The sequence below is a fragment of the Opitutia bacterium KCR 482 genome (assembly GCA_029269845.2).
GTDB lineage: Bacteria > Verrucomicrobiota > Verrucomicrobiia > Opitutales > Intestinicryptomonadaceae > Merdousia.
Window position 1 is genome coordinate 1,710,001 of sequence record CP149973.1, and the last position, 114,795, is coordinate 1,824,795.

Below are 114,795 nucleotides of genomic sequence, written 5' to 3' on the forward strand. Positions count from 1 at the left end.
GTGGTTAGGAGTGAAAGGCTAATCAAGCCCCGTAATAGCTGGTTCTCTCCGAAATATATTTAGGTATAGCGCCGAATGTTAAAAGCCGGGGGTAAAGCACTGAAAAGGCTAGGGTTCACACCAGAATACCGAACCTTATCAAACTCTGAATACCGGCTGGGAAAATTAGGTAGTCAGTCAGCGGGGGATAAGCTCCGTTGGCGAGAGGGAAACACCCCAGACCATCGAATAAGGTCCCAAAGTTAGTACTAAGTGGCAAGAAGGAGGTAAATTTTCTTAGACAATGGGGATGTTGGCTTAGAGGCAGCCATCATTTAAAAAGTGCGTAATAGCTTACCCATCGAGAGAGTTTGCGCCGAAAATGATCGGGACTAAAGTACTACACCGAATTCGTGGAATTAGCAATAATTGGTAGGAGAGCGTTCCAACGACGTAGAAGCGTGATTGAAAGAGAGCGTGGAGTTTTTGGAAGTGAGAATCTAGGCATGAGTAACGAAAAGCATGGTTAAAATCCATGCCGCCGTAAGGATAAGGTTTCCTGGGGAAGGTTCGTCCGCCCAGGGTTAGTCGGGAGCTAAGGCGAGGCCGTAAGGAGTAGTCGATGCACAATAGGTTAATAATCCTATACCTGCTTAATGGTGTTCGAGTCGCATATTGACGAATACGTGAAGTTCAGCCGGGTGATGAATGTCCCGGTCTAAGGTTGTGAAAGCAGCTGGGGACTTAGAGGCTACGGCCGATAGGGATTGAATGGATGGTGTTCCGGGAAAATTTATGCGATTAATCATTAGGTAGCCCGTACCGCAAACCGACACAGGTATCCGGGAAGAGTATTCTAAGGCGCGTGAGTGAAATCTCCCCAAGGAACTCGGCAAAATGGCCCCGTATCTTCGGTAGAAGGGGTGCCAACGCGAGTTGGTCTCAGCAAAGAGGCCCAACCGACTGTTTATCAAAAACACAGCTCTCTGCGAAGTCGCAAGACGACGTATAGGGAGTGACACGTGACCAATGCGGAAAGGTGAAAACTGCTTGTTAGCGCTTGTGGTCTAAGCCCCCGTGAATGTCGGCCGTAACTATAACGGTCCTAAGGTAGCGAAATTCCTTGTCGGGTAAGTTCCGACCTGCACGAATCGTGTAACGAGTTGGGTGCTGTCTCAGGGAGAAGCTCAGTGAAATTGTAGTCGCGGTTAAGATGCCGCGTACCCGCAGAAGGACGGAAAGACCCTATGAACCTTTACTATAATCTGATATTGGCGTTTGATTTTCAATACGTAGAATAGCCGGGAGGCTTCGAAGTTGCCCTTCAGGGGGCGATAGAGCCGCAATGTGAAATACCGGTTTTTGCCAATTAGGCGTCTAACCGCAAGCCATAAGCTGGCTGTGGGACAGTGTTAGAGGGTTAGTTTGACTGGGGCGGTCTCCTCCTAAAAAGTAACGGAGGACTGCGAAGGTTCCCTCAGACCGGATGGTAATCGGTCGGCGAGGATATGGCTAAAAGGGAGCTTAACTGTGAGACCTACAAGTCGAGCAGATGGGAAACCAGGCCCAAGTGATCCGGCGATAGCTCGTGGGAGCGTCGTCGCTTATGGGATAAAAGGTACTCTAGGGATAACAGGCTGATTTCGCCCAAGCGTTCATAGCGACGGCGAAGTTTGGCACCTCGATGTCGGCTCATCACATCCTGGGGCTGTAGAAGGTCCCAAGGGTTTGGCTGTTCGCCAATTAAAGTGGTACGCGAGCTGGGTTCAGAACGTCGTGAGACAGTTCGGTCCTCTATCCTCTGTGGGCGTTGGAAATTTGAGGGGTTCATTCCTTAGTACGAGAGGACCGGGAATGACGTACCGCTGGTGTATCGGTTGTCGTGTCAACGGCAGCGCCGAGTAGCTAAGTACGGAAGAGATAAGCGCTGAAAGCATCTAAGCGCCAAGCTCCTCCCAAGATGAGATTTCCATGAGGGTCCAAGTAGACGACTTGGTTGATAGGGTACAAATGTAAGCGCAGTAATGCGTTGAGTTAAGTACTACTAATATCCCGAAAAGTTTAATTACAAAATTGTGCGCCTTTTTTAAAATAGAGTTATCAGCATTTGGAGCTGAATTGGGTTGATAAATCCGCGCTACATGCTTTGAATTTGCAAAGCGGTTGAGAGAGAGCCGAGGCAACATCTACGATGAAACTCTGGTGATCATAGGCGAGAGGAAACACACGTTCCCATCTCGAACACGCTCGTTAAGCTCTCAGCCGCCGATGGTAGTACGACCCCGCTGTCGTGCGAGAGTAGGTTGTTGCCAGTCTAATGAGCCCCGACGTCCCAAAGGATGTCGGGGCTCTCTTTGTATGCGGATGTCCGCTCGCACGACAGCTGGGGTTATCGGCTGTTGTTCAACTATATCCGCCGACTCGGTGAAACTCTTAACCACAAGAAGTTTTTGAGAATCTACCGAGAGAAACATCTGCAAATAGGCAAACGAAGCCGTCGCAAGGAACGCCGTTTCGACCGAGTAAAAAGCGGGAACCCGTTGGCTTTCGTTCGACGCTTACGCGCATGTCTCCGCTGCGGATTTGGCGGGTTGAAAGCGGGTGATACTATCGCTTTCGCAAAATGATTGACGGGGGTCGGAAAAAATGTTTTTTATGCTATCGGTAAATGGTGTTTTGCCATATGCCTTTCTGTATAGAATTATACAAATTGAATAAAAAACATAACAAAAATTAATACTATGATGAGAAAAATTCCTTTTTGGTGGAGGGTAAGCAAGACGAATATAGTCGCAGCAATTCTTGCAATTTGTTTGTCGGCTAATTTAACAGTCCACGCGCAAAAGTATCAACCGACGCAGGAGAATTTGGAATCTCGCAAAGAGTTTCAAGACGATAAGTTCGGCATTTTTCTTCACTGGGGTTTGTATAGCATGCTTGCCTCAGGAGAATGGACGATGGCTCAGAAGAACTTGAATTACAAGGAATATGCCAAGTTGGCGGAGGGTTTTTATCCGTCCAAGTTTGATGCCGCAAAGTGGGTGTCTGCCATCAAGGCGTCGGGTGCAAAGTACATCTGCTTCACCTCCCGCCATCACGACGGCTTTTCGATGTTCAATACAAAGTATTCCGATTACAACATCGTTGACGCAACTCCGTTCAAGCGCGATATTTTGAAAGAGCTTGCCGACGAATGCCACAAGCAGGGAATCCGCTTGCATATCTATTATTCGCATATCGACTGGTATCGCGAGGACGCTGTATGGGGTAAAACTGGCAGAGGCACGGGGCGTCCCAATCCGCAGGGAGATTGGAAGAGCTATTACAAGTTCATGAACAACCAGCTTACCGAAATCTTGACAAACTATGGCAAGATAGGCGCAATATGGTTCGATGGTCTGTGGGATCAAAACAACAACCCAAATTTCGACTGGCAACTGCCCGAGCAATACGAATTGATACACCGCTTGCAGCCCGCCTGCCTCATCGGCAATAACCACCACAAAGTGCCTTTCGAGGGAGAAGACTTTCAGATGTTTGAGCGCGACCTCCCCGGCGAAAACAAGGCGGGGCTCTCGGGGCAAGATGTCAGCCATCTGCCGCTCGAAACATGCGAGACGATGAACGGCATGTGGGGGTATAAAATCGCCGACAAGAATTATAAATCAACAAAGACCTTGATTCATTATCTCGTGAATGCGGCAGGCAAGAACGCCAACTTGCTCATGAATATCGGACCCCAGCCCAATGGCGAGCTTCCCGCTGTCGCATTGGATAGATTGGCGGAAATGGGAAAATGGATGAAGGTTTACGGCGAGACGATTTACGGCACGCGCGGCGGAATCGTAGCTCCCCACGATTGGGGGGTAACGACCCAAAAGGGCAACCGCCTTTTCGTGCATATCCTCAACCTGAAAGATAAATCGCTCTTCCTCCCCATCGGCGAGCGCGAGGTTAAGAAAGCTTTCGACTTCGCAAGCAAGAAAGCCGTGAAGGTGCAGAAAGTCGACGGCGGCATTGTCATTTCTTTTGACGCCGTGCCGAATGACATTGATAAGGTCGTGGAAATCGTCTTGTAGTAGATAGAAGCAAACGGCATTTCATTGATAACAAAAGAGCCTTTCGGAATTTCGAAAGGCTCTTGTTTTGTGTGGGGCTGTTATGCGGTGAGGATGGCGGCGATTTTTTTGCGCCCTTGTATGTCCGCCGCCCATTTGCCTATTCTTGACGTCAGCACTACCGCCGATTTCCCCGTGTCGGGGTTGGCGAAAATCGTCTGTCCTGTTTTTCGGGCACACAGCACGACAAGTCCGCTGTCGTGCGAGCGGGCATCCGCATACAAAGAGAGCCCCGACATCCTTTGCACGCGTCTGCTTTGGTTGGCTTACGCCAATCCGCGCAGTACGCGCCCTGCGGGTAATTGACTCGCGCAAATTATGCTCCCCAAAAGCTTTTTGCGCTTCGCACAAAAACTTTTGTGTTCGGATATACAAAAAAAGAGAGGCGCAAGCTTCTTTCGAAACTTACGCCTCATTAGACTGGCAACAATGAATTGAAGCTCACTGCATAGCAGTAGGGTTTAGTTCATTTTCGCTTAGTTGAAAAATCCGCGCGCTTCGGGGCGGGAGACGCCGCGCATGTTGACGTAGCGCGAGCGGAGGAGCGACTGGTCGCGGTGTCCCATGTTTAGTTGCAGGCGGGGCAGGTCGGAAAAGCGTTTTGCGTGGAAGCTTGCGTAGGTGTGGCGGAGAATGTCCTGAATCCAACGGCCGCGAAAGCCCGAAGTGTCGCGGATTCTGCGCCAGCGACGCCGCCAGTTGGGCGGGCAGACTTTCCTCTCTATCGGCTCTACCCTGTTGGGGGAGAGAATGCGGTTGAGCGCGGGCGAAATTTCCACCTGCCGCACGCCGCCAGTCTTCGAGCATAGCGAGCGCACGGTGATTGTCTGCTCTTCGGTGTCGATGTCGCGCCAAGTGAGCCGCACTACCTCGCGAGGTCGGATTCCCGCATAAACCAAGAGCGCGGCGGCGACCCCGCAACTCGGGCTTTCCTTTTGCGCGGTCTTGATAAGACGTTTTACTTCATGAAGTTTAAGCGGCTGAATCTCTTTCTCGATGACCTTTTTGCGCTCGATTCGCTTTATCGGGTTGCGCTCGCACCATTCGCGGCGGATTGCGAACTCGAAAAGCCCGTGAAACATCGCCCGCGCCTTGTTGTGCTGCGACGGTGTTGAAAATGCGGAATTTATCCACTCTTCGCATTCCGCAACGGAAAGCTCGGAAAAATTGCGCTTGCCGAGTTCGGGCTTGGCTTTCAAAAGGCGTTTGCCCAAGTAGCGAATGTCGTTGAACGAATCCTTGCGCAAGTGCCGCTTGGATTCCAAATAAACGGCAAAGCCCTCCGAAACGGACATCTCGACAATGTGAAGTTGTCGCTTGCCCGCTTCGATAATTTTCGAGCAGAATTGAACAGGCGTAAGAGTAGAGCCTTTCGGAAAAGCGTCGAGGGCGTTGCAAATTAACCTTGCGGCGTCTAAAATTGAAATTCCTCTCCCTTCAAGGAGCGTTGTAGCTGAAATGATTTCGTTTGTCATGGTATTGATAATACCCTGTACGGGAATTTTATGTTAAGATATTGATATATAGAATAAAACCCGAATATACAAATAAAGCATTATCCCTGTAAATCATGAAACGCTGGAATCTAAAAAATTATTGCAAGCGCCTTTTATTCAAAAGATTCAAAAGTATTTTGGACTTTTTTATTTGACACTGGTATTATCAATACCATAGTCTGCCAGCCATATAATTAAAACAAGGGAAACAAAATGGCGATATACGGCGCAGGCTCGGTATGGGCAGAGGGCGAAGTGATGGAAAATTTCTTCGCCAACGATAATTTTGTCTTGGGGTGGGGATACGATGACGCGGAAGATTTATACGGACTCATCTCTTCTGTAAAAACCGGCGATATTATTTATCTAAAATCGAAGTCGCCGAAGTCGCCGAGAATGACCGTAAAAGCAATAGGCATTGTTTCAAAATCGCTGGTGCATTACTTGATAGCCAAGAAAACAAAGACGGCGGAGTTGCCTGATGAAACAGAGGCGGCGCGATTGGCTGACGGCGGAAATCTTGCAATAGGCGTCAAGTGGATAGTTAAAACCCCGTTTGAATTGGATATAGAAGAAAGCCGAGGAAAACTGACAACAATACGCCCGTCGAGCTTCTACGAAGAATTTCTTCCCAGCGTGCAACGCGCAATAATAGACCATTTAACAAACCAACTATGAAGCATAAAATACTTTTTGTTGCCTTGTTCTTAGCTTTCAGCACGGCTTCTTTTGTTTTCACGAATTGCGTAGAAAAAACAGGCAAACTATCTTCACTTTCTGATTCTGCGCAAACTTCAGAGTCGTTGAACGAAGAGGAAAAAGATATTTTGGCAGAATTTGAATCTGCGAACCCTCTTCCAGCACAGCCCGCTCCTGTGAATCCTACTCTTATGACGCTTACTCCTGCCAAATCTATCCCGCAGCCTCCTATCTTGGCAGGCAGGAAATTTGACTTTTCAAAATATACGAAGATTTATATCGATGATTTGTCCAGCGAGTTTTCCAAAGCGTATCAAAAAAATAAACTTGCCGCAGAGGAAAAATATCTTGGGAAACGAATTTGTACGATAGGCCGTATAGAATTCATATCAAAAGCGGATGGGTTGTTTGATGATGTTTATGTTTTACGCATTAACGATAGAGTGGTTGATTTGTATTGTGAATTATCTAAAGAATACAAGGATTATATATTAAAAATAGAAAATGGCGATGCGATAGCTATTTGCGGGTATTTTTTTGTAGATTTTGAACCAAAATATAAGATGAAATTAAAAAATTGCACTATTATTAAAAATTTTGGGAAAAAATATATATGGGAAATAAAAGATAAGATTGATCCTGGCGAGTTTGGTGTAGTCAAGTATGAGTGTAAAACTTGCAAAGCAACATTTTGGGCAAAAGGTTATTTCGATCCTCGTTATAGGTTGTGTCAGAATTGCGGATATTGCGGTTTTAAGAAGCTTTAACCCAAAAAGAGCCTTTCGGGATTCCGAAAGGCTCTTGTTTTGAGTGGGGCTGTTATGCGGTGAGGAGGGCGGCGATTCTTTTGCGTCGGCGTCGTTTTGCGCCGCGAGAAGCTTGCCGAATGCGAACGGCAGGACAAACCCCGTTTTCAGGAAAGCTCTTCTGTGTGTGTTATGAATCATGGCTTGAATCATAAAGCGCGGCGGCTGCGGTTGCGGTAAAGCTTTTGTTGCGCGGCGGGCGAAAAGGCTTGAACGCGCGTCGGCGATGTCTTAATAATTAGGTTGAAAGGCGCGGATGTGCGGCGGGATACCGAAAACGTTTTTTATTCGAAAGTGGACGCTTGGCTTGTGTGGCTGTTTGGCGGAGCGTTTGCGCTTGCCGCGTGCGCGGCGTTTTTCCTGCTTTGGGACGGCGACTACTGCGCGTTTGCGGCGTTCGCATTGTTTGATATTTTTGTATTCTCAATCGTATTTTATGGCATATGGAATTGCCGCTACGTTTTCGGCGAAGCCTGTCTTGAAATCTGCGGATTTTGGCGCATGAGGATTCAGTATTCCGACATAAGAAATTTCCGCGACACTTTCGATATAATGTCCGCGCCAGCATTATCGCTCGACCGAATTGAAATAGGCTACGTCGGCAAGTCTGGAAAGCGGCTGAGCGTGTGCGTGTCGCCGCGCGACAAACGGCGTTTTGCGGAAATGCTTGCGGCGCGAATGCGCGGAGAATAGGGCGGGGTTGTCTTCCCGATTTCAGGTTAAGGCGGCGATAATTGTGTTGATTTCTCCGTGCGTTTTTCGGAGAATATTCCGAATATGAAAAGGGGATTATTGCTATTATTATCTATGTTGTCTATCGCGCTTTCGGCGTTTTCGAACGAAATTGCCGTCGCGACGAAAAATTCGAAAATCGCGCTCTTCCGCGAGTCGGACGGGCTTCTTAGCGTTCGCGGATACGGGGCTTTGGGAGACTCTTTCGAGCCGTTCAAAAAGACCGACGAGCTTGTCCAGCAGTTCCTGTTTTATCCGACCGCGGGCGACGGCTTTCTCGGCGACGCCTCCTTGCAGGCGGAGCACTCCGACGGCGACGTCTCCACGCGCTTGGAGTTTGTAAAAGCCGATTCGCGCGTTTCCGACAAAGACCCGAACGTTGAGGACACGACGATTTTTCTCAAAGACCCAGCGCACGAATTTTATGTGGAGCTGCATTTCCGCGCGTTCAAAAACGAGGACGTCATTCAGATTTGGTCGAAGATAACGAACCGCGAAAACGGCGGAGTGCGTCTGCGGAAGTTCGCGTCGGCTTCGCTGATGTTTTCGGCGAAGGAGTATTGGCTGACGCAATTTTCGGGAACGTATTTTCACGAGTCGGGGCTTTCCGAAGAGCGTTTGACGCGCGGGCGCAAGGTGCTTGAAAGCAATCTCGGCTCCCGCGCGCACAGAATGCTTGCGCCGATGTTCTTCGTCTCCGAAAACGCCGCTTCGCGCGAGGACGGCGGCAGGGTAATCGGCGGCGCGGTAATGTGGCCGGGGAGTTTCAACATGCGCTTCGATTTGGATTCGACGGGCGTTCTCCGCGCGACCCTCGCCGCCGACAACATCGGGGGCGACTATTATCTCGCTTCGGGCGAGAGCATCGAGACGCCGAAAACCGCGTGGTCGTTTTCCGAAAAGGGCAGGGCTGGTTTGACGCGCAACTTCCACAACTGGGCGCGGAAATATTCGCTCAGAAATCCCGAAAATCCGCGTCCCGTGCTGCTGAACAACTGGGAGGCTACGCACATGAATTTCGACGAGGCGAAGCTCGTTTCGCTTTTCGAGCATTCGAAGGATTTGGGCGTAGATATATTCCTGCTCGACGACGGCTGGTTCGGGAAAAAGTATGTCCGCAATCGCGACAACAGCAGTCTCGGCGACTGGGTTGTCGCCGAGGGCAAGCTTCCGCACGGCATAGGCTTTCTCTGCGAAGAGGCGCAAAAGCGCGGAATGGGCTTCGGCATTTGGCTTGAACCCGAAATGATAAGCCCCAAGAGCGAGCTTTTCGAATCGCGCCCCGACTGGGCTTTGTGCTCTAAAAACCGCGGCTATGTGCTCGGACGCAACCAGCTTGTTCTCGACCTTTCCAACCCCGAAGTGAACGCGTTTATCGACGGAATTTTCGAGTCGGTCGTCCGCCCGAATCCGCTGAAATACGTCAAGTGGGACGCCAACTGCTGCATCTACCAGCCCGTGTCGGCGTATCTGCCGCGCGGGAAAAAGGGCAACGCGATTTTCGACTACAACAAAAACCTTCTCGAACGCATGCGGCATTTTTCCGAATCGTTCCCGAACGTTGCGGCAATGCTCTGTTCGGGCGGCGGCGGGCGCGTGGATTTTGCGTCGCTTGCGAACTTCGAATCGTTCTGGGCGAGCGACAACACTGTGCCTTCCGACCGCGTGAAAATCCAGTGGTTTTTCATGCACTTCTATCCGCAGAACGCGGTGTCGGCGCACATAACCAACATGGGACGCCAGCCGATGAAGTTCCGCACCGACGTCGCGATGAGCGGCGCGCTCGGCTACGATATCGACGTTTCCAAGCTCTCGCCCGCCGACCGCGACTACATCAGGCGCAGCATCGCCCTCTACAAAAACACGGTGCGCCCGATAACTTCGAAAGGCGACTATTACAGGCTGAAATCGCCCTACGAGCACGCGCAGTCTGCGGCGATGACCGTGCTCGACGGAAAGGCGGTCGTCTTCGTCTACCAGACGAAAAACGACGAGTCCGACCAAACCGTGAAGTTGAAGGGGCTTGACCCGAACTCCGTATATTCCGTACGCGAAATCGGCATGTACGGGGCGGACGAAAAGTCCGCGCTACCGTCGGACGGCGCGAAAATTTCGGGAAAAAAACTGATGGAGGACGGACTTCTTGTGCCGACGAAAAAGCGTTGCGCAAGCATGCTGATATTGCTCGAAAAAGTCGCGGACTGATTCTTTTAACCGCCCGCCCGCGTGTGCGTGTCGCCGCGCGACAAACGGCGTTTTGCGGAAATGCTTGCGGCGCGAATGCGCGGAGAATAGGGCGGGTTTCTCTTCCCGATTTTTCGGGTTGCGGCGGCGTCGGTCGGCTTTTCGCGCGGAATTTGTAGACGGCATTTCCGCAGCCGATTTTTTTGCGTTGCGGCGGCAAAAAAAGGACTCCCGCGTTTGCGGAGAGTCCTTTTTTGTTTTGCGCTTTTGTTTTGAGGCGGAAGGTTTGAGGAAGTTTTAAAAAGTCTTAAATGGTCTTAAATGCCTTTAAAATTGGGCTGTTGTGGCGAAAATTGTCGCGCGGGGCGGTTTGAGGAAAGTTTTGGCGTTTTGGGCGGTTTTCCCCGCCAAAAATCAAGCGTTTGAGGAAAAATTCGGATTTTGTCGCGCGGCGGGTAGGTTGTGTTTTACGGAACGGTTGGCTCGGAAATTTTTGTCGCGGCGAGGGTGGCGTGCATCACGCGCAGGTTTGCTCGGAAGTTTTTTCGTGCGGGTTGCAAAATCGCAAAAAAAAAGAGGCGTTGCAACTCGGTTGCAAGCCCCTTGAAACGGCTTTGCGGAATCTATTTTCTTTCGGTCAAAAATCCGCTGTTTATCAGGTCGGCGAGCGTGTCTTCGTTTGATGTCGTCCGAATTGTCGAGCCGTCGTATATTTTGCACCGTTCGGCGAGTTCGCGGACAAATGCGCCTAAATCGGCTTCGTGATTGTAGGACGAATTCCTTATGGCGTCGAGGACTTCGCGGGCGTTGTCGCCCGACACCGTGCCTCCTCCGCGCATTTCGTATGTTTTCATTTGGTTATCTCCTTCCGAATTTTTCTTTGCGTTGTTTGTAGAAATTTGCGAGTTCGTTGTCGAGCAGTTTTGCAAGGGCGCGTTCGCCGCCACTGTCGAGCCGTTCGCGCTTCGAGAAATCGACGAGCCTTGCGCAGAAAAGCAGCCAATTTCTGATTTTCCCGAATTCGACCGTGCCGCTGTGTTGGCGAAATTCAACCGTGCCGTGCCGCCAGTAGCTTTGGACGTTCAGCTTGAAATACCTGCTTCCGCCCGTAATCGAGCGGGCGAGCTGTTCGAGGTTGTGCGCGGAATCCATCTTTTCGCGCCAGTTTGAAACCTTCATCGACGCGCAATAGCGGTTGTTTCGGCGGCTCGGAGGCATAAAGGCGTCGATGTCGGCTTCGAGCGTCGCGTAGTTGGCGAAAAGGTTGCGCCAGACGGAAATGTCTTTCTTGAAGTCCTGTGTGCCGAAATGGGCGTGGAAGCCGCAGGATTTGTTGACCGTGGCGTTGACCTCTTCGAGGGCTTGTTAACTTCGGCGAGTCCGCGTTCGCCTTTCAGAACGGGGCTTACGAGCTCGTAGCCGCCGATTACGGACGCGTCAGAAACAATCTTCCAGTTTGTGCGCGTGGCGTGGTTGTAGCCCTCTATTTCGCAGGCTACGCCTCTGCGCCTGATTGCGTTGCGCAGTTGCCGCTTGTTGCCGTGGACGATTTCGAGTTCTACGCCGAATGTCCTGTTGAAAACAAAATCGCCCTCCGGTGAGAGAGGGCGATTGTTGAAGTATTTTGCGTAGACGTTTTGGACGAATCCGTAACCGACTCCCAACAGGAGGGCGACTTCCTTTCGGGTTTTGCCCTCGCGAAGAGCCTGCGCATTTTGTCCGATTTGGTCAGGTTTGAGTTGAGTATTTCGTCGATTTCCATTGCCGTTTTTGAATTGGTGCGTACACACGCTCTACGGCGGAACGAAGTCAACTCTCTTCGGACATTTTTTTTATTTTTTTTCGGGCGGCGTGTTCGCCGTCGTCGGAAGGAGCGAATGGATAATCTGGGTGGGTGGCGAACTCTATCATTGCCAGATTTGCGATGTCCACGAGGTGTTCGCGGTTGTGGTCTCTATTATATAGAGAGAGGCGTTTGGCAATAGAGCCGACGTTGTCGTATTGCGCTTTGCCGATTTGCGATTGAAGAGAACCGTAGCGGAAGTAGCCCATAATCATCCGATTTTTGCGGTATTGCTCGAACTGCGGGCAGGACTGGATTTTGGCGATTTCGTCGAGGCTCGGCGCGGGCGGAAGCGGGTCGAAGATGCCCGCTTGGGCGAGCAGTCGGTCGCGCAGGAAGTCGTGGGTGGTCTTAGGCATAGCGGGCGAGCCTGATTAGAATGGGCAGTTGTCGTCGTCGATTGCGGCGGCGGGGGTTGATGTGAATGTTTTGCCCGCCTTTTTGTAGGCGTAGAGGCGGGCCTTGCAGGTGTAGAAAAGCTGCATCATTTCGAACGCCAGCAGTCCGTTGCGCCAGTCGCGCGTGTGGAATTTGCCGAACGAAATTGCCGCGATGTAGGCGGGCGGCATTTCGAGCTCGTCGATGAGGTGGGCGATGCGTCGCGTTTCGCCCTCCATATACATGGCGACGACTTTTTCGGGATAGACGACGAGCGAGGACTGTTTGAGCAGCTCGCGCATCGCGCCGAGAACTACGTCGTAGTCGCCGTGTTTGAAGCTTTTATGCGACTTGCTTTCGCCTCCGAAAATCTGTTCGGTGATGTCTTTGCGCAGGGATTCGGTGTCGTCGGACGTAAGCCCGAACTTGCGTTTGATTTCAGCCCAGAGCCCCCAGTAGTAGGACTCTTCGGGTGTCATCTTTCCGCCGCGCCGACGGCTTGCGGAACCTTTGCGGGCGCGTTGTGTAGGTTTTGCGAATGTTGCGGTCATTGTTATTTTTGTTTGACGGTTTTGAATGAAAATACGGCGACGTTCGGGTTTTCGCCGCGATTTTTGGGGCTGAGCGACTCGAAGTATTTGAGGAAGTCGGCGACGTTATCGAAGCCCTCTTTGTTCGCATCCGCCTCCGAAATGCTCCTGAGCCGTTCGGCGCGGATGTCGGTAATTTCAAGTATAAGGCGCGAAAACTCGTGCGGCATAAACATAGACGGTTTCCATTCGCCGCGATGTGCCCTGATTTCGCTTTCGGAACAGTCCGCCGCGTAAATCGGGCGGCCGTCGGCGACGCGGTATTTCTCGCGAACCCAAAGCCAGTCGCCGACCGCCAAATGCAGGTATCGCGTTGAAAAACACGCGGCGCGTCATCGTCTTTTTGCCGGCGAGAATCGCCCGAACCATCGGGGCGGAAAACAAAATCGGGCGTTGCTTGAAAAGGTCGATTACCACAGTCATTGTTTTCATTTGATGTCCCTTTCGGCTTTGGAGATGGCGGTTGCGATTTGAAGGGAGATGATTGAGTTGAAAAACGCAATCCACGCGATGGCGGGTTCTTTTTCGAGGCAGGCGGCGACAAATGCCGCCGCCGAAAGTCCGAAGTTTAAGCAATAGAGTCTCACCATCATCGTCTACTCTCCGATGGGCGTAGCTTGCGTAGTTGCCGATTTTGTGCTTTCGTCCTTCGCCGAGAAAAATCGACCAACCACCCACGTCGTTTTTCTCGATTCGGCAGGCGACGACAGCCGCGTTTGCGTGGTCGGGGAATGTTTCGTAGGCTACGCAGTCGGCGGGGAGCTGCGACATACGCAAACCTGCGAAAAAGTTTTCAATGCCGTTTAAAAGCTTCTCCAATTTTTGCATTTTAGTTGCGCCTCCACGGTTCGGATTCGAGCTGTTTGTTGAGCTTTTCGACGAGCTTCCGCGCCTCCGCCTCCGAATTAAAGAGAATCGGGAAGAACGGCTCGGTGTCGTTGCAGGCGGCGGCGACGAAGTACTTGCCGTCGCGGTTGCGGACGATTTTGAGGTCGATGTATTCTGCGGCCGGCATTATTAGTCCTCCACGTCTTCGGGGTGTTTGTAGGCGTCGAGCGCGACGGTAAGCGATATGAGCGTTGCCGTGGCGGTCTCGGAAACCGCTCCCGCGACGTACAATGCCGCCGCGACGGGTGCGCAGATTAGGCGTAGGAGAAGTTGAGCTATGAAGAGAATTATGCGTTGCATACGAGAGCCTTTCTTGTGTTGTCGATTGTTTTCAAAATGGTTGCGTCGGAGGTCGGCAGAGCGTCGAAAAAGTCGTCGGTCGTGATTTCGCGCTTGGCGGCTATGGCAAGCCGCGCGGCGTTTTGGAGCGCATTTAGCACCACGCGCAACCGCCCTTTCTGCGCGGCGAGTTTGCGCATAATCGGCAGCATTGCCCTGCGCTGTGCGGCGTCGCGGAAGCCCGTCGCCTTGGCAAATGCGTTCAGGTCGGAATCGCTCGGTCGGTCGGGCAGGAACAAAATCGAGTCCTCGCCGCCCGCGCGGCCGACGAGCTGTTCGAAGTAGCCCGCGTCTTTGCCGAACACAACGCGTCGCAGCGAGTTTTCGCCCATGGCTTCGTCGACGAAAATCAGGACGATGGAGCACTTGGTGGCGTCCTGTAAGGCCTGCAAAAAGCCGAAGAGCGGCTGGTTGAGCTTCTTTCTGGGGTCGTACATCCGCTGCGCGTTGTCGAAGATGAAGCAGTTGCGGGGTTTTACGTTTTTGACGATTTCGCGGCGGAGTCTCGCTCCCGAAAAGTCGGCGCGGCAGCTCGGCACGACTTCGCCGATAATCATCGAAAGTTCGCAGACGCTCGGCACTGTCGGGCTTTCGAGGTAGTAGACATCGGGGTGCGTCAGGGCGTAGAACCGCGCGGCGTAGGTTTTCTGCGCGCCCGTCGTGCCGCAGACCATCAGCCATTTGCAGACGTTGGTTTCGGGGCGGATTGCGTCGATTGCGTCGCGCATTTCGCGGACGGTCTCGGTCTCGACGTGCGGGATTGCGCCGCCGATTGTGCCGCCCTCGGCGATGCGTTTTGCGTCGCCCGCGATTTCGGCGAGCTTGTCCATATCGACCTGAAACTTGCCGAGTTTTTTATTGAACCGCCGCCCCGAGAAGAGCTGGTAGAACCAGTCTTTGGAGTAGCGGAACTTGCCGTCGAACTGGGCGGCGATGCGCTGTTCGCTGCCGTCGCAGTGGGTGTTGCAGAACTCCGCGAGGGTGAGCACGTGCGTCTGCGCCTCGGCGGGGTAGTCTTTGATTGCGTTTTTGATTTCGTCTATGTTTTTCATACTGCTTTTTGTTTTGGATTAAAATTCGTCGGAGTCTTCCAGTGCCCTTGCGGCGGCGGCGATGGCCGCGCGGCGTGCCGTGCCGATTTTACGGGCGCGTTTCGACGTTTCCGCGCGGGCAATTTGCGTATCGGCTTCGGTCTCGCGGATTTTCCTTGCGAGCTTTTCGGCATTGCGCAGAACGCCGCTGTTGTGCTCGCGCATTGCGGAGAGTTCAGCGGCCTTGGCGGGCATAAGAGGCGTGAGAACCGCGCGGGCTTCGTTGTTGCGCTTTGCGGCGGCTTCGGCGGCGCGTTTGATTGCGTCGGAATCGAGCATATTCACGCGGCGGACGCGCTCGCAGGCGCAGATGTGGCGGCCTTCGTAGGTGAGGTGGACGACGGAAAGGTCGTCGGCAAAGTAGCAGAGCATTTTCTTGCCCGTGTAAGCCTCGATGATTTCGTCCGACGGCGACTTGAATGTGAGGTTTTCCTGAATGCGCTCGCACTTGTGGATTTTGAGCGACTTTGCCGTAAACGTGCACCCGCCGTTTGTGATGGCGAACTTCCACACCTGTTTGAGCGCGAGCAGGTGGCAGTATTGGCGCGGGTCGGGCCGCCAGAAGTCGATTCCCTTTGCAAGGCGGTTCATTCTTTCGAGCGGGCTTTCGAGGCGTTCCCAGATTTCGATTTGCGAAAGCTCGTCGTCGCTTAATTGGTCGAGTTCCGCCTTTGTGTGGACGCGGTCGAACTTGTTCCTGCGCCATTCGGTGATTGTCTCGAAGCCCTGCAAATTGTGGTCGGTGCGCTTGCGGAGCGCGTCGAGGGCTTCGATAATCAGGTCGCAGATGTCCTCGAAGCGCGGGTGCGGCAGAAGCAGCTTGTCTACGATTTCCTCGCGCGAGCCCGCCTTGCGCAGAAGCTCCCTTGCGTAGAAAAGCGCGTATTTTGTCTGCGCGGGCATATTGTCGTAGCGGTTGCCGCTGCTGCCGTCGGAGAGCGCGAGCTGCTCCTGAAACGGGCGGAAAAACACCTCAATCCAAGACTTGCACCACGGCTTTACGATGTGCGCGATGTCGCAACCCGTGGCGACGTCGAAGGCGAAGACCGCCAGCGGATAGCCGAACTGGCGTTTGAGCCCCTTTTCGGCGATTGTGCAGATTTTGTCGATGCGCACGTCGTCGAAGGCTATCCACTCCATAAAGCGCAGTTGCGATTTGTCGCGGTGAACCATTGCGGGCGCGGACGAATGCGCCGCGAAAACGCCCTGCCGCGCACCGTCGAGCAGGTATCGGCTGCGGGGCTTTATGCGTTGCAGATTGCCCAAGCTCCAGCCGTCGGGCAGTTCCCTGTCGCCGCCCATCAGCCCCGGAACGGGGCGGCCGGTGTTGCGCGCCCACTCGTATTTTGTGCCGTATCCGCATATGCGCGGAATGCAGGTTGTGGACGCCGACTCCGCCAACGAAATGGGGCGCGGCGCGGATGGGCTTTGGGCGGCATTCAGGCGCAAAATCGGGCACGGCAACCCGATACCGGTCTACCGCTCGCACCCCGATTCGGACAGCTTCCCCGACGCCCTCGACAAAACAACCTACGGCACGGTCGAGAAAGTCTACGCGGGCGAACGCGGCGTAATGGCGCGCATTGCGTGGGGCAACGATTTTCAGCACCTGCCCAAACATATGCTGTTTTCGCCGCGCTGGCGAATGAACCGCCAAACCGACGGCACGTTCCGCCCCGTAGAGCTGATTTCGGTGGGGCTCACGCACAACCCGAACATCGGCGGAACGGACTTTGCAAATTCAACCAATTCAACCCAAACAAAAGGAAATACGATGCTCAAAAACATCCTGCAAGCCCTCGGCTTTACCGAGGAACAGGCGACTGCGGCGGAGACAAACGCCGAGGGCGCGCCCACTGAGGAGTCGGTTCTGGAAAGAATCGGCAAACTCAAAGAAAAACCCGCAGAGGCTGAAAAACCCGCCGAAGCAAAGTCCGCGGAGGCGGCGATGGAAAACGAAACGCTGCGCAAGGCACTTTCCGCCGAACGAGCCGCCCGCGCGAAAATGGTTGTAGACAACTGCGTAGCCGAGGGGCGCATGAGCCAAGCCGAAACCGCAACGGCGATTGAAATTCTCTCGAACGCGAAAGACTTCGACGCGGCGGCAACGCTGTTTACCTCACGCGCCGCCGTCTGGAAGCCGTCGTCGAAAACCGCAGACTTGGGCGCACGCAACACCGAGGAGGCCGCAAACGAAGCCGCCCAAGCCGCGCTCGCCGACAAGATAACCGCACGCGCACAGGAAATTTGCGCCAACGAAAAAATCCCGTGGAGGCAGGCATACGCCCGCGCCGAATCGGAATGCAAACAATAACAGGAAAGCAAAAATGGACAACATACAGACAAACACAAGACAGGGCATAGTCCGCCTCCCGAGCGCAGACCTTTCGGGCAAGAACGGGCTTCTGGCAAAACTGACTTCGACGGGGCTCGACCTTCCCGCCGCACTGACCGACGACCCCCCCTACGTCGTCGTCGACGGCGGCGCGACGGAATCGTCCGTGAAGCCGCTAAACAGGGGCGAGCAGGTGCGCGTGTTCGTCAAGGGCGCGTGCGCGATGGGCGACTTGCTCTGCGCCGCCGATCCCTCGACCGCCGCCGACAAGGGCAAGCTCCGCAAGCTTCCCACGACTGCGGGAACGTATGCGGTGCTTGCAATCGCCGAAGAAGCGGGCGTGGACGGACAGGCGGTTCTCGCGAGAGCCTACAACAAGTCCGTGACGGTGGCGTCTTCGTAATTTGAAAAGGAAAGGAAAATAAAATGGCAAGACTATCAGACATAGCCGCGAGCGCGACAATCCGCAACTACGCGCAGGGCGCGGCCCAAAACATGGTCCAGAAGACAATCGGCAACTTCCTCGCCCCCGGCGTGGACGTTCCGACGATGACGGGCAAATACAAAATCTACACGGAAAAGAGCCGCTACCGCATTCCCGACGTGCGCCGCGCGCTTGGCGGAAGAGCCGTCCAGATCGGCTGGGACGCAAACGACGGCACATTCAACTGCACGCCGCGCGCGCTCGACTGCCCCGTCGACATCTACGAGGCGATGAGCGAGGAAACTCTCGAAAACGCCTACAAGGAAGCCGCCGACCTCGTCGCGGAAGTCGCCGCGCTCTCGCACGAAAACGAGGTCATCGCAAAGGCGGTCGAATCGCTGACAAGCACCGACATCACCCTCGGCGACAGCACAAACCTCATCAGCGACTTCGACGACGCAATCCTCGACATTATGAAGGCGAGCGGCTTCGGCGGTTCGCTGTGCATCAGAATGCTCTGGGGCGCAACCGCGTGGAAAAAGGCAAAGAACCACAAGAGCGTCATCGACAGACTCAGCGACACGCAGCTTAAAGTGCCGTCGTTCGAGACGTTCAAGAACCTGCTCATCGGGGAGCCCGAAAGCCGCTGCACATACGCCGTCAAGGACACCGCGCCCGAAGGCAAGGCAAAGGCTCTCGACTTCATCTTGGGCAACAAGGTTCTTGTGTTCGTCGCCAACGACAGCCCGACTCGCCGCGATCCGTCTTTCATGAAGACGTTCCGCCTTGCGGGTGAATGGATGAAAAGCGGCACATATCAAAGCGACGATGGCCGTTCGGAAGTCGCAAAAATGGACTGGTCGCAGGACGTGCAGGTTGTAAACGGCGCGGCCGCAAAGCTCATCACCCTTAAATAATCCGACATCGGCGGGCGCGGGGTTTTCCCGCTCCGCGTCCGCCTTTCTTCAATTTTCAAAAACAGCAGTAAAAATTTCTATGAATCCGGTTTTTCCATATTCGGGCGGCAAGCGGCGGCTTTTAAAATATATTCTGCCCGTGATTCCCGAGCACTCGACCTACATTGAGCCGTTTGCGGGCGGGCTTGCCGTGTTTCTCGCCAACCCGTCGGCCACGTTCGGCAGCAAGGAATCGCTCATAGGCGAGGTGTCGTTCAAGATGTTCGGCGACGAACTGGGCGAAAACAAGCTCTCCATCGCGACGATAGCCTCGGCGTTCGAGTTCGAAGAGGACGCGGGCGCGTAGGATTTTCTTTTAACATTCAAACCGCCCATGCATCTACGAATAGGAAACACAACACTTGCCGACTCCGCCGACGGAACGACGCGCTGGGCGAGCTGCGCCACGCCGTCGCTGTCGTTTAACAACGATTCCGTCGGCGTTGTCGGCGGGCGGTTCTCGCGCAATTTCGGCCGCGCGTCGGGCATGTCGTTCGAGGTGTCGGTCAGCGTCGGCAGGCAGTTCAAGTCGTACGCGGAGGCGGAGACGTTTTCGCTGCGGCACATTGCAAAGCTTTCCGGCGGGCTGTCGGGCGTGCTCGACTACCGCAATATGCTCGGCGTGCGCTTCGGCTTCGAAAACGCCGTGCTCGAAAGCGTGCGGGTCGCAAACGAAATCGGCGTGCATACCGAGTTCGAATACGTTTTCCGCTGCGGACGCAAGGCGGAATTTCCGTACGCAATATCGGTCGGCGGAAGCGTGCTCTCGATTGGCGGGGCAATCCCGATTGTAAAGGAATAAAATGGAAATAGACAAAAAAGACATAAAGGAATTTGCGGAGTTCGAGGAAACCGTCCCGACCGCAACCCACAATTTGATAACCGACAAAGGCCGCTTCTCGGTGTCCGCGCTCTACAATGCGGTTGCGGACTATGTGCGCTCTCTCTTCGAAGATTCCGTCGCGACTGCCGCGGCGTCGGCGGAGAATGCGGCGGCATGCGCAACTTCGGCGGAAAACTCGAAGACTGCCGCCATTGACGCGCAGGCGGCGGCGGAGACTTCCGCGACCGTTGCGGCAAACGCGGAGTCGAACGCAGGCGCGGCGGCCGAGCTTGCCGAAACCTGCATGCAGGCGGCGGAATCGGCGAAAACTGCCGCTCAAAACTCGGCGACCGCAGCAAGCGCGTCGGCGACATCTGCGGGCGGCTACGCTTCGAACGCTGCGGAGTCTGCGGCGGCGGCCTCCGCTCAGGCGGAAAGCGCGGCGGCTTCGGCAACTTCGGCGCAGTCGGCAAAGACCGCGGCGGAATCGGCAAAGACAGCCGCCCAGCTTGCCGCTGCAAGCGCGGCTTCTTCGGACGCGGGGCGTCTTGCGCTCGCAAAATCCGACAGCGGCACGTTGTACTTTTCGGGCGGCTCGGCGACGGCGACTCCCAACCTCGCTTTCGACACGCTCTCCGTGCTCTTCAAAACCGACTTCGACTTTTCCGTCGCCCGAACCGCAAACGTGCTTTTCCCGTTCCTTGTGGGCGCGATGTCAACGGGCATATATCTGGCGGCGCAGTTCGGCGGCGACAACCGCTTGCGCGTAATGATGGGCGCAACGGCAATCGGCAGTTTTACGCGTTCCGACATCGCCGCTCTCGTCGGCGACGGATTCAATGCTCTTGCGTTCGTCTTCCAAAAGCTTTCCGACGGAAACGCGCAGGTTTCGCTTTTCGTCAACGGAGTTTCCGTACAAAACCGCGCAACCGCAACGGCGGCGTATCCCGCTCTTAACAACGCGCTCTCCGTCAACAAATGGGGTTCGTCGAGCACAAGCGCGGGCACGGTCGGCTACTCCGATTTCCGCGTTTTAAACTTCGACGTCTCCGCAACCGACGCCCCGTACTCGCTTTCCGACTATCAAAAGGGCAAGCGGCTTCCGCCGTTTTTAAGCGGCGGCGTCTACATTAAAAGCAATCCCGACGTGGTGGCGCAAGCGACGCCCTCGGCGGGCAACCTCGGACAGACAACGCAGGGCACGCTCGCAAAGTCCGACGACGGCTACACGCTCACTCTCACCGAGGCGGCGACTCGACGCTTTTGGTTTAGACTCGACAAAAAGTATCCCGCAGGAACGTGGTTTAGAGTCCGCAGAGGTGCGCTCACTTGGGACGGCATGGAGACCACTGGCAACCGCATTTCGCAGACGACTCTCAACGTGGGTACATCGACGGTTGCGCCGTACACTACGCCCGTAAACGACCTGCCGACGAGCGAAGCGGCGGACGTAGTTTTCCAAACGCCCGTCGAGGCCGACATGGTTGGCTTCCCGACTTGGAACGGCGCGGACGTGCCGACCGCCACGATTTCGATTCCGTACTTTGAGTTCGCGGTTATCGGCGCAACAACCGCCCTTGAAAACTACACATTCGACGGGAAAATCCGCGACGCTTCGGGCAACGAAAGCCACGCGACAATAAGCGGCTCTGTTGCGGGAGACATGGACAACTCGGTAAATCAAATATATTCGGCGTTCTCCGCAAAATACACTCAGGAGAACGCGTAATTCAAAAATTCACCTATGAAAATCAACCTACAAACAAACATCAATGGGGCTTCGCAGACGGTCGAAGCCGAAATCAGGGGCGTGAACGTGTACATCGAAACCGCGTTCGGGCGCAGTGTAATTCAACTGAGGGAGAAGTCGGAGCTTGCGGCGATAGAGCCGTACGCCGAGACGATTCAGGCGATGGCGGACGCTTATGCCGCCCTTAAAAATCCGCAGGCGGAAGACGCGGAAGCGGGCGACGAAAGCGAAGCGCAGGAAGCAGACGAAGCGGTGGGGGAGACGGAGCAGTAATTTAAAACGAAAAACGAAGAATGAATTTCAGCGTTTATCATAGACGCTGAAAGAACAACACATTTGACGATAGGAGCTGTAATATTTCAACTCCTAATTCCACAGCTCCTATCGTCGCGTAGGTTCTTTTGGCGTTATAAATGTACGCCAAAATTCATTCTTCGTTCAAAAAGGAATCACACCAATGAACACACCAGACCAAAACAATCCCACCACCAACCCCTCCGCCCAAGATATGGCGACGTTTTTGGGCTACGAAGACGTGCCGCTTTCGCGCCCGATTGGCGACAGGAAAACCGTCAAAGTAAAATGCCTGCCCGTGCGGGCGTTTGCCGAATACGCCGCGCTGTTCGCGCTCGAATCGGAGCTTGTGGAATTTGCCACAGACCTCACTCGCGAGGAAGTCGATATGCTGCTTCCCGACGATTCGGGCAGGATTTTCGAGAAAGTGCACGAGCTAAACTGCGTCCCTTTTACGGGTTGGTTGCAGAGGAAGGCGGCGGCAACCAAGCGTCAAGCCCAGATTCTTGGGGCGAGTCTTCCCGCGGCGGAAACGGAAAGCCCGACGACTGGCGAGTAGTCTGCGAGCTTGTCGCGTGGATATGCGCCAACAGCCCGCTCAAATGGGACGACGTTCTGGAGCTTTCGCCACTGCGGTTGCGGCACATATCGAAAGCGATAGCCCGCCGCCGCGCCCGCAACACCGCCGCGACGTTCGACGCCAACCTCGCTGCCAACGGAGACGAAAATGCCCTCAGTCGAATCAACAAAGACCTGAGGGCTGCGGAGGATTAGGAAGACGGCGGGCTATTTCTTGTAGTAGACCTTTATGACGGGCTTACCGAGGCTGTCGTTCCATCCGGGAAGACGGAGCAACAATTTCAGAATGACATACCACACTCCAAGTATTCCCACGAAGAGTATTCCTTTTATAAGTATGTCAACTATGCTTTCCATTTCTTTGAAGATTATCGGCCTTAAAATTTAGAAAATCAACAAAAATCGCACAAATATGGCAGATCCTTATGACATACTCATAAAAGTCAAAGCCCAACTTGACGAAATCCATAAATTTTTGGGCGAACTGCGGGCGGTCGGGGAGGAAATCTCGAAAATCAACGGGCTCAACTTTTCGGCTGTGTCGAAGTCGGCGATGGAGCTTTCGGAAATCACAAAAGCCCTTGCCGAAGCCGCCGTTTCAAGCAAAGAAACTTTCGACAAGCTTAAAGACGCGACCGACAAGGTCGGCGAAAGCTCGAAAAAGTTTAGAGACGAGAACCGAAAGACAAAGGAGGGAATCGATAAGTTTTCCACTTCGTTGCAGGGCTTTTATATGGAGCTCGGCGCGTTAAGCGCACGCTTTGCAACCCAGCTTCCCTCGGCCATAACAAAGTCGATTCAGGCTTTCGGGCAACAGGAAATGGCGGTGTCGCGCTTGGCGGCTTCGATACGCTCCCACGGTGGAAACGTGTCGGAGGTGTTGCCCATAATGCAAAACTTCGCCTCCGAAATGCAGCGCATCACAACCTACGGCGACGAGCAGGTGATTGCGATGCAGGCAATGGCGGCTTCAATGGGCATTTCGGCGGAACAAATGCAGGGGGTTATACGCTCGGCAATAGGACTTTCCGCCGCCCTGAAAATGGACGTTATGACGGCGGTCAAAGCCGCATCGGCGGCAATGCAGGGCAAGACAACCGCGTTGCAGGAATATATCCCCGCGCTTTCCAAGTGCAAGACGGAGGAGGAAAAGCTTGCAATGGTACAAAAACTTTCGTCTTCGGGCTTCGCTCAGGCGAAAGCCGAAGCCGAAACAAGCGTCGGCAAGCTCAAACAACTCGCCAACGCTTGGGGCGACCTCGCCGAAACCGTCGGCGGACAGTTTGCCCCCGCTGCGGCGGACGTGGCTGACCTCCTGAAAGGAATGTGCGGTGTGCTTGCCGACAACAAGGGCTTTGCAACGCTCCTTACCGAGGCTCTCGCGGGGCTTGCAATCGCCCTTACGTTTTCGAGAATCGGCGGACTTGCGAGCGTGTCGCGAATGTTCAGGCTTGTTTCGCTCTCGATAAACGGCACAACGCTTGCCACAAAAACGCTCTCGTCGGCGTTGAAAGCAACGCCGTGGGGGGCGGTCGCGGGGCTTGCGACGGCGGCGGTGATGGGGCTTGCCTCCGCGTACTCGTACTTTGCCGAAAAGTCGCGGGAAGCCTACAAAAAAAGCATCGAGGCTTCGGCACAATACCGCGCCGCAATCGACGAAGAAGTGGCGTATCTCAAACAATGGGGCATTACGCTCGACGGCAACAAGAGACGCGCGGCGGAGGTTGCCGCCGAAATCGCCAAGCTCGCCAAAGAGCGCAACGAATACGAGCGGGCAAACCTCCGCAACGCAAATACCGGCTCGATGGGCGGCATATCGGGGTATGTCGATCCCAACGCCAGATCGCAACTCAACAACTACGACGAAAAAATAAAATCGCTCAAAGGGCTTCTTGCCGCGCTTGCGCCCGCCGAGAATTTGGCGGCGACTGCGGCGAAACAGCACGCGGCGGCCGTCGAACGGTCGAACGCGATTCTCGCCGAAAGCGAGGCAAAACTGCGGGCGGCGACCGACGGCACGGAAGCCCTGCGGCAAATTCGCCAAAAGTACGCCGACACCGAGCGCGAAATTGCCGACATCGAAGCGGCGTTCAACGGCGGAACGGTGAAAGACTCCGAACGCGTGGCAAAGGCAAACCGCCTTGCGCAGGCGCGGCGGGAGATTTTGGAGCTCGGCAAAGCCGAAGCCGAACAGGTTTTGAAAAACGGCGAAAACGAAAGAACCGCCGATATGTTGCAACTGCTTTCGCGGAAACTGTCGCTTGAAATACAAATTGCCGACGCGAAGAATCGCGGCGATTCGGAGGAAGAAAAGCGTCTGCAAAGCCTGTCGGAATCGGTCGCGCAGGATTTGCGCCGCGCCGAGTTGGCGAAGCAGCATATCAATTCGCTGAAAGACACGGTAAAGACCGAGGGCGATTATGCCGACCTTAAAAAACGCGCCTACGCTTCGGCGGAAGCGGCGTTGAAAGTCGAGAGGGAAAAAGCCGACGCGGAGAAGTGGCTTGCGTCCGAGACTGCGGCTTCGAAGACGCGCCAGCAGGGCTTGGAGATGGACATTCTCCGCGCCAGAGCTTCGGGCAACGAAACGCTCGCGAAAGAGCTCGAAGGCTCGCAGCGGGTCGCGCAGCTCGCCTCCGAAATCTTCGAAAACGCCCGCCGCGAGGGCATGAGCCGCGACGAGCTTGTAAACCTGCAAAATTCCGCCAACGCGCAGGCCCGCGAACGCTACAACCTCGAAAAGTCCATCACCGACGAAGCCGAGCGGCAGAACGCCGCGAAGGACGCGCAGACGAAAATAGAGGACATCATTCTGGCGAACAAAATCGAGCAGCTCAAAGCGCAGGGGCGGATGAAGGAGGCGCAGGCACTTGCGGAGGAACGCGACATCAAACGAAGTCTCGCGGGCTTGCAGGGCGTGTCCGACGAAGACAAAAAGAAACTCGCCGCCACAATGCGACAAACGAACGTCTACCGTACCGCCCGACAGGGAGGCTCGGCGGGCGCGGGCGGCGCGGGCTACGAAAGCGGCGGAAGCTTCGGCGGAGGAACGGGCGGAAGTTCGGGAAACAACCGCAAACGCCCCGCGACGGTCTCCGCCAAATATGCGGATTTGTACGACCAGTGGAAGGCCGCGGGCGGTTCGAAGTCGGGGCAAAGCTGGACGGCGTTTCGCGACGCCAACAAGGACACCCTCAACGCCCACGCCCAAGGCAAACAAACCGCAGGCGAGCGGAAGATGTCGGGATACGCGCAGGGGGCGGTCGGCAATATAAGGTCCGCCGCAACTTCGATGACATCGCGAGCTCCGCAAGGCGTTGCCGCAACCGCAAAGGCGGCGCAGGGCAATTCGGCAACGCGCTCGAACAAAACGCAGGAGCAGCAAAAGCCGCAGCTCGCAGCAAACCCCGCCCTCAACGAAAAGCTCGACGCAATGGGCGCAAGCACGGGCGGCGGCTCGGACGACAACAAGGCGCAGTCGCTCGGCGAAATCGCCTCCGCCGTCAAAACGATGTCCGAAACCCTCGAAACCCTCAAAACAACGGTCTCCGCGCTCGCGGAGCGAAAGGCTAAATAATATGCTCGACCCGCAAAACGACTTCAACTCTCCCTGCTACGACGACACTTTCCGCCGTAACTACTTCTTCAAGGAGTATCGGGATTTCGGGGAGTATTTCCTCGAGCTCGACTACTGGATTATGCGCGAGGCGTTCGTGTCGCGAATCGGCAGCCCCCTGAACCTCGACCAAACCCACTACGACACCGGCGGGCGCGGCGCGAAAATCTTCCGCGACCTTTCCGATTCCGAACGCGCAACGCTCGTTTCGCGCGGGTATTTTCTGGGCGACGAAACGGTCGAATGCGGAACGTCGGTGTTCGGCGACATCTACCACGTCACCGAGCTTTACGTCTACGTCCCCAAAAGCGGCGCGGACAGCAAGGTTTTCAGCTCGTACACCTCGGAGGTCGTCAACTTCCCCTCGCTCGTGGATTTCGACTGCGATTTGGCGCTTTCGGGCGGCTACGGCGATTTTTCGTACAATACTTCGACAAAGGAGGTCGGATTTAAGTCCGACAGGCTCGCGGTCGGCGACACGTTCTACATGGAAAGGGAGGAGCGGCTGATAAACGGCGTTTGGCATAAAGGCTGCCGCTCCGACGCAATGACCGTGCTGCGGCGGTCGGGCGAGCTTGTCTACGCAAAGGCGTCGGACTTCACCCGCCCGAAAGGCGAGGTGCTGACGGCAAAAGAGGTGCTCTACGACAACCGAAATGTCGCGGGCGGAAAAATCAGGGTGAGCACGCCGCTCGAAACGCTCGACTACCGCTCCTTCGAATTCCTCTGCGGGCTCGACGAAGTGGGCTTCACCACCGAAAAACTCTCCGTCGGCGACGATTTCTTTCTGGACAGGCCGTACAAAAGACTCGCCACCGACTATTACGCATGTCGAAGCTCGATGATGACGGTTTCGCGGCGCGAGGGCGATTTGGTCTATGCAAAAGCCACATCGTTCGCGAATTCGTACACGGGCGATACATACTCCGCAAAGGCAATTCTGTTCGACAACCGAAACGTCGACGGCGGAATAATTTTCGTGAGAGCGCCGACAAAGCGGTGGGGCGAGAGGTCGTTGCAGGTGTCGGTGAGGAGGGAAACGGCGTTTTTTGGGGCAAAGCCCGAAATCCGCGGAAAGTTCGCGCCGACCGACCAACTGACGGGAATCGAAACGGGACAAATAGACTCGGGGACGACGCCGAGCTATAAAGACTACCGACAACTGATGGCGTCGGGAGGGGAAATCCGCTCCGCGCCGTCGACAGTCGAGGAGGTTTATAAAGGCCTCTGGCGACGCGACGATTTCTACACAGTTGCAAGATGACCGGAGCAGCCGCCCGACGCTCTGTATATAGAGACGGGAAATTTCGCCGAACTTAGAAAAACACGACGGCATTTTCAAAGAAATGACCGCAAACTTAGAAAACGCCCGCAAAAAACCCGAACGCCTCCGTAACCCCGACCTTGCAACTGCCCTGCAAAGACAATGCACCCCCCGCGCAAACCACCTGCAACGGGGGCTTTCCGCAAGACGGGAAAATCAACCAATTTCCTCAAACGCTCGATTTTTTTCCTCAAACCGTCCGCGCGGATACACTTTCGGCGTTTAGTAGGTGATTGTTTTTTGTTCGGTGATTTTCACTTTGCGCTCGTCCGAAAGTCTTGTGGCGTACATCTCTTCGGCGATTTTCCGCGCGGCTTCGACCGCTTCGTACACGGGGGTATCGGCTATGTCCACAAAGCCCACGCTGTAATTTTCGCCGTCGCCCACTCTGCCCGTCGTCGGCTGGTCGTAGTACTGGAACCAGTGCGCCCCCACGATTATCGGGTTTTCGACCGCGCTCAGAACGTAGGTGTTGTATTTTTCTATGCGCTCCGGCATTGTGGCGCATGCGCGGAGTCCGCCGCCGAATACGCCCCTGTCCTGATTTCCGAAGTGGAATTCGCCCACGATTACGGGTTTGTCTTTTGCGTTCTTTGGCAGTTTGAATGCGGAGACGTCGTCGCGGTAGAGGTTGTAGCTCATGACATCGCAGAACTTCGACGCCGACTTCTCCACAAGCTCGTTCGTCCACGCGAGGCGGCAGCCGAGGTAGAGAGTGTCGGGCGCGACGCGCTTGACCGCCTTGCGGCATGTGCGGAAATATTTTTCGTAGAATTTTCTTTCGATTCTAAGCATGTCATTTTTGCCCGATTTCGTTTTCGGAACGAAGTCGGTTTTTGCGAGGAAGTCGTCCCAGCCTGCGTATTTGGAATTCCACGCGGCGTTGAGTTTTTCGATTTCGCCGTATTTCTTTTCGAGCATTTTTTTGAACTCGATTTTCGCGGGCTGGTCCGCCTTGCACGAGAGAATCGCCGCGGGCAGCACGAGCGTTTCGGTCTGCCACGGAAGCTCGTTGTCCACAAACACGCCCACGCAGTACGGCGAGTTCATCAGCCGCGCCGATTTCGCCACGGCCTCGAGCGTGAGCCTTTCGAAATTTTCGTCGAAGTAGTCGGGCACGGGCTGCCAGTACGCGTTGAGCTTTTTCTGCGATTCGAGTTTCTTGGGAGCTTTTGCGCTTGTGAACAGCGCGAACGGAATTTCCGAGTTTTCCAGAAGTTCGGGTCTTGTCCACGCGCCGTAAGTGTTGACGCCCCACGAGCGCATGCGTCGGGGCGCAACGGCGTTGTAGTTCTTGGCGTCGTCGCCGTATTTTTTGTCGATGTTGCGCAGGTAGAAATTGTAGGTCTGGAATTTGCCTTCAAGCAGGCGCGACCAGTACGCCGTCTTTTCGTATTTTTTGTCGGAGACGTCGGCGAAATATTCCCCGCGGTTTGTGATAATCGTGGGGGCGGTCGCGCCCACGCAGTCGATGCCGTGCGACCAGAACAGGTTGCCGTCGGGGGTGATGAGCCACCACTTGCCGCCGATTTTCTGCGCGCGGAAGTGCCCCGTCGCCGCGTATTTTCTGTCGGGGTCGAGCAGCCCGAAATACTTGTCGCGGTCGGGGATTGTCCCGAGTTTTTTCTCGAAGCTTTGCTCTTCGGAGAGGCGCGTTTTCAGGTCGGCGTCGGTCAGGATTTTATTCTTCCAGTTTCTGTGCATGTACTGCCCGTATTTGTCGATAAACGGGCAGAATTTTTCGCGCGGAATGGAGAGCGCGGGGTCGGCGTCGTTGAAGCCCTTGCCCGACATCGGCGGTCTCCTGAAATATTTGAACGCGCCGTCCTCGAAAAGCCACGCGTATTTGGGCATGGGCAGTTTTTCTATTTTGATGTCGTCTATTTTCAGCACGCCGCCGCCTGCGGAGGTGATTTCGATTTTCCTTTCTCCGTCCGCCTGCGCGAGGAATGTCGCAGTTAGCGTGTCGGAGTCTTTCGAGGTTTTGAAGAGCAGCGTGTTTTTCTGCGCTCCCAAAACTGCGTCGCGCGTATTCGACGTCTTGCCGTAGCACATGTAGACAAAGAATGTGGGTGTTTCCCCGCCGCCGATTTCGGGGGTGGAGTATTTGAAGGTCAGCTTGTAGGCGTAGCCCTTTTCGAACTTGGGGATTAAAATCGAAAGCGCAAGCGGGTACTGGCGTTTCGATTTCCGCGTGTCAACCACAAGCGACTTCCCGCCCGAAAGCGCGTTTTCTTCGGAAACTACCGCGGTTTCCTCTGTTATGACGCAGTTTGCGCCGCTGTTTTTGTCGAAATTTTCGAAGTTTTCAAAAAGCACCGTGTTTTCCGAAACGGATTCCCCCGCGACCGTCGCGCACGCCGCAAGGATAATCGGCGCGATTGCGGCTGCAAATAGATTTGGAATTTTCATGCATAAACAGCCTAAAACGTCGCTCGGCGGCGGCAATCAAAAAAAAGTCCAAAATGCTTGACAGGGGGCTTCGATGTGTTAAATCATCTTCTCATACGTTTGAGGCGTGAATTCGCTTGCGCCTTTTCGACAAACCAATTCATTATACTATCATGGACAGGAGAGATTTTATCAAAAAAATGGCGGGTGCGGGAATGGCCTTGGGCTTCCCCACAATCATACCCGCTTCGGCGTTGGGCAAGGACGGCGCGGTTGCGCCGAGCGAACGAATCACGTTTGCTTCGATAGGCTTGGGCACGCAGGGCTGCGGAAACACGGGCGTCTTCGTGAGCGACAAGCGTTTGCAGCTTGTGGGGCTTTGCGACGTAAACGCAACCGAAGGCCGCCAGTACTACGGCTACGGCAACAACGACCAGCGCGGCTTGCAGGTTGCCCGCAAAAACTTCGGCATGGACATTCCATGCTACAACGACTTCCGCGAAGTCGTCGCCCGCAAGGATATTGACTTTATCATGTCGGCTACCCCCGACCATTGGCACGCGATAATCGCCCTTGCGTGCGTCGCGGCGGGCAAGGACGTCTACGGCGAAAAGCCCCTCACCCGAACAATCCGCGAGGGCAAGATTTTGCGCGATGCCGTGGAGGCTTCGGGCATAATCTGGCAGACGGGCTCGTGGCAGCGTTCCATTCCCACGTTCGTGCGCGCGGCGGAAATCGTCAGGAACGGCTACTTGGGCAGAATAAGCAAAATCGTAATCGGCCTTCCGTCGAATTTCAGGAGCGAAATCCTCAAACCCGTTCCCGTCCCGAAAGGCTTCGACTGGGAAATGTGGCAGGGCCCCGCGCCGCGCTCGTCGTACTACAACCCGTGCAAGACGTTCACCCGCTGGCGCGGCATAATGAATTACAGCGCGGGCAAAATTGCCGACTGGGGCGCGCACCACCTCGACATCGCGCATTGGGCGATGGGCGTGGACGAATCGGGCCCGATTGAAATCCGTCCCAATTTCGTTGAATGGCCCAAAGACGGCTTCTCCGACCAGCCCACAAAGTTCTCGATAACTTTCCGCTACAAGAACGGTGTGGAGGTCGAAATGTCCGACATGAACCGCAACGGCGTGGAATTCTTCGGCGAAAAGGGAACGCTTTTCGTCTCCCGCGCGACGATTGTCTCGAACCCGCTTTCGATTGCCGAAACGCGCATTCTGCCCACCGAGGACAGGCTCTTCCCCGTCCGCGCGGGCAACCACTTCACGGCGTTTGTGGACAGCATTCTCGACAGGCGCAGGGCGGCGACCGACATCAACATTGCGCACCGCACAAACACGGGCTGCCTGCTGGGCGAAATCGCGTACAGGCTCAACCGCACAATCAAATGGAACCCCGACACGGAGGAGATTGTCGGCGACGACGAAGCCGCCCGCATGTGCGACCGCGCCTACTGCGCCCCGTGGGAACTCAAAGCGTAAAAGGAGAATTTCGACATGAAAAAATTTGCATTTGTTTTCGCCGCGCCGCTGTTCGCGTGCGCGTCGCTGTTCGCCGACGCCTATGCCGACATGCAGTCGTACAAGGCGGGCGACAGCCTCTCGTGGTTCTACGAAATCCGCACGGAATCCCTGAAAAAGGGTTCAGCGAAATCGGTCGAGGCGAAAATCCTCGAAACCATTTCGGCAAAGGAAATCGACAACGCGGCGTTCGAAAGGGCGTGCGAAATCTTGAAGCCCATCGCCACGAAAAACTCCGTCCCGGTGCTCGCGAAGTTTTTGAACGACGATTTCCGCGCCCCGTGGGTGTGCTCGGTGTTCATCACGCTCGACTCTTCTTCGGTTGATTCCGCCCTCGCGGACTCTCTCGAAAAGGCCGACGAAAAATGCGCAATGACGGTTCTCTCGACGCTCGCCGCCCGCGGCTCGTCGAAGGGTCTCGACGCGCTCGAAAAATACGCGCAGTCGGACAACAAGAACCTCGCGCTGTTCGCGGTTTCGGCGATGGTAAAATACGAGGACGCCGTGAAGACGCTTTCGCGCATCGCAGATAAAAACGACTTCCGCCGCGACGCCGCCCTCGACGCGCTTTCGCTCATAGCATACCGCGCGGCGAAATCGGGCGACAAGTCGCTCGCGACCGACGCGCTCGAAAGCGTCCCCGCCGACTACCCGATGTCAATCGGAGCGCGCGCTGAACTCGCAAAGAACCGCGTAAAGTATCTCGACTCAATCATAATTGCAGACGGCAAAAACGTCGCTCGCGCTGGCAGACTCATCTACAACGCGCGCAAATTCGCCGATTCCGAAGAAATAATCGCGGCGTTCCCCAAGCTTTCCAAAGAGGCAAAGCTTGCGGCGATGTCCACGTTCATGCTTTCGGGCGACACCCGCTTCTACCCGACAATCGCGCCGCTGCTCGATTCGAACGACCGCGACCTGCTCGACGAAGCCGTCTATGCCGCGCGCTTCATCTGCACCGACGAGGCGAACCTCCGCAAAATCTACGCGCTTGCACAGTCGAAGAACAAGATTCTGGCGTCGCACGCCCGCAACGTGTTGGAGGAAAATCCGAGTTTTGCGGCTGTCAGGGTTTTGAAGGACGCAGAATCGAAGGGCGACCTCTTCGCGCTCGAAATGCTCGTTATCAGGGGCGACTTGGACGCGGCTAAGAAGCTCGAAACAAAATTCTTCGACGGCGGCTACAAAGACGCCAAGATTTCGCAGATGTACGAAAACCTCATCACATACGGCGAACTTCCCAAGTTTGCGTCGCGCCTCAACGGGGCGGACGACGGCTTGCGCAAGGCAATCTGCAAAATTATCATCAAGAAACTCGCAAGAAACAAGGACAAGGACTTCGTCGCCGAAACGGTCTACGAAGTGCTTTCGGGCAAAGTCCCCGCCGAGGACGAAAAATTCATAGCCTCCAAGCTCAGGGTAAAACCCCGCAAATTCAGGGAGGTTTGGCAGAAGGAATTCCGCGCCCGCGGCGTCGAGGACAAACTCATGAAAGTCGCCGAGGAGCGCGAGCCGAAAATCGACGCAAGCTTCGTTTCGCTCTTCGACGGCAAAACGCTCAACGGCTGGAAAACGACGACGGGCACGGCGTTCTACGGCGTCAAGGACGGCTGCATTTACGGCAAAGTCGTAGACCAGAAGAAAAAGGAAAATTCCTTCCTCATCACCGAGCGCGCCGACTACAAAAACTTCATCTTCACCTACGAATTCAAGTGGGAGGAACTCGGCAATTCGGGCGTGATTTTCAAGGGATACTTCGAAAAGCGCAAACGCCCCGACGGCAGCGAATACGACAGAGTCGTAGGCCCGCAGGCGGAAATGGACGAAAATCCGCGCCGCCGCTGGACGGGCGGCGTCTATAACGAAGGCGTGGCTTGGAAGTACTCGCTCTCGCGCGAGGATCAGGAACAGGCCCGCAACGCCCTCGACCTGCTCGGCTGGAATAGAATGACGATTAAATGCGACGGCGACAGAATGCAGACTTGGGTCAACGGCGTGCCGACCGCAGACTTCGAGTGGGAGGGCGTAAAGCCCGGCTTCATCGGCTTGCAAGTCCACTTCGGCAAGACGGGCGCGATACTCTGGCGCAACGTGAAAATAAAAGAGCTTTAATTTTGCGAAATTTCAAACGGCGGTTTCGGGCAATCCCCGAAGCCGCTTTTTTTGCGCCCCAACTTGACTGTAAAGTAAACAAAGGGGGCGTTTTTTATCGACAAATTCGGCGCGCCTTTTTTAACTTGCGGGTCATGAGAATGAAAATATATGCACTGGGAATTTCCGCGCTGCTCGCTTTTGCGGCGCAGGCGCGGGCGGAGACGTATTCGGTTAAATCGCCCGACGGAAGAATAGAGGCGTCGGTGGACGACGGCGCGGGGCTGTCGTTTTCGCTCAAAGCCGACGGAAAGGTTCTGCTTGAAAAATGCGCAATCGGCATGGATACCGACAGGGGCTTTCTCGGTCGGGACGCCGTGGCGCAATCGCAAAAACTTTCCTCGCACAAGGGGACGCTTGAGCCCGTGTTCGGCACGCGCAAAACCGTCGCCGACGAGTACAACCAGCTGGAGCTCGGCTTCAAAAATTTCAAGCTGCTCGTGAGGGTCTACGACGAAGCCGCCGCCTACCGCTTCGCGACCGACTTCGACGGAGAGCTTGTCGTGAACGGCGAACTTCTCGAACTTTCGTCGGTAGCCGATTCCGACAACACAATTGCGCACGTCGTGCAGGCTGACAAAACATCGTTCGAAAGACGCTTTCTGCGCCAGCCCGCCGCCGCGCTCAAAAAACAGCACAGCGCGTCGCTGCCGTTCTTCTTCGAAAAGTCGGGCATGAAAGTTGCGGTTGTGGAGTCGGCGTGGTTTGACTACCCCGGAATGAGAATTTCGTATCCAGCCGACGCAAAGTCGCCCAAGGCGTATTTCACAAAGTGCCCTAAAAAGCTCGGCTTCGCCTACAAGGGAAAGGTCGGCGGCGCGGAGTACGACGGCATGTACGTCGTCAAGGAAACGGAGGACTTCATCGCGAAAACTTCGGGGGCGCGCGCGTTCCCGTGGCGCGGCTTCGTCGTCGGCAGAACCGACGCCGATTTTGCCGACAACGACACCGTCTACAAACTCGCCGAGCCGTCGCGCGTCGCCGACACGTCGTGGATTAAAATCGGCACTTCCGTTTGGGACTGGTGGGTAGACTGGAACATAGAAAACGTCGATTTCGAACTCGGCGTAAACGAGCAGACCTACCGCCACTACATCGACTTCGCCGCCGCAAACGGAATCCCGTTCCTGACGATAGACGCGGGCTGGCACGTCGGGCGCGGCTCCGAATCCAAGCCCGTCTACAACGATACCGCGCACTTCGTCAACGGCAAGCCCTATCTCGACGTTCCCGCGGTCGTAAAATACGCGAACTCGAAGGGCGTTAAAGTCGTCATCTGGATTTACAGCAAGGTTGCCTTCGACGAACCCGAAAAGGCTCTCGACCTCTACAAAAGCTGGGGCGTCTACGGGCTGAAAATCGACTTCAACGACCGCGACGACCAGTGGCTTATCCGCCATTTCGAAAATATCACGCGCCTCGCCGCCGAGCGCAAAATGGTCATCGACTGGCACGGCTGCCCCGCGCCGTCGGGCTTCCAGCGCACATACCCGAACGCCGTGAACTTCGAGGCGGTCTACGGCGGCGAAGTCAACAAGTGGTCGCCCGCCATTACGCCATCGCACAACATCGACCTCGTGTTCACCCGCATGCTGTTAGGTTCGATGGACTACACTTCGGGCGGAATGCGCAACCGCGCCAAGGGCGACTGGTATCTTTCGCGCGGAATGCCCGCGGTCAACGGCACGCGCGCGCACATGGCGGCGCACTCGGTGCTGTTCTTCGAGCCGCTTAAAATGATAAGCGACATGCCCAGCGAGTACGAAAAAGAGCCGGAAATCCTCCGCTTCCTCGCGGGCGTTCCGACCTCTTGGGACGAAACGAAAGTTCTCGGCGGCAAGATGGGCGAATACGTCGTCGTCGCCCGACGCAAGGGCGACGTTTGGTACGTCGGCGGCATGGCGGATTGGAACGGCAAAAAGTTCGAGCTTGACCTGTCGAAAATCATCGGCGCGGGCAAATACAAGGCGGAGCTGATACGCGACGCCCGCAACAGCGGACGCATCGCAACAGACTACAAATACGAAACGAAAACCGTAAAACATTCCGACAAGCTCGCAATCGAAATGAAGAGCGGCGGCGGCTTCGCCCTCAAACTCATTCCCATTAAATAGCGCAGAATTGCAAAAAATCCGAACGCCGAAGCCGAAACGCTTCGGCGTTTTTTTGCGCGCTTTAAAAATATTTGACCTCACGAAACCGATTTGCTAAACAGACCGTTAATTATGAAAGAAAAAATCATTTCGCTTCTAATCGCATGTTCGTCGCTTTTTGCGCCGCAACTCTTTGCGGAAACTTTCACGGTAAAATCGCCCGACGGCAAATTGCAGGCGGTCGTAAACGACGGCTCGCAACTCACGCTTTCGGTGTCCGCCGACGGCAAAACAGTTCTCGCGCCGTTTGCAATCGGCATGAAGACCGACAGGGCCGACTTCGGTAAAAACGTCAAGGCAAAAGGCTCGGCATCGTCGTCCTACAAGGGCGAAATCGCGGCGACCTACGGAATCCGCAGCAAAATCGAAGACAACTACAACCAGACGGAAATCGATTTCGACAAATACAAGCTCGTAGTCCGCGCCTACAACGAGGCAATCGCATACCGCTTCGCGTCGGACTTCGACGGCGAAATCACCGTTTTCTCCGAAACGCTCGACCTTCCCCTTTCTGTTGACGACAAAATCATAGGGCACGCGGTCAACGGCGTTCAGGACTCCTTCGAACGCTTCTTCCTCCGCGAATCCGTCGCCGACATGAAAAAACACCACTCGTACAGCCTGCCGTTCCTCGCGCAGAAAAACGGCTACACCGTCGCTGTGGTGGACTCCGACGTGTTCGACTACCCCGCGCTCCGCTTCGCCGCGTCGTCCGACTCCAAGCCCGAGGCGTGGTTCTCGAAAGCCCCCAAGACTTTCAAGCAAAGAAACAAGTTCACCCGCACCGTAGACCAGTCTTTCGACTACATTGCAAAGACCAAGGGCAAGCGCAGCTTCCCGTGGCGCGGCTTCATCGTGGCGCGCAAAGACATCGACCTTGCCGACAACGACACCGTCTACAAGCTCGCCGAACCGTCGCGCCTTGCCGACACTTCGTGGATTAAGCCCGGCACCTGCGCGTGGGAATGGTGGAGCGACTGCCAGCTTGAAGGCGCGGGCTTTGTCGGCGGCGTCAACGAACAGATATACCGCTATTACGCCGACTTCGCCGCCGAAAACAACATTCCCTACATTCTCCTCGACGCCGGCTGGCTCACGGGCGTCGACGTCAGCGAAATGAAGGACGGCATCGACGAAGCCCTCATCAGCGGCAAGACCGCAATCGACGTTCCCGGAATCATAAAGTATGCGCACTCGAAAGGCGTAAAAGTTCTCCTTTGGTGTCTCGGGCAGTCGATGGACAAGTACGGCGAAAAGGCGTTTCCTCTCATGGCCTCGTGGGGCGCGGACGGCGTTAAAATCGACTTCATCGACCGAGACGACCAGCAGGCGCAGGGCTTTTACGAACGCATGGCGCGTCTCGCCGCCGAAAACAAAATGGTTGTCGACTTCCACGGCTGCGCAAAGCCCGCGGGCATTCAGCGCACCTATCCGAACGTCGTGAATTTCGAGGCAGTCCGCGGCTGCGAGTTCAACAAATTCTCAGAGGGGCTCGAACCCTCGCACAACATCGACCTCGTGTTCACCCGCATGCTGCAAGGCCCGATGGACTACACCCCCGGAGCGCTCGACAACGTTTCGAAAAAGAATTTCAGAAAGTCGTTCTCGTTCCCGCAGATGAAGGGCACGCGCTCGCAGATGGCGGCGATGTACGTCCTCTTCTACGCGCCCGTGCAGATGCTCTGCGACTCGGCGAGCGAGTACAAAAAATACCCCGACATTCTCCACTTCATCGCAAACGCCCCCACCACTTGGGACGACACAAAAGCCCTCGAAGGCAAAATCGGCGAGTACGTTGTAGTCGCCCGCCGCAAGGGCGATTCGTGGTACATCGGCGGCATGTCCGACTGGAAGGGCAGGACGGTCGAAATCGACCTCTCGCAAATCCTCGAATCCGACACCGACTACAAGGCGGAAATTATCCGCGACTCCGTCAATTCCGACAGACTCCCGCGCGACTACAAGCGCGAAGTCAAGGAGGTCAATTCCGAATCTCGCATGAAGATTGAAATGAAGAGCGGCGGCGGTTTCGCAATCAAGCTCACCCCCAAGCGCATTCCCATAATCGACGACATCATCAAGTTCTTTACGGACGATTCGGAAGACTAATTTTTCCGCATAATGCGATCGGCGGCGAATCCGTCGAACGCTTTTTTTGCGCCGAAAGCGGAGACGACGCGCAAAAAGGCAATTTATGCTTGAAAGTTTATTCCGATGTCGTTAACTTAGGGGAAATTTAAAAGACTTTTCTTAAACACAACTATGAAAAAAAATACAGCAAAGAAGAGTGCGGCTCCCAAAAAGCCCGTAAAAAAGGCGGCGGCTTCCAATGCGGCTCCCAAGGCGGCGGCTAAAAAAGCTCCCGTAAAAAAAGCTCCCGCGGCGAAGAAAGCGCCCGCGGTGAAGAAAGCACCCGCGGCAAAAAAAGCCCCCGAAAAGAAATGCGCGTGCGCCTCTAAAAAGGCGGCGGGCAAAAAAGCGTGCGACTGCAAGGGCAAGGAAGCTCCGTGCTTCGGCTCGCTCATCTCGGAAGTGTTCTCGCAGTTGCAGGATACCGACAACCTTTCGACCCTCATGAAAGACTATTTCTTCACGGAACTGCTCAAACGCGGTATCGAAGAAAACACGGCAAACACCCTCGCCAACAAGCTCGACGTCCAAATCGAAAGCTTCGAAGCGAACATCGACTTCGCCGAAGACTAATTCCCTTTCGCGAAAATCTTTCACAGCCCGCGCGCGCGTTCACGCCGCGGGTTTTTTGCGTCCGCATTTCCCGCATGCCGCCGCTTTTTGCGTAGCTTCTTCCCGCGTGATTGCGGCGGTTTTTTGCGTTTTTTCGCCCGCCGAAATATTGTTGCGATTTTCAAAAGTATGCTTTCTAATCGTCTCCGTATTATGAAAGTACCACTCTTAGATTTGAAAACACAGTACGTTCCCCTCCGCGAGGAGACCCGCAAGCTTCTCGACGACATTCTCGACAGCCAGTATTTCATCGGCGGCCCCTATGTATCGAAGTTGGAGGAGCGGATTGCCGAATATTCGGGCGTTGCGCATGCAATCGGCGTGTCGAGCGGCACGGACGCTTTGATTGCCTCGCTCATGGCGTGCGGCGTCTACCGCTCGCCCCTCGACGAATCCCCCGCCGCTGAGGTAATCCTGCCCGCGTACACGTTTTTCGCCACTGCGGGCAGCGTGTGGCGTTGCGGGGCGCGTCCCGTATTCGTGGACATCGACCCCGACACATACAATATCGACGCCGACCAAATCGAGGAAAAAATCACCCCGCGCACAAAGGCTATCATGCCCGTCCACCTCTACGGCCAGTGCGCCGACATGAAGAAAATTTGCGAAATCGCCCGCAGGCACAACCTCGCCGTGATTGAAGACGGAGCGCAGGCAATCGGCGCGGAGCAGAACGGCGTGAAAGTCGGCAACTTCGGCGACTGCGCAGGCCTCAGCTTCTTTCCCTCGAAGAATCTCGGCGGGCTTGGCGACGGCGGCATGGTCATTACCAACAACGACGCCCTCGCCGTCAAAATCCGCGAAATCCGCAACCACGGCATGGAGCCGAAGTACTACCACAAGCACGTCGGCGGCAATTTCAGGCTCGACGCCATTCAGGCTGCGGGCTTGCTCGTAAAGCTTCCGCACTTGGATTCGTGGGGCGAAATGCGCGCGCGCAACGCCGCGTTCTATAACGAGGCTTTCGCCGACCGTCCCGAAATCAAGACGCCCGTAATCAGACCCGAAAACAAGTCGATTTACAACCAGTACATAATTTCCGTGCCGAACCGCGACGCCCTGCTTGCGCACCTGCGCTCCATGGACATCGGCTGCGAAGTGTACTACCCCGTTCCCCTGCACATGCAGGAATGCTTTGCGGCTCTCGGCTACAAAAAGGGCGACTTCCCGAACGCGGAATACGCGGCGGAGCACACCCTCGCCCTCCCGATATACCCAGAGCTGACGACCGACCAGCTCTCCTACATCGCACGGGGCGTGAAAATGCCCCTCTAACAGCGTTTCGCGAGTGTCTCAGACTGCTCGCGTACGCAAAGTACGCCACGCACCCTGAGCCACTCGCAAAGCCACTCTTATAGGGGCATTTTGACGCCCCTAAAAAGTGAGCGCATGGCGCAAAGATTTTTAGAATGCGCTGGGAGAAAAGTTGAGTAGGGCGTTTCGCAACGGCGCGTTATAGCACCGTTGATGCGGCGTTTCCCCGCATGCGCAGACCGCTCGCGTACAAAAGTACGCCACGCGCCCTGTGCGTACAGGAAAGCCACCCTTATGAAAGCACTTTGACATGCCTAAAATTACAGCGCACGGCACGAAGATTTTTAGAATGCGCTGGGATAAAAGTGGAGTTGTGGGGTTGGCGAGCTGGCTAATGTTTGTGCTTAGCCCGCCATGCGCAGAGGCGTGAAAGCACCGGTTTAAGGGGCGTTCATGCCTTTAATTTTAAAAGGCAAACACACTAAGTTTTTTCGTTCTTCCGATGGTCTCAGTTTTAATTGCGTTTGGTGAAGCGCGGGCAGGGCGGTATTTCTTTATTTTTCCCGCTTTTTCATAAAGCTGTTTGACTTTGCTTTGCGAAAAGCTACTATGTTTATTACAAAATAAGACAATATCATGATTAAAGCTCTTTCAACGATTTTCGAGATTGCGTCGTTCGTAGTGCCGTTTTTTGTGGCACTCGTTCTTTTGGCGCGGTCGGGCGATTCGTACAGGGAATCCTACGAGATTTCCAAGCTCCGTTTTTTGGGGTTCACGCGTTCGCAGTACATTGCGTTTTTCCGCGTGCTCGGAATTCTCTTTCTGTTGCTCGGCGCGTTTGCCGTTTACAGAAACTATTTCTACGAGCCGAATCCAGAGCTTCAAGAATCCGCCGACTTTTGGAAGGACATCAACAACAGGGAAAATCTGCCCATTAAAAGCGCGATGCTTTTGGGGGCGGCAATCGCCATTCCCGCCCGTATGGGTTCTTCGCGTTTCCCCGGAAAGCCCCTTGCGCTTTTGGGCGGCAAGGCGGTAATCGAGCGCGTCTACGAAAGCTGCATGAAGTGCGAACGCGCCGAAAAGGTCGTGATTTTAACCGACAGTGTCGAGATTGTCGAATTTGCCGACAAAATCGGCGCGAAGTCCGTCATGACTTCCCCGAAGTGCGCCTCCGGCACTGAGCGCATTGTAGAGGCGTTCGAGGAAATCAACGCCGATTTCGTCGTGAACGTGCAGGGCGACGAGCCTTTCATTTCTCCCGCGCTTGTCGATTCCATTATAGAAGCCCACGCGAACACCAATGTCGATTTGGTCACGGCGGCGTCGAAAATTTCGGACGCGCAGACTTTGATTAACCCGAATGTCGTCAAGGTGCTTCGCGGCAACGACGGCTCGGCGGTGTATTTCAGCCGCGCTCCGCTGCCCTACGTCAGGGGAGAGTCGAATCCCGCCGAATGGCTCGCGCGCTGCGACTATTGGCGGCACATCGGCATATACGGCTACTCGGCAAAGGCTATTGCCCGCTACGCGTCGCTTCCCGTAAGCAAAATGGAGAAGTGCGAAATGCTCGAACAGCTGCGTTTCATTGCGGCGGGCTTCAAGTTCGAAGTTGTCGAAACGCAGTACGAATCAATCGGCATAGACACTCCCGCCGACTTGGTCGCGGCCGAGGAATTTTTGAAGGGAAGAATCTGAAAATGCAAGACTCCGAAATAATATCTTTGGCGCGCGCCGCCCTCGAATGCGAGGCGAAGTCGATACTCGGCGCGATTGACAAGCTCGACGGCAATTTTGCGCGGGCGGTAAACACGATTCTTGCGCACAAGGGCAAGCTTCTTGTGTGCGGGGTGGGCAAGTCGGGGCTTGTCGGCGCGAAAATCGCGGCGACGCTTTCAAGCACGGGCACGCCCGCAGTTTTCATGCACGCCTGCGATTCCGTCCACGGCGACCTCGGCGTTTACGAACCGGGCGACCCCACGATTCTCATTTCCAACAGCGGCTCTACCGTCGAATGCCTGCGGCTTATCCCGATTTTAAAGAGCTTCAACTCGAAGATAATCGCCATGGTCGGCAACGTCGATTCCCCCATGGGGCGCGACTGCGACATAGTTTTGGACGTGTCGTCGCACGGAGAGGCTGACCCCCTCGGCATCGTTCCGACAAACTCGACGACCCTCGCGATGGCGATGGGCGACGCCCTCGCGTGCGCCCTGATGAAGGCACGCGGATTCTCCAAGGAGGATTTCGCGCGCTTCCACCCCGCGGGACAGCTCGGCAGAAACCTGCTTCTGAAAGTCGGCGACGTCATGCACAAAACGGCGGACTGCGCGGTTTCGAAAGAGTCGGACTCAATCAGAAGCGCGGTGATTGAAATGACGCGCAAGCCGCTGGGCGCGGCGTGCGTCGTGGGCGCGGACGGCAAAATGTCGGGCTTGGTGACCGACGGCGACCTCCGAAGAATGCTCCAAACGGCGGTCGATTTGGATTCCGTGAAAGTTGGCGACATCATGACGAAGTCGCCCGTGAGCGTCTCGCCCGACGCGTCGCTCGGCAAGGCGGTCGAGCTTATGGAGGCGCGGAAGTCGAAGATTTCCGTGCTGCCCGTCGTAGACGAGTCCCGAAACTTTTTGGGGCTTGTAAGACTCCACGACATCTACCAACCGAGTTCCAGATAAAAAATGGGTCTTGTAGATACCGCGGTAATGTTTTGCAAGTACGTCGCCTCGCCGCGGCGCACGGGCACGGTCTGCCCAAGCTCGAAAAGCCTTGCGCGAAGAATGGTCGCCACTGTCGGCAAGCCGCCGTCTGAGTGTTCGGCTGTGGTCGAGCTTGGCGCGGGCACGGGCGCAATCACAAAATATCTTGTGGAGGCGGGCTACGCCGACCGCTCCAAACTCTTCTGCATAGAGTTCGACGAAAAGCTTTGCGAAATCTTGAAACAGAAATTTCCCTCCGCGAACATTCTAAACGGCAGCGCGGAAAATATCCGCAAACTCGTCGGGAGCGCGGAAATTTCGGCGATAGTGTCGGGGCTTCCGCTTGTGAGCCTGCCGCGCGAAGTTGTGCGCAACATAGTTTCGGAGGTCGAGAATTCCCTGCCGTCGGGCGGGAGATTCTCGCAGTTTACGTACAGCCTGCTCCGTCCGCCCGAAGTTTTGGGGTTTTCGCGAATGCGCCACTTGGGGGCTTCGCTCGTATTGGCGAACATTCCGCCCGCGCGCGTCGATACATTCGAAAAAATGTGAGCGGTTCGCGCTTAGAATGTTGACACGGGCGTTTTGCCCCCTAACATAAAGACTTTTAAATTTCTATCGGTATGATTACTTGGATTCAAACAGTTCTTCAAAAACACCATAAATCGGTGTTCGGCGTTTTGCTCGTCGCAATCATCATTGCGTTCGTGTTCACAATCGGCTCGGTGCCGTTCTTCGGCGACAGATACCGTACGGGCGGGCAAAAGGGCAAGGTATTTTACGGCTTCGACCTCTCGAACGAATCGACGCTGGCGCAGCTCCAAAACAGCGCGTATTTCGAAATGATTTTCGAGGGCGTACAGCCGCAGTCGGAAGCGCAGTTCACACAGTATGTGCTCCGTCAGGCGTACCTCAGAAACCTCGCCAACGAATTGGGCATGACGCGCGTTTCGCAGGCGGATTTGGAGGCGTATATCCAGTCGTCGCCCCTGTTTGCGGGAGCCGACGGAAAGTACGACGCCGCCGCGTTCAAACGCTTTGTGGACTCGCGCATAGGCGCGGGCAGAATGAGCGAAGCCGCACTTTCGGAAATCGTCTCGCAAAACGCGCTCGTAAACAAGGTCGGCAAACTTTTGGGCGGCCCCGGCTACATGCCCGCTTTCGAAATCGAGCGCGAGTACAACCAAGTGCACGGCACTTGGGACTTCAACATGGCGGTTCTCTCCTCCGACGAATTGAAGCTTAAAATCGCCCCCTCCGCCGAAGTTCTCGAAAAATATTTCAAGGACAACATTGAAGCGTACAGAATCGGCGAAGGCGTGGTCGTGGAAACCGCGTTCTTCCCTTCGAAGGATTTTTCTGCGGACATAAAGCCCACCGAAGCCGAGCTTTCGGCATACTACGCCGCAAACAGGGCGAAGTACGAAACCGCAAAGGACGGCAAGCCCCACCTGCCCAAACTCTCCGAAATAAGGGAAAGCGTCAAGGCGGACTACGTTATCGACAACGCGCTCCGCGCGGCGGCTCATAAGGCGGAGGAATTCGCGCTTAAAATCTACGACGCCGAAGTTAAAAAAGGCTCGGCGGAACTCAAAAAAATCGCCGACGAATTCAATGTCGCGCTCAAAAAGAACGCGGCGTTCCGCACGACCGATGCAAAACTTCCCGACGGCTTCCCCGTAGAGGTTGCGGCGGCGGCAATGAAGCTCGACGAAACCAAATTCTATTCCGACCCGATTCCCTCCAACGACGGCGTGCGCGTAGTGTTCCTCTCCGAAAAGCTCGATTCTTTCCTGCCGAAATACGCCGACGTTAAGGACAGGGTTTTAGCGGACTACGTCGCGGCGGAAAAGGTGAAACTGTTCGCCGAACACGCGAACAACCTCGCAAAGTCGCTCCAAAAGGCGGTTGCCGAAAAGAAGTCTTTTGAAAGCGTTGCCCGCGCGGGCGGCGCAAAAGTGGAATCGGTAAAAGACTTCTCGCTCGCAAACCCGAAAGGTGACGCTGTCTTGAAGGCTTACGGAGTGATTTCATCGGCGTTGCCGTCGCTTAAAGTCGGCGCGGTGTCGTCGGTCAAAATGCAGGGCGGCTCGGCATACATTTTCGAACTCGTGAAATTCACGCCCCCCGCAAAGTCTGACAAAGCGCAGCTCGACTCTGTTAAAGAGAGAATCGAACGCTCTTTCGGCGCGATAACTTCGACCTCGGTAATCATGGAAAAGATTTCCTCGGGCGAAAAGGACGTCGCCGAAAAATAAAATTTCGACATTCTGGGAAAAGGCGGACGCCGTCCGCCTTTTTTTTTGCGGCTGTTTCGCGAATCCGTTTGTGCCCGACGGCGAACACAAGCGGGCTCGCGGTTTTGTTCGCCCCCTGTTTCACTTTATAAAAATTTTTTCGATAAGGGATACTAAAAGGGAAAAAGCGTTTTTTTTTGTAAAAAATGCTTGTATTAATAATTCTAAGGGTAAAATTTTACGCAGAATGAATGCTCGGATTCCCCGCATTCGAAATCGAAAGGAGATGAAAATGCCTACAACAAAAAAATCGGCAACGAAAACCGCAAAGACCAGAGAGCCCGCCAAGAAAGCGGCGGTCAAGAAAGTCGCGGCAAAAACGCGGAAGACCGCTTCCTGCCCGAAAAAATGCGAAACGAAAGCGAAACTCACAAGGGTAATCGCAAAGTTCGACGCGGGTTGGGGCAACCAGCTTTACATTCGCGGGCTCGGCGGCAGCCTTGACTGGCAGAAAGGCGTTCCAATGCAGAGCATCAGCGAAGACGAATGGCTGTGGGAACAGATTGTCCCCAAAGGCACGGTTTCGTTCAAAGTTCTGCTCAACGACAAAAATTGGTCGGCCGGAGAAGACCTTGTTGTCGCGGCAGGCGATACTGTTATCTGCCGCCCGACATTCCTGTAGCCGAATGCTCGAAAAGGTAATTCACGCGACGCGGATTGAAAAATCCGCGTTTTTTTTGCGCCTCTTCTTGTGTTGCAAAAACGGCGGTTGAACGTGGGGCATGCCTGCGCACTCGGAGGAAGGCGGCCCGCCCCGCTTTCAGTCTTGCGCGTTCCCGCTCCGCGCAGTCGCTGCGACGTGCGGCGGAGCGGGTAAAACTCCGCATTTCGGCGCGGCAAGGGAACTGGAAGATTCATGGTTTTGAAATCCCGCGCGGTTGCGTCGTTGAGAAACGGCGTTAAAATATTTCTCAATTAAATCTATTGACAATTCAAACCGCTATCTCAATATTGCAATATAATTTTAAATTTCTAACCCAGAAAACAAAAACACCATGAAAAAAGCATACATGATTTTAGCCGCGTTCGCCGTAGCGAGCATCGCGGCCGCCCAATTGAAAACCGGCGATGTCACGTTCTACGACGGCGTTGTCGGAAAAATCGTCTACGGGGAATCGGGTTCGGCGTCGGGTTCGTCCACGGACTTGCAGTTTGAGACCGCGCCGAACGCCCTTTGGCTCAACAACGTTACAATCAACTTCGATTCGCCCGCCGAAAGCAAGCTGGAAATCGCAAGCGGCAGCGTCATTGCGTTCGGCGACGTAAAGTATTCAATCGCGACTCAGGGAAATGTAGAGCTGAATTTCAAGTCGGGTTCGAAGGCGAGCCTGATTGCAAAAGGGCAGGGCATGCTTTCGGGGTACAAAGAGTTGGAGGCGGGTAAAATTGTTCCATCAATCGTGTCTGTTAGTGTAGAAAACGGCTACGATGGCACAATCCAGCTGAACACACTCGGCGGCGTAAGCGGTACGACAAACCTTGTTCTCGACAAGAAAAATGCAATCATTTCGGACGGCAAAGCCAGCACAAGCACGCGCCTTTATTCAAGCGGCGCAAAAATAAACCTCTCAGCCTCCGCCGACCAGACATTCATTTGGGACGATAGAAGCGCGGGCGCATTCACGTTCGACATTTCCGACGGCGCGAAAATACTGTTCGAATCTATCTGGCCTGTCAGCTTTACGCGCGACCAAAAGCAAACTCTGAATTCGCTCGACGGCGAAATTCTCTTCGAGAAGTCGCTGGTTACCGGCTACGACGCCGACAACCTTACGATATCCGTAAAATCCGGCACGATTACGTTTGTAAATAATACCGGAGGCGACGTGTTCGTGGGCGAAAAAACAATCGACGGCGGCGAATACATCTACATTTCGAATACGCAGATTCCCGAACCCTCAACATGGGCGGCGATTTTCGGGGCTGTTGCGCTGGGCGTTGCGGTCTACCGCAGGCGCAAATAGCGTTGCAACCGCATAGGATTTCTCCGCGGCGGCCGGATTTCCCGGCCGCTTTTTTTTGCGGACTGGGCGTTTCCCGCCGCTATTTTTTGTCCGATACAAAAAATGCGTCGTTCCGCTATTGACTTTTTGCGAAACTTCAAACTAACGTCTTCATAGCGGGGCGAATATGGCGTCGCGCGGTTTTCCAAAACAAAAAAGAAAGGCGAAATATGATTACGGTAAGTTCCTACCCGATTGCGGTGGCGATGTGCGTCATTACGATGATATGCTGGGGCTCGTGGGGCAACACGCAAAAACTTGCAAGCAAAAGCTGGAAATTCCAACTCTTCTATTGGGATTACACAATCGGCATTCTCCTGTTCTCGCTGCTGCTCGCATTCACCGCAGGCTCGTTCGGCGAGGGCGGCAGAAGCTTTGTAGATGACCTTTCGCAGGCGGACTCCCAGTGGCTGCTTTCGGCGTTAATCGGGGGCGCGGTGTTCAACCTTTCGAATATTTTGCTCGTTATTGCAATCGACATCGCGGGGCTTGCCGTGGCGTTCCCCGTGGGAATCGGGCTTGCGCTCGTCTTGGGCGTGATAACAACCTACGCGGCGCGTCCCGAAGGCGACCCCATAATGCTCGGCGCGGGAGTTGCGTTCATCTGCGCGGCGATTGTCCTCGACGCTCTCGCATTCCGCAGGCTCGGCGCGGGCGGCTCTACCGCCAAGGGCATTTTCGTGTCGGCGTTGGCGGGCGTGCTGATGGGTTTCTTTTACAGCTTCGTGGCGGAGTCGATGGGAAAAATCGACATGACCACGGGCGTGGCGGTCTTGGAGTCGGGCAGACTTTCGCCCTATACGGCGATGGTTGTTTTCGCGCTCGGAATTTTCGTCTCGAACTTTGTGTTCAACACGCTTGCAATGAAGTTTCCCGTGGGCGGAGGCAAAAGCGTTTCGTACGCGCAGTACTTCACCGACGGCAGCGCGAAGCTCCACTTGGTGGGCATTCTCGGCGGCTCGATTTGGTGCTTGGGCACAAGCTTTAGCTTCATCTCGGCGAACGCGGCGGGGGCGGCTCTCGCCTACGGACTGGGGCAGGGCGCGACGATGGTTTCCGCGCTGTGGGGCGTGTTTGTCTGGCGCGAATTCCGCGGCGCGCCGAAAGGCACAAACAAGCTTCTGGCGCTGATGTTTGCGTGCTTCGTGGTGGGGCTTTCGATTCTCGTGTTCTCGAAAGCGGCATAGAAAAACGTTCTCGCTTCCGCAAAACTTTTGCATGACGGCGCCGAATTTTCGGCGCTCAATTGCCAACTTTTTGCGTTGAAGCTTTAACGCGTTTTCCGCGCGCATGCGCGGGCATTTCTGATTTTTTATATGGGTTAGCGTAGAATCGCTGCGATTCTAAAACAAAAACACACGATTCCATATTTGGTAATCGGGCGCATGCTGTTTGTAAAAGCAATATTGCATATGGAATACGAATTTTCGATATGTAATCGTAAGCTAATTCCGCGCAAAGCGCGTCTATTTTAATTTGTTTCTTTCTTTGCAAAGAATAATCTCAACGCCAGTAATTGGCGAAGCCAATACGAACTAAACGGGGAAAGGCGCGGTTATAGCCGCGCCGCATAATCACAGAAAGGAGCGAAGCTCCGTAGGGAGGCGCATCTTGCGCCCGCCTTTTGGGGGCGGCAGCCCCCTCTGTTGGCGTCAAGTCTCCAGCCTTGCGGGGGAGTGGGTGGAGAATTTCGCAAAGCCCAATCCACCCCTGGGGGCGCAAGCCCCCAAGTTTCGGGAGGTGCGGCCCGCACCCGTGCAGGCTGCAGCCTGCCTAGATGGAGCGGCAGTCGTCTTTATTTTTCTGGGTGTAGCCGGAGTCTTGGCGGTCGTGGTTGATATGGTTTTTCTTGGCGTAGACGTCGTAGAAGTCCTGCGCCGACATGCCGAGAACCTGCGCAAGTGATACGAGGAAGTGGAGCATGTCGACAACCTCGACTCTTGCGTTTTGGGGGTCGAACTTCTGGTACTTCGCCCACCATTTCCACGGAACGGAGTCTACAAGCTCGGCGTTTTCTTGACCGAGCGCGCGGCTGTAATTGAGAACCCACTTGACTTTTTCCTCGTCGGACATCGCGGCGGTGTCTATGCCGATGCGCTTGTTGAGTTCATACTGCATTTGGAAGATTTCTTCGAGTTTATCCATAATGGGCAAGAGCCTAACGCCTTTGCGCGGCGCGTCAAGATTTCGATTTCGGGGAAAGGCCCAATTCGCCGATTTGCTCCGATACGAAGCCGTCGATGTCGTCCTCTTCGAAACGCTCGACCCTGTCGGTGGGAATCGCGTCTACGAAATTTTTGCCGTAAGCTTTTGTTACGATTCGCGAGTCGAGTACGGCAATTACGCCCCTGTCGGACGCGCTTCGAATCAGCCGCCCCACGCCCTGCCTGAACTTGATGATTGCCGCGGGCAGGGAAAGCTCCATGAACGGGTTGCCGCCTTCCTGACGAAGCCTGTCGATGCGCGCCTGTAAAAGCGGGTGCTGGAAGTTCTCGAACGGAAGCCGCGTGATGATTACTTGGGAAAGTTTTTCGCCGGGGAGGTCGATGCCCGTCCAGAACATGTCGGTGCCGAGCAGGATTGCGTTGCCCGCTTCGGCAAAGGCGTTGACGGTCTCGCGGCGCGACATGCGCCCCTGCACGAAAATTTTGCGCCCTACGATGTTTTCCTCCAAAAATTTCGCGGTCTTGTTGAGGTCGGCGTAGCTTGTGAAAAGAATGAGCGTGCCGCCGCGGACTTTCTCGCAAAGCTTTTTGCAGACGCGCGAAAGGTAGTCGGAGTCGAGCCGTCCCGTCTCGCGCTCGACGTCGGGGGCGTCGGTCGCGATGAACGCCCGCATGTGGGCGTTGTAGTCGAAAGGCGAGTCGCACACAAAACGCTCGGCGTCGTCCGCGCCGACTTTCGCGACGAAGCCGTCCATGTTCCCGCCGACCGCGAGCGTCGCCGAAGTCATCACAACCGACGTTTCCCGCGCGAAAAGCACGCGCCGCAAAATTCCCGAAACTTTAAGCGGCGCGGAGTTGAGCTGAGCCCCGCGCCCGTCTTTGCCCGCGCGTTCGACCCAGTAGACGGCGCTTTCGGCGTCGTCGAGGAAGATGCAGTTTTCGAGCGTGTTTTTGAACGAGACAATCCGCCGCTTGTAGTCGCGGATTTCGGCGGCGAGCTTGTCGGTCTTTGCGTTCATCGCGAAGGAGTCGAGGAGGGCGGCGAGCGCGTCGAGCTTGCGCGGAAATTCGTCGTCAATCCAGTTGGGGGCGGTGAGTCGCACGGTCTCGCGCGAAATCAGAAAATTCTTTTTTATGTGCGCGAAGAAATCCTCGCACATAGCCATTGTGTCTATTACGACCTGCTTGTCGTAGTGCTCCGCCATGCCTTCGCGGGTGATTAGCCCGCGCCGCTTTTTGGGGTCGTAGATTCGGCGCAGCTCGCGCAAAATTCCCGTGTTGCTAAGCGACGTTCCGAACGCCTCGCTTGCTACGTGCGGCACAAGGTGCGCTTCGTCGAGCACAAGCATATCGTTGGGGAATAGCACGCCGCGCCCGCCAGCCTCCTCGCCCATGCCCGCCGCGAGCAGCGCGAAAAGCAGGCTGTGGTTGAGTATTACGATGTCCGCCGACGCAACCTGCCTGCGTGCGTTTTGGTAGAAGCAAGTGCCGTCGTCGCAGTTCTTGGCGGTGCAAGAGGACGAGTCCGCGCTGACCCAGTTCCAGACTTCGGGGTTCGGCGGCGGGTTAAGCTCGTCAACAAGCCCCGTCTTTGTGAACGCCGCCCACTGCGCGATTCTGTCAAGCTCGAGCGATTCCTCCGTGTCGAATAGCTCGCGCTTTTCGGCGAGGGCGCGTTTGAGCCTGTGCGTGCAAAGATAGTTGCTCCTGCCGAGCAGAATCGCCGGCTTGAAGCCGGCGCAGTCCTCCAACGCGTCGCAGTTTTCGAACATCAGGCGGATTCGCAGCAGGTCTTTTTCGATAATCTGCTGTTGCAGCGCGATTGTGTGCGTTGCCACAATCAGCTGCCTGTTGAAGCGCACCGCCGCGATAATTCCGGGGACGAGATACGCCAGGCTTTTGCCGACGCCCGTGCCCGCCTCGAACAAAATCGGCATGTCGCCCGCGAACGCCTGCGCGCAGCAGTACGCCATTTGCGCCTGTTCGGGGCGGTGCTCGAAATTCGGCAGAATCGCGGCATAGCCGTCTTTGCAGAATATCTTATTGCAAAGGTTCGGAAATTCGAATTTCTCCTGCGCCGACGCTTCGGACACTTTGTGCTATTGCGTTTTCTTGTTGAAATTGCGCATGTGCTTTGCGGCGCGGAACATTCCGCCCCACGTTCCGAAAATGTCGCGAACCGCGCTCGCCTCGTAGCCGCTGTGGAGCATGCAGTCTTTGCATTCGGGGCGCGTGCCGTGCCTGCCCAGCCCGTACTTGTCGATTTCATTCATCAGTTCGGCGAACGTTTCGCAGTAGCCGTCGTTGATGAGGTAGCAGGGCTTCTGCCAGCCGAGAATGGAGTAGGTGGGGTTGCCCCACGGCGTGCAGTCGTAATCCTGCTCGCCTTTGAGGAACGCGAGGAATCCGGGGGAGTGGTTGAACACCCAGCTCTTTTTCGGGTTGCCGAGTATCTTTTTGAAAAGCTCGATTGTCTTGTTGCGTTCGAGGAAGATGTCCTGATTCGGCGCTTTGTCGTAGGGGAATCCGGGGGAAATCATCATGCCCTCCACGCCGAGGGCCATTGCGTCGTCGAAGAATTTGCGGACTGTTTCGGGGTCGGCATTGTTGAAGATAGTCGTGTTTGTTGTCACGCGGAAGCCGCGCTTTACGGCTTCCTTGATTCCCTTGACGGCGGTGTCGTACGCGCCCTCGCGGTTTACGTTTTTGTCGTGCATTTCGCGCGTGCCGTCGAGGTGGATTCCCAGCGACAGGTATTTGCTGGGCTTGAAAAGGTCTATTTTGCGCAGGAGAATCTGCGCGTTTGTGCACATGTAGACGTACTTTTTGCGCTCGATGAACCCTTCAATCATCTGGGGCATTTCGGGGTGGAGCAGGGGCTCGCCGCCCGCGATGCTCACTACCGGCGCACCGCATTCTTCAATTGCCGCCCACGCCTTTTCCTTAGGCATGCGCATGTCGAGTATGTTTTTGGGATACTGGATTTTCCCGCAGCCTGAGCACGCCAGATTGCACTGGAAAAGCGGTTCGAGCATCATTACCAAAGGATAGCGTTTTTCGCCTTTGAGGGTTTTCCCCAAGGCGTATTTAGCTACTGTCAATACTTGCGACAACGGCACTGCCATATAAATAATCTCCTAATACTTTGTTAAACGGGTCAATATTGCACTTTTCCCTCCGCTCTTCAACTTTTTTTTGCGCCCGCGCTCTTAAAAAAAATGCTTGTAAGATTTCGCGTCGGCGGCAAAATGGCTAACCGATTTTTTAAATACCGGCATAATTATAAATACAAAGATGAGATTCGACAAACTTTCCATCGTCGCGGTTGCGGCGGCATTCGGTTTTCTGACCGCAAATGCGGAAATTCTCACGCTCTCAAACGGCGACAGAATTTCCGGCAAAATTTCGCAGGCCGACGACGCTCAGGTCATTCTCGACACTGCGTTCGGCTCGATAAAAATTCCCCGCGCGTCGATTAGCGGAATCAGCGCAGACCAAAATTCGCCAGAGCTTACCCAGCAGGCGGCGGAAAAATCCGCCGAGGCAGCTCCCGCGCCCGCGGCAGCCCCAGCGGCGGACCCGACCGCGCCCGAAGCCGTCGAAAAAGAACCGCAGTGGATTACCGACTACCGCGAATTCGTCAAGGAGAACTTTCCCGAAGGCTGGCAGTTCAGGCTTCGCGGCGGCGTTGAATACCGCCAGACGACATCGAAAGTGTTCTCCGTCTACGGCGCGTTCGACCTCAAAAAAGAGTGGGACTTGAACAAGTTCTCCGCGACCGCCTACTACAACTATACGCAGGAAACAAGCACCAACGACGTTTCCAGCACCACCCTCGATAAATGGGGTATCGACACCAACTTCCGCCGCGACTTCGACGAAACCAGCCACTGGTATGTGCAAAACATTCTCAACTATAAAAAGGATATGGTCAAGGGCATCAAAGACCAGGTCGACGAGGCGATAACGCTTGGTTATAGGTTCGAGTTCGAACGCTACGGTTTGACAATCGACATCGCCCCCGGTCCCGCTGTCCGCTACATCAATGCCGACGACTTCAACACAAAGTGGGTGCTCATGGGTGTTGTCGCCGAAGACCTCGTTTGGGAAATCAGCAAACTTCTCCGCTTAGAACAGAACGGCTACGTCGGCATGAATCTCACCAATTCCAACCAGTACTCGGCGTATCTGCGAATCGGATTCATCGTGAAGGCGACCGACGTTCTCGAAATCGCCCTCCGCTATTCGTACGACTACGACGCCGTCAACGCTTCGACCGCCCAGAAAGAGGAACAGCGTCTGCTGCTCTCGTTCGAAGCCCCGTTTAATTGGCAGTAATTTTTTCAAAACTTAACGCAAAATAATAAAAAAACATGAAAGATCCTATTAAAATCGCAATCACGGGTGCCGCCGGACAAATCGGCTACTCCCTGCTTTTCCGCATTGCAAGCGGAGCAATCTTCGGTCCCGAACAGCCGGTAGACCTTAGCCTCATCGAAATCGAACCCGGCATGAAGGCTCTCGCGGGCGTCAAGATGGAGCTAGACGACTGTGCATTCCCGCTCCTCAACAAGGTCGTTACGACCTGCGACATGAACGAAGGCTTCTACGGCGCGAACTGGGCGCTGCTCGTCGGCAGCGTGCCACGCAAGGCGGGCATGGAACGCGGCGACCTCCTCGGCATCAACGGCAAGATTTTCATCGGTCAGGGCAAGGCTATCGAAGCAAACGCCGCCGACGATATCCGCGTTCTCGTTGTCGGCAACCCCTGCAACACGAACTGCTGGACGGCGATGAAAAACGCCCCCAAGATTCCCTCGAACAGATGGTTCGCGATGACCCGCCTCGACGAAAACCGCGCAAAGGCGCAGCTCGCCGAAAAGGCTGGCGTGCACGTCAACGAAGTCTCCAACATGACCATTTGGGGCAACCACTCGTCCACCCAGTATCCCGACTTCTACAACGCCAAAATCGACGGCAAGGCGGCTCTCGACGTCATCAAGGACGAAGCGTGGCTTAAAGACACGTTTATCCCGACTGTCCAGAAGCGCGGCGCGGCGGTTATCGCGGCTCGCGGCCTTTCCAGCGCGGCTTCGGCGGCAAACGCGGCAATCGATACCGTCCGCACTCTCGTCACCCCGACGAAAGCAGGCGACTGGTTCAGCGTCGGCGTTTGCTCCGACGGCAGCTACGGCACTCCCGCCGGTACGATTACCTCTCTCCCCGTCCGCTCGAACGGCAAAGACTGGGAAATCGTTCAGGGCATCGAGCTTAACGACTTCGCCAAGGAAAAAATCGCCGCCTCCAACGCGGAACTCCTCGAAGAACAAGCCGAAATCTCCAAGCTCTTCTAAAAAGGCGAGGCCCTTTACGATTATTTCTTATACAGCGGCGCGGGTATACCCGCGCCTTTTTTGTATAAGTACGCATTGCCGTTTGCAATGGCTTGGTTTTGCGAACTCAAAATGCGCTTGCCGAAACGTGAGCGCAAAGGCGAAGCCCTTGACGAAAACTTCTTATGCAACGGCGCGGGTATACCCGCGCCTTTTCTGTATAAGGGGCGCATTGCCGCTGGCAATGGCTTGGTGTAGGGAACTCTCAGGTGTTGGTTGCCGAAACGTGAGCGCAAAGGCGGAGCCCTTGATGTTCGGGCTTTGCTTGTGGCGGGGGGCGGTAGCGGCTCGAGTCGGCGTTTTAAATGCGGCTTTTGGTATGCGAGGAGGGCTGTATTGCGCCTAAAATTCGGCTATGAGTTTCCCGATTTTCAGACTGTCGGTTTCCCTGTTTTTTGCGGCTTCGCGGGCGGTCTGCGCCGGCGCGGGGAATTCGTTTTTGAAGTACGAAAACAGCATCTCGGAGTATTCGCGCGTAAATTCGGGGTGTCCCTGAAAGCACAGAACTTTATTGCCGATTCCGAACGATTCTACTGGGCAAAACTCGCTTCCCGAAAGGCGTTCCGCGCCGTCGGGCAGTTTCAAAACCTGGTCGTGGTGGTTGTAGTCGAGCCAGAAGCCGCCGTCGGGAAATTGTGCCGACATAAATTCGGACGCCGACGGCGAGAATCTGATTCCCTCGCCCCAGCCGACTTTTGCGCGTTCGACGTGTCCGCCGAGCGCGTCCGCCACGAGCTGGTGTCCGAAGCAGATTCCCGCTATTTTCGCGTTTGCCGCAAATGCCAAGCGCACAAAATTTTTCAGCCGCGCAATCCATTCGTCGGCGTCGTACGCGCTCGACAGGCTGCCCGTTATGACGTATTTTGCGCCCGCTTCGGGGCGGGGCAGTTCGCCGTGTTTTGCGTCGAATACGGCGAATTGCGTTGTTCCCGCCGCGCGGAAGAGGTCGGCGAAAAGTTGCGGATATTCGGGCGTAGGGCGTCCGAAGGCGCGTCTTTGCTCGCCGAAATCCTCGCATGAAATTATGTTTATTTTCACGGGAAACGACATCTTACACGCCCGCTGCAAAAATCAAATTTTTTTTGCAAAAAAACGGAGGCGTTTCCGTCTCCGTTCGTCGAGAGTTTTTGCGCGTCTGCGTTAGAAGGGGAGCGAGAAGCCGCCCGTGATTGACGACATCTTTTCTTCGCTCGCCTGTTTCGCTTTTGCCGCGGCGTCCTGAACCGCAGCCACGACCGAAGTTTCGACGCTCGCGGCGTCCTCCTTCAAAAATTCGGGGTCGATTTTTATCGATTTCAGTGCGCCCTGTCCGTTGACGACCGCCTTGACTGCGCCGCCCGCCGCCGAGCCTTCGATGTCGAGTGCTTCAAGCTCGCTTTGCGCGGCTTCCATTGCCTTTTGCATTTTCTGCGCCTGTTTGAGAAGTTTGCCTACTCCGGGCATGATGTTTCCTTTTTTTAATTGTGAATATTGCGGTTAAATGTGTTTTATTGTAACGAGTGTAAGGTCGTCGGCGTATGTCGAATTTTTCATGAAGCGTTCGACGTCGGCGATGATTTCGTTGTTGATGTCGGCGGCGTTTTTCGCGGCGACCGCCGAGACCTCCTCGGCGAGTTTTGCGGTTGTGTATTCGTTTCCGTCGGGGTCTGCTGCTTCGGTTATGCCGTCTGTGTATAGTGTGAAGATGTCGCCGCGGGCGAAGTCGAACGAGACGTCCTCCATCGTTTCGTCGAAGATGTCGGGCGCGACCATGCCGAGCGCCATTCCGCCGCTTCTGATTTTTTCGGTTTTCCCCGTGGCGGCGCGGTAGAGCAGGGCGGGTTCGTGCCCCGCGCGGGCGAGCGTGATTTTCGACGCGTTCGAGTCAATCACTGCGTAGACCATCGAGATAAACATGTCGGAGCGCATTGCCACCACCATTTCGGCGTTGAGCTTTCTGAGCGTGTCGGACGGCGACGCGCTTCCCCTCGCGATGTACCGCAGTTTTGTCTGGCAAATCGCCATGATAATCGCCGCCGAAACTCCCTTGCCCGACACGTCGCCCACGACTATTCCGAGCTTGCCGTCGGGCAGTTCGATGAAGTCGTAGAAGTCGCCGCCGATGAGCTGTTGCGGGAAGTATTTCACCGCGAATTCGAGGTTTTCCGTATTGGCGAGCTTTGCGGGCAGAAGGTATTGCTGCACGCCGCTTGCGAGGCGGAGGTCGAACTCCATTTTGTTTTTGAGGATTAGCGCGGAGACCGCCTCTATGTTGTGGAGCGCAAGTCCCGCCTGTTCTCCGAGCGAGCGCGCGAGCGAGAAATCCGTCCGCGTGAACGAGCAGCCCGAAATCGGGTTCGCCACCGCGAGCACTCCGTAGAGTTTGCCCGAAAATATCACGGGCACGGCAATCAGGCTGCGGATTTTCAGCGATTCGTCTTCGTGTTTTATTGCGCGCGTGTCCTTTTCTGCGCGTTTTACCAAAATTCCGCGTTTTTCCGCCGCCACGCGCCCGACTATTCCGCTGTTCGGCGCAAGAATTTCCTCCGCGAGCGCGTCCTCCAAAAATTTTGAGCGCAGAATGTCCGACTTCTGTTTGGGGATTTTTTTCGACTGCGGCGGGAACAGCCCCTCCGTCGCCATCGCTTTGAGTTGTCCGTCGGGGAGTTTTTCGTAGAGGCATGCGCTCATTGCCCCGCACGAAAGCGCGGTTGCACGCACAATGCGTTTGTAGAGGTTCGACTTATAGTGCGACGGTTCGCCCGCGCTGCCGATGTCCTCCGCCGTCTTGTGTAGGAATTCTATGACGACGTCGGTTTCCTCGCGCTGCCTGTCGATTTCCTCCCTCGCGCGGAAGTATTCGCGCCGCCAGTAAAGCCCCAGCCCGAACGACACCAGCGCGACCGCCGCGCAGAGAAAAATTGTTTCGGGCGACTCCATCACGCCTTGTTTTCCTTTTTCAAGAAGCTTATTACGTCCTCGAATTTCGCTAGGTTTGCGGCGTCGGCGTCAACGAGGTTTTGGTGCGCGTCGAGAATCGCCGAGGTCGGCGCGGACGCCGACGGCAGGGTGTCGCCGAGGTTCGCGTCAATCGAGCCGTCCGAGATTTTTACGAGCCTTGCTATTCCGAGGTTTTCCACGAGTTCGCGGTTGCGTTCGTTGAGGTTGAGCAGCAGCAGTTCGCCGTCCGACTTTTTGAGTTTCAACGCCACACCCGCAATCATTCCCAGAAACGTGCTGTCCATGCCCGTGCATTTTTCGAGCTGGACAAGCACTTTCGTACAGCCCTTTTCGACCGCCGACGCGAAGAATTCCCCCGCGCTTCGGCAGTTCAGATAGCCAGCCTTTCCCGCAACCGCCAGCATTGCGGTTTTGCCGCAAATTCTAACGAGATATTTTGTTTCTTCACCCATAGTGATTTGAGCGGAAAAGACCGATTATTTGTTAAGGATTTTTTTCAGGACGTATGGCAGAATGCCCGCCTCCTTATAGAAATCCACTTCAATCGGCGTGTCCACGCGCAGGAGCAGTTCGGCGGTTTTCACCGAGCCGTCGGGCTTCGTTATTTTGAGCGTCGCCTTTGCGGCGGGCTTGATTTCGCCATCTATCGTGAACGTTTCCGTTCCGTCTATTCCCAGCGACGCAGCGTCTTCGCCGTTTGTGAATTCGTAGGGCAGAACTCCCATTCCCACGAGATTGCTGCGGTGGATTCTTTCGAAAGACTTCGCCACAACCGCCCTCACTCCGAGCAGCTTCGTTCCCTTTGCCGCCCAGTCGCGCGAGCTTCCCATGCCGTAGTCTATTCCGCCGAAAACAATCAGCCCTTCGCCGCGCTTGCGGTATTCCTCCGCCGCGTCGAAGATTGACACGTTTTCGCCCGCGCCGTCGATTTTCGTGTAGCCGCCTTCGACGCCGCCCGCCATTTTGTTTTTTATGCGGACGTTCGCGAAAGTGCCGCGCGTCATGACTCTGTCGTTGCCGCGTCTCGATCCGTAGGAGTTGAAGTCCTTTTGTTCCACGCCGTGTTCGCGCAGGTATTTGCCCGCGGGGCCGTCGGGGCGGATTGCGCCCGCGGGCGAGATGTGGTCGGTCGTGACCGAATCTCCGAGGATTGCGAGCGGGCGCAGGTTTTGCAGTCCCGCGATTTTCGGCGCGCCCATTGTGAACTCTTCGAAGAACGGCGGGTTCTGAATGTAGGTGCTGTCGGGATTCCACTTGTAGACGCTTCCCGCCGAGCTTTCGATTTTCTGCCAGCGGTCGGGCCCGCGCATGTCGGAGTAGCGTTTTTTGAACATCTCGCTCTTGACGTTCTTTGCGACCGTTTCGGCGACTTCGCGCGAGGACGGCCAAATGTCGGAGAGGTACACGTCTTTGCCGTCGGGCGTTTTTGCGAGCGGCTCCCTGTCGAAGTCGATGTCGATTCTGCCTGCGATTGCGAACGCCACGACGAGCGGCGGGCTCATGAGGTAGTTCGCTTTGAGGAGCGCGTGCACGCGCGCTTCGAAGTTTCTGTTGCCCGAAAGCACGCTTGCGCATGCGAGGTCGTTTGCCTTTACCGCTTCGGAAATTTCGTCGTCAATCGGCCCCGAGTTGCCTATGCAGGTTGCGCAGCCGTAGCCCGCGAGGTTGAAGCCGAGCATGTCGAGGTACTTTTGAAGCCCCGCCGATTCGAGATAGTCGGACACCACGCGCGAGCCGGGGGCGATTGTGGTCTTGACGTATTTCGGCGGCTTGATTCCGAGTTCCGCCGCCTTTTTAGCCACAAGACCCGCCGCTACCATAACAGAGGGGTTCGACGTGTTTGTGCAGCTTGTTATCGCCGCGATGAGCACGCTGCCGTCGCCGATTTTGCCTTTCGAGGTTTCGGCTTCTGCGGACTTTTTGCCTTTTGTTTCGGCGATGAAAGTTTCGAACGATTTTTTGACGTCGGCAAGCTCGATTCTGTCCTGCGGGCGCTTCGGGCCCGCGATTGCGGGCTTCACTTTCGAGAGGTCAAGTTCGAGCGTTTTTGTGTAGTCGCACTCGCCTTTGAGCGGTATGCCGAAGATTCCCTGTTCCTTGAAGTAGTCGCGGACGAGCGCGATTTGCTTTTCGCTTCTGCCGCTCAGGCGCAGGTATTCGAGCGTCGTTTCGTCAACGGGGAAGTAGCCCATTGTCGCGCCGTATTCGGGAGCCATGTTGGCGATTGTCGTTCTGTCGGCAAGAGACAGCTTTCTTGCGCCTTCGCCGAAGAATTCCACGAATTTGCCCACGACCTTTTCCTTTCTGAGCATTTGCGTAACGAACAGCGCGAGGTCCGTCGCCATGACGCCCTCCGCCAGTTCGCCCGAAACGTGCACGCCCACAACTTCGGGCACTTTGAAGTACACGGGCTGTCCGAGCATGCCCGCTTCCGCCTCGATTCCGCCGACGCCCCAGCCTACGACGCCAAGCCCGTTAATCATCGTTGTGTGCGAGTCCGTGCCTACGAGCGTGTCGGGGTAGAAGATTGTTTCGCCGTCCTCTTTGCCCTCAAAGACGAGCCGCGCAAGGTACTCCATGTTGATTTGGTGGATAATGCCCGTCGAGGGCGGCACGACCGAAAACGTCTTGAACGCCTGCTGCCCCCATTTGAGGAATTCGTATCTTTCGCGGTTGCGCTCGAACTCCTTTTCGAGGTTCTTTTCGAAAGCTTCGGGGACTCCCGCGCAGTCCATCTGCACCGAGTGGTCGACGACCAAGTCCACGGGCACGAGCGGCTCGACCACCGCGGGGTCTTTGCCCTGTTTTGCGGCGGCGTCGCGCATTGCCGCGAGGTCTACGAGCAGCGGAACGCCGGTGAAGTCCTGCAAAACGATTCTCGAAACAACGAATGGTACTTCGTAGTCGCCGGGGTTTGCCGCGTTCCACGCCGCGAGCTTTTTGACGTCGGCTTCCGTGGCGCGGTTGCCGTCGCAGTTTCTGAGCACGCTTTCGAGCACAATCTTTATGCCCACGGGCAGTCTCGACACGTCGAAGCCCGATTTTTCAAGCTCTTTGAGGCTGTATATATAACCCTTTGCGCCGCCTTCTTCCGACGCAAACTTTTTCAGTGTATTGAGCGGATTTTTCATGTATAAAATTCCTCTAATCTTCGTTTTTTTCGGCGTCCTCAATCTCGACCGTGCATTCCCCGACGAGCTTGTCTTCGACGGTGTCGATTCTGATACGCATGCGCTGTTCCTTCAAGTAGAGACGTTCGCCTTTTTCGGGGAATCTGCCAAGCAAAAAAGTAATCAAACCGCCGAAAGTGGAGACTTCGTCGGTATCGAAATCTACGTCGAGAAAGTCCTCCACGCTTCTGAGTGTGGCGCGTCCGCGCACGAGGTATTTTTTGCGTCCGAGGGCCTTGATGTCGCTTGTGCGCGAGCGGTCGAACTCGTCGCGGATTTTCCCGACAAGCTCTCCGAGCGCGGCGTCGAGCGTAAGCACCCCGATGACCCCGCCGAATTCGTCCTCCACCAGAGCCATGTGCAGCCTGTATTTCAGAAGCTTTGCGAGCGCGCTTTCGAGCTTGTCGTTCTCCCTCACGCGGAACGTCTCGCGGCGGATTTTCATGAAGTCTATCGCGTCGGGGTTCGCCACGCCGCCGTTTATGAAAATGTCCTTGATGTGGACAATCCCGAAGCAGTTGTCGAGGTCGTCCTTGCAGAGCGGGTAGCGCGTGTGGTTCGACTCCGTCGCCCGCGCGACGTTTTCGGCGTTCGAGCATTCGGTGTCGAGGTACACAACCTGGCTTCGCGGCAGCATTACGTCGCTTGCGTCAAGCTCCTGCAATTTGAAGGCGTTTTTTACGATTTTCCCCGTGTAGGGCGTGATTGCCTCCGCGTCGTTTTCTTCGGCGCGGAGCATCATTTCAACGTCGATGTAGTCGAAGCCGACTTCGAGGTCTTTGAGCTTTTTCGGCAGGAGTCTTGCCCCCAGTCGTCTCGACAGGAATTCGAAAGGCAGAAAAACCGCGAACGCAGCGTACATTGCGCCCCCGAGTTTCGCCATCGTCTTTTCGGGGAAGTTGCGCCCCAGCCGCATTGCGGGAATGTCGAACACCGCGTACTGCACGAACAGCACCGCCAACGCAGCCGCCACCGCGATTGCCGCGCCCGAAAACGTGGAGGGGCGAGCTCCGCAGACAAGCTCGTCCATTCCGTCCGCCGCGAAGTACGCCATGACCGTGCCCACAGCGAACAGAAACCTGCGGCCGAGCGAGACGACCGACGCCGTCTTTTCGGAGTTCAGCACGCAGTACTTCGCCGCGCCCGAAAGCTTGGGCTTTTCGGGCTTGTTGAGGTTCGCGAATTTGTACGCCGCCACCGCAACCGACGCCGCCGCGAGGCACGAGCCCGCCGCCGTCGCCGCCAGCGCAAGCGACGCGCACAACGCTATCTGCCAGACGGGCGACATTCTATTTTGCGAATTTCGAAAGTTCGTCTATGCAGCGCTCGTTCTGTTCGGGCTTGCCGATTGTGATTCGCAGCCATTCGGGCAGTCCGTAGCCGACGTTCGGGCGCACGATTACCCCGCGCTTTTGCATCTGCACAAACACGTCGGGCGCGTTTTCCACTTTTACCATTACGAAATTCGCGCCGTCCGAATAGTATTCGAAGCCTAGCCTTTCGAAAGCCTCCACAAACTGCTTTCTGCCCGCGTTGTTCACGCGCCTGCTTTCCTCCACAAATTCGGTGTCGTCGAGAGCCGCCAGCGCGCCTACCTGCGCAAGGCTGTTTACGTTGAAGGGCTCGCGCACTCTGTTGATGTAGCCCGCAAGCTCTTCCGACGAGTACGAGTAGCCTATTCTAAGCCCCGCCAAGCCGTAGATTTTCGAGAACGTGCGCAGGCAGATTACATTGCGGCCCTCCGCGATGAGCGGGCGCAAGTCAACCTGTTCGTCCTGATATTCCGTGTAGGCTTCGTCGTAGCAGAACACGACGTGTTCGGGGAGAGAGCGCACAAAGTTTTCCACTTCCGACTGCTTCACGACGCAGCCCGTGGGGTTGTTGGGGTTTGTCATGAAAACGATTTTCGTTTTGTCGCTCACGGCGTCGCGCAGGGCGTCGAGGTCGTATTTTAGGTTGGGCATGGGCACGGCGACGCATTTGCCGCCCATGAAAATGGTCGCCAGTTTGTAGACGATGAACGACTGCGCGCCGAAGACGGTTTCGTCGCCCCTGTCCACAAAGCACTGCGCTATGAATTCGAGAAGCTCGTTCGAGCCGTTTCCGAAAGCGAACTGCGAGGGTTGCAAGCCCCACTTTTTTGCGAGTTTCTGGCGCAGCTCGTAGCAGCCGCCGTCGGGGTAGTAGTTGAGCGTTTCGAGGTGCTTTGATACCGCCGCGACCGCCTTGGGCGACGGGCCGAGGGGGTTTTCGTTGGACGCCATTTTCAAAATTCCGTCGGGGTCAAGCCCGAACTCCCGCGCGACGTATTCGATTGGTTTTCCCGTTTCGTAAACGGGCAGGTTTTTGATTTGCGATTTTACCGTATTTTCAAGCTTCATGATAACTCTATAAATAATCTCCTTTAACTATGTATATAGCCACGGCTTTTGCAAGGCAGATATTGCGCTATTTTCACCGCGGCGGCGTTTCGGGCGCGTCCGCGCCTTCCGCAAAAAACGCGTTCGGCGCAATTCAAACGGAGGCGAATCGGCTCAAAATATGGCGAATTTACCCGAAATACGGCTCACGGTGAGCCGAAAAGCCTCAAAAAACTTGACATTTTGAGCTGAAAACCGATTTTTAGTGTATGTCGATTTTAGATGAAATCTTAGGGTTTCTCCACTACAATCCCGATTCTACAAGGTCGGAGATAGCGGAAAACCTCGCAAACCCGCCGAGTCCTTCGAGCATGAAGCGTCTTTTGTCGGACGCCGTAGAAAACGGCATGATTGCTATTGACGGGCGCGGGCGGGCGTCGCGCTATAGCATAACGCCGAAAGCCCACCTGTTGCGCACCTACGACGTAGACGAGTATTTCAAAAAGGAAATCGACGAGCGCACGGTTCAGACGTCGTTCAACTTCGATTTGCTCGAAAACCTTTTGCCCAAAGTGGAGCTTTTCAGCGGCGACGAAATGCGCCGTCTCGACGCCCTGCAACGGAAGTTCACGGAGAACATTTCGAAAATTTCGGCGGACTCCTACAACGCGGAAATGGAGCGGCTCGGCATAGATTTGAGCTGGAAGTCGTCTCAAATAGAGGGCAACACGTATTCGCTTTTGGAGACCGAGCGGCTTTTGCGCGAGCGCAAGCAGGCGGACGGGAAAAGCCGCGAAGAGGCTATCATGCTTTTAAACCACAAAGAGGCGCTGCGCTTTCTTCTCGAAAATCCCGACTATTTGCAGTCGCTTTCCGTAAGCCGAATCGAAGACGTGCACAGCATTCTTGTGCGCGACTTGAACGTAGAGCGCAATATCCGCAGGAGCAGGGTGGGAATCACCGGCACGAATTACAGACCGCTCGACAACGACTTCCAGATAAGGAAGGCGATGGAGCTTGCGTGCAATCTGATAAACGGGCGCAAAAACGTTTTCGAAAGGTCGATGTTGTCGGTTTTGCTGCTGTCGTATATCCAGCCGTTTGCGGACGGCAACAAGCGCACTTCGCGGATTGTGGGCAACGCTGTTTTGATTGCCGAAAAATGCTGTCCGCTGTCGTTTAGAAGCGTCGATTCGCTCAAATACAAGGAGGCGGTTCTGGTGTTCTATGAGCAAAACAACATAAGCGCGTTCAAAAAAATATTCATCGACCAGTACGATTTTGCCGTGAACACTTATTTTTGAGTTCCCCCCGATTTTTCAGCAAAGGCAAAATATGTTTGCGTGTCGGGGTTTGCGTGCCAAACTGTACTCAACTAACAAAGGTTTTTTTATGCTGATTTTCTGTACGGGCGCGACTGGGCTTGTCGGCTACAATTTCATAAAGGCGGCGTCGGAGGCGGGGCACCGCGTCGTTGCGGTTTCGCATTCGCACGGGCTTCCGCAGTTCAAGGGGGTCGAACAAATGAAAATCGACCTCGCCGACACCGCGGCTGTTCAACGCGCGGTTCTCGACGCGTTCCCCGAAATGGTCGTAAACTGCGCGGCGATTTCAAGCCCCGCAGACGTGGACGCAAAGCCCGAACTCGCCGAGAAAATGAACACGGTGCTCCCCGAAACTTTGGCGATCCTCGCCAAGCACGTCAACGCGCGCCTGATTCACATTTCGACCGACATGGTTTTCGACGGCTCGTGCCCGCCCTACAAAAATACCGACGTTCCCATGCCAGCAACCCTCTACGGCACAACGAAGCTCATGGCGGAAAAGCGGGTTCTGAAAATCTGCGCGCCGTCGAGCGTCGTGTTGCGCCTAAGCCACGTCAGCGGAAACAGCCTCACTACAAAACGCTCGCTGCACGAAAAGCTTTTGCGCTCTTGGGCGGCGGGAAAGCCCGTATCGGCGCGGACGGACGAAATCAAGTGCCCGCTTTCCGCGTCGAGGCTCGCCGACCTGCTTTGCGAGCTTTGCGAACGCCCGAACGTCAGCGGCATTTACCACTACGCGGGGCTTGAACCCGTCAGCCGCTACGACATGGCCGCGCGCATCGCAAAGCACTTCGGGCTTGACCCGCAAAAATACGTCGTGCCGACAACGGGCGACAGGCGCGTAGATTTGACCATGGACATGTCGTGCCTTGCCGCCCGCGTGAAAACGCGCTCGTGCATGTTCGACGAACTTTTCGACGAAATGCGCGTGCCCGCCGACGTCGAAGACTGGCTCAAAGCCGAGGGAAAGCTGCCCGTCAAACGCTTCAAACTGTGATGGCGCGTGATTCGAAAACGTCGGCGTTGTCGGGGCTTTTTGCGGCTTTCGCGCTTCTTGCGTTCTCCGCGTGTTTTGCGCGGGCGGAGGTGTCGGCGCAAAACCTTTCGGGCGCGGCTTTGAAGCCGCTTGCGGAGTCTTTCCGCGCGGGGCTTGCAAAGTGCGGCGCAAAGTCGGGCGCGGTTTGCGCGGCGGCTCGCGGGCGGATAATTTTCGGCGCGGATTTTTCGGAGGGAAGCGGGCGCGTCTACCCGCTCGGAAACACGTCCCAGCCTCTGCTTTCGCTTATGCTGGCGGCGATGGAATCCGACGGAGAATTGGCGGCGGACTGGCGCGTCGCGCGGCACTGCTCGTATTTCAAGCCCGCCGACAGCCCCGCGACTTTCGACGACCTTCTCTCCATGCGGGCGGGCTTCGAGCCTTACGCCGATTCGCTCGTTCCGCCCGACGCCGACGCGTTCGAATTTTTCGGAATCGCAGCCCAGTTGCCCCGCGCCGCAAACGGTTTCTTCGCGAGGTCGCGAGCAAGCGCGGCTTTGGCGGGCTACGCAATGGCGTATGTTTCCGACAAGAAATCGCGCAATCTGAAAAAGGCGTTCGCCGCGTGCGCAAAAAAATACCTCTTCGAGCCGCTTGAATTTTCGTCGCCGCGCTTCGCGTCTTTCGACAAGCCCGACTTCCCCGCGACCGCGTTCGCGCTGACCGTTCCCGACTGCGCAAAATGGCTCGAATGCGAAACCGCCGACAGCCCGAAAATCGCGACCCGCGCCGCGCTGGACTCTCGCCGCAACCCTCGCGATTCCGACTGCAAATTCGGCGGCGGCTGGACTTCCTCGACCGAATGCGGCGTCTCGTTCCGCGTGTCGGCGGACTACTTCGAGGGCTGCGCGAACGTCGTTGCGGTGTTCCCCGCCGAGCGCGTCGCGGTGGCGTTTTTCGCCGCCTCGCGCGACGCAAAGGGCGCGGCGAAACTCTGCGCCGACTCGCTTTCGCAATTCGTAAAAATTCTTTCAAACGCACAATGAAAACCGACTTTTTTAAATCAGTTCTGCTCTTCGTTTCCGCCGCTTTCGCGCTTCCGGCGTTCGGCTCTTTGAAATTCGCGTTCGTTGCTCCCGACGCCCTCACGCCGCAAAATGCCGCCGTCTTCAACGGCATGCGCGACGCGTTTGCGGAGCTTCAATCGCGCTACGGAAAAACCTTCGAGGTCGAGTACATCGACGCCCGCCTCTCCGCCGAAAACCAGGCAAAACAGCTCGGCGGGGCGTATATAGGCGGCTTTGCGGGCGCGGTCGTTCTGCCCGTAGAATGCGCGAAGCCGCTTTCCGAAAAAATTTCCGCGCTGGCGGACAGGGGCTTTCCCGTAGCGCTCGTAGGCTCGGACATGCCCGAATCGAAACGCCTGTGCTTTGTAGGCGACGACCGCGACTCTTTCGGGAAAATTCTTTCCGGGCTTATCGCCGAGCTTTCGCGCGGAAAAAAATTCTCGCTTTTCTGCTATTTCAGGGGCGCGCCGTCCGCCGACATTCCGCCGACCGACACCGCCGAAATCTCCGCGCTTTTGGGCGGCGCAATGCCGCTCGACGCGTACAAAGAGGCGGTTTCGAAATACAATCCCAAGCTTGTCTCCGCCGACTACTACTCGGTTTACGCGCGGCAAAATTCCGTGGAAATCATGCGGCGCGACGACTACGGCGAGCTGTTTTTCAGCCCCTATTTGCTCGCCGACATGCAGCCCATTAAGCGCGATTCCGACAGGCTTTTCGCTGTTTGCGTAGGCGCGGTTCCGCAGCTTGAACGCTATCTTGCCGACTCCTCCGTCAACGCGTGCGTTTTCGGCGACTACTACGGCTGGGGCTATTTTGCGGCGCGCGCACTCGCGGAAAAGGCGGTCGGGAAAAGCAATCCCGAAAAAGAAGTGCGCTTGTTGAAGCCGCTCGTTGCGACCCCAAAAAATCTCAACTCATTCATCTCAGATTGGAAACGCTGGATAAAGTAGGCGCGTTAGACGGCGCGTGAAAGCACTTCCCTAAGGGCGTTTCCCTGTACGCCCAGACCGCTCGCGTACGAAAGTACGCCACGCGCCCTGTGCGCACAGGAAAGCCACCCTTATGAAAGCACTTTGACGCGCCTAACAAGTGAGTGCTATCGCACGAAGATTTTTAGAGTGCGCTGGGATAAAAGCGGGGTGGGGCGGTAGGCGGAGAATTTGCGTTTGCGGATTTTCGTTTTTTTTATCCGCGCAAAGCGCGTCTATTTAATTAGTTTCTGTCTGATATTCGTCAATTTCAATTCCAGTAATTGCCAACGGCAATACGAACTAAAACAGAAAAGGCGCGGTTATAGCCGCGCCGCATAATCACAGAAAGGAGCGAAGCTCCGACGAGTGGCGCGGCTCGCGTCTGAAATAAGGCTTGCATAATGGAGGTGTGGTGTTAAGGTTTTGGATAAAAGTACAGTTTATGAAAAAATTTGCGTATATAACGATGATGGTAGCGTCGGCGGTGTCGGCGTTTGGTCAGGCCGATGTTGAGTCGTCTTCGGCGTCGGTTGCGTCAACGCTTGCGGGCGGCGCGTCGGCGGTTCGCGACATTGCTCCCGAGATGTCGCTGTCGCTTTTGAGCGTGTCGGCGTCGGTTGGGTACGAATCGCAGTACATGTTCCGCGGCGAGAAGTTCGCGGGGCATTCAATCCAGCCGAAAGTAGAGTTTGCATACCCCGTGTACGGCTTCGACATCTACGCGGGCGCGTGGGCTAACACCCCCGTTGAGGGCAACAAGGGCGGGCTTACGGAAATCGACATTTACGGCGGCGTGAATTACTATTATAAGTCGATGCGCCTCGATGTCGGGTATATCCTCTACTACTATCCCGACTCCGACCAGACCCATAACAAGCTTTCGCGCGACATGGAAGTTTACGTCGGCGGCGCGTTCGACACCTCCGCATACCTCGACGGAATCAACCTCAACCCCTCCGCGTACTATTTCTACAACTGGATTCTCAAACAGCAGGTTGTCGAAATCTCGCTTTCGTACAGCATTCCCGTTGGCGAGCAGCTGCTCGACGACGCGCGTTTCACGCTTCCCGTCAGCGTCTACGGCGGCTACTTGACGTCGGGCAGAAAGAACGGCGACAACGGCAGCCCCGACAGCGGCGTTTCCTATTTCTACTGGGGCGTCAGCGGCGACATCGCTTTCGCCATTACCGACTATTGCACAATCAGCGGCGGTATCCGCTATTCGATGCGCGAGGGCGGCAACGAGGGCGACCCCGTAGACCACTACCCCTTGCAGGGCAGGGAAAACAACCTCTGGTTCGGCGGCAAAGTCGATTTCGGCTTCTAAGCCGACATTCCGCGCTTGCGGAGTCGGGTTTGCATTCTTTCAATACACGGCGCGGTTTTTCGACCGCGCTTTTTTTGCGTAATTTTTCCCGAATAAAAATCCCTCCACGCGCCAAATAAAAGCCCGCATGTTTTGCGGGCTTTGACGCTATGCGCTTTGCAAAAACACTGAACGCGCGGGCGCAAAAAAAGGCGCGGAATTTCCGCGCCTTTTTGTTTTTTGAAATGTCGGGGAAATTAGGCGTTGAGAGCCGCCGTTGCCTCTTCCGCGTTCTTGCGGATAGCCGCCCAGTCGCGCTCGTTGATGAGCTTTGCGGGGGCAATCCACGAACCGCCGATTGCAGCCACCAGCGGCGACGAAAGGTATTCGCCCATGTTCGCAAGCTTCAAGCCGCCGAGGGGAATGAAGCTTACGCCGAGGTGCTTGTAGGGGGCAGCCATGCTTTCGAGGTGCTTCATGCCGCCTGTCGTGCCCGCGGGGAAGTACTTCATGAGCGTGCAGCCGTGTTCGAGCGACTGCTCGATTTCGCTGGGCGTCATGATTCCGGGGGCGAAGGGCAGACCCGCCTTTTGCGCGGCGTCAATCACGCGGACGTTGCAGCCGGGGCTTACGGCGAAATCCGCGCCGCGCCTCTTGGCTTCCTCCGCCTGTTCGGGCGTCAAAACCGTGCCGATGCCGAGCATGATTTTCTGCGCCTTTTCGACAATCGCCGACGCGCATTCGAACGCGTTGGGCGTGCGGAGCGTAAGCTCGATTGCCTTGATGCCGCCGTCGGCGAGGGCGTTTGCCAAATCGACGGCGTCGTTTTTGTCGTTTACGCTAAGAACCGCGACAATGCGCGCTTCCCTTACTTTTTCAGCCAAAGTTTTCATGTCGTCGAGCTTGGCGCATTCTCATTCGATTGCAAATTAAATTTTGCGCCAATTTGCGGATTCCCGCGATTTTTTTTGCCGCGCCCGATTTGCGCCGCGCAAAGGCTTGGCTTCCACACGCGGAATGCGCGGCGTCGGCGGGGCATGCGGCTGATTTTGAAAACGCGGAATCTGCTTGCCGCACGCGCGGAGTCGGCTTCGCGGGCGCGGGCGTTTAGCGTTCCCCGCCGTTGCGGACGCCCGACTTGAAAGCTTCGAATTTTTGCGTGTCGAAAATAATGTCGATTGCGCCGATTTTGTCCGCGGGGAAGCCAGCCGGCGCGAGCACGTTTTCGAGGACGTATTTTTTCAGCGAAACTTCGGCGTCGATTCTCGCGCGGAGCATGTTTTGCGCGCTTTTGGAACGCTCGGCGAGGTACTGCGGGAACTCGCTTTTTTTTGTACTCGGCGATTTTCGCGTTGACGCCGTCGGAAATCGAGCTTTCGCGGACGTCGCATTTGATTTCGGAGTACTTGACGGGCGTTTCGCATTCGAGCGCGTCGAAGTAGAACGCGAAGCGCAGCATGCCGTCGTCCGACTTGCTCGTGTCGAATTTCAGCCCTCTGAACGGAATGTAGTACTGGTAGTGCGCCACCGCCTCCATTTGCAGAGAGCCCGAAAGAAATTTGAATTTGGAGAAGTCCGCCCTGATTTTCACGCGCTCGTCGATGCCTGCCACAACGTATTTGTTTTCGGGGCTTGCGCCCAGAAATTCGGTCTCGTAGCTTACGGTTGCCTTCGGGGCGGCGGCGAGCGATTTTTGTATAGACTGCGCGGCGTCCGACAACGCGCTTTTTGCCGCATTGTAGGCGTCGTCCGCCGTTTGGTTCAGGGCGGAGCAGCCGCGGAAAACGAGCGCGGAGGCAACGAACGCCGCGACGAACGTAAAGCAGAGCACGGCGCACGAAATTTTGCGCCTTAAATTGAGCTTTTTATTTTTGCGCCTGCGGGGCGCAGCGGGAGAGTCTGGCAAGTCCGCGCCCGACGTTTCGCGGCTTTCCGAAACGCCTGCGTTTTTCGGGCTTGCGTTGTCCGTCTCCATTTTTTCGGCGGCTTATCGAAGCGCGGCGTTTGCCGCGGCGATTAGAGCCGCGCCGTTTTTGAAAAATTCCGTTCCCGCAACGACCGTGTCGCAGCCGCGTTTCACGCATTCGCCGACGTTTTCGGCGGTGATTCCGCCGTCGATTTCAATGCGGTACGAGAGTTTCAGCTCGTCGCGCAGAGCCGCAAGGCGCGAGATTTTGTCGAGCGCGACGGGGTTGAACTTTTGCCCGCCGAAGCCTGGCTGCACGCTCATCACAAGCACCATGTCAACGCGCGGCAGGTAGGGGATTGCCTCCCCGATTTCGGTTTTCGGGTTTATGACGACGCCGAGCTTTTTGCCCGCCGTGTGGATATTGTCGAGCGTCGCCGCAACGGGGTAGTCAGGCTCGACGTGGATTGTAATCATGTCCGCGCCCGCTTCGGCGAACGCGTCGATGTACAGGTGCGGGTTGTCGAGCATGAGATGGACGTCGTAGAACATTTCGGGGCGGCGTTTTTTTAGCGCCTTCACGACCCCTGGTCCGAACGAAAGGTTCGGCACAAAGTGTCCGTCCATCACGTCGACGTGAACCCATTTCAGACCCGCCGCCGCTATTTTTTCGACCGATTCGCCGAGCGCGGCGTGGTCGCCGCCGAGAATCGACGGGGCTATTTCGAGAGAGTTTACCATATTCCTATAACAGCGTCCTTGATTTTTCCGCCAAGTTCGCGCATGAGCACGGGCATGTTCTGGTATTCCGCGCCCAGCGTGCCGTTGGCGGCTTCGGGGTAAATCATCGCGCGCGCGCGCACTTTCCTGTTTTTGAAAACGACGTCGCCGTTGGAGCGCACGAGCGTGCATTCGGCGACAGCCTCCATTGCGTAGGACGCCGCGAGCGCGGTATCGTCTTCGCGCGTGGCGACCGGCTTGCGCTCGTATGATACGATTGTCGTGGAGAGCGTCGCCTGCGCGTCGCCCGCGAGCGCGGTTTTGAGGTTTGGCGTGCGGTTTATCGCGTTCGAAATTTCGTTTGTGAGCAGGTTCGACGCCTGCGCCGCATAGGAGTCGTTCCTGACGGGCTTGACGTAGACCGACTTGAACGGAAGCTCCGTGGGAGTCCCCGCAAGCCTGTAATTTGCGCAGCCAGCCGCGAAAAGCGCGAGCGCGGAAAGCGTGAGGAGTGTGGCGAGTTTTTTCATGTCTATTCCGCTTTTTCGATTTCGTCGGAGGTCCACTGGCGGAAGCCGTCTTCGAAGAGGAAGTCGTCGAGCGGTTCGCCGAAAATCGGGGCAAGCCCCTCGTAGGTTTTTGTCTTTCCGTCGGCGTCGGTCTCCTGATAGACCGCCGCTCCGGGGGTTGCGAGGAAGTCTTCGACCGACATCGTTTCGAACTGTTCGTTGTCGAGTTTCGCGATTTGCGTTTCGTCGTCGAACTGGTCGATAGTGGGCTTTTCGTACCTGCCCCAGAACCAGTCGTAGGGGGTCATCGGCGCGAGAATGCCGTCCTTGATTTTTTTCAGCTGCGCGCGCGCCTCCTCCGCGGCGGGGCTGTCGGGCGCAAGGGTGATTGTCTCGTTGTAGAAAATCGACGCCGCGACGTGGTTGTTGCGGTAGTAGTAGTAGAAATCGCCCATGACGAGGCGGCTGCGGGCGTAGGTGTCGCGCATTTTGTCGAGCCCCTCTTCGGCTTTCGAGACGCCCGCCTCTTTGGGGAAGAGAATGAGGTAGTCCTGATAAAAGCTGATTGCATTCTTTGTGGGCGACTGGTCGTATTCGGGGCCCGCCACCATGCCGCGGTAGACTTTCGCCATCTGCATGTAGGCGTCGGGCGCGAACATGCTTTGCGGGTAGTTGTTGATGAGCCTGTCGAGCGCGTCGAATGCGACTTCGGGGGTGTCCTCCTGCTCGGCGATGAGGGATATGTTCATCAGGGAAATCGGGGCGTAGTCGCTGTAAGGGGCGTTTTTGACGACGCCCTCGTAGATTTTGATTGCGTCGTTGTAGTTTGTGAACCACGGAAACCAGCCCCAGAGATAGGGGGTTGCGCCGCTTTGGATAATCGAGGCTACGTTGTATTCCTCGCCGATGATTCTGTTGAATTTGGGGTAGTCGGGATAGCGTTTCACGACTTCCTGCAAAGATTCGAACGCGTCCATGAACTGCCCGCGCTTTGTGTAGACGAGCGACATTTGGTAGTACGCTTCGGGCGCGAAAATGGAGTCGGGATACTGCGTGATGATTGTTTTGTAGTAGGAGAGGGCGACCCTGTTTTCGCCGTCCTCCTGCGCCCGCTTGCCCTCGTTCATGGCTTGGAGCGCGTTCGAGACCGTTTTCGCCTCGCCGAGGACGTTTGCTATTACGCCGCCCTGAACCTCCCAGCCTTTTTCGGCGTTCCAGACGAGGTCGGCATTCGCCGTCCCCGCCGCCGCAAGCGACAGCGCGACCGCCGCCGATTTGATGTATTCGCTAATTCTCATTTTGCGCCGATTCAATATCATAATTGCGAAAATGGCAACAGAAATATCCCGCCGAAATTTTCACGCGCGGGGGTGGTTCAGGCGGTGTTCCTCCACGAGTTTGCGCGTGCCGAGGTGCGTGTAGATTTGCGTCGTCGAAAGGCTTGCGTGTCCGAGCATCTCCTGCAACGAGCGCAGGTCTATACCCGCGTTCACAAGGTGCGTGGCGAACGAGTGCCGCAGTTTGTGCGGCGTGATGTCCGACGGCAGCATTGTCTCGGCCAGGTATTTTTTTATCATGCGCTGGACGTAGCGCGGGTACAGCGGCTTCCCGCTTTCGAGCGTTATGGCGGGCGCGTCGCGCTCCGTCGATTTTGCGAATTCGCTCCGCCAGAGCCTCAGCACCTCGCCTGCCTTTTCGCCGAACGGGCAGAAGCGCACTTTCGAGCCTTTGCCCAGTATCCTCGCCGAGTTCGTGGAAAAATCCACGTCTCCCCATTTGAGGTTGCAGAGTTCGCTTACGCGCAGTCCCGCGCCGTAGAGCAGTTCGAGGCACAGGGCGTCGCGCACCGCCTCCTCTTTGCTCTCGCGCCCGTCGGCTTCGTCAACGCGCGGTGCGGAAAGCAATGACGGCATTGCGCTTTCCGACAAAAACACGGGCAGCCCCTTCTCCTTTTTCGGAAGCCGCACGAGCGAAAACGGGTCGGCTTCCGCGCTTTGCGAGCGTATCAAATATTTGTAGAACGAGCGTATCGCGGAAATCCTGTTGTGGATTGTTGAGCGCGAGTACTCCATTCCGAGTTTTGCGACGTACGCGCGGGCGGTTTTTTTGTCCGCCATGCGGAAGTCTCCGCCCGCGTAGTCCGTTTCCGCAAGCCAAGAAATCCAGTCGGCGACCGCCTCGCGGTAGTTGCGGACTGTGTATTTGGAGTACCTCCGCTGGTTCGAAATCATGAACACGAATTCGTCAAGCTCGCGCGGGGCGGCTTTTGCGGGGGCGGTTTCTCGGTTTTTCTCCATTACATTCCGAAGAACGCGCTTGCGATATTCGCAAAGTACGAGTCCACCCAAGTTTTCAGAAACACGAAATAGAGAAGCCCGCCGCACGCAAGCCACGGGCCGAACGGAATTGCGAGCGGGTCGGCTTCCGATCCGTCGGCGAATTTTTTGCGCGGCGCGGATTTTTTCGAAAAGACGCGCTTTGTCGCGACAATCGGAATCATCGTCAACGCCCCGATTATCGACCCTCCGAAGATTGCAAAAATTGCGCCCTGCCAGCCGCAGAATGCGCCTATGCAGCCAATCAGAATGACGTCTCCCTCGCCCATCGCCTCTTTTTTGAAAACGCACTCGCCGAGCGTCCTTACCCAGTAGAGCACGCCCGAACCGACCGCGATTCCGACCGCCGACTTTATCCCGGACGCCACGACCGACGCCGCGAAAGGCGCGTCCTCTATCAGCGTTCCGTGGATTTGCGGCATCATAAGCGACAGCGCAAAGCCCGCCGCCGTCCCGCCGATTGTCGCGAAGTCCGGCAGCATCATGTGGTCTATGTCGACAAACGCGCAGAAAACCATAATCGCGGCAAATACCATTCCCGCGAACGCCGCGTAGGGCGTCGCCGTCGTCCACAGCGCGAGGAAGATTGCAGCCGTCAGCGTCTCGACAAACGGGTAGCGGAACGAAATCCTGCGCCCGCAGCACCGCGCCCTTCCGCGCAACAGAAACCAGCCGACAATCGGGAGGTTGTCGAACCACCTAATCGGCTTCCCGCACGCGCAGTGCGACGGCGGGCTTACTATCGATTCGCCCTTGGGGATTCTGTAAATGCACACGTTCAGAAAACTGCCGACGCACGCGCCGAGGCAGAAAAAAAACGCGTCGAAAATTTCGGGAAACTGCGCGTTGATTTCAGCGATGTCCATACAGGTTCTCCTTTATTGTTTCGAGCATGAACGCGCCCATGAGCGGCGCGCCCGTCCAGATTGAAAGCGATTTCGCCCCCTGCCACGCGAGCATCGCAAGCCCGTTTTCGGCGGGGATTCCGTTTGCGCGCGCGGCGAGCACCGACGGCGTTTCGCCGTTGCGGCGGTAGGGCATGTCGAGGAACGCGCAGTCGGGCGGGATTTTCGAGAAGTCCACAACGGGACTGTCGTCCGCATTAAGCCCCACCGACGTCGCGTTTACGACGATTGCCCGCGGCGGAATTTTTGCCTCTATTCCCGCGAGCGACGCCGTTTTTATTTCGAAATTTTCCATGCTTAAATCATCGGCAAATTTTTTCAGGCGTTCGGGATTTCTGTTCGCCACAAGGAGCGATTTGCAGCCCGCCGCGATTATCGCCGCCGCCGCTCCGCGAGCCGCGCCGCCCGCGCCGAGCAGCACCGCGTCGGCGTTTGCAAAGCCGCGCCCGAACGCGTGTTCGACCGCCGCCGACACGCCGAATCCGTCGGTGTTGAAGCCTTTCCAGCCGCGCGGCGTGCGCAGAAGCGTGTTGCACGCCTTGGCGTTTTCCGCGCTTGCGTCGAAGTCGTTTACGACGCGCATTGCAATCTCTTTGTGGGGGATTGTCAGGTTGATTCCGGCAAAGTTTTTCCGCCAAAAAACGTCGAGCGTCTCGGCGAGTTTTTCAGGCTCCACTTCGAACGCGAAGTATTTTGCGCCGTCGAGCTCCGCGTTCGTTTTTGCGACTTTCGCAAGCGCGGCGTTTTGCATGAGCGGGCTTAGCGAGTGCCCTATCGGCTTGCCGAAGACCGCAAAAAACGGCGGCTTCGAATTTTCCGAGCGTCCGGCGAACGCGCCCTCCGAGAGGTTCGAAACATGCAGAACTTCCGCCATATTACAAAGAGTAGTCGCGCGCGCCGAACAGGAATGTTCCCACGCGGATTATTGTGGAGCCGCATTCCACGGCGCGTTCGAGGTCGCCGCTCATGCCCATCGAGAGTTCGGGAAGCGCCACCGAAAAGCTTTTTTCGAGCGCGTCGCGGAGGTTTCGGAGGTTTTCGAAACAGCGCGTGGCTGTGTCCAAATTGGAGTCGAGCGGTGCGATTGCCATCAGCCCCTCGACCTTTATGTTTTCGAGCGCAAGCGCGGCGTCGAGCAGCGCGGGGGCTTCCTCCGTGTCCGCGCCGAATTTTGCGGGGTCGCGCCCCGAATTTATTTGCAGGAGCACGCGCATTTTTTTGCCGAGCTTTGCGCATTCGGCGTCGATTTTTTTCAGCAGTTTTTCGGAGTCCGCGCTCTGGATTCTGTCGACGCGCCCGACGGCGTGCTTTACCTTGTTTGTTTGGAGGTGTCCGATAAGCTCCCACTCTATTTTCAGGGCGCGGCCGCGCTCCGAGTCGAACTTTTCCATGACTTCCTGAACGCGGTTTTCGCCGACCGCCCCGAACCCGTAGCGCGCCGAGTATTCTACGGCGTCCACGGGGTGCGTTTTTGTGACGGGCAGTATTTTCACGTCGGCGGGATTGCGCCCGCAGGCGGCGCACGCGTTTTCGACGCGTTCAAGAAGTCTGCGGCAGTTGCCGCAAAATTCTTCGTATGCAATCATTGTATTACTTGTTTTTCTTGTTGTCGATGCTTGCGGCGATTAGGCGTTTGCCGAATTTCCACAGCGAGCCGGTCGGGTTTGCCGCCTCCGTGAGAGTTTCGTCGAACGCCTTTACGAACCTGTCCACTTCCCTTTCCGTTATGATAAACGGCGGAAGCAGTTTCACGGCGTGGACTTCGTGGCTTGTAACCTGCGTTATGATTTTGTAGTTGTCCATAAGCGACGTTACAATCATCTGCGTGAAGAGCGAATTATTCGCGGCTTTCAATGCTTTCCACGCCGCCTTTTGCAGAAGCCCTTTCGGCTCCTGAAATTCTATTGCAATCATAAGCCCCAGCCCGCGCACTTCCCTGATGTACGAGTGTTTCTCTTTGAGGGCTTCGAGCTTCTGTTTGAGCAGCGCGCCCATTTTTGCGCAGTTTTCGACCATTCCGTCCTTTTCGAGAACGTCGATTGTCGCCAAGCCCGCGACCATTGCGAGGTTGTTTCTGCCGAAAGTCGTGGAGTGTTTTACGCAGTTTTCGAGCGGCGAGAAGACGCTCTGGTGGATTTCCCTTGTGGTGATGAATGCCGCGCACGGAACGTAGCCGCCGCTGAGCGCCTTCGCCATCGTGACGATGTCGGGCTCTAGCCCCCAGTGCTGGTATGCGAACATTTTGCCCGTCCTGCCGAAGCCCGTCTGCACTTCGTCCATGATGAAGAGCGCGCCGTATTTGCGGCAGAGTTCCTGCGCCTTCGGGAAGAAGCCGTCGGGCGGAATGTCGACGCCGTGCCCGATGACGGGTTCGGAGATGAACGCGGCGACGTTGCCCTCTTTGAGTTTCGCTTCGAGGTCTGCGAGGTCGGCGAATCCGATTTTGTCGGTGTCGGGCAGGAACGGGCCGAAGCCGTCCCTGAAATGCGGCGTGTGGGTTATCGACATCGAGCCGTATGTCAGCCCGTGGTAGCAGCCGTCCATCGAAATTATGCGCGGACGTTTTGTGTGGGCGCGGGCGAATTTTATCGCGCCTTCGTTTGCTTCGGTTCCGGAGTTGCAGAAGAAGACGGCGGAGAGTTTGTTGTTGTGCAGTTTTACGATTCTCTCCGCGAGCAGGCCGCTGAGCAACGCGCAGTCGAGCTGTACCATGTTCGACAAATCCATGTCGATTGCGTCCTTGATTGCCTTGCCGATTACGGGGTTGTTGCGCCCCATTCCGAACACGCCGTAGCCCGATATGAAGTCGAGATATTCGTTGCCGTCGGCGTCGTAGAGGTATGCGCCCTTGGCGCGTTTGTAGCACTTGTCGAACCCGATTGTTTTAAGCACGGTTGCGAGCGTTCGGTTGACGTATTTTTCGTGCAAATCGTAGTTCTGCCCGAAGCGCGAGTCTATCAATTCCTTTAAGTCGAAATCTTTCATTGATAAATTTTTTTTCCGCCTTAACTTTACCCCACACTATAAATACTTCAAACATTATTTCGATGGAAATTTTATCCTCATACTATGTGGTCGATTTCGACCCCTTCGCGCTCCGCTTTCCCGACGGCTGGTTTTTGGAGGGCGTAAGGTGGTACGGGCTTGCGTATCTGGCGGGCTTTGTAATCGCGCTTTGGCTGTTCAACCTCTATTATAAAAAGGGCAAAAGCCCGCTGTCGCCCGACGACAACGCGTCCCTCATTACCTATCTGCTCTTCGGCGTGATTCTCGGCGGACGCCTCGGCTACATGCTTTTCTACGATTTTTCGAACTTTGTGTCGAACCCGCTAATCGCGCTCCAAATCTGGAAGGGCGGAATGGCAAGCCACGGCGGATTCATCGGCGTGGTGCTTTCCATGGTATGTTTTGCGAGAACGAGGAAAGTCTCTTTCTGGAAAATCGCCGACATTGTCGCGACCGCGTGCACCCCGGGGATTTTCCTCGGCAGAATCGCAAACTTCGTCAACGGCGAGCTTTGGGGCAAGGTTTCCGACTTTCCGTGGGCGATGGTTTTCCCGCACTCCGCGCCCGCGGGCACGGCAATCGAAAACATCGCCGCCCGACACCCGTCGCAGCTCTACGAGGCGTTCGCGGAGGGGCTTTTCATCTTCCTGTTTTTGCAGTGGCGTTTCTGGCGCGGGAAAAACCTTTCCGACGGGCGCATAGCGGGCGAATTTCTTTCTGTCTACGCCGTGGTGCGCATAATCTGCGAGGTCTTCCGCGAGCCGGACTTCGGCGTAGAGCCTATTTTGGGGCTGAGCAGGGGCACGTTTTACTCCGCGCTGACGCTCGCGGCGGGGCTTGCCATAATTGCCTATTCCAAATTCCGCACTCCCGAAAAATAGCGCGTCGAGCTTTTATTGTTGCGTTCGGCGGGCGTTTTTTAACATACTTTTTTCAATTCAATGGGAACGATAAACAAATACATCTTCAAACAGGTCGCGATGGCGGCGTTGATGACCGTCGCGCTGTTTGTGTTCGTGCTCGTGCTCGGCAACGTCATAAAAGAGGTTATGGGCGAGCTCGCCGCGGGAAGGCTCAGCATTTCGTTCTTTCTGTATATCGTCGCGCTGATTATACCGGGAGTCATTCCCTACGCGCTTCCGCTCGGCATGCTCACGGGCATTCTGCTTGTGTTCGGCAGAATGTCGGCGCAAAGCGAGGTCGTGGCGATGAAGGCGTGCGGACGCTCCATTTACAGCATGGCGGCTCCCGTGTTCTTTCTGGCGATTTGCGCGTCGCTGTTTTCGGTGGCAATCAACTTCTACTACGCGCCCGCCGCCGACTACGCCTACAAGAGCGCGCTCAAAAACCTCGTCCGCGCAAACCCGCTCCAATTTATCCAACCAGGTTCGTTTATCCGCGACTTCCCCGGCTATGTAATCTACGCAAACTCCTCCGACGGCAACGAGCTTGTGAGCTTCCGCATTTGGGAGCTTGACAAACGGGGCAGGGCGCAGATTTCCATACAGTCGGAGCGCGGCGCGCTTTCGTACGACGACGCCCGCGACGAAATCGTGCTGACCCTCAAAAACGGCAGCGCGGAGCGCGCGAGGTCGGGCGACCCCGAAGACCTGCGCAAGCCCCTTCCGTCGGCGCGTTTCGACGAGCTTGTAATCAAGCTTCCGCTCAACGAGATTATCGGAACTATGGACAAGGGCAAAAAGCGGCTGAAAGTAATGACTTTCGGCGAGCTTCTCGACGCCCGCGAAACTTGGCACAGATTCCCGCCCGAACAGACCACGCCCGAACGCGCGTTCCACGACAAAATCGAGGTTCAGTTGCAGATTCAGAAAAATTTTGCGATGGCGTTTTCGATATTTTCGATGGTGGTGCTCGCCGTTCCGCTCGGAATAAAGGCAAGCAGAAGCGAGACTTTTGCGAACTTGGCGATAGCGCTGGCGTTGGCGATGAGCTACTACATGATGACGGTCGTGATTTCGTGGCTCGAAAAATACCCCGAAATGCGCCCCGACATTCTGATTTGGATACCCAATTTCATATTCCAAGCCGTAGGCACATACTTAATCTATCGGTCATCGCGCAACTAACGGCGCGTGAAAATACTTCCCTAAGGGCGTTTCCCTGTACGCCCAGACCGCTCGCGTACGATAAGTACGCCACGCGCACGGGGCGTGAAAGCACCGTTGATGCGGCGTTTCGCGAGTGTCTCAGACCGCTTACATACGCCAAGTATGCTGCGCGCCCTGTGCCACTCGCAAAGCCGCCGCCTGAACGGCACTTTGACGCCCCTAAAATTACAGCGCACGGCGCGGAAGATTTTTAGAATGCGCTGGGAGAAAAGTGGAGTTATTGGGTTGGTGAGCCGACTTGTGTTTGCGGATTGCCGTTTTTTTATTTATCCGCGCGGAGCGCGTCTATTTTAATTTGTTTCTTGCAAACATTCGGCAATCCCTATCGTCAGTAATTGCCGCAGGCAATACGGACTAATCCAGAAAAGGCGCGGTTATAGCCGCGCCGAATAATCACAGAAAGGAACGAAGTTCCGACGCCGTGCAGGCTGCAGCCTGCCTCGCGCCTTGGGGCTTGACTTTTTGGGGGGAGTGGGCAAAATGAGTTGATGTTGGAGGGCGATATACGCTTGGGGGTATTTGAGCCGATGGCGTGGTATTCTTGGGTGTATGTGGCTCTTGTTTTTCAAAAATAAAATCAAAGGAAGAGAAGAATATGGTAAATCGCAGAGGATTTATGAAATCGGCTGCCGCTGCGGGCGGATTGATGTTGTTGCCTTCGTGGAGCGCGGGCAAGCAGGTCGGTCCGAATAGCAAATTGAACATCGCGCTGGTTGGCGTGGGCGGAATCGGCGGCATGGCAATCGGGCAGTTGCTACCCTGCAAGCAGGCGAACATTGTCGCGCTTTGCGACGTAGACGACGCCCGCGCGGCGAAGAACTACAAGGCGTTTCCCGCAAGCATGCCGCGCTTCCGCGACTACCGCGTCATGCTCGACAAGATGGACAAGCAAATCGACGCCGTCGTGGTTTCCACTCCCGACCACATGCACTATCCCATCGCGGCTTGGGCGATAGCAAAGGGCAAGCACGTCTTCTGCCAAAAGCCCCTCACGCGCACAATTTGGGAGGCGGAAGAATTGAAGCGTCTCGCGAAAGAGGCGGGCGTCATCACGCAAATGGGCAATCAGGGGCACACCAATGAGGGCTGGCGTCTGATTAAGGAATGGTACGACGCGGGAATCCTCGGACAAATCGAGGAAATCCACATTTGGACAAATCGCCCCGTGTGGCCGCAGGGCGACCTCAAAATGCCCGCGGGCCAGCCCGTTCCGCCTACGCTCGACTACAACCTGTGGCTCGGCGTCGCGCCCTACCAGCCCTACAACAAGGCGTTCGTTCCGTTCAACTGGCGCGGTCTGCGCAACTACGGCACGGGAGCTGCGGGCGACATGGCGTGCCACTTCCTCGACGTTCCCTATTCGGCGTTCGACCTCGGCTTCCCGATGAGCGTCAAGGGCAACTCTACGCCTTTCAACGATTACAGCTGGCCGAGTCAGGCGTCGTCTGTTATGACGTTCGTCAACCCGCGCGGCGTCGACAACAGAATCCGCCTGCACTGGTACGACGGCGGCAGAAAGCCGAAGGCGATTAAGCGCGTGGACAAGGCGTTCCTCGACGACCCGCGCAACAACAACGCGACATTCATCGTGGGCACAAAGGAAACCGTCTACACCAACGAATACGGCATGAATACCCGCATTTGGCCTGCGGCTCGCATGAAGGAATTGATGAAGGGCGGCAAGCTTCCGCAGAAGACCGTGCCGCGCTCCGTAGCCCCCGGCAAGCCGTTTGTTGAATGGACTCTCGCGTGCATAGAGGGCAAACAGCCCAAGGGCAATTTCGACTACGCCGCGCCGTTCACCGAAATGGCGTTGCTGGGCATGATTGCGCTCTGCTTCCCCGACCGCGAACTCAACTACATTCCCTCGACGATGTCGTTTGCGGGCTGCCCCGAAGCGGACAAATTCGTGCGCTCGCAGTACGAATACCGCAGCGAATTCCTGCCGTCGAAAATCATGCTGTAATCCGCAAAAAGGCGGTTGCGGAGAATGCTCCCCGACCGCCCGCGCGGCAAACAAAAAAGGCTTTCGGATTTCCCCGAAAGCCTTTTTTTTGCGCCTCGTTTTAAGCCCTATTTGAAAAGGCTTTTGAGCGTGTTTTCGACAGCCTTCGACGCGCCCTTCGCGGCTGAATTTGCGCCGTCGCCGCCAGCCTCGATGCCGCCCTTTACTGCGTCCCTAAGGAGCGCGGAAGTGCCGATGAGCGCAAGCTGTTCCACGATGTCCGTGATAAGCTCGCCCGCGGGCTCGCCGCCTTTGGAAGTGCCGATGTTTTCGAGCGCGAACGCGGGCATGCTGATTTGAAGCGCGCTGCCGTTAACCGAGCCGTCGATAACTCCCGCGCCGAAAGTCATCTTTTTGATGATGAATTTCCACTGCGCGGCGTCGGCGTCGGCTTTCGCCGTCTGTTGCGCTTGGGCGTTTGCGTCCTTTTGGTTGGAAAGCCCGAATTTGTTTTCGAGGGCGGTTTTAATCGCCGTGATGTTCGACTGCGGCGAGGAGAGCAGGGCGGAAATTCCCTTTGCCGTCTTTACGTCGAGGTTCATGGCAAGCCCGTCGACTTTGATTTCGTCGATGACGATGAGCTTCTTCGCGAGGGCGTCGGAGAGCGTGATGTCGGCGTCGATAACCGCCTCTTTGAACGCGATTGCGTTGCACTGCTTGAAGTCGGGCGGGTTGGCGATGAAGAAGTTGTTGACCTGCACCTTTTGGTCGGAAATGCCGAGCGACACGGACGACACGCCAGCGTTGATTCCCGTGCCCGCGGTTATTGTTTTGAGCGCGTAGTCGGCAACAAAGCCGAGCGTGAAGTAGAGCGCAATGCACAGCACCACGACCGCCAATACGAAAATTTTTACGAGCGAAAATAGGCAACCGCCCCTTCTGTAATTATGGTTGGAAATCTTCATGGCTTCGAATATCGTAAAAAAAAATTAAAATTTGCAAGGTTTTTGAAGTAAAACTTGCAAAATCGCGCAGAGGTTGCGATTCTTGCGGGCGACTATGAAAATCAAAGCATTCAAAGGGTTGAGACCCGTGAAGGACAAGGCGGCGGACATCGCAAGCCTGCCCTACGACGTGGTGAATTTCGAACAGGCAGCCGAGCAGGCCAAGGGCAAGCCGCTGAGCTTCATGAGGGTAGTGCGCTCGGAAATCGAGCTGCCCGAAGGCACCGAGCCGTACTCGCAGGCGGTCTACGACCACGCGAAGGAGAATTTCGAAAAGCTCGTCAAAAACGGACACATGGTCCGCGAGGACGCGCCGTGCATGTACCTCTACCGCCAAGTCATGGGCGGACATGCCCAGACGGGGCTTGTCGCCACGTTCAGCGCGGAAGACTACGACAACGACGTAATCAAAAAGCACGAAAAAACCCGCGAGGCAAAGGAGAACGACCGCTACATGCTCACGCGCACCCTGCGCGTAAACACGGGCCCCGTGTTCCTCACGGTAAAGGACGGAACCGAGCTTGACAAAATAGTCGAAAACAAAAAGGACTCCGACGCGCTCTTCGACTTTACCGCCGACGACGGAATCCGCCACACGGTCTGGAAGATTTCCGACCCCTCAACGCTCGAAAAAATCGTGAAGATTTTCGACGCAATTCCCTGCGCGTACGTCGCCGACGGACACCACCGCAGCGCGAGCAACGCCCGCTGCGCCCGCTTCTTCAAGGCGCAGAACCCCGGCCACACCGGCGACGAAGACTACAACTGGTTTCTGTCGGTAGTCTTCCCCGCGGGGCAGCTGAGCATTCTGCCCTACAACCGCGTCGTGCGCGACTTGGCTGGCAACACAAAAGAGCAGTTCCTCGAAAAGCTCGGTAAGGCGTGCAGGCTCGAAAAGGGCGCGGCAAAATCGCCCGACGGCTCGAAAAAGGTCTCCATGTACCTCGACGGCGAATGGTACGGCTTGACTTTCGAAAACACCGACGGTCTCGACGCGGTTTCGTCGCTCGACGTCGCGCTCTTGCAGGACAGGGTTCTCGCCCCGATTCTCGGAATCGGCGACCCCCGCACCGACGAGAGAATAGACTTTGTTGGCGGAATCAAGGGCACTGCCGAGCTTGAAAAGCTTGTAGATTCAAAGAAGTTCGCAGTCGCCTTCTCCATGTTCCCCACCACGACCGACCAGCTCATGGCGATTGCAGACGCGGGGCAGATTATGCCCCCCAAGAGCACATGGTTCGAGCCTAAGCTCCGCTCGGGGCTGTTTGTCCACACATTCTAATGGAATACAAGCTGCGCACGCCCAAGCTTCTGCCGCTCCCCCAAAAAGCCGTTTGGGGCGGCGGATTTCTCGAATGGGAAAAGGCGGAGTTTCAAATCGACGACGCGGGGCTTCCGTGCGGCGCGTTTCTGACGCTCGAACGCGGAGACTTCGACAATCCCGAAGCGTACAGATTGCGCGTTTCGGAGGACGGAATCTCGATTGTTTCGGCGTCGGACGCCGGCGCGCGCGCGGCTTTGCAGACACTGCGGCAAATCGGAATGCAGGCGGATTCGCGCGGCTTCCGCTTCGTCGAAATGGAGGACTCCCCCGACATCGGCGCGCGCTGCTTTGTCCTCGACATTTCGCGCGGGCGCGTTCCGACGCTCGCCGACATGCGCCTTTTAGCCGACAGGCTCTCGCTTTTTAAATACAACAGGCTCGAATTGCGGCTCGGCGGGGCGTACCCGTTCGAGGGACGCGAGCGGGAATGGGCGGGGCGCGGCCTTTTTACGCCGAAGAAAATTGCGGCTCTTAAAAAATACTGCGCGGCTTTGGGTATTGAGCTTTCCTGCGGACTCGACGCTTCGGAATTTCAGTGCGGCTCGCGGGAGATTTCGGAAATTTCGGCAAACTTCGACTGCGCCGACTTCGACGTCGGCTCGCCCGACGACGCCTCCGAATTGTGCTCTGCGTGCGCCGAACTCGGCAAACGCCCCCTTTGCGCCGCGCCCGACGCGGGTTCGCAGGCGGATTTTTCCGCGCCCGCTGGGGCCGTGCCGATATTTTCGGCTTCGAGCGAAGGCTTCGCGGAGGCGTGCGCAAAGGCGCATTCGCAAAAACGCGCGTTTTTCGTCTCGGCAAACGCGGGAATCGGCTTTTGGGACGACATCGGCTTCCTCCCGCGTCTCGACTCCGCGAAAGCCGAAATCGACGCGGCGTCAAACGCCGCAAAAAAATACGGCGCGGAGGGCTTTGTTCTTTGCGCAGAGCTAAGCCCCTACGCCCCGTTCGCCGCGGTCTATCCGCCGCTCGCGCGGGCGGCGGCTAAAATGTGGGGTGGTGAGTCTTCGGAGGAGGCTGAATGCGAAGCGTTGGACTCTTTCGCGTTCTACGACGCGTCGGGAGACTTCGCCCGCGCCCTGTGCGCCCTCGGCAGAATCGACGGCGACGGAATCTTGGAGTGCGCGTTTTTCGGACTCGGCGGCGACGCCGCCGCGTTCGATACCGACGACTTCGAGGGCGCGGCGGATTTCGCAATGGGCTTGGCTGCGACCTCAAAACCCGAATGCCGCGACGCCTCCATTCTTTCCGCCGAAATCGCGCTTGCGGGCGCAATGGCGCGCCGCGCCGTGGACGTTCTGCGCGGACGCGGAAAAACCGCGGAATCGGGAACCGCGTTGAAGTTTTTGGTGTCGGATTTCGAAAACATCTGGAACGCCCGCAACGAAACGGGCGGACTGTGGGAGGCGTCGGCGAAAATCCGCGCAACAGCCCCAGAAATTTTCAAGCTATGACGGAAATCGAATAGGCATCGAAAAGCGGCATTCCGCTTATCAGAAAACTCGCGCTCGAAGCGTTTCCCGCAACCTACGCGAAAATTCTGACTCCCGAACAAACCGAATACATGCTCGAAATGATGTATTCGGAAAAAAGCCTCGAAAAACAGTTCGACGACGGGCACGAATTTTTTGTGGGCTACGCCGACGGCGAGCCTTTCGGCTACGTTTCGGTCAGACCCGAATCGGAGGGCGTCTTCCACCTCGAAAAAATCTACGTATTGGAAAATTTGCACGGCAGGGGTTTCGGCAAACTGCTTTTCGAAAAGGCGAAATCCCGCGTGAAGGAGCTGCACCCCGCGCCGTGCCGCATGCTGCTCAACGTCAACCGCCACAACCGCGCCCTCGGCTTCTACAAGCACATGGGCATGTTCGAGGTCTCGCGGGGCGACTTCCCCATCGGCAACGGCTATTTCATGAACGACTGCATCATGGGGCTTGATTTATAAGCCCCTTTGCCGCATAAAAACTCTTTACATTTGCGCGTACGGGTTCAGTATAGGCTTTTACGGATTAATACCCGCGCGCGCTTTTGCGCGGATTTTCTCCGAAAGGATTTTTTTACAAGGAAATAAAATGAACGAAGAACTTCTGAAAATCAGACACAGCGCTTCACACGTTTTGGCGACGGCCGTTCTGCGCCTTTTCCCGAACGCAAAACTCGACATCGGTCCCGCGACGGAAACGGGCTTCTACTACGATTTCGACCTCGACCACAAATTCACGGCGGAGGACCTTGCGAACATCGAAGCCGAAATGAAAAAGGTGATTGCCGAAAACCAGAAATTCGAGAAGTTCGAACTTACCCGCGACGAAGCTGCCGCAAAGATTAAGGAAATCGGACAGGAGGAATTCAAACTCGGCAGACTCGCCGACATTCCCGACGGCGAAAAAATCACCTTCTACAAAAACGGCGAATTCTGCGACCTCTGCGCGGGCCCGCACGTTGACTATTCCAAGCGCATCAAGGCGTTCAAACTGCTCTCCGTGGCGGGCGCGTACCACCGCGGCGACGAAAACAACAAACAGTTGCAGCGCATTTACGGCACGGCTTTCGCGTCGAAAGAGGAGCTTGAAAGCTACCTCAGACAAATGGAGGAGGCAAAGCTCCGCGACCACCGCAAACTCGGCAAGGAAATGGGGCTGTTCACAATCGTGGACAGAGTGGGGCAGGGGCTTATCCTCTGGAAGCCGAAGGGCGCGATTGTCCGCCAGAGCCTGCAAAACTTCATTCTCGAACTCCTCAACGAGCAGGGCTACCAGCAGGTTTTCACGCCGCATATCGGCAAGCTCGGGCTTTTCCGCACAAGCGGACACTTCCCGTACTACAAGGACTCGCAGTTCGTGCCGATTGTCGAGCGCGAAGACCTCGAAAGAATGGCGAAGGAAAACCTCTCCGTCGCGGAATTCGAGCCGAAAATCGAATCGGGCGACGTAGAGGGCTTCCTCCTCAAACCGATGAACTGCCCGTTCCACGTCGAAATCTACAAGAGCGACCCGCATTCGTATCGCGACCTCCCCGTGAGACTCGCCGAATTCGGCAACGTCTACCGCTGGGAACAGTCGGGAGAGCTTAACGGCATGACCCGCGTGCGCGGCTTCACTCAGGACGACGCCCACATCTTCTGCACCCCCGACCAGCTCGACGACGAAATTCAGGGCTGTCTCGACTTGGTAAAGGAAGTGTTCGCGAAAATCGGCATGAAGGAATACCGCGTCAGAATTTCGCTCCGCGACCCCGCCAGCGACAAGTACGTCGGCGCGGAGGAAAACTGGGTAAAGAGCGAGGCGGCAATCCGCAAGGCGGCGAAAACTCTGGGCGTTCCCTACACCGAGGAAATCGGCGAGGCGGCGTTCTACGGGCCGAAAATCGACTTCGTTGTCAAGGACTGCATCGGCCGCGAATGGCAGCTCGGCACCGTTCAGGTTGACTACAACCTACCCGAACGCTTCGACCTTTCCTACATCGGTCAGGACAACAAGCCCCACCGCCCGATTATGATTCACCGCGCCCCGTTCGGCTCGCTCGAACGCTTTACGGGCGTGCTTATCGAGCACTTTGCGGGCAACTTCCCGACGTGGCTCGCGCCCGAACAGGTGCGCATAATCACGCTCAACGACGATGTCGTGCCGTTCGCCGACGAAGTCTTCAAGAAGCTCAAAAAGGCGGGAGTACGCGTGTCGATGGACGCTTCCGCCGAAAAGCTGGGCGCGAAAATCCGCAAGGCTGAGACGGAAAAAGTTCCGCACATGTTCGTCATCGGCCGCAAGGAGGCCGAGGCGGGGCTGGTGTCTGTCCGCTCGCGAATCCGCAAGGCGTTCGAGGGCGTCAAGGGCGCGGACGAAGCCGTTGCGCAGATTGCCGAAGACGCAAAGGCGCGCACGCTTCCCGACAACTTCTAAACGCATTTCGCAAATTTCAAAACGCCGTAGCGGTGCTCCGCCTCGGCGTTTTTTGTTGACTCGAATATGGGCGCAGAATAGTGGTATTGCCGATTTATATACATATGGAAAAATACTTATTCTACTGCATTGCGGCGTTCTGCGCCGCGTCTTTTGCGTGCGGCGACGTCGCATACAAATTCGGAACGGGCGCAAGAAAATGGGACTATTCGGGCAAAGGCTCGTCCGAAATGCTCGAAAACTCCATGAAGTTTTCGGCGGACTCCCCCAAGCCCTTCATGCACTCGCGCATATTCGTAAACCCCGGCGAATCCTACGAAATCTCCGCGACGGGTTCGGGCGCGTGCAACCTCGCTCTTACACCCGACAAATCTCCCGCCGACGCCGCGCTGAAATTTGCGCCGTCGTATAGCGACATTTTCAAAAACGGCGAGTTCAAAACCGTCGTCAAAATTCCGCGCGAGTGTCCCGAACGCATACGCGTAGACCTGCACGCGGCGGACAAGTCTTTCGAAATCCGCACGTTTTCCGTGAGGCAGATTGTGCCTGCGGGCGGCTTTGTGCGCGACAGAAACAAACAGAAAGCCGAACGCCCGACTCCCGCGGTAGCCCGCGGAGTGGCGTCGATTTCCGACGTTTCGAAAGCGGCGCGGGTTCACGCAAACATTGTCGAAATTCCGTTTTCGGACGCAAAATCGGCGCATGCCGCCGCAAAAAAGGCGGGCGACGCCGCAAAATCGGGCGTCCGCGCGCTGATGTCGTACTTGCCGAAAGACGGAAAATTCGACGCCTCCGTCTTGAAGGCGGCTCTTGCCTCAAACCCGCCCGCCTACGCGTGGTCGATTGCCGACGCCGACTTGCCGCGCGGCGACTTCGCCCGCAGTCTCGCCGAATTCCGCAAGCTAGCGCCCGACGCGTGGGTTGTGTACAAATGTTCGGCGAAGTCTCTCGGCACGCTCGAGCCGTTCGCGGAGTACCGCGTTGTCTATTCGCCGGAAATTTCGGAGGAGGCGGACATCGAGCGCGCGCGCATTTTCAAAAATGCAGTGCCCGCGCCCATGCTCGCCCGCGCGGGAACGGAGCTCGTCCGCGCCGTCGAAAACCTCAACGTGTCGTGGCTTGCGGACTCTCTCCCGACGGGGAAGTCGGGCGACTTCACCCGCAGGCTGCTTGTCAAAAACGCGTCGAAAGCCGCGCAGCTTGAAAATCTGAAAAAGGCGTATCTCGCCTCTCCGCACGACGGCTGCCTGAACTTCGCGTTTGCGTCCGACACGCACTTCCTTTCCAACAAAAACAACCCCCGCGCGGCGGGCGCGACGGGCGCGGAGCACATGCGCGATATGGCGCAGATCGCAAAGGAGCTTAAACTCGACTTCGTCTGCAACGGCGGCGACCTCGTTCAGGGCATAAAGCCGAAAGAACGCAGCATTGCCGACATGCGCGAAATCGTCGCGGCAATGGAGACGTCGGGGCTGCCCGTGGTTGTTTCAATCGGCAACCACGACGACGGCGTGTTCTACTTCCTCCGCACGAAAACCCCCGACGACTCGCAAATCGTAACCGGCGCGGAATGGCACGACGCGTGCGTTGCCACAGCCCTCAAAAGCGGCGCGGTCGGCGACGAAAATTTCCCCCAGGCAAACTATTTCTACATCGACTTTCCGAAGTCGAAAATCCGCCTGATAAACATCGCCGTGAGCGAAAACCCCATGGAGGTAGGCGCGGACGGAAAAATAAAAATAGACTCGTGCGGGCTTTACGACATCACCCAGCGGCAGCTCGACTGGCTTGCCCGCAAGGCTCTCGACTTCTCCGCAAAGGCGGACGCTCCCGAATGGGGCGTGGTGTTTGTAATGCACACGCGCATTTCGTCGCCGAACACAAAGCTTTTCGACGGCGTCGTAAAGGCGTTCCGCGAGGGCGGGAAATTCAGCGGAGAAACGCGCACAGGCAACTTTCCGTCGAAAATTTCGTGCGACTTTTCGGGGCGCGGAAAAATGGACGTGCTCGCATTCTTCGAGGGGCACGAACACGCCGACGAAATCTTGAAGTCGCCCCACAGCTGCCCGCGCGTGCGCGTTCTCAACGACAAAAACCGCCCCGAATTTCCCGATTCCCCCCCGCGCAATTTCGGCGAGGCCGACGACGCCTCGTGGTCGGTCGTGTCGGTAGACAGAAAGCGCAACGAATTCCGCGTTCTCCGCTTCGGCGCGGGTATGGACTTTTCGGGAAAACTGCTTGAAAATAAGTAGGATTGTTTGAAAATAATTTGCGCATTTCCGCGTCCGAAAGGCGTTGCGGGAATGCGAAATCAAAAAAACGCGGAAGCCCGTTCGGACTTCCGCGTCGCGTTTTCGGGAGCGCGTCAGAATCTCCGGACTATTCCGAATATCGCAATCGCCACCAAAACCACGGCGAAGAACGCCTCGGTTTTAGTGAACGCCCGCGCTCCGTTTTCGCGCTTCGCCCAGATATAGAACGGTATTCCGAGCGCGAGGAATATGATGGAGTCGAGCAGGTAGTTCAGCCCCGCCGCGTAGATTAGCCACACCGCGTAGGCCGACCCCGCCGCGCCCGACACCAGCGCGCCCGTCCTGCTTACGCGCGCGTTCGGCGGCGTGTTTTGCAGCCCGTGTCCCTTCGCCAATTTCCAGAGGTATGCCGTGCTTGCCAAATAGGGCGGCAAAACCATTACGCCCGTAATGCTGAGCATTGTGTTCCACGCGTCGTTCGAGAAGTACACAAGCAGCATCGCAAGCTGCATGAGCGCGCTTGTTATCCAAAGCGACACGCTCGGCGAGCCGTTTTTGTTCTCGTGTCCGAATATCTTCGGGAACGTGCCGTCCTTTGCGGCGGCGTAGGGCATTTCGGCGGTAATCATCGTCCACGCCAGCCAGCTTGCGAGCACCGAGATTATAAGCCCGGCGTTCATCACCCAGCTGCCCCATTCGCCGACGATGCTTTCGAGTATTCCCGCCGTCGAGGGATTCGGCACGGCGGCGAGCTGCGCTTGGGTCATGAACCCGAACGGGAGAATCGAGAGCAGGACGAAAATCGCCAGTCCGCAGATGTAGCCCGCAATCGTCGCCCTGCCGACGTCCTTTTGCGACTTCGCCCGACCCGACAGCACAACCGCGCCCTCGATGCCGATGAACGCCCACAATGTGACAAGCATTGTGCCCTTAATCTGCGCGCCGAGACCGCCGAGATTTTTCTCGCCGTGCGAGGTCAGGTTGCCCCAGATGTCGAAGGTGAATTTGTCCCAGTTGAAGACGAAGAACAGCACCACGATGAACAGCGCAATCGGCAGCAGTTTGCACACCGTGGCGATTGTGTTGACCAGCGACGCCTGTTTCACGCCGGAGAGCACGACAAAATTGAAAATCCAAATCAGCAGCGAACCGCCGACTATCGACTCCCAATTATTGCCGCCTGCGAACCACCCCGGAAAAAAGTAGTTCAGCGCGTCCATTGTGATTACTGCGTACCCGACGTTTCCGCAGACTTGGCAGAGCCAGTAGCCCCACGCTATCGTGAAGCCCGCGTATTCGCCGAAGCCGTCCTTGCCGTACATGTAGATGCCGGCGGTGAGGTCGGGGCGCGCGGAGGCGAGCGTGCGGAACGTGTTTGCGATGAAAAACATTCCGATGCCCGTGATAACCCACGCGATAGCCACCGCTCCGACGCCCGCAGTGTCGGCCATGTTTTGCGGCAGGCTGTAAATGCCGCCGCCTATCATGGAGCTTACGACAATCGCCGCAAGTCCCGCCATTCCGAGCCTTTTGGCGGTGTCCTGTCCCGCCGCGCCGTTGTTGGTGTCGGACATTTTAGAGCCTTATTTTACCGAAACGGGGTCGGCGAATTCGAAGTTCAGGAATCCGAGCGCGGTCAGGCAGTAGCCGAATGCCTGCTCGATATTTAGGTAGTTGTGGAAAAACTGGAAGTCGCTGTGCTTTTCGACCCCGCGGATTTCCAGCTCGTGTCTGAGAGATTTGTTGAGCCACATTTCGCAGTGCGATTTCGCGATGTCGTCGTCAATCCAAGTGTCGAAATACTCGACGTATTCCGCCGCCCAGCCTCCGATAAGCTCGCCCTTTGCGTCTTTGCCCCAGCAGATGCCGACGCCCGTGGCAATCGCGCGGTGCTCCGAGCTTCTCGCCCCGTTTGCCGCCATGATTACCTCCAAGACCGCGCCGTGCTTGAAGTGCTTCGCCACCTTGTCCACTGGGTAGATTTTTCCGAACAGCTCCTTCGGCAGAACCGACGTGTAGGGAACCACGTTGAAGTTTTCTATTTTCGCCTGCAAGAGGGCGGAGTCGTAGCAGAACGTTTCGAAGGGCTGCGGGGGAATGCCGTCCGCCGCCTGTCCTACGCCGCCGGTGTGAAACGCCAATGTCGGATATCTTGTACCTAATACCATATTGTTCTCCTTGTTTTTTGTCTTTTTATATGTTTTGCGTCGGGCGCAAGCCCGCGCGGATTTCCCGTGACAGTAGAACAATATTGCAGACTATATCGGCGCAATTCCGCGCGGCATTAACCGCCGAAGCCCGCGGGCGCAAAAAAAGCGGAACGCGCAGCCCGCGTTCCGCCCTTGCCGAAATGTTTTGCGCTGCCGCTATTTCGCGGCGGCTTCGCGCTTTTCGCGCTCCTTTATGAGAACCTCCTTGAAGGGGTTTTCCTCCTCCCTGATTTTCGTCTCTCGCTTTTCCTTTTTGATTGTTTCGAGGCGCGACGGGTATTTGTCGGGCGGGAAATATTCAAGACACCACGCCACTTGGCGTTTGATGTTCGCCGTCGTGCAGTCGGCGGCGGAAACGTGCGAGGGCGAGAATCCGCGCCACGACCAGATGTCGCCGCTGTCGGGGAGAATCGCCTGGATTTCGAGCGTCGCGTAGATGTCCGACGCCGCGTTCGTGCCTATCGAAAGGGCGGTATGCTGCTTGTCGGGGTTGTTGTCGTCGTCGAAATCGGCGCGGCCGTGCGTCGCGTTCCAGAGAGGGCGGAAGACTATCTGCGCCTCCTTTGGGTCTGACACTTCGACGAAGCCCTTTTCTTTGAGGTTCTCGGCGACCGCCGCTTTCAGCGCGGCGTCTGTTTCGGCGGCGTTGCCCGTCTGCGCGAACACGTCGTTCGTTCCCGCGGGAGCCGCGACGTAGAAAGTTTCAAGCCCGTCGAAGCTCGCGTTTTCCTTCATTTCCTGCGTTATCGAGCAGCCCGCGAGGAGCGCCGACGCCAAAAGTGCAAAGCAAATTTTTTTCATGGCGTCCAATATGCCGCGTTTTTTTCCCATTTCAATTAAATAAACGGCGTCGCGGGGATAATTTAGTGTTGAAATCGCCCGCCGATAATTCCAGTATGGACTGAATAATTATGGAAGATTTGCAACAACGCGCCGATTCCGTTTGGCTCTCGATAAGGAGCGAGGCGGCGGAAATTTCCGAACGCGAGCCGGTTCTTGCGCCGCTTTTGCGCGCCGCCGTGCTCGACAGGCGCGATTTGTTCGACTCCGTGGCGTGGCGCATTTCGCGCAAGCTCGGCCGCAACGCGGTTTCCTCCGACGACTTCCAAGCGATTTTCGCCGAGGCTTTCGCCGCCGACGAATCGATACGCCGCAACATCGTTTCCGACATTCTCGCAATCCGCTCGCGCGACCCTGCGTGCGCGTCGTACCTCAACCCGATTCTTTATTTCAAGGGCTTCCAGTCCATCACGACCCACCGCGTTTCGCATTACCTCTGGAACAGGGGGCGCAAGGCGCTGGCGTACTACCTGCAAAGCCTTTCGAGCGAAATTTTCGGCGTCGACATTCACCCCGCGGCGCGTTTCGGCGGCGGCATTCTGCTCGACCACGCGACGTCCTTTGTCGCGGGCGAAACGAGCGTCGTCGAGGACAACGTTTCGATTCTCCACGAGGTAACCCTCGGCGGCACGGGCAACGAAACGGGCGACCGCCACCCGAAGGTGATGTCGGGCGTGCTAATCGGCGCGGGCGCAAAGCTCATCGGCAATATCACAATAGGCAGGGGCGCGAAAATCGGCGCGGGAAGCGTAGTTCTCGACGACGTCGCGCCGCATACGACCGTTGCGGGCGTCCCCGCGCGGAGGGTCGGCACGCCGTCCGAGGAAAACCCCGCCTCCGACATGAACCAGCGCGTTTAGCAGCCGGCGTGCGTGAAAATGTGTCTTTCTATCCGATTCGGATAGTTTTTGAGTGCGGATTTTGCGCGGTCTTGCCTGCGGGCTATTTTGCGACAAGCCCCTGGCTTAGCCCCAGAATGCTTGTGACAATGCCCGCCGCGAACGTGAAAATCAGCAGAAACGCCGTGCCGAGCGCAAGCCCGCCGAGCGCGGAGGTCGCCGTTTTTATCCTGCGTCCGAGCGATGCCGAGTGCGCCGACGCAAGCTCTCCGAACGCCGAAACGAGGCTTCCCGTGCGCTCGCCGACCGCGACGACGTCTACGTCTTCGTCGTCGAGAAGCCCGAATTTTTGCAGCGCCGCCGAAATCGGCGCGCCGTCGTTTACTGCCGTTCTGAACTGCCTGAAACGCGCGGCGAGTTCGGCGTTTGAGATTGTCTTTTCGGCGAGCCTGAACGTTTCCGTGGCGTTGACGCCCGACGCGAAGAGTGTTGCCGCAAGCTTCGAGATTCTGCAAATGTCGGCGTCGAACGCGATTTTTCCGATTATCGGCGTTTTCAAAATGTTTGCGTCTATTTTCGCGCGTCCCGCAGGAGTTTTGCCGTAGAATTTCAGGGCGACGACTGCCGCTCCCGCCGCGAAGACAAAGGCGGGCACGCCCACCGTCAGCGCGTCGCCAATAAAGTTCATCATTTTTATGGCGAAGTTTTCTGGCGCGCCCATGTTCGCCATCATCGACTTTATGCGCGGGAGCATGAAAAACAAAAACATCAGCACGACCGCCGACGCCGTTGCGCACAAAAACGCTGGGTAGGCGAGGGCGGACACGATTGTCGCCCGCAGTTTGCCGCGCTCCTCGATGTACTCTATGATGTTGTCGAAAACGAAGCCGAGGTTTGCCGTAGATTCGCCCGCCTCGACGAGGTGCACGACGGACGCGTCGAAAGTTTCGGGGCGTTTTGACATTGCCGCGGCGAGCGTTTTGCCTTCGCTCAGTTCCGCGTACAGTTCGCGGGCAAGCCCCTTTACGCGCGGGTCGAGAGAGCGCACGGAGAGCGATTTCAGCGCGTCGCCCACGGGCATTCCGCCGCCACCGCAGAGCTGTTTCAGCTTTTTCACGAGAGCGAGCGCGGACTTCTCACCGCCCGATTTTTTGGGAGTTTTTTCCGACTTCGTCGCCTGTGTTGCCGTTGCGCGGACGGAAAGCGGCGTCAGCCCCGACGCGGACAGTCCGAGAGCCGCGGTTTTTGCGTCCGCCGCGTCGATTTTCCCCGTGCGGATTTTTCCCGCCGCGTCGCTTGCCCTGTACTTAAATTCGGGCATTGTTTCCCTCCGACTGCGTTGCGTAGTACATGATTTCTTCGAGCGAAGTCGAGCCGCGTTTGACAAGCTCCCAGCCGCATTCGCAGAGCGTGCGCATTCCGCGCGATTTTGCAAGTTCGGCGATGTCGCGGGCGGTCGCGCGCGAGGAAATCATTGCGCGGATTTCGTCGTCGCAAAGGAGAACTTCGAAAATTCCTATCCGCCCGAAATAGCCTATCCCCCTGCATTTGTCGCAGCCTTCGGGGCGTTTGACAAGCTCGGCAAAACGCGATTCGTCTTCGCGCACGCCGAGAGCCGCGAGGCTGTTTGCAAGCACCCCGCGCGGAATGTCGGCGCGGACGGCGCAGCGGCAGAGCCTGCGCACGAGCCTTTGCGCGAGAATCATCTCGACGGACGAGGCAATCAGGAACGGCTCTATTCCCATGTCGACAAGGCGGGTGAGCGCGCCCGCGGCGTCGTTTGTATGGAGCGTGCTCAGCACAAGGTGCCCCGTAAGCGACGCGCGGATTGCGATGTCGGCGGTCTCCCTGTCGCGGATTTCGCCGACCATTATAACGTCGGGGTCTTGGCGCAGAACCGAGCGCAGAACCGACGAGAACGTCAGCCCGATTTCGGGGTGAACCTGCGTCTGGTTGACGCCCTCGACCTCGTATTCCACGGGGTCTTCCACCGTGATTATGCGGATTTCGGGAGCGCGGAGTCGGCGGATAAACGCGGTGAGCGTAGTCGATTTTCCCGAACCCGTGGGGCCTGTCACCAAAATTATTCCGTGCGGCCGCGAGAGGGGGACTGCTATTTTCGCTGCGTCGTCGGGCATGAAGCCCAAGTCCTCTATCGTAACGGGGCGCGATTTCTGCGAGAGCAGTCGCAGGGAGACGCTTTCGCCGAAAATCGTCGGCAGGCTCGAAACGCGTATGTCGATTTCTCCGCCGTCTTTTGCGGCGAATGTAATGCGGCCGTCCTGCGGGCGGCGTTTTTCCGAAATGTTCAGCCGCGCCATGATTTTTATGCGCGACACCACCGCGTCCTTGAAGCGCGAAACGGTTTCGGGCAGTTTCAGCGGCACGAGGTTTCCGTCGATTCTGAACCTGATTGCGAGCGCGTTTTTCTGCGGCTCGATGTGAATGTCCGTCGCGCGGTCGGACTTTGCGCGGGCGACAAGCTCGTTGACGAATTTTATGACGGCGGCGTTTTCGTCCTCCTGCGCGTCGGCGTCGTCGATGTCGGAGAAGTCGTCGTCGGAGTCGCCGTCGAAGCTTTCCGCGCCTACTCCGAACGCCTCCGAGAGCGCGGCGTCGAGCGCGTTTGTCGGCACTATTTTCCATTCGGGCTTTTTGCCCGTGATTGCCGCAATCCACTTCGACGCGTCGGGGGAGGGCGGCCACGAAACCGCGAGAGCGCCGTCGTCGCACGGCATGCAGGCGTACTCCGAGATTATCCTAAGCGGCACGCGCTCGGTGGGATTTTTTGCGGGCGTCGGGGCTTTGCCCTCCCTGATTCCCGAAAACTCCGCGAGCCTGCGGGCTATTTCGCTTTCGGTCAGCCGCCCGCGTTCGAGAATGAACGCCGCGCGTTTCGACGCATCCGTTTCGCGCAGTTCCGCGATTGCATCGGGTTCGAGCGTGTCGGAGAAAATTTCGAAGATGTCGTTCCCGCTGTTCATCGCGCCTGCTCCGTTGTTTTTCTCGCGCCGAAAACCGGCATTTTTTGCGCGTTCGCCGCGCCGTTTTTTTTCGCGGTCGCGGCGGGGGCCGCTATGCTTGCGGGCTGCGGCGCGGGGCCAGTCGGGGCGTCGGGGGTTTTGAGGGTTAGGGTGAGCGATTCGAGGTTGCTCGAAACGCTTACGCTGTTTGTTTCGTCGTCGTAGAAATCGACAGTATAGGGGACTTTCTCGGACAGCTCCTGCCGCAGTTCCACCGTGTACGATGTTTTTGCCGTAGTGTCGAAAAGGTCGAATTTCCACTTGCCGTCAACGCAGTAGATTGCCCGCAGTTCGAGCGCGGCGCGTTTTGCGTCCGCGCCCGAACCCGCCGTTTTCTCGCCCGCGCCCGCCGCCGCGCTTTTAGAGCCGAAGGGGTTTTTTGCCAAGAGCTTTTCGACCGCCTCTGCGCGCTTTTGCGGCGCGGTTTCGCCCGCCGCGAATGCGGAGAGCGCGGCCGCTGCCGCGAGTGCCGTTAACGCGATTTTCTTCATCGTACCGCCCTGCGCGATTTTTTCGCCGCGCGTTTTTGTTTTGTTTCGGGCTTTGTTTCCGATTCGCCCGCCGCTTCGGTTTTTTCTTCCGCGTTTGTGTCGGAGGTAATCGATTTCGGCAGCACCGTTTTTTCGAAAGAGCTGAACTTGCGGTTTCCCGCGTCCATTGTTTCGTTTTTCGCGTCGTGGAATTTGCCCGTTTCGAAGTACCGCGCAACCTCTTTCGACGTTTCCTCCGAGCCTATTTTGTTTTTTGCAAGCAGGGAGGCATACGCCTCGCTCTTTACCATTGTCGGGCGGATAAAAATGATAAGCTCGGTGCGCTCCACCTTTTTGGAATTGGGTTCGAAGAAGTGTCCCACGAGCGGGAGGTCGGAGAGCAGGAAGACTTCGCCGTCGGTCTTTGTTGATTTCGTCTGTTGCAGACCCGCAAGAATCACGGTTTCGCCGCTTGCCGCCGACACGAAGCTTTCCGCCTCGCGCTTGCCGATAATCGGCTGGCTTACGTCGTTGATAAGCTGCGTGCGTACGACCGATTCCACGGTCTGTTTTATCTCCATCTGCACGACTCCGTTTTCGCCGATGAGCGGCTTTACTTCGAGGATTATGCCGATGTCCTTCCACTCGACGGTGTTTTTTGTCTGCGGGTAGTTTGTTGTTTCGATGGAGGTTGTCTGCGTGATGAGCGCCTGCGTTTCCGAGACGTTGATTGTCGCCTTTTTGTTGTGCGTTGTGACAATCGACGGCGCGGAGAGGATTTTTATGTTGCTGTTTTGCGACGCCACGCTGAACACGCTGTTGAAGCCGTATTCGTCGATTGAAAGCGTGAACGGCGAGGTTTCGGTGCCGTCCATTGCGGCGACCGCCGTCCGCCCGTTCCAGCCCTTTTTGCCCGAATCGTTCGGGAGCGTAGAGTAGCCCAGTCCGAACGACGAAAGCCCCGATGTCTGGTTGTCGGTGAGGGTGACTTCGGTTATGATTACGTCGATTTTTACCTGCGCGAGGACGATGTCGATTTTCTTTATGATAGCGTCGATTTGTTTGAGGTCGGTGGGCGTGCCGTAGACCACTACCGAATTGCTGCGCTCGTCGGCGACAATCGTGATGTAGTCGGAGAACTGCAACGCCGCGCCCGTGGGGTCTGCCGTGAGGTTTGTTGGGAGCTTCGCGGCGTTCGCCGCCTTGTTTTGCGCGTTCGAGATTCTGTTTGCGCGGTTGGCGGCGTTGACCGCGGCGGTCTTTGCGGTCTGCGCGTTTTTGGCGGCGGTTTTCTGCCCCTTTACGACGCTGTTCAAAACGCTTTCGATGTCCTTCGCCTCGCCGTGTCTTATATAGAATACTTCCGACTTCGTAAGCGGCTGCGCGTCTACGTCGAGCTTTTCGATGATGTCGGTTATGTTTTTGAGGTTGCCCTTGGAGGTTGCGATGAGCACTTGGTTTGTGCGCTCGTCGGCCTCTATTGTGGTTTTGTCGAAATACTTTTTGAGGACTTCGCTTTTGAGGGTTGCGAAGCGGCGTTTGAGGTCGTCGGCTGACATGTTTTTGAGCATGACAACGCCGATGTCCTCGTTGATTGTAGTGGGCGTGTCTATTTTCGAAAGCAGGGCTTCCACACGCTGGTGGTTTACGAGGGTGTCGGTAAGCAGGAACGCGTTTTTCTGCGGGAAGAGCGCGATGAAGGGCGCGGCTTCGGGCGACACGCATTTGAGGAGCGTCTGCTGGAATGTTTCGGCGTCGGCGTATTTAAGCTCGTAGAGTTTCGAGAAAATCTCCTGCGTGGGCGCGATATTTTTTGCCGAGCCTGAAATGAGCGCGGGAGCCTGCGTTGCCGAAACTCCCGAATGCGACGCCTTGAAAAACTTTTCGCCGAGGGGCGTTATCGCAACCCCGTTTGCCGTCAGCAGCGACTTGAACGCAACTATCGCCTCCGACCTCGACAGCTTGCCCTCCGTGGAAAAATTTATCTTTACGTTCGGCAGGTTCGGCGCGACGATTGCGATTTTCCCCGTCAACGCCTCCAAAATCTTCACCGTGTTTGCGGGAGTTTCGTCCACGAGGAAAAACGGCCCCTGCGGGGCGTCGTCAAGCTTGGGCGATTGCAGGGCGGAACTTTGTTCGGGTTTCGCCCCGTCGGCGCGTCCGCAGACCGCCGCCGCCGTCGTTGCGACGGCAAACGCCGCCAGTTTTAGTGTCTTAAATTTCATTGCAATGTGGTAAATGTGTATTTTTGCCCCGCGCGGCTATTGCGCGCGAAAGTCCGAAATGTATAGTCTCAGTACTATTAAATGCAACAGCTATCCGAAAGTTTCCGAAAAAAAATAAAAAAATGAGTTGCATTTGGACGCGCCGAACATACAGTGGACTCTATGAAACTTCGTAATACAGTTTTTCTTACTTTGATTGCCGCAGGCGCGGCTCTGCTCTCAGGCTGCAATGTGGCGGACGAAACCACGGCGCACCAGAAAAGCACGGTTTTCGGTCTCTACACCTACGAACCCGCCTGCTTTGCCCCCTCGTCTCCCACGTCGATGACCGTCCGCACGGACGACGCTTGCGGCATGGAACTGCCTTCCGGCGACAGAACCCAGTTCCTCTGGGGTCTCATCTCAATCGAAGACTACTAATATTTCGGGAATTTTCCGCGCGGACGGGCTACCTCCACATGCTCCGCGCGGCATTTGCCTAAACGCTCCGTCGTTCGAACCGCCGCAGGTCGGCTGTCGATATATCGTCGGAGCGTTTTTTTATCCCCCTATTCGACACATGGATTCCGTTTATACAATAGACATCGGCAACACCCGCACGCACTGCGCGCTCGTTTCCGCAAGCGGCGGAAAGTACGAAATACTTTCGTCGGCGGACTACATGAGCGCGGACTTTGCGCGGATTTTCGCCGAAGAACGCCTGCTCGACGCAAGCGGCGCGGACGCCGCGGCATGGTGCTCCGTAGTGCCGAAATACTCGGACGCGCTTTCGGAAGTTCTTGACGGGCGGGGGTCTTTCAGGCTCTCGCACGAAACGTCGCCCATCGAAATAGACCTGCCCAATCCCGCCCAGTTGGGGCAGGACAGAATTGCCGACGCCGTCGGCGCGGGGCTGTTTTTCGAGCCGCCGTACATCGTGGTGGACATGGGGACTGCGGTCACGATTGACTTGGTCGATTCGCGCGGGAAATATGCGGGCGGGGCAATCGCCCCCGGAATGCACGCGTTTGCGGAGTATCTCAACGAACGCGCGGCGCAGCTGCCCAAAATAAACCCCGCCGACGCCGACTACGGGGCGAGCATCGGCAGGGACACGGTTTCGGCAATGCACGTCGGCTGCGTGAAGGGCTTTTGCAAGCTTGCCGACGGGATTATCGCAGACATCGAGCGCGACTTCTTCGGCGGCGGGAGCGCGGCGGAGCGCACGGTTTTCACGGGGGGGAGCGTTGGGCTTCTTCCTAAAAAATGGCTTGCAGACAGGAAAATCGAGTCCAATCTTGCAAACTTGGGTTTGGCAAGGTCGTACCTTTTGAACACGGAAAAAATATAGAATATGAAAAAGATTTTGACTGCATTTATATTGGCTTCGCTGGCGTCGGTTTCGTTCGGAAACCCGTCGCCCGAACTTCTCAAAAACAAGGCGGACTTTTCGAAGACCGAACTTTTCGAGTCGAACGCGGTGTTTGCCGACAAGGCGGCGAACGCGGCCCTTCTGCGCGACTACGAGGCGAACCCCGCCGCGTACAAGCCCGACCAGCTTCTGCCCGTCGCGGTCTGCTACCTGAGCTTCGGCGACATTCCGAAGTCGAAGGCGGCGTTCGAGTCTTTTCTGAAAACCTCGCCGAAAAATATCCGCGCCCTCAGGACTCTCGGCACGATAAGCCTGCTGTCGAAAGATTTCGACACCGCGATGCGCTACTACAAAACGGCAATCGCCGCGGGCGACGAGAAGTCGAACGTGTTTCTCGGAAGCGCGTACATCATGGCGAACAAAGCCGACGAAGTTAAGCCGCTTCTGCCCGTCCTCGAAAAGCTTGCCAAGACGAATTTGGAGGCTCTGAACGTGGTGATGTTCTACGCGGGGCGCGACAGAAAGAACTTCGACAGGGAGCTTGTCCAGAAAGTCCTCGCAGGCGTTGACGCCCGAAGCATTCTCGAAAGCGCGACGCCCGACGGAATGTCCACGGTTTTGCGCCTGTATCTGGCAACGCGCGACATGTGGCCGGTGTCCGCTCTCGCGGTGCCCGCCCGCGCGGCGGCTCTCGCCGAGCTTTGGACTGTTGCGCTGCCTGCGTATAAAAAGATTCTCGCCGCCGAGCCCAACAACAGGCTCGCCCTGCGCGGAATGGGCTTGGTTGCCTACCGCACGGGCGACATCATGGGAGCTGCAAACTACATCATGAAGGCGTACAAGGCGGGCGAAAAGGCGGCGGTTTCCGACGGCATAGACCTTTTCCTGCTCTCGCGCAACCGCGCCGTTTGGGAAATGTTCAAGCCGCTTTCGGGCGAAGTGGACCCCGCTCCCGCGGTTCTCGCGGAGCTTGTGCGCTGCTCGGTGGGGCGCGACGACTCCGCCGACGCTTTCTACTACGGCGCGCTCGGCAAAAACTCCGCGCCCCTCTACGCCGACGAAGCGGTTTCAAAGCTTCTCGAAGACGGCGTGAAAAAATACTCCTCCGACAAGCGTTCGGCGGAGGTCGCAAAGAGGCTCGCCGCGGCAAAGCCCGCAAAAAAATAAGATGGTTCGCGAGCGCAAAAAAAAGACGGACTACGGCGCGCTCAACAGCCCGTTCATGCGGATTCCGCGCATGGACGTACGCGCGGCGCGCGTGCTGCTCGACATCGGCGTGCGCGAAATTTACGAGCTTCGCGGGCGCGACCCCGAATCGCTCCTCGCCGACGCCCGCAAAAAACGCCCGACGATTCCCGACGATATTCTGAAATTTTTGAAAATCGCGGTCGATTTCGCCGACGCGCAGGAATAATGCGCTGCGCGGAAAAATCGCAAAATTTGACCAAATATGTACAAAGACGATAAATTGACGATAGGCGGCAGGGAGTTCTCCTCCCGCCTTTTTCTCGGCACGGGAAAGTTCTCGTCGCCGCAGGTAATGATGGACGCGCTTGCGCAGAGCGGCGCGTCGGTCGCGACGGTCGCGTTGAAGCGCGCAAATCTTGGCGGAGGTTCGGACGCGTCGGCGGACATCGCCGAATGGCTCGAACCCGACAAGTACCTCGTTCTGCCCAATACGTCTGGCGCGGTGAACGCCGACGAGGCAGTGAGAATTGCGCGGCTCGGACGCGCCGCGGGCTTCGGCGATTTCGTGAAGCTCGAAATCCACCCCGACCCGAACTACCTTCTTCCCGACCCCATCGACACCCTCGAAGCCACGAAAATCCTTTCGAAAGACGGCTTCAAGGTGATGGCGTACATCAATGCCGATCCCGTTCTTGCGCTCCGCCTCCAAGACGCGGGCGCGGTCGCCGTCATGCCGCTGGGCGCGCCAATCGGCACAAACAGAGGCGTCGAGACGCGCGGACAGGTCGAAATAATCATAGAGCAGTGCGACGTCCCCGTTGTAGTAGACGCGGGCATAGGGCTTCCGTCGCATGCGGCGGAGGCCATGGAAATGGGGGCGGCAGCCGTCATGATAAACACTGCGGTTGCGGCTGCGTCCGACCCCATCGCGATGGCGAAGGCGTTTGCGGCGGCGGTCGAGGCTGGGCGCACGGCAAAGCTCACGGCGTCGTTCGAACGCGGGGTTTTCGCTTCGGCGACAAGCCCTCTTACGGGGTTCTTGGAGTAGACCGCAATGAAGGACACTTTTTTGGAGGAGTTGCGCAGCCGCGACCTGCACGCGCTTTCGGAAATTTCGCGCAAAACTTCCGCGCGTGAGGTCGAGCACATTTTGCGCAAGGGGCATGCCGACACGCTCGAAGAGTTCGCCGCGCTGATTTCGCCCGCCGCCGAAGCCTATTTGGAGCAGATGGCGCAGCTTTCCGCGGCAATCACGCGCAAATATTTCGGGCGCACAATGCGCATGTTCGCGCCGCTTTACGTCAGCAACGAGTGCATAAACAACTGCGTCTACTGCGGCTTTGCGCACAGGCATTCGATAGAACGCCGCACTCTTTCGCTCGAAGAGGTCGAACGCGAGGTCGAGGCTATTTACAGGCTCGGATTCCGCAACATTTTGCTTGTAGCCGCCGAGAACCCCAAGCTTGTTTCGTCGGGCTACATGGCGGACGTCATCGACATCGCGATAAAGCGCATGCCGTCGGTCTCGATTGAAATCGCGCCGTCGCGCGTGGTAGACTACAAAAAGTACGTCGACACGGGTTGCGAGGGGCTTACGGTCTTTCAGGAAACATACGACGAAAAGGTGTACCCCACGCTCCACCCGTCGGGGCCGAAATCGGTGTTCTGGTGGCGTCTCGGCACGCCCGAACGCGGCGCGGAGGCGGGCATGCGCAAGCTCGGCTTGGGCCCCCTTTTGGGCGTCAACGAATGGCGCTTCGAGGTGCTTGCGGTCGCGCTTCACGCAAAGTTTTTAATGCACAAGGCGTGGAGGTCGCAGATTTCGATAAGCCTGCCGCGCATGCGCCCCGCCGCAAGCGGCTACGTTCCGCTTCCGCAGAACATTCCCACCGACCGCGAGCTTGTCTTGACGACATGCGCCCTCAGGATTTTCCTCAGCCGCCTTGCGATTGTGGTCTCCACGCGCGAAAGCAGAAAACTTCGCGACGGACTCATGGGCTTGGGCGTAACCCAGATGAGCGCGTTCAGCAGCACCAAGCCCGGCGGATACGCCGACCGCGAGGAAAGCGGCGAGCAGTTCCATATCGACGACGGCCGCACGCCCGCGGAGTTCGCCGAAGCCCTGAAAAAACACGGGCTCGACCCCGTCTGGAAAGACTTCGACACGGCGTTTGTGTCGCGCGGCGCGGAGTAGGTTTTCCCGCGCTTCGGCGCGTTTTTTCCAACAACAAAAGCGCTTCATATGAAAAAAATCGCTTCCGTTTTGACATTGATTGCCTGTTGCGCCTGCGCCTACGCCGCTTCGGCGGGTGCGTGGACGGTTTCGGGGAGGGCGTCGGCGACGCCCGACGGCGTTCTGCGTCTTGAAAGGGGCGCGTCCGCGCTGCTCCCGCCCGAAAACAACGGCGGTGCGTTTGCCGACTTCGAGCTTTCATGCGAAGTCCGCACGTCGCCGAACACAACGGGCTTTGTGGCGTTCCACACCGATTCCGCGTTCTCGAAAGGCTACAAAATTGCGCTCGACAATTCGGCGGAATCGAAAACGTGGTGGCGCAAGACGGGCAGTCTGCTCGGAGTGCGGAACGTCGTAAAGCGCGTTGGCGCGGACGGCGAATGGCTGAGGCTTTGCGCGAGGGTGTCGGGCAACCTTGTTGAAATTTCGGTAGACGGACAGAAGCTTGTGGAGTACGCCGAGCCTGAAAATCCGTACAGGCTTCCGCAAAACAAAAACGCGCGTCTGGGAGACGGCGCAATCGGCGTGAAATGCGATTCGGGCGGCTTTGTGGAGCTAAGAAATTTCAGGGTGTCGAAGCTCAAAAAATCGGCGGCGCGCGCGCAGTCCGAACCCGAAACGGCGGAGGGCGTCATTGCCCTCCACCAGTCCGACTTCCCCGTGCTCGACTACCATGTGCACCTTAAAGGCGACCTCGACGCCGAAAAGGCGAAAGCACAGTCGCGTAAATACGGCATAAACTACGCAATCGCCGTCAACTGCGGCAAGGACTTCCCGATAGATAGGGATTCGCTCGCGCTCGAATTTTTCGAAAAGAACAAGTCGCAGCCGTACATCGTCGCAATGCAGGCGGAGGGGCGCGAGTGGACAAAACTCATTTCCAAGCCCGTCCGCGCAAAATTCGCCTACGCCTTTACCGACGCCATGACTTTCGAGGATGGAAGCGGAACGCGCGTCCACCTTTGGATTCCCGCCGAAGTGAAAGTGGGCGACAGGCAGGAGTACATGGACATGATTGTGGAAAAAATCTGCGGCGTGCTCGGCGAACCCGCCAACATCTACGCCAACGCGACATACCTGCCCGCCGAGCTCCAGCCCGAATACGCAAAACTTTGGACACCCGCCCGACGCGCAAAAATGCTCGACGCTCTGGTTCGCGGCGGCATGGCGCTGGAAATCAGCGCGCGCTACAAAATTCCCGACGCCGAATTTGTGAAGGCGGCAAAGGCCCGCGGCGTAAAGTTCACATTCGGCAGCAACAACGGCAACTCCGATTTCGGCAAGCTTGAATACTGCCTGAAAACCGCGCGGGAGTGCGGGCTTACCGCCTCCGACATGCTCAACCCCTACGAGTGCCGCCCGCGTTAAATTGTGCCGCGCGGCTGTTGCGGCGCATGTCGGCGGACAGTGCGTGTTCCGCAGGGCGATGCGCGTTTTCCCTTTGCGCTCGGGTTTGTTCTATTTTTGCTTCGCGATTCGGCTTGGTTTTTTGCCTTGCCGATTTTTTTTGCGCTTGTCGGAAGTTTCGCGGCGGCGCGTTATTTGCGCGGCTTGTTTTATCTACGCCATGTTTTTGCCGGTGCGCAATACGAGCTGCCCGCAGGCGGCGTCTATTTCCGAGCCTTTTTCGCGACGGAGCGTGCACGACACTTTTTCTGCTTTCAGCAGGTTTGCGAACGCCGCGCGTCTGGGCGCGGGCGAGCGTTCCCAGTCGAGCGCGTCAACCCTGTTATAGGGAATCAGGTTGACGTGCGCGTGGAGGCGTTTTGCGATTTTCGCAAGCTCCCTCGCGGCGTGCTGCGAGTCGTTGACATCTTTTATCAAAATGTATTCAAGGGTAATCATTCTGCCGTTCGCCGCGGCGAACTTTTCGGCGGCGGGCAGGAGCTTTTCGAGCGGGAACTTCCCGTTAATCGGCATGATTTTCGAGCGTATTTCGTTCGTCGAGCCGTGCAGGCTGATTGCCAGTCGGTAGGGGAAGTCGGAGTCGGCAAGGCGTTCGAGAACGTCGGCGATTCCGCTTGTTGAAACGGTTATGCGGCGCGCGCCGAACGCGAATTTGTCGGGCGCGTTGAGCACCGCGAGCGCGGCGAGCAGGTTGTCGGCGTTCATGAGCGGCTCGCCCATTCCCATGACGACCACGTTTTCGAATTCGAATTTGCGCGTCTTTTTGCCGTTGCGGATTTCGTCTGCCGCAAACGGCAGCATTTGCGCCACGATTTCCCCCGCGGTGAGGTTGCGGAAAAATCCGTTAAGCCCCGACGCGCAGAATTTGCAGCCGCACGCGCAGCCAACCTGCGTGCTTACGCAGAGCGTTTTGCGAACCTCGCCGCCGTCGTCGGACGGTGCTTCGAGGAGGACGCATTCGACGAATTTTCCGTCGGACAGCCCGAAGAGGTATTTTTTTGTTTCGTCGGCGGACTCCCTGTTGCCGACGAGTTTCCCCGCGGCGAATTCGAAATTTTCGGCGAGCCAATTTTTGAGCTTTTCGGGCAGCGCGGGGAAGTCGGCGGGCGAGAATATCTTGTGTTTGTAGACTGCGTCGAAAACCTGCGACGCGCGGAATTTCTCGAAGCCCGCGGCGGCGAGCGCGGCGGAGAGTTCGGGTTTTGAAAGCGTGTAGAAGTCGGGTTTCACGCGCGGTTAGAAGCGGTCGTTTTGCGGACGCCAAGTATCGCGGTCGGCGGCTCTGTTGCGTTCGCTGACGCGTTTCATGTAGGTGTCGGCGTCGCGCGTTTCGCCGCTTACGACGGAGCCTATCGGCGTCTGCTTGGCGTCGTTTTCGACGTTTTCGAATGCGTTGCACGCGGCAAGCGTTGCGATTGCCGCCGCCGACAAAAGGAGTTGGGCGATGTTTTTCATTTTTTTGCGTTCGTGTAATATTTGGAATCGATAAAAATCCGTCCCTTGTAAACCCAGCGCGGCGATTTCGAGCCGTCCGACTTCCTGATTATCGCGCGTTCGAAGCGCAGGGTTTTGTCGGGGTTGTCGTCAACGCGGATTTCGTGCGTTTCGTCGAGCGTCTTTGCGGGGTCGGGCAGCGACGCCAGAAGCGAGCGCAACTGCGACATGCTCGGAATGTAGCCGCCTTTTTTCTCTTCGGACTTTTTAAAGAAATTCATATTTCCATTCTTTTACCGAACGGCGCGTCTTGCAAGAACAAAGCGTTTGCGCCACGCGTCTACGGCTTGAACGGACTTTTGCGCCCGCCCTTGTTGCTGCGGTGGCGGGCAAGCTCGCGCATGTCCACCGCGATGTCGTCGGTCTCGAATATTTCCGAGCCCAAGAGGTGCTCGAAAATGTCTTCGAGCGTGATTACGCCCGTGAGCGACGCAAATTCGTCCACCACGATTCCCATCTGCTGGTGCTTTTTTATTAGCTGGCGCAGAACCGCGAGAGCCGAGCCGTTTTCGGGGACGAATGTCGTCGGCTGCATGATTTCGGAAATTTTCTTCGCGTGGCAGTCGTTCGCCATGGCGGTCAGAATGTCGCGCCGCCGAACGACGCCCACGATGTTGTCGAGCGTGTCGCGGAAAACGGGGAAACGCGAGAAATTAGGGTTGGGGTGTTCGGCGAAAAACTCCCCTACGTTTTGGTCGTAGTCCGCAGTTTCTACCACCGTGCGCGGCGTCATGATTTCGGCTATCGTGACGTCGTCGAGCGAGAGCGAATTCGCAATCAGGTCGCGCTCCTGCGGGGTGATTACGCCGTCCTTTTCGCCCTTGTTCGCCAGCATCACGATTTCGTCGTCGCCCGATTCGTCCTTCTGCGCGTTCGATTTGAGTCCCTTCAACACGAACGACGTGAATTTCGCCATCGGCGCCATCGCCACGCGCAGCCACGAGAGCGGGTATATGAGGTAGGGTTGCAGGGGGCGGCGGTAGATTATGCCGATGTTTTTTGGCATGATTTCCGAAAAGAAGAGAATGCCCACCGTGAGCGCGGCGGGGAAGACGTACGCCGTGGCGATTCCCGACCCGAACAGCGCGGCGCACTGCACGCCCGCGAGCGTCGCGCCGAACGTGTTTGCGATTGTGTTTGCCGTGAGAATCGCCGACGTCGTTTCGTCGATGTTGCGCACGCAGCGTTCGAGTATCGCCCCGCGGCGCGGCGACTGCTTTTTGAGGCGTTCGATTTCGATTTCCGTAGTGCTCAGCACAACCGCTTCGAGCGTGGAGCACAGCGCGGAGACGCCGAGCGTCAGGATAATTGTGATTGCAAGGTATGCCATTTACGGGAGCTGTTTATCGCAAAACGTCGGCTCTTTCGCAAACATAAATTTGTCCGCCGCCGAATTTAGAGCGGGCGCGTTCCGCAAACGAAGTCGGCGTATGCGCGCGAAGCCTCGCAGTCGGTCTGTACCCATTCGGGGCATTCGTAGGGGTGGAGCTGGGCGAACCTTTCGCGCAGTCTGGGCAGGGCGTCGGGCGAAGCTTTTATGACGGCGGGGTATTCGGTTTCGCGGCAGAGTTTGCCGTTCCAAACATAGGTCGATTCCACGGGCGAGCCTATTTGAACGCATGCCGCCAGCCCCTCCGAAACAAGCGTTTCGGCGGTGTCGGCGGCGGAGTGTTTTTCGGGGAATGTTGAAAAAATGCAAATTATCCTGTTTTCCATGGAAGGCATTCTACAAAAAATTTTTGACCCGCGAAGACTTATTTTCTGCATTTTTACACATCGGGTTCGGCGGAGTTCCGCCGCACTCCCGATTTTTTCAAAACATTCAGGAGGATACAAATTATGTTTACACGCAGGGAATTTCTTAAAAATTCCGTTTTGCTCGGAAGCGCGGCGATGCTTCTGCCCGCGCGCTCTGCCGCGCCGAAACCGCGCAAAATAGGCGCGAACGAAAAGCTGAACGCGCGGTAGTAGGCTGCGGCGGACGCGGCTTCGACACGGTCATGGCCGCAGGCGCGCTCCCCTCCGTCCGCGAGCTGAAATACAACCCCGCCACGATGTCTTTCGACTCTTGTCCAGAGGCGGAGAGGTTTGTCTCGTCGCTCTACGACTACAATCCGTCGTTCCTTCCGTAGTCGGCGTGGGATTCGAAAAAACGCGCGGGCTAATGCGTCCGCGCGTTTTTTGTTTTGTGTTTTCCTATTTGAATTTGGGCAGGAACGGCGCAAGTATTTCGGCGCATTCGGCGCGTTTCAAACCGCCGAGCTGCACAGTAAGCGCAAGCGTTATTTCTCCGCGCCCCGCTGCCGCGCAAATGTCGGAGGCAAGCTTGTACGCCTTGAACGCAGTCGCCGCGTCGGACTTTTCCGCAACGTAGTAGAGGTCGCCGAGCAACGCCGCCGAAACGTCCCTGTCGCGCAGACAACCCGAAAGGAATTTCAACGCCTCCGCGGGGCGTCCGAGGTCGGCGGTGTTCCGCGCTATCTTCCCGCAGAGCGCGGCATAGCCCGCTGTTTTCTCCGCGCCGGACGCGCGTACGCGGTCGGCGGCGAGGGCGTTCAACGCCTCTGCGAAGTCGGCGTTCGAGCCTGCGAGCATGGACGAAATTTTTGCGAGCCTTGCGGCGGGCAGTATTTCCGCGCCGTAAGTTCCAGCTTCGTCGCCGCCGTCGAAAACCGAGAGGCAGTCGAGATTCGAAACGTCGATTGCCGCCACGAGCTTTGCGGCGTCGTTCGGCTTGCCCGCGTCGAACGCAGTTTTTGCGCACGCCGCGTAGGCGCGGTTTCGGCTTGAAATGTCGGATATTTTTGCGGCGTTTGCCTGCGCCTCGGCGAAGTTGCCCCGCGCCGAGATTCCCTGCGAGAGCCTTGCGAAGAACGCGTCCCTTTCCGCGGAGTTTGCGAGGCGTTCAGCCAACGCCGCCGCCGCCGCGCTGTTTTTGCCGCGCCCAACGACGTCCGCGATTTCCGCGAACGCTGCGGCGAATGTTTCGGGGTCGGAAATTTTCTTTGCCGTCTCTATCGCGCGCGCGTCGTCGCCGAAGTTTGCGAACGCGGCGGCTATGCCTCCGAGAGCCTTTTCGCGCAGGTTTTTCGCGCTGATTTTTTCTATGTTGTTCTGCGCGGAAGCGAGGATTTTTACGAATTCCCGCTTGACGGCATTGTCGGCGAACGCGGCGGATTTCGCCTTTTCGCGCAGGTTGTCGATAGTCCTTACGTCGTAGGCTACGAGCGACGCGTCGGTGCTCGCCGCTTTTAGGAACGCCGCTGCGTCGGCTATTTTGCGCGTCTGCGGCGAGGCCGCCGGCGCGGCGGCTTTCGGCTTTGCCGCCTGTTGCGCGGGCTGCTTCGCCGCGTTGAGCCTGCCGCGCAGTTCGGGAGATTTTATGTTTGAAACTATCGCCGCGCGGATTTTTGAAGCTTTGTCCGCCGAAATTTTCGGGGACGCCGCCACGGCTTCGGCGAGTTCCGCAAGGGCGTCGTCGCGCCGCGCCGCGTCGGCATTCGACATCGCGATAGCCCACGCCAGTTCCGCGTCGGCGAGCGCGGGATTTTCGAAAGTTTTAAGCAGGGGGATAATCCTCCCCGAAAGCTCGGAATATTTGCACGGGCCAACGAGCGTGGACTCGTCGGTCATCACTTTGAGCGCGATTGCCGATTCGGGGTATTTGTCCACAACGCGCTCCACTTCGGAACGGGCGTTTTCGCAGAGTTCGAGCGCGGCTTTGTAGTCGGCGGCGGCGAACGCCTTTTCGGCTTTCGCCACTTTGCGGGCGGCGTTGACATATTCGCGCCCCGCGTTTTTTTCGGGGGAGTCTGCGCAAGCGGCGACAAACACCGCAAGCGACGTCCCGACTGTTATGATTAGTTTTCGCATGGGGCAGATTCTGCCACCGCCGCCGCGCAAGTAAAGATTTTTCCGAACCGCCGCCGATTTTTACGCAAAAAAAGCCCGACTTTTGTCGGGCTTTGAAACCACTTAAATTTTGTGTTGTTTATTTTCTGCGGCGGTAGACTGCGAGTCCCAATGCGATTGCTCCGAAAATCGCCGCCCATTCGGCGGGTTCGGGAATGTTGAGACCGAGCTGGTACGCCGTGCCGCCTTTGTAGAGGATTTCCTCCCATGCGAGATTGCCCGACTGCCCGTTGAGCGTAATCTTTTCGAGCGCGTTTGTCGCGGTGTCGTCGCGGCTTATGATGATGAGCCTTGCTTCGTCATCGAGGTTAACGTCGAGCGCGCCGTTCATTTCTTGTATGCCCGCAAAAACCAAGTCGGTTCCGGCGGCGACCTCTATCGTTGCCGTCGCGTTCGATGACACCGAGAGCATGCCCGCCGAAAAGTCTTTCGTTACAATGAGGCTGCCTGCCTTGTTTGCCGCAAATCTCAGCCCGTTGGAAGACTGAAGCGATATCGCGCTGTCGATTGCAAGCGTAGTGCCGATGATTGCCAGCGATTTTCCTTCCGCAATCGAAAGCTTGGAGCCGTTTTCAAACGTTGTTTTTGCCTGAACGTTGACAGTGCCATTCGAAATTATGCTTCCGCCGATGACCGATTCCTGCATGAGGTTGACCGATCCCGCTTCGAGCGTGCCCGTCGCGCCCACCGTGAACGTGTAGTAGCCCGAATATGCGTCGGCGGGGTTCTGCCCGAAGTCTTTTGTTACATTTACCGTGCCGTCTATTATGACTTCCGAGCCTGTTTTTTCGGGGCTGTTTGCCCTGATGATAAGCCTGTCCGTGTTGACTGTAATGCCCTTGCCGATGTAGAGTCCGGACTTGTCTCCCATCGCGCGGATAACGTTGAGGCCGGTGTTCTTGAAGTTGACTGTCGCGGTGTCGCCGTCGTTCATAGCCTCCAACGAGATTGTGTTGCCGCTGAAATTCCACTGCATGGGTGTTGCATCGGAGAGGTTCAGCACCGAGCCGTTTTCGAAAAGAACGGTGTCGTTTGTGTAGAAACCGTTGTTGCCGCTTGCAACTCCGAGCTGCGAGCCCGAAATCGTGCCCGCTACCTTGAAGTAGCCAGTGTCGCGGGCTTCCGCCGTGCCACTGCCCGTTCCTTGCATCATGAGCTTCGGCTCCGTTTCCGAGGCGACCAGCAATTTCGCATTTTCGCGCGAAACCGCCGCGGCGACGTAGTCGGCTACTGCGGATTGCGAGCACGCAATGCTTGCGAGTGCCGCAAGCGAAATGATTGTCGATTTTCTGTTCATTTTTCTATATAGTAATTTGTTTGTGTCGGTTGCAGTAGGGCAGGTCGGAATTTGAATGTATAAAAACCTTCATTCAAACTGTTTGTTATTATAAAAAGGCGAATGTTTGAATTTGCAAGGTTTTTATTTGCAATTCTTTTGGTTTATTTGCTTGGAGGGATTTTTTTTGCAAAAATGCCTTTTTAGCTCGATTTTGCGTTGTGCCGACCGTTGTTATGTTCGGAAAATAGACGCTTTTGGGGCGCAATTATGCGGTTGCGCGTTTCGGTTTTTTTGTTATCGGAGATTTGCTTTTCGCATGTGTGGCGACGCGTCGCAGTGTTGTGCGGGTGCGGATTTGCCCGTATTGCGGTGTTGCGCGGGTCAGGCTTTGGGCAGGTTGTTGCGGAAATATTTGCGCTGTTTTTTTACGAGGGCAAAGGTGTTTTTTACGATTGCCTCCCTCAGGGCATCGGTATTTTTTTCGCCCGCGCCTATCCATTCTATCGTTTCGCGGTAGCCGATTGCCGCGCTTGCGGAGGCGTTTTTCAAAATTCCGCGTTCGAGCAGCCCGCGCGTCTCCTCCACAAGTCCCGATGCAATCATTTCGTCGGTTCGCGTTTTGATTCGCGCGAGCATTGTGTCGTTGTCGGCGTCGAGAATTTCGACGTCGCGCGTAAAAGCTCCGAGCGGGCAGGGCAGTTTTTTGAATTCCTCCAAGAGCGTTCGCGCCGATTTGCCCGACGCCAAACAGCGTTCGAGCGCGTTTTTTGTGCGCCGCGGGTTTTTCAAATCAACGCATTCGCCCGCGAGAGGGTCTATTTTAAGAAGCTCCGCTGCGAGCGCGTCCGCGCCGCCCTCCGCCTCTATTTTCGCCGAGAGCGTCCTGATGTCGTCGGGAATCGGAAGATTGTCCACAACCGCCGCGAACCACGCCTTCAGGTAGAAGCCGCTTCCGCCCGCCACGACGATTTCCGCACCGCGCGAGACGGCGTCGGCAAGCGCGGCTTTTGCAAGCTCGACATATTGCGCGACGTCGAATTTTTCGGAAGGCTCGGCGACGTCTATCAAATGGTGCGGAATTTCCGCAAGCTCCGCCTTTGTCGGCTTTGCCGAGCCGATATCCATGCCCCTGTAAATTTGCACGCTGTCGCACGAAATTATTTCCGCGCCGTGTTTGCGCGCGTACTCCAACGCCGCCCGCGTCTTGCCCGAGCACGTCGGGCCCGTTATTATTTTGACCCTCATTTTCGGAGCAGCTTGCAAAGTTGGCAGTATTTGTCGGGGGTTTTGCATGCCGACGCCTTGCAGTGCTCGCGCCCGTAGTAGATGAATTGCAGGTGGAGGTCGTGCCACTTCTCTTTTGGGAAGATTTTTTTGAGGTCGCGCTCGGTGTGCTCTACGCTTTTGCCGTCGGTCAGCCCCCAGCGCGTCGCGAGCCTGTGAATGTGCGTGTCCACGGGGAACGCGGGCACGCCGAACGCCTGCGACATCAGCACCGACGCCGTTTTGTGTCCGACTCCGGGGAGCGACTCCAACTCTTCGAACGTATTGGGCACGCGCCCGCCGAATTTTTCGCAGAGAATTTCCGACATCTTTTTGATGTTTTTAGCCTTTGTCGGCGCGAGTCCGCACGGTTTTATAATTTCGCGGATTTCGTCTTCGGAGAGCGACGCCATTTTTTGCGGGGAATCCGCCCTCGCGAAAAGCGCGGGGGTGGTTTCGTTCACGCGTTTGTCGGTGCACTGCGCCGACAGCATAACGGCGACAAGAAAGGTGAAGCTGTCGCCGTGGTTAAGCGGAATCGCCGGACGCGGATAGAGGGCGTCCAGACGTTCCGAGACGGTTTTTGCCTTTTGCGATTTCGTCATTTAGTCGTCGTCGCCGACAATGGAGAATGCGAATTCGTAGGTTTTGCCCGCCTTTATGCGCTTGTCGTGTTCGGGCATTGAGCCCCACGAGTCCACGCCGCCGACGCCGTAGTTCGCAGCTGCCACGTTTACGACTTTCAGGTCGCGCGCGGGCAGCTGGTCGGGGTGCCAAGCCTGTTCGATGTCCTGCGGCAGGCAGGGGTAGGTTGAAAGCTCGAAGTTTTTACCGTCGAGTGCCGCGATTTTGAGCGTCGGAACTCCGCTTCCCGAAAGCTCCGCCGAGCGCACCGCCGTGACCGTCGAGCTTTCCTGCGGGTCTACGTATTTGAAGAACGATTTTTCGATGGGTTCGGCGAATTCTCCCAGCCACACGCCCCTGTTTCTG

104 protein-coding genes, 2 rRNA genes and 2 pseudogenes (2 of these 108 cut by a window edge) are annotated in these 114,795 nt (G+C 56.5%); 55 read left to right on the forward strand and 53 right to left on the reverse strand.

Annotated features, from left to right (window positions below):
* From P3B99_007250 to P3B99_007260, 3 genes are all read left to right on the forward strand, one after another.
* Positions 1-2,048, forward strand: a 23S ribosomal RNA gene (locus P3B99_007250); it begins 807 nt to the left of the window's first position.
* 129 nt (positions 2,049-2,177) lie between these two features.
* Positions 2,178-2,294: ribosomal RNA gene (gene rrf, locus P3B99_007255) — 5S ribosomal RNA — on the forward strand.
* A 429-nt stretch (positions 2,295-2,723) separates the two neighbouring features.
* Positions 2,724-4,058 (forward strand): alpha-L-fucosidase, encoded by a 1,335-nt coding sequence (locus P3B99_007260; protein WYJ08444.1) that lies wholly within the window; start codon positions 2,724-2,726, stop codon positions 4,056-4,058.
* Between the two features lie 80 nt (positions 4,059-4,138).
* On the opposite strand, the gene P3B99_007265 is transcribed toward P3B99_007260, so the two are convergent.
* Both P3B99_007265 and P3B99_007270 read right to left on the reverse strand, forming a co-directional pair.
* Positions 4,139-4,336: a hypothetical protein gene (locus tag P3B99_007265; GenBank protein ID WYJ07000.1), complete on the reverse strand. Its 198-nt coding sequence runs from the start codon at positions 4,334-4,336 to the stop codon at positions 4,139-4,141.
* 237 nt (positions 4,337-4,573) lie between these two features.
* Complete coding sequence (locus P3B99_007270; GenBank protein WYJ07001.1) at positions 4,574-5,572, reverse strand: tyrosine-type recombinase/integrase; 999 nt, start codon at positions 5,570-5,572, stop codon at positions 4,574-4,576.
* 234 nt (positions 5,573-5,806) lie between these two features.
* On the opposite strand from P3B99_007270, the gene P3B99_007275 reads away from it, so the two are divergent.
* The 4 genes from P3B99_007275 (at position 5,807) to P3B99_007290 (ending at position 10,035) form a co-directional block, all read left to right on the forward strand.
* The gene (locus tag P3B99_007275) at positions 5,807-6,271 is read left to right on the forward strand and encodes a hypothetical protein (protein ID WYJ07002.1); all 465 of its coding nucleotides are present in this window, start codon (positions 5,807-5,809) and stop codon (positions 6,269-6,271) included.
* Positions 6,268-7,059 (forward strand): hypothetical protein, encoded by a 792-nt coding sequence (locus P3B99_007280; protein ID WYJ07003.1) that lies wholly within the window; start codon positions 6,268-6,270, stop codon positions 7,057-7,059. Before P3B99_007275 ends, P3B99_007280 begins: the two co-directional genes overlap by 4 nt.
* A gap of 297 nt (positions 7,060-7,356) precedes the next feature.
* Positions 7,357-7,791: a PH domain-containing protein gene (locus P3B99_007285; protein WYJ07004.1), complete on the forward strand. Its 435-nt coding sequence runs from the start codon at positions 7,357-7,359 to the stop codon at positions 7,789-7,791.
* Positions 7,792-7,875: 84 nt separating this feature from the next.
* Positions 7,876-10,035 (forward strand): alpha-galactosidase, encoded by a 2,160-nt coding sequence (locus P3B99_007290; protein ID WYJ07005.1) that lies wholly within the window; start codon positions 7,876-7,878, stop codon positions 10,033-10,035.
* 602 nt (positions 10,036-10,637) lie between these two features.
* On the opposite strand, the gene P3B99_007295 is transcribed toward P3B99_007290, so the two are convergent.
* From P3B99_007295 to P3B99_007345, 11 genes and pseudogenes are all read right to left on the reverse strand, one after another.
* Positions 10,638-10,868 carry a hypothetical protein gene (locus tag P3B99_007295; protein ID WYJ07006.1) on the reverse strand — a complete coding sequence of 77 codons (231 nt, stop codon included), beginning with the start codon at positions 10,866-10,868 and terminating at the stop codon, positions 10,638-10,640.
* A gap of 4 nt (positions 10,869-10,872) precedes the next feature.
* A pseudogene (locus P3B99_007300) lies at positions 10,873-11,316 on the reverse strand (amidoligase family protein).
* Between the two features lie 74 nt (positions 11,317-11,390).
* Positions 11,391-11,804, reverse strand: a pseudogene (locus P3B99_007305) (amidoligase family protein).
* Positions 11,805-11,823: 19 nt separating this feature from the next.
* Entirely contained in the window at positions 11,824-12,216 is a 393-nt protein-coding gene (locus P3B99_007310) for a hypothetical protein (protein WYJ07007.1), read from the reverse strand.
* Positions 12,217-12,231: 15 nt separating this feature from the next.
* The gene (locus P3B99_007315; GenBank protein ID WYJ07008.1) at positions 12,232-12,786 is read right to left on the reverse strand and encodes a hypothetical protein; all 555 of its coding nucleotides are present in this window, start codon (positions 12,784-12,786) and stop codon (positions 12,232-12,234) included.
* Positions 12,787-12,788: 2 nt separating this feature from the next.
* Entirely contained in the window at positions 12,789-13,001 is a 213-nt protein-coding gene (locus P3B99_007320; GenBank protein ID WYJ07009.1) for a hypothetical protein, read from the reverse strand.
* Complete coding sequence (locus tag P3B99_007325; GenBank protein ID WYJ07010.1) at positions 12,964-13,653, reverse strand: hypothetical protein; 690 nt, start codon at positions 13,651-13,653, stop codon at positions 12,964-12,966. Before P3B99_007325 ends, P3B99_007320 begins: the two co-directional genes overlap by 38 nt.
* Position 13,654: 1 nt before the next feature.
* A complete protein-coding gene (locus P3B99_007330) occupies positions 13,655-13,840 on the reverse strand; it encodes a hypothetical protein (protein ID WYJ07011.1) in 186 nt (61 codons plus the stop codon).
* A gap of 2 nt (positions 13,841-13,842) precedes the next feature.
* Positions 13,843-14,013 (reverse strand): hypothetical protein, encoded by a 171-nt coding sequence (locus P3B99_007335; protein ID WYJ07012.1) that lies wholly within the window; start codon positions 14,011-14,013, stop codon positions 13,843-13,845.
* Positions 14,001-15,104: an ATP-binding protein gene (locus P3B99_007340; protein WYJ07013.1), complete on the reverse strand. Its 1,104-nt coding sequence runs from the start codon at positions 15,102-15,104 to the stop codon at positions 14,001-14,003. Before P3B99_007340 ends, P3B99_007335 begins: the two co-directional genes overlap by 13 nt.
* An 18-nt stretch (positions 15,105-15,122) precedes the next feature.
* The gene (locus P3B99_007345) at positions 15,123-16,544 is read right to left on the reverse strand and encodes a hypothetical protein (protein WYJ07014.1); all 1,422 of its coding nucleotides are present in this window, start codon (positions 16,542-16,544) and stop codon (positions 15,123-15,125) included.
* Between P3B99_007345 and P3B99_007350 the strand changes: the two genes are divergently transcribed.
* The 8 genes from P3B99_007350 (at position 16,507) to P3B99_007385 (ending at position 22,284) form a co-directional block, all read left to right on the forward strand.
* The gene (locus P3B99_007350) at positions 16,507-17,457 is read left to right on the forward strand and encodes a hypothetical protein (GenBank protein ID WYJ07015.1); all 951 of its coding nucleotides are present in this window, start codon (positions 16,507-16,509) and stop codon (positions 17,455-17,457) included. The genes P3B99_007345 and P3B99_007350 overlap by 38 nt on opposite strands.
* Positions 17,458-17,470: 13 nt before the next feature.
* Positions 17,471-17,881 (forward strand): hypothetical protein, encoded by a 411-nt coding sequence (locus P3B99_007355; GenBank protein WYJ07016.1) that lies wholly within the window; start codon positions 17,471-17,473, stop codon positions 17,879-17,881.
* A gap of 23 nt (positions 17,882-17,904) precedes the next feature.
* On the forward strand, positions 17,905-18,819 hold the full coding sequence (locus P3B99_007360; protein ID WYJ07017.1) for a hypothetical protein: 915 nt from the start codon (positions 17,905-17,907) through the stop codon (positions 18,817-18,819).
* A 79-nt stretch (positions 18,820-18,898) separates the two neighbouring features.
* A complete protein-coding gene (locus P3B99_007365; GenBank protein WYJ07018.1) occupies positions 18,899-19,165 on the forward strand; it encodes a DNA adenine methylase in 267 nt (88 codons plus the stop codon).
* Positions 19,166-19,192: 27 nt separating this feature from the next.
* Positions 19,193-19,660, forward strand: coding sequence for a hypothetical protein (locus P3B99_007370; GenBank protein ID WYJ07019.1), 468 nt, complete (start codon positions 19,193-19,195; stop codon positions 19,658-19,660).
* 1 nt (position 19,661) lies between these two features.
* The gene (locus tag P3B99_007375) at positions 19,662-21,410 is read left to right on the forward strand and encodes a hypothetical protein (GenBank protein WYJ07020.1); all 1,749 of its coding nucleotides are present in this window, start codon (positions 19,662-19,664) and stop codon (positions 21,408-21,410) included.
* A gap of 15 nt (positions 21,411-21,425) precedes the next feature.
* A complete protein-coding gene (locus tag P3B99_007380; GenBank protein ID WYJ07021.1) occupies positions 21,426-21,704 on the forward strand; it encodes a hypothetical protein in 279 nt (92 codons plus the stop codon).
* Between the two features lie 184 nt (positions 21,705-21,888).
* Positions 21,889-22,284 carry a hypothetical protein gene (locus P3B99_007385; protein ID WYJ07022.1) on the forward strand — a complete coding sequence of 132 codons (396 nt, stop codon included), beginning with the start codon at positions 21,889-21,891 and terminating at the stop codon, positions 22,282-22,284.
* 227 nt (positions 22,285-22,511) lie between these two features.
* Here the strand turns inward: P3B99_007385 and P3B99_007390 are convergent, their stop codons facing one another.
* The gene (locus P3B99_007390) at positions 22,512-22,661 is read right to left on the reverse strand and encodes a hypothetical protein (GenBank protein WYJ07023.1); all 150 of its coding nucleotides are present in this window, start codon (positions 22,659-22,661) and stop codon (positions 22,512-22,514) included.
* Between the two features lie 55 nt (positions 22,662-22,716).
* Here P3B99_007390 and P3B99_007395 point away from each other — a divergent pair, with 55 nt between their 5' ends.
* Positions 22,717-25,881 (forward strand): hypothetical protein, encoded by a 3,165-nt coding sequence (locus P3B99_007395; protein ID WYJ07024.1) that lies wholly within the window; start codon positions 22,717-22,719, stop codon positions 25,879-25,881.
* A 1-nt stretch (position 25,882) separates the two neighbouring features.
* On the forward strand, positions 25,883-27,184 hold the full coding sequence (locus tag P3B99_007400) for a hypothetical protein (protein WYJ07025.1): 1,302 nt from the start codon (positions 25,883-25,885) through the stop codon (positions 27,182-27,184).
* 282 nt (positions 27,185-27,466) lie between these two features.
* Here the strand turns inward: P3B99_007400 and P3B99_007405 are convergent, their stop codons facing one another.
* Positions 27,467-29,656, reverse strand: coding sequence for a beta-galactosidase (locus P3B99_007405; GenBank protein WYJ07026.1), 2,190 nt, complete (start codon positions 29,654-29,656; stop codon positions 27,467-27,469).
* Positions 29,657-29,808: 152 nt separating this feature from the next.
* Between P3B99_007405 and P3B99_007410 the strand changes: the two genes are divergently transcribed.
* The 13 genes from P3B99_007410 (at position 29,809) to P3B99_007470 (ending at position 47,647) form a co-directional block, all read left to right on the forward strand.
* Positions 29,809-31,125 carry a Gfo/Idh/MocA family oxidoreductase gene (locus P3B99_007410; protein ID WYJ07027.1) on the forward strand — a complete coding sequence of 439 codons (1,317 nt, stop codon included), beginning with the start codon at positions 29,809-29,811 and terminating at the stop codon, positions 31,123-31,125.
* A 15-nt stretch (positions 31,126-31,140) separates the two neighbouring features.
* Positions 31,141-33,276 carry a family 16 glycoside hydrolase gene (locus P3B99_007415; protein WYJ07028.1) on the forward strand — a complete coding sequence of 712 codons (2,136 nt, stop codon included), beginning with the start codon at positions 31,141-31,143 and terminating at the stop codon, positions 33,274-33,276.
* A 140-nt stretch (positions 33,277-33,416) separates the two neighbouring features.
* Positions 33,417-35,429: a glycoside hydrolase family 97 protein gene (locus P3B99_007420; GenBank protein WYJ07029.1), complete on the forward strand. Its 2,013-nt coding sequence runs from the start codon at positions 33,417-33,419 to the stop codon at positions 35,427-35,429.
* Positions 35,430-35,540: 111 nt separating this feature from the next.
* Positions 35,541-37,577 carry a glycoside hydrolase family 97 catalytic domain-containing protein gene (locus P3B99_007425; GenBank protein WYJ07030.1) on the forward strand — a complete coding sequence of 679 codons (2,037 nt, stop codon included), beginning with the start codon at positions 35,541-35,543 and terminating at the stop codon, positions 37,575-37,577.
* 153 nt (positions 37,578-37,730) lie between these two features.
* Positions 37,731-38,171, forward strand: coding sequence for a hypothetical protein (locus P3B99_007430; protein WYJ07031.1), 441 nt, complete (start codon positions 37,731-37,733; stop codon positions 38,169-38,171).
* Between the two features lie 192 nt (positions 38,172-38,363).
* Positions 38,364-39,485 (forward strand): DegT/DnrJ/EryC1/StrS family aminotransferase, encoded by a 1,122-nt coding sequence (locus P3B99_007435; GenBank protein WYJ07032.1) that lies wholly within the window; start codon positions 38,364-38,366, stop codon positions 39,483-39,485.
* A gap of 615 nt (positions 39,486-40,100) precedes the next feature.
* Positions 40,101-41,162: a 3-deoxy-manno-octulosonate cytidylyltransferase gene (gene kdsB / locus P3B99_007440; GenBank protein WYJ07033.1), complete on the forward strand. Its 1,062-nt coding sequence runs from the start codon at positions 40,101-40,103 to the stop codon at positions 41,160-41,162.
* A 2-nt stretch (positions 41,163-41,164) separates the two neighbouring features.
* On the forward strand, positions 41,165-42,142 hold the full coding sequence (locus P3B99_007445; protein WYJ07034.1) for a KpsF/GutQ family sugar-phosphate isomerase: 978 nt from the start codon (positions 41,165-41,167) through the stop codon (positions 42,140-42,142).
* A gap of 3 nt (positions 42,143-42,145) precedes the next feature.
* The gene (locus P3B99_007450; protein WYJ07035.1) at positions 42,146-42,712 is read left to right on the forward strand and encodes a methyltransferase domain-containing protein; all 567 of its coding nucleotides are present in this window, start codon (positions 42,146-42,148) and stop codon (positions 42,710-42,712) included.
* Between the two features lie 71 nt (positions 42,713-42,783).
* The gene (locus P3B99_007455; protein WYJ07036.1) at positions 42,784-44,418 is read left to right on the forward strand and encodes a peptidylprolyl isomerase; all 1,635 of its coding nucleotides are present in this window, start codon (positions 42,784-42,786) and stop codon (positions 44,416-44,418) included.
* Between the two features lie 271 nt (positions 44,419-44,689).
* The gene (locus P3B99_007460; protein WYJ07037.1) at positions 44,690-45,079 is read left to right on the forward strand and encodes a hypothetical protein; all 390 of its coding nucleotides are present in this window, start codon (positions 44,690-44,692) and stop codon (positions 45,077-45,079) included.
* A 373-nt stretch (positions 45,080-45,452) separates the two neighbouring features.
* A complete protein-coding gene (locus P3B99_007465) occupies positions 45,453-46,421 on the forward strand; it encodes a PEP-CTERM sorting domain-containing protein (protein WYJ07038.1) in 969 nt (322 codons plus the stop codon).
* 209 nt (positions 46,422-46,630) lie between these two features.
* Positions 46,631-47,647 carry a multidrug DMT transporter permease gene (locus P3B99_007470; GenBank protein WYJ07039.1) on the forward strand — a complete coding sequence of 339 codons (1,017 nt, stop codon included), beginning with the start codon at positions 46,631-46,633 and terminating at the stop codon, positions 47,645-47,647.
* A 586-nt stretch (positions 47,648-48,233) separates the two neighbouring features.
* Here the strand turns inward: P3B99_007470 and P3B99_007475 are convergent.
* From P3B99_007475 to hpnH, 3 genes are read right to left on the reverse strand one after another with little or no spacing between them, the layout of a single operon-like run.
* The gene (locus P3B99_007475) at positions 48,234-48,605 is read right to left on the reverse strand and encodes a dUTPase (protein ID WYJ07040.1); all 372 of its coding nucleotides are present in this window, start codon (positions 48,603-48,605) and stop codon (positions 48,234-48,236) included.
* 34 nt (positions 48,606-48,639) lie between these two features.
* Positions 48,640-50,718, reverse strand: a complete 2,079-nt coding sequence (locus tag P3B99_007480; protein ID WYJ07041.1) for a helicase C-terminal domain-containing protein — start codon at positions 50,716-50,718, stop codon at positions 48,640-48,642.
* Positions 50,719-50,724: 6 nt separating this feature from the next.
* Entirely contained in the window at positions 50,725-51,750 is a 1,026-nt protein-coding gene (gene hpnH, locus P3B99_007485; GenBank protein WYJ07042.1) for an adenosyl-hopene transferase HpnH, read from the reverse strand.
* A 169-nt stretch (positions 51,751-51,919) separates the two neighbouring features.
* Between hpnH and P3B99_007490 the strand changes: the two genes are divergently transcribed.
* Together P3B99_007490 and P3B99_007495 are read left to right on the forward strand one after the other, a co-directional pair.
* A complete protein-coding gene (locus tag P3B99_007490) occupies positions 51,920-52,963 on the forward strand; it encodes a DUF481 domain-containing protein (GenBank protein ID WYJ07043.1) in 1,044 nt (347 codons plus the stop codon).
* 35 nt (positions 52,964-52,998) lie between these two features.
* A complete protein-coding gene (locus tag P3B99_007495; protein WYJ07044.1) occupies positions 52,999-53,979 on the forward strand; it encodes a malate dehydrogenase in 981 nt (326 codons plus the stop codon).
* Between the two features lie 381 nt (positions 53,980-54,360).
* Here the strand turns inward: P3B99_007495 and P3B99_007500 are convergent, their stop codons facing one another.
* The 7 genes from P3B99_007500 to hisC form a co-directional block, all read right to left on the reverse strand.
* Positions 54,361-55,056, reverse strand: a complete 696-nt coding sequence (locus P3B99_007500) for a GMP synthase (protein ID WYJ07045.1) — start codon at positions 55,054-55,056, stop codon at positions 54,361-54,363.
* Positions 55,057-55,158: 102 nt separating this feature from the next.
* Positions 55,159-55,461 (reverse strand): YbaB/EbfC family nucleoid-associated protein, encoded by a 303-nt coding sequence (locus P3B99_007505; GenBank protein WYJ07046.1) that lies wholly within the window; start codon positions 55,459-55,461, stop codon positions 55,159-55,161.
* Between the two features lie 33 nt (positions 55,462-55,494).
* Positions 55,495-56,937 (reverse strand): SpoIIE family protein phosphatase, encoded by a 1,443-nt coding sequence (locus tag P3B99_007510; protein WYJ07047.1) that lies wholly within the window; start codon positions 56,935-56,937, stop codon positions 55,495-55,497.
* Positions 56,937-57,410 carry an STAS domain-containing protein gene (locus P3B99_007515; GenBank protein ID WYJ07048.1) on the reverse strand — a complete coding sequence of 158 codons (474 nt, stop codon included), beginning with the start codon at positions 57,408-57,410 and terminating at the stop codon, positions 56,937-56,939. Before P3B99_007515 ends, P3B99_007510 begins: the two co-directional genes overlap by 1 nt.
* A gap of 24 nt (positions 57,411-57,434) precedes the next feature.
* Positions 57,435-60,089 carry an aconitate hydratase AcnA gene (acnA, locus tag P3B99_007520; protein WYJ07049.1) on the reverse strand — a complete coding sequence of 885 codons (2,655 nt, stop codon included), beginning with the start codon at positions 60,087-60,089 and terminating at the stop codon, positions 57,435-57,437.
* A gap of 13 nt (positions 60,090-60,102) precedes the next feature.
* A complete protein-coding gene (locus tag P3B99_007525) occupies positions 60,103-61,416 on the reverse strand; it encodes a transporter associated domain-containing protein (GenBank protein ID WYJ07050.1) in 1,314 nt (437 codons plus the stop codon).
* 1 nt (position 61,417) lies between these two features.
* Entirely contained in the window at positions 61,418-62,509 is a 1,092-nt protein-coding gene (gene hisC / locus P3B99_007530) for a histidinol-phosphate transaminase (protein ID WYJ07051.1), read from the reverse strand.
* 248 nt (positions 62,510-62,757) lie between these two features.
* Between hisC and P3B99_007535 the strand changes: the two genes are divergently transcribed.
* From P3B99_007535 to P3B99_007555, 5 genes are all read left to right on the forward strand, one after another.
* A complete protein-coding gene (locus tag P3B99_007535; protein WYJ07052.1) occupies positions 62,758-63,792 on the forward strand; it encodes a Fic family protein in 1,035 nt (344 codons plus the stop codon).
* 88 nt (positions 63,793-63,880) lie between these two features.
* Complete coding sequence (locus P3B99_007540; protein WYJ07053.1) at positions 63,881-64,810, forward strand: SDR family oxidoreductase; 930 nt, start codon at positions 63,881-63,883, stop codon at positions 64,808-64,810.
* Positions 64,810-65,835, forward strand: a complete 1,026-nt coding sequence (locus tag P3B99_007545; protein WYJ07054.1) for a serine hydrolase — start codon at positions 64,810-64,812, stop codon at positions 65,833-65,835. The genes P3B99_007540 and P3B99_007545 overlap by 1 nt, the downstream gene beginning before the upstream one ends.
* On the forward strand, positions 65,832-66,809 hold the full coding sequence (locus P3B99_007550) for a substrate-binding domain-containing protein (protein ID WYJ07055.1): 978 nt from the start codon (positions 65,832-65,834) through the stop codon (positions 66,807-66,809). Before P3B99_007545 ends, P3B99_007550 begins: the two co-directional genes overlap by 4 nt.
* Before the next feature lie 463 nt (positions 66,810-67,272).
* A complete protein-coding gene (locus P3B99_007555) occupies positions 67,273-68,157 on the forward strand; it encodes a TorF family putative porin (GenBank protein ID WYJ07056.1) in 885 nt (294 codons plus the stop codon).
* Positions 68,158-68,393: 236 nt separating this feature from the next.
* Here the strand turns inward: P3B99_007555 and eda are convergent, their stop codons facing one another.
* From eda to P3B99_007605, 10 genes are read right to left on the reverse strand one after another with little or no spacing between them, the layout of a single operon-like run.
* On the reverse strand, positions 68,394-69,020 hold the full coding sequence (eda, locus tag P3B99_007560) for a bifunctional 4-hydroxy-2-oxoglutarate aldolase/2-dehydro-3-deoxy-phosphogluconate aldolase (GenBank protein WYJ07057.1): 627 nt from the start codon (positions 69,018-69,020) through the stop codon (positions 68,394-68,396).
* 5 nt (positions 69,021-69,025) lie between these two features.
* Entirely contained in the window at positions 69,026-70,111 is a 1,086-nt protein-coding gene (locus tag P3B99_007565) for a hypothetical protein (GenBank protein WYJ07058.1), read from the reverse strand.
* A 12-nt stretch (positions 70,112-70,123) separates the two neighbouring features.
* Positions 70,124-70,783, reverse strand: coding sequence for a ribulose-phosphate 3-epimerase (gene rpe, locus P3B99_007570; GenBank protein ID WYJ07059.1), 660 nt, complete (start codon positions 70,781-70,783; stop codon positions 70,124-70,126).
* Positions 70,777-71,292, reverse strand: coding sequence for an LPS assembly lipoprotein LptE (gene lptE / locus P3B99_007575; protein ID WYJ07060.1), 516 nt, complete (start codon positions 71,290-71,292; stop codon positions 70,777-70,779). The genes rpe and lptE overlap by 7 nt, the downstream gene beginning before the upstream one ends.
* A 2-nt stretch (positions 71,293-71,294) precedes the next feature.
* Positions 71,295-72,569: a tetratricopeptide repeat protein gene (locus P3B99_007580; GenBank protein WYJ07061.1), complete on the reverse strand. Its 1,275-nt coding sequence runs from the start codon at positions 72,567-72,569 to the stop codon at positions 71,295-71,297.
* 60 nt (positions 72,570-72,629) lie between these two features.
* Complete coding sequence (locus tag P3B99_007585) at positions 72,630-73,568, reverse strand: tyrosine-type recombinase/integrase (protein WYJ07062.1); 939 nt, start codon at positions 73,566-73,568, stop codon at positions 72,630-72,632.
* Positions 73,568-74,473, reverse strand: a complete 906-nt coding sequence (locus P3B99_007590; GenBank protein ID WYJ07063.1) for a prepilin peptidase — start codon at positions 74,471-74,473, stop codon at positions 73,568-73,570. The genes P3B99_007585 and P3B99_007590 overlap by 1 nt, the downstream gene beginning before the upstream one ends.
* Complete coding sequence (locus tag P3B99_007595; GenBank protein WYJ07064.1) at positions 74,460-75,386, reverse strand: shikimate dehydrogenase; 927 nt, start codon at positions 75,384-75,386, stop codon at positions 74,460-74,462. The genes P3B99_007590 and P3B99_007595 overlap by 14 nt, the downstream gene beginning before the upstream one ends.
* 1 nt (position 75,387) lies before the next feature.
* Complete coding sequence (locus P3B99_007600) at positions 75,388-76,098, reverse strand: YggS family pyridoxal phosphate-dependent enzyme (GenBank protein ID WYJ07065.1); 711 nt, start codon at positions 76,096-76,098, stop codon at positions 75,388-75,390.
* A 4-nt stretch (positions 76,099-76,102) separates the two neighbouring features.
* Positions 76,103-77,497: an aspartate aminotransferase family protein gene (locus P3B99_007605; protein ID WYJ07066.1), complete on the reverse strand. Its 1,395-nt coding sequence runs from the start codon at positions 77,495-77,497 to the stop codon at positions 76,103-76,105.
* A gap of 62 nt (positions 77,498-77,559) precedes the next feature.
* Between P3B99_007605 and lgt the strand changes: the two genes are divergently transcribed.
* The 3 genes from lgt (at position 77,560) to P3B99_007620 (ending at position 81,613) form a co-directional block, all read left to right on the forward strand.
* Positions 77,560-78,399 carry a prolipoprotein diacylglyceryl transferase gene (gene lgt, locus P3B99_007610; GenBank protein WYJ07067.1) on the forward strand — a complete coding sequence of 280 codons (840 nt, stop codon included), beginning with the start codon at positions 77,560-77,562 and terminating at the stop codon, positions 78,397-78,399.
* 60 nt (positions 78,400-78,459) lie between these two features.
* Entirely contained in the window at positions 78,460-79,605 is a 1,146-nt protein-coding gene (locus tag P3B99_007615; GenBank protein ID WYJ07068.1) for an LptF/LptG family permease, read from the forward strand.
* Between the two features lie 637 nt (positions 79,606-80,242).
* Positions 80,243-81,613, forward strand: a complete 1,371-nt coding sequence (locus tag P3B99_007620; protein ID WYJ07069.1) for a Gfo/Idh/MocA family oxidoreductase — start codon at positions 80,243-80,245, stop codon at positions 81,611-81,613.
* A 107-nt stretch (positions 81,614-81,720) separates the two neighbouring features.
* Here the strand turns inward: P3B99_007620 and P3B99_007625 are convergent, their stop codons facing one another.
* Positions 81,721-82,557 (reverse strand): hypothetical protein, encoded by an 837-nt coding sequence (locus P3B99_007625; GenBank protein WYJ07070.1) that lies wholly within the window; start codon positions 82,555-82,557, stop codon positions 81,721-81,723.
* Positions 82,558-82,651: 94 nt separating this feature from the next.
* Here P3B99_007625 and P3B99_007630 point away from each other — a divergent pair, with 94 nt between their 5' ends.
* The 5 genes from P3B99_007630 (at position 82,652) to P3B99_007650 (ending at position 90,071) form a co-directional block, all read left to right on the forward strand.
* A complete protein-coding gene (locus P3B99_007630) occupies positions 82,652-83,878 on the forward strand; it encodes a DUF1015 family protein (GenBank protein WYJ07071.1) in 1,227 nt (408 codons plus the stop codon).
* Positions 83,878-85,374, forward strand: coding sequence for a glycoside hydrolase family 20 zincin-like fold domain-containing protein (locus tag P3B99_007635; GenBank protein ID WYJ07072.1), 1,497 nt, complete (start codon positions 83,878-83,880; stop codon positions 85,372-85,374). Before P3B99_007630 ends, P3B99_007635 begins: the two co-directional genes overlap by 1 nt.
* 29 nt (positions 85,375-85,403) lie before the next feature.
* A complete protein-coding gene (locus P3B99_007640) occupies positions 85,404-85,865 on the forward strand; it encodes a GNAT family N-acetyltransferase (GenBank protein WYJ08445.1) in 462 nt (153 codons plus the stop codon).
* 127 nt (positions 85,866-85,992) lie between these two features.
* On the forward strand, positions 85,993-87,819 hold the full coding sequence (gene thrS / locus P3B99_007645) for a threonine--tRNA ligase (GenBank protein WYJ07073.1): 1,827 nt from the start codon (positions 85,993-85,995) through the stop codon (positions 87,817-87,819).
* 104 nt (positions 87,820-87,923) lie between these two features.
* A complete protein-coding gene (locus P3B99_007650; protein ID WYJ07074.1) occupies positions 87,924-90,071 on the forward strand; it encodes a metallophosphoesterase in 2,148 nt (715 codons plus the stop codon).
* Positions 90,072-90,184: 113 nt separating this feature from the next.
* Here P3B99_007650 and P3B99_007655 read toward each other — a convergent pair whose 3' ends face one another.
* The 3 genes from P3B99_007655 to P3B99_007665 form a co-directional block, all read right to left on the reverse strand.
* Complete coding sequence (locus P3B99_007655; protein WYJ07075.1) at positions 90,185-91,645, reverse strand: amino acid permease; 1,461 nt, start codon at positions 91,643-91,645, stop codon at positions 90,185-90,187.
* A 9-nt stretch (positions 91,646-91,654) separates the two neighbouring features.
* Positions 91,655-92,239: a pyruvoyl-dependent arginine decarboxylase gene (locus P3B99_007660; GenBank protein WYJ07076.1), complete on the reverse strand. Its 585-nt coding sequence runs from the start codon at positions 92,237-92,239 to the stop codon at positions 91,655-91,657.
* Between the two features lie 198 nt (positions 92,240-92,437).
* The gene (locus P3B99_007665; GenBank protein ID WYJ07077.1) at positions 92,438-93,082 is read right to left on the reverse strand and encodes a DUF4136 domain-containing protein; all 645 of its coding nucleotides are present in this window, start codon (positions 93,080-93,082) and stop codon (positions 92,438-92,440) included.
* 110 nt (positions 93,083-93,192) lie between these two features.
* Here P3B99_007665 and cysE point away from each other — a divergent pair, with 110 nt between their 5' ends.
* Positions 93,193-93,981, forward strand: coding sequence for a serine O-acetyltransferase (gene cysE / locus P3B99_007670; protein WYJ07078.1), 789 nt, complete (start codon positions 93,193-93,195; stop codon positions 93,979-93,981).
* Positions 93,982-94,063: 82 nt separating this feature from the next.
* Here the strand turns inward: cysE and P3B99_007675 are convergent, their stop codons facing one another.
* Genes P3B99_007675 through P3B99_007690 form a run of 4 tightly spaced genes read right to left on the reverse strand, consistent with a single transcriptional unit; the run spans position 94,064 to position 99,678 of the window.
* Positions 94,064-95,281, reverse strand: coding sequence for a type II secretion system F family protein (locus P3B99_007675; GenBank protein WYJ07079.1), 1,218 nt, complete (start codon positions 95,279-95,281; stop codon positions 94,064-94,066).
* Positions 95,268-96,944 carry a GspE/PulE family protein gene (locus P3B99_007680; GenBank protein WYJ07080.1) on the reverse strand — a complete coding sequence of 559 codons (1,677 nt, stop codon included), beginning with the start codon at positions 96,942-96,944 and terminating at the stop codon, positions 95,268-95,270. Before P3B99_007680 ends, P3B99_007675 begins: the two co-directional genes overlap by 14 nt.
* The gene (locus P3B99_007685; protein WYJ07081.1) at positions 96,941-97,474 is read right to left on the reverse strand and encodes a hypothetical protein; all 534 of its coding nucleotides are present in this window, start codon (positions 97,472-97,474) and stop codon (positions 96,941-96,943) included. The genes P3B99_007680 and P3B99_007685 overlap by 4 nt, the downstream gene beginning before the upstream one ends.
* On the reverse strand, positions 97,471-99,678 hold the full coding sequence (locus P3B99_007690) for a secretin N-terminal domain-containing protein (protein WYJ07082.1): 2,208 nt from the start codon (positions 99,676-99,678) through the stop codon (positions 97,471-97,473). The genes P3B99_007685 and P3B99_007690 overlap by 4 nt, the downstream gene beginning before the upstream one ends.
* Before the next feature lie 162 nt (positions 99,679-99,840).
* On the opposite strand from P3B99_007690, the gene P3B99_007695 reads away from it, so the two are divergent.
* The 7 genes from P3B99_007695 (at position 99,841) to P3B99_007725 (ending at position 105,818) form a co-directional block, all read left to right on the forward strand.
* A complete protein-coding gene (locus P3B99_007695; GenBank protein ID WYJ07083.1) occupies positions 99,841-100,098 on the forward strand; it encodes a hypothetical protein in 258 nt (85 codons plus the stop codon).
* Positions 100,099-100,237: 139 nt separating this feature from the next.
* A complete protein-coding gene (locus tag P3B99_007700; GenBank protein ID WYJ07084.1) occupies positions 100,238-101,008 on the forward strand; it encodes a type III pantothenate kinase in 771 nt (256 codons plus the stop codon).
* Between the two features lie 3 nt (positions 101,009-101,011).
* Positions 101,012-102,196 carry a hypothetical protein gene (locus tag P3B99_007705; GenBank protein ID WYJ07085.1) on the forward strand — a complete coding sequence of 395 codons (1,185 nt, stop codon included), beginning with the start codon at positions 101,012-101,014 and terminating at the stop codon, positions 102,194-102,196.
* 1 nt (position 102,197) lies between these two features.
* Entirely contained in the window at positions 102,198-102,443 is a 246-nt protein-coding gene (locus tag P3B99_007710; protein ID WYJ07086.1) for a hypothetical protein, read from the forward strand.
* Between the two features lie 36 nt (positions 102,444-102,479).
* On the forward strand, positions 102,480-103,265 hold the full coding sequence (locus P3B99_007715; protein WYJ07087.1) for a thiazole synthase: 786 nt from the start codon (positions 102,480-102,482) through the stop codon (positions 103,263-103,265).
* A 6-nt stretch (positions 103,266-103,271) separates the two neighbouring features.
* Positions 103,272-104,411 (forward strand): 2-iminoacetate synthase ThiH, encoded by a 1,140-nt coding sequence (gene thiH / locus P3B99_007720; GenBank protein WYJ07088.1) that lies wholly within the window; start codon positions 103,272-103,274, stop codon positions 104,409-104,411.
* A gap of 48 nt (positions 104,412-104,459) precedes the next feature.
* A complete protein-coding gene (locus tag P3B99_007725; protein WYJ07089.1) occupies positions 104,460-105,818 on the forward strand; it encodes a family 16 glycoside hydrolase in 1,359 nt (452 codons plus the stop codon).
* A 192-nt stretch (positions 105,819-106,010) separates the two neighbouring features.
* Here P3B99_007725 and rlmN read toward each other — a convergent pair whose 3' ends face one another.
* From rlmN to cutA, 5 genes are all read right to left on the reverse strand, one after another.
* Positions 106,011-107,087, reverse strand: a complete 1,077-nt coding sequence (gene rlmN, locus P3B99_007730; protein ID WYJ07090.1) for a 23S rRNA (adenine(2503)-C(2))-methyltransferase RlmN — start codon at positions 107,085-107,087, stop codon at positions 106,011-106,013.
* 6 nt (positions 107,088-107,093) lie between these two features.
* On the reverse strand, positions 107,094-107,312 hold the full coding sequence (locus tag P3B99_007735) for a hypothetical protein (protein WYJ07091.1): 219 nt from the start codon (positions 107,310-107,312) through the stop codon (positions 107,094-107,096).
* On the reverse strand, positions 107,309-107,572 hold the full coding sequence (locus P3B99_007740; protein ID WYJ07092.1) for a hypothetical protein: 264 nt from the start codon (positions 107,570-107,572) through the stop codon (positions 107,309-107,311). The genes P3B99_007735 and P3B99_007740 overlap by 4 nt, the downstream gene beginning before the upstream one ends.
* A 59-nt stretch (positions 107,573-107,631) precedes the next feature.
* Positions 107,632-108,681: a hemolysin family protein gene (locus P3B99_007745; GenBank protein WYJ07093.1), complete on the reverse strand. Its 1,050-nt coding sequence runs from the start codon at positions 108,679-108,681 to the stop codon at positions 107,632-107,634.
* Positions 108,682-108,746: 65 nt separating this feature from the next.
* Positions 108,747-109,067 (reverse strand): divalent-cation tolerance protein CutA, encoded by a 321-nt coding sequence (gene cutA, locus P3B99_007750; GenBank protein ID WYJ07094.1) that lies wholly within the window; start codon positions 109,065-109,067, stop codon positions 108,747-108,749.
* A 123-nt stretch (positions 109,068-109,190) separates the two neighbouring features.
* Between cutA and P3B99_007755 the strand changes: the two genes are divergently transcribed.
* The gene (locus tag P3B99_007755) at positions 109,191-109,319 is read left to right on the forward strand and encodes a hypothetical protein (GenBank protein WYJ07095.1); all 129 of its coding nucleotides are present in this window, start codon (positions 109,191-109,193) and stop codon (positions 109,317-109,319) included.
* 32 nt (positions 109,320-109,351) lie between these two features.
* Positions 109,352-109,483, forward strand: a complete 132-nt coding sequence (locus tag P3B99_007760; protein WYJ07096.1) for a hypothetical protein — start codon at positions 109,352-109,354, stop codon at positions 109,481-109,483.
* Positions 109,484-109,547: 64 nt separating this feature from the next.
* Here P3B99_007760 and P3B99_007765 read toward each other — a convergent pair whose 3' ends face one another.
* The 5 genes from P3B99_007765 to P3B99_007785 form a co-directional block, all read right to left on the reverse strand.
* Positions 109,548-111,224, reverse strand: a complete 1,677-nt coding sequence (locus P3B99_007765; GenBank protein WYJ07097.1) for a hypothetical protein — start codon at positions 111,222-111,224, stop codon at positions 109,548-109,550.
* A 118-nt stretch (positions 111,225-111,342) separates the two neighbouring features.
* The gene (locus P3B99_007770) at positions 111,343-112,560 is read right to left on the reverse strand and encodes a hypothetical protein (protein WYJ07098.1); all 1,218 of its coding nucleotides are present in this window, start codon (positions 112,558-112,560) and stop codon (positions 111,343-111,345) included.
* A gap of 363 nt (positions 112,561-112,923) precedes the next feature.
* Positions 112,924-113,787 carry a tRNA (adenosine(37)-N6)-dimethylallyltransferase MiaA gene (gene miaA / locus P3B99_007775; protein ID WYJ07099.1) on the reverse strand — a complete coding sequence of 288 codons (864 nt, stop codon included), beginning with the start codon at positions 113,785-113,787 and terminating at the stop codon, positions 112,924-112,926.
* Entirely contained in the window at positions 113,784-114,410 is a 627-nt protein-coding gene (gene nth, locus P3B99_007780) for an endonuclease III (protein ID WYJ07100.1), read from the reverse strand. Before nth ends, miaA begins: the two co-directional genes overlap by 4 nt.
* Positions 114,411-114,795, reverse strand: partial view of a glycoside hydrolase family 2 TIM barrel-domain containing protein gene (locus tag P3B99_007785; protein WYJ07101.1) — the final stretch only. It continues 3,431 nt past the right edge of the window; only the last 385 of its 3,816 coding nucleotides appear in the window; its start codon lies off the right edge, out of view; the stop codon is at positions 114,411-114,413.

Excerpts from the sequence above, each read along its gene's own strand:
- thiH (WYJ07088.1), top strand. The coding sequence starts at position 103,272 with ATGAAGGACACTTTTTTGGAGGAGTTGCGCAGCCGCGACCTGCACGCG.
- P3B99_007735 (WYJ07091.1), bottom strand. The coding sequence starts at position 107,312 with ATGAAAAACATCGCCCAACTCCTTTTGTCGGCGGCGGCAATCGCAACG.
- cysE (WYJ07078.1), top strand. The coding sequence starts at position 93,193 with ATGGAAGATTTGCAACAACGCGCCGATTCCGTTTGGCTCTCGATAAGG.
- P3B99_007335 (WYJ07012.1), bottom strand. The coding sequence starts at position 14,013 with ATGCAACGCATAATTCTCTTCATAGCTCAACTTCTCCTACGCCTAATC.
- P3B99_007615 (WYJ07068.1), top strand. The coding sequence starts at position 78,460 with ATGGGAACGATAAACAAATACATCTTCAAACAGGTCGCGATGGCGGCG.
- P3B99_007595 (WYJ07064.1), bottom strand. The coding sequence starts at position 75,386 with ATGGCGGAAGTTCTGCATGTTTCGAACCTCTCGGAGGGCGCGTTCGCC.
- P3B99_007680 (WYJ07080.1), bottom strand. The coding sequence starts at position 96,944 with ATGAACAGCGGGAACGACATCTTCGAAATTTTCTCCGACACGCTCGAA.
- P3B99_007310 (WYJ07007.1), bottom strand. The coding sequence starts at position 12,216 with ATGCCTAAGACCACCCACGACTTCCTGCGCGACCGACTGCTCGCCCAA.
- miaA (WYJ07099.1), bottom strand. The coding sequence starts at position 113,787 with ATGAGGGTCAAAATAATAACGGGCCCGACGTGCTCGGGCAAGACGCGG.
- P3B99_007655 (WYJ07075.1), bottom strand. The coding sequence starts at position 91,645 with ATGTCCGACACCAACAACGGCGCGGCGGGACAGGACACCGCCAAAAGG.
- P3B99_007590 (WYJ07063.1), bottom strand. The coding sequence starts at position 74,473 with ATGGACATCGCTGAAATCAACGCGCAGTTTCCCGAAATTTTCGACGCG.
- P3B99_007475 (WYJ07040.1), bottom strand. The coding sequence starts at position 48,605 with ATGGATAAACTCGAAGAAATCTTCCAAATGCAGTATGAACTCAACAAG.
- P3B99_007710 (WYJ07086.1), top strand. The coding sequence starts at position 102,198 with ATGGTTCGCGAGCGCAAAAAAAAGACGGACTACGGCGCGCTCAACAGC.
- P3B99_007280 (WYJ07003.1), top strand. The coding sequence starts at position 6,268 with ATGAAGCATAAAATACTTTTTGTTGCCTTGTTCTTAGCTTTCAGCACG.
- P3B99_007290 (WYJ07005.1), top strand. The coding sequence starts at position 7,876 with ATGAAAAGGGGATTATTGCTATTATTATCTATGTTGTCTATCGCGCTT.
- P3B99_007650 (WYJ07074.1), top strand. The coding sequence starts at position 87,924 with ATGGAAAAATACTTATTCTACTGCATTGCGGCGTTCTGCGCCGCGTCT.
- P3B99_007415 (WYJ07028.1), top strand. The coding sequence starts at position 31,141 with ATGAAAAAATTTGCATTTGTTTTCGCCGCGCCGCTGTTCGCGTGCGCG.
- nth (WYJ07100.1), bottom strand. The coding sequence starts at position 114,410 with ATGACGAAATCGCAAAAGGCAAAAACCGTCTCGGAACGTCTGGACGCC.
- P3B99_007525 (WYJ07050.1), bottom strand. The coding sequence starts at position 61,416 with ATGTCGCCCGTCTGGCAGATAGCGTTGTGCGCGTCGCTTGCGCTGGCG.
- P3B99_007390 (WYJ07023.1), bottom strand. The coding sequence starts at position 22,661 with ATGGAAAGCATAGTTGACATACTTATAAAAGGAATACTCTTCGTGGGA.
- P3B99_007470 (WYJ07039.1), top strand. The coding sequence starts at position 46,631 with ATGATTACGGTAAGTTCCTACCCGATTGCGGTGGCGATGTGCGTCATT.
- P3B99_007275 (WYJ07002.1), top strand. The coding sequence starts at position 5,807 with ATGGCGATATACGGCGCAGGCTCGGTATGGGCAGAGGGCGAAGTGATG.
- P3B99_007700 (WYJ07084.1), top strand. The coding sequence starts at position 100,238 with ATGGATTCCGTTTATACAATAGACATCGGCAACACCCGCACGCACTGC.
- P3B99_007600 (WYJ07065.1), bottom strand. The coding sequence starts at position 76,098 with ATGATTGCATACGAAGAATTTTGCGGCAACTGCCGCAGACTTCTTGAA.
- P3B99_007740 (WYJ07092.1), bottom strand. The coding sequence starts at position 107,572 with ATGAATTTCTTTAAAAAGTCCGAAGAGAAAAAAGGCGGCTACATTCCG.
- P3B99_007550 (WYJ07055.1), top strand. The coding sequence starts at position 65,832 with ATGAAAACCGACTTTTTTAAATCAGTTCTGCTCTTCGTTTCCGCCGCT.
- P3B99_007660 (WYJ07076.1), bottom strand. The coding sequence starts at position 92,239 with ATGGTATTAGGTACAAGATATCCGACATTGGCGTTTCACACCGGCGGC.
- P3B99_007425 (WYJ07030.1), top strand. The coding sequence starts at position 35,541 with ATGAAAGAAAAAATCATTTCGCTTCTAATCGCATGTTCGTCGCTTTTT.
- P3B99_007690 (WYJ07082.1), bottom strand. The coding sequence starts at position 99,678 with ATGAAATTTAAGACACTAAAACTGGCGGCGTTTGCCGTCGCAACGACG.
- P3B99_007465 (WYJ07038.1), top strand. The coding sequence starts at position 45,453 with ATGAAAAAAGCATACATGATTTTAGCCGCGTTCGCCGTAGCGAGCATC.
- P3B99_007330 (WYJ07011.1), bottom strand. The coding sequence starts at position 13,840 with ATGCCGGCCGCAGAATACATCGACCTCAAAATCGTCCGCAACCGCGAC.
- P3B99_007515 (WYJ07048.1), bottom strand. The coding sequence starts at position 57,410 with ATGGGTGAAGAAACAAAATATCTCGTTAGAATTTGCGGCAAAACCGCA.
- P3B99_007265 (WYJ07000.1), bottom strand. The coding sequence starts at position 4,336 with ATGTCGGGGCTCTCTTTGTATGCGGATGCCCGCTCGCACGACAGCGGA.
- P3B99_007545 (WYJ07054.1), top strand. The coding sequence starts at position 64,810 with ATGGCGCGTGATTCGAAAACGTCGGCGTTGTCGGGGCTTTTTGCGGCT.
- P3B99_007770 (WYJ07098.1), bottom strand. The coding sequence starts at position 112,560 with ATGAACAGAAAATCGACAATCATTTCGCTTGCGGCACTCGCAAGCATT.
- P3B99_007395 (WYJ07024.1), top strand. The coding sequence starts at position 22,717 with ATGGCAGATCCTTATGACATACTCATAAAAGTCAAAGCCCAACTTGAC.
- P3B99_007605 (WYJ07066.1), bottom strand. The coding sequence starts at position 77,497 with ATGAAAGATTTCGACTTAAAGGAATTGATAGACTCGCGCTTCGGGCAG.
- cutA (WYJ07094.1), bottom strand. The coding sequence starts at position 109,067 with ATGGAAAACAGGATAATTTGCATTTTTTCAACATTCCCCGAAAAACAC.
- P3B99_007385 (WYJ07022.1), top strand. The coding sequence starts at position 21,889 with ATGAACACACCAGACCAAAACAATCCCACCACCAACCCCTCCGCCCAA.
- P3B99_007715 (WYJ07087.1), top strand. The coding sequence starts at position 102,480 with ATGTACAAAGACGATAAATTGACGATAGGCGGCAGGGAGTTCTCCTCC.
- P3B99_007295 (WYJ07006.1), bottom strand. The coding sequence starts at position 10,868 with ATGAAAACATACGAAATGCGCGGAGGAGGCACGGTGTCGGGCGACAAC.
- P3B99_007400 (WYJ07025.1), top strand. The coding sequence starts at position 25,883 with ATGCTCGACCCGCAAAACGACTTCAACTCTCCCTGCTACGACGACACT.
- P3B99_007630 (WYJ07071.1), top strand. The coding sequence starts at position 82,652 with ATGAAAATCAAAGCATTCAAAGGGTTGAGACCCGTGAAGGACAAGGCG.
- P3B99_007695 (WYJ07083.1), top strand. The coding sequence starts at position 99,841 with ATGAAACTTCGTAATACAGTTTTTCTTACTTTGATTGCCGCAGGCGCG.
- P3B99_007510 (WYJ07047.1), bottom strand. The coding sequence starts at position 56,937 with ATGGAGTCGCCCGAAACAATTTTTCTCTGCGCGGCGGTCGCGCTGGTG.
- P3B99_007350 (WYJ07015.1), top strand. The coding sequence starts at position 16,507 with ATGCGCGGAATGCAGGTTGTGGACGCCGACTCCGCCAACGAAATGGGG.
- P3B99_007765 (WYJ07097.1), bottom strand. The coding sequence starts at position 111,224 with ATGCGAAAACTAATCATAACAGTCGGGACGTCGCTTGCGGTGTTTGTC.
- P3B99_007495 (WYJ07044.1), top strand. The coding sequence starts at position 52,999 with ATGAAAGATCCTATTAAAATCGCAATCACGGGTGCCGCCGGACAAATC.
- P3B99_007755 (WYJ07095.1), top strand. The coding sequence starts at position 109,191 with ATGTTTACACGCAGGGAATTTCTTAAAAATTCCGTTTTGCTCGGAAGC.
- P3B99_007705 (WYJ07085.1), top strand. The coding sequence starts at position 101,012 with ATGAAAAAGATTTTGACTGCATTTATATTGGCTTCGCTGGCGTCGGTT.
- P3B99_007340 (WYJ07013.1), bottom strand. The coding sequence starts at position 15,104 with ATGAAAAACATAGACGAAATCAAAAACGCAATCAAAGACTACCCCGCC.
- P3B99_007625 (WYJ07070.1), bottom strand. The coding sequence starts at position 82,557 with ATGAAGATTTCCAACCATAATTACAGAAGGGGCGGTTGCCTATTTTCG.
- P3B99_007620 (WYJ07069.1), top strand. The coding sequence starts at position 80,243 with ATGGTAAATCGCAGAGGATTTATGAAATCGGCTGCCGCTGCGGGCGGA.
- kdsB (WYJ07033.1), top strand. The coding sequence starts at position 40,101 with ATGATTAAAGCTCTTTCAACGATTTTCGAGATTGCGTCGTTCGTAGTG.
- P3B99_007405 (WYJ07026.1), bottom strand. The coding sequence starts at position 29,656 with ATGAAAATTCCAAATCTATTTGCAGCCGCAATCGCGCCGATTATCCTT.
- P3B99_007760 (WYJ07096.1), top strand. The coding sequence starts at position 109,352 with ATGGCCGCAGGCGCGCTCCCCTCCGTCCGCGAGCTGAAATACAACCCC.
- P3B99_007675 (WYJ07079.1), bottom strand. The coding sequence starts at position 95,281 with ATGCCCGAATTTAAGTACAGGGCAAGCGACGCGGCGGGAAAAATCCGC.
- P3B99_007450 (WYJ07035.1), top strand. The coding sequence starts at position 42,146 with ATGGGTCTTGTAGATACCGCGGTAATGTTTTGCAAGTACGTCGCCTCG.
- P3B99_007325 (WYJ07010.1), bottom strand. The coding sequence starts at position 13,653 with ATGCAAAAATTGGAGAAGCTTTTAAACGGCATTGAAAACTTTTTCGCA.
- acnA (WYJ07049.1), bottom strand. The coding sequence starts at position 60,089 with ATGAAAAATCCGCTCAATACACTGAAAAAGTTTGCGTCGGAAGAAGGC.
- P3B99_007360 (WYJ07017.1), top strand. The coding sequence starts at position 17,905 with ATGGCAAGACTATCAGACATAGCCGCGAGCGCGACAATCCGCAACTAC.
- P3B99_007580 (WYJ07061.1), bottom strand. The coding sequence starts at position 72,569 with ATGAGAATTAGCGAATACATCAAATCGGCGGCGGTCGCGCTGTCGCTT.
- hisC (WYJ07051.1), bottom strand. The coding sequence starts at position 62,509 with ATGAAGCTTGAAAATACGGTAAAATCGCAAATCAAAAACCTGCCCGTT.
- rpe (WYJ07059.1), bottom strand. The coding sequence starts at position 70,783 with ATGGTAAACTCTCTCGAAATAGCCCCGTCGATTCTCGGCGGCGACCAC.
- P3B99_007380 (WYJ07021.1), top strand. The coding sequence starts at position 21,426 with ATGAAAATCAACCTACAAACAAACATCAATGGGGCTTCGCAGACGGTC.
- P3B99_007365 (WYJ07018.1), top strand. The coding sequence starts at position 18,899 with ATGAATCCGGTTTTTCCATATTCGGGCGGCAAGCGGCGGCTTTTAAAA.
- lptE (WYJ07060.1), bottom strand. The coding sequence starts at position 71,292 with ATGAAAAAACTCGCCACACTCCTCACGCTTTCCGCGCTCGCGCTTTTC.
- P3B99_007635 (WYJ07072.1), top strand. The coding sequence starts at position 83,878 with ATGGAATACAAGCTGCGCACGCCCAAGCTTCTGCCGCTCCCCCAAAAA.
- P3B99_007725 (WYJ07089.1), top strand. The coding sequence starts at position 104,460 with ATGAAAAAAATCGCTTCCGTTTTGACATTGATTGCCTGTTGCGCCTGC.
- P3B99_007460 (WYJ07037.1), top strand. The coding sequence starts at position 44,690 with ATGCCTACAACAAAAAAATCGGCAACGAAAACCGCAAAGACCAGAGAG.
- P3B99_007445 (WYJ07034.1), top strand. The coding sequence starts at position 41,165 with ATGCAAGACTCCGAAATAATATCTTTGGCGCGCGCCGCCCTCGAATGC.
- P3B99_007355 (WYJ07016.1), top strand. The coding sequence starts at position 17,471 with ATGGACAACATACAGACAAACACAAGACAGGGCATAGTCCGCCTCCCG.
- P3B99_007320 (WYJ07009.1), bottom strand. The coding sequence starts at position 13,001 with ATGTTTATGCCGCACGAGTTTTCGCGCCTTATACTTGAAATTACCGAC.
- P3B99_007555 (WYJ07056.1), top strand. The coding sequence starts at position 67,273 with ATGAAAAAATTTGCGTATATAACGATGATGGTAGCGTCGGCGGTGTCG.
- P3B99_007490 (WYJ07043.1), top strand. The coding sequence starts at position 51,920 with ATGAGATTCGACAAACTTTCCATCGTCGCGGTTGCGGCGGCATTCGGT.
- P3B99_007410 (WYJ07027.1), top strand. The coding sequence starts at position 29,809 with ATGGACAGGAGAGATTTTATCAAAAAAATGGCGGGTGCGGGAATGGCC.
- thrS (WYJ07073.1), top strand. The coding sequence starts at position 85,993 with ATGAACGAAGAACTTCTGAAAATCAGACACAGCGCTTCACACGTTTTG.
- P3B99_007370 (WYJ07019.1), top strand. The coding sequence starts at position 19,193 with ATGCATCTACGAATAGGAAACACAACACTTGCCGACTCCGCCGACGGA.
- P3B99_007430 (WYJ07031.1), top strand. The coding sequence starts at position 37,731 with ATGAAAAAAAATACAGCAAAGAAGAGTGCGGCTCCCAAAAAGCCCGTA.
- P3B99_007685 (WYJ07081.1), bottom strand. The coding sequence starts at position 97,474 with ATGAAGAAAATCGCGTTAACGGCACTCGCGGCAGCGGCCGCGCTCTCC.
- lgt (WYJ07067.1), top strand. The coding sequence starts at position 77,560 with ATGGAAATTTTATCCTCATACTATGTGGTCGATTTCGACCCCTTCGCG.
- P3B99_007315 (WYJ07008.1), bottom strand. The coding sequence starts at position 12,786 with ATGACCGCAACATTCGCAAAACCTACACAACGCGCCCGCAAAGGTTCC.
- hpnH (WYJ07042.1), bottom strand. The coding sequence starts at position 51,750 with ATGGCAGTGCCGTTGTCGCAAGTATTGACAGTAGCTAAATACGCCTTG.
- P3B99_007420 (WYJ07029.1), top strand. The coding sequence starts at position 33,417 with ATGAAAATATATGCACTGGGAATTTCCGCGCTGCTCGCTTTTGCGGCG.
- P3B99_007540 (WYJ07053.1), top strand. The coding sequence starts at position 63,881 with ATGCTGATTTTCTGTACGGGCGCGACTGGGCTTGTCGGCTACAATTTC.
- P3B99_007665 (WYJ07077.1), bottom strand. The coding sequence starts at position 93,082 with ATGAAAAAAATTTGCTTTGCACTTTTGGCGTCGGCGCTCCTCGCGGGC.
- P3B99_007375 (WYJ07020.1), top strand. The coding sequence starts at position 19,662 with ATGGAAATAGACAAAAAAGACATAAAGGAATTTGCGGAGTTCGAGGAA.
- P3B99_007565 (WYJ07058.1), bottom strand. The coding sequence starts at position 70,111 with ATGGAGACGGACAACGCAAGCCCGAAAAACGCAGGCGTTTCGGAAAGC.
- P3B99_007505 (WYJ07046.1), bottom strand. The coding sequence starts at position 55,461 with ATGCCCGGAGTAGGCAAACTTCTCAAACAGGCGCAGAAAATGCAAAAG.
- P3B99_007535 (WYJ07052.1), top strand. The coding sequence starts at position 62,758 with ATGTCGATTTTAGATGAAATCTTAGGGTTTCTCCACTACAATCCCGAT.
- P3B99_007455 (WYJ07036.1), top strand. The coding sequence starts at position 42,784 with ATGATTACTTGGATTCAAACAGTTCTTCAAAAACACCATAAATCGGTG.
- P3B99_007270 (WYJ07001.1), bottom strand. The coding sequence starts at position 5,572 with ATGACAAACGAAATCATTTCAGCTACAACGCTCCTTGAAGGGAGAGGA.
- P3B99_007435 (WYJ07032.1), top strand. The coding sequence starts at position 38,364 with ATGAAAGTACCACTCTTAGATTTGAAAACACAGTACGTTCCCCTCCGC.
- P3B99_007585 (WYJ07062.1), bottom strand. The coding sequence starts at position 73,568 with ATGGAGAAAAACCGAGAAACCGCCCCCGCAAAAGCCGCCCCGCGCGAG.
- P3B99_007260 (WYJ08444.1), top strand. The coding sequence starts at position 2,724 with ATGAGAAAAATTCCTTTTTGGTGGAGGGTAAGCAAGACGAATATAGTC.
- P3B99_007745 (WYJ07093.1), bottom strand. The coding sequence starts at position 108,681 with ATGGCATACCTTGCAATCACAATTATCCTGACGCTCGGCGTCTCCGCG.